100 protein-coding genes and 1 riboswitch are annotated in these 112,547 nt (G+C 72.1%); of the genes, 54 read left to right on the top strand and 46 right to left on the bottom strand.

Annotated features, from left to right (window positions below):
• From ACIGXO_RS02430 to ACIGXO_RS02405, 6 genes are all read left to right on the top strand, one after another.
• Complete coding sequence (locus tag ACIGXO_RS02430; RefSeq protein WP_399779196.1) at positions 1 to 1,179, top strand: LeuA family protein; 1,179 nt, start codon at positions 1 to 3, stop codon at positions 1,177 to 1,179.
• A complete protein-coding gene (locus tag ACIGXO_RS02425; protein ID WP_399779194.1) occupies positions 1,176 to 1,544 on the top strand; it encodes a nuclear transport factor 2 family protein in 369 nt (122 codons plus the stop codon). Before ACIGXO_RS02430 ends, ACIGXO_RS02425 begins: the two co-directional genes overlap by 4 nt.
• A gap of 26 nt (positions 1,545 to 1,570) precedes the next feature.
• Positions 1,571 to 2,332 (top strand): IclR family transcriptional regulator, encoded by a 762-nt coding sequence (locus tag ACIGXO_RS02420; protein WP_399779192.1) that lies wholly within the window; start codon positions 1,571 to 1,573, stop codon positions 2,330 to 2,332.
• Positions 2,333 to 2,431: 99 nt separating this feature from the next.
• Entirely contained in the window at positions 2,432 to 3,949 is a 1,518-nt protein-coding gene (locus ACIGXO_RS02415) for an FAD/NAD(P)-binding protein (protein ID WP_399779190.1), read from the top strand.
• Positions 3,946 to 5,208 carry an ATP-grasp domain-containing protein gene (locus ACIGXO_RS02410; RefSeq protein WP_399779189.1) on the top strand — a complete coding sequence of 421 codons (1,263 nt, stop codon included), beginning with the start codon at positions 3,946 to 3,948 and terminating at the stop codon, positions 5,206 to 5,208. Before ACIGXO_RS02415 ends, ACIGXO_RS02410 begins: the two co-directional genes overlap by 4 nt.
• 1 nt (position 5,209) lies before the next feature.
• Positions 5,210 to 6,184 carry an EamA family transporter gene (locus ACIGXO_RS02405; protein ID WP_399779187.1) on the top strand — a complete coding sequence of 325 codons (975 nt, stop codon included), beginning with the start codon at positions 5,210 to 5,212 and terminating at the stop codon, positions 6,182 to 6,184.
• Here ACIGXO_RS02405 and ACIGXO_RS02400 read toward each other — a convergent pair.
• The 4 genes from ACIGXO_RS02400 to ACIGXO_RS02385 are packed head-to-tail and all read right to left on the bottom strand — an operon-like array spanning position 6,181 to position 15,933.
• Complete coding sequence (locus ACIGXO_RS02400) at positions 6,181 to 6,939, bottom strand: hypothetical protein (RefSeq protein WP_399779185.1); 759 nt, start codon at positions 6,937 to 6,939, stop codon at positions 6,181 to 6,183. The two genes, ACIGXO_RS02405 and ACIGXO_RS02400, sit on opposite strands and share 4 nt — an antisense overlap.
• A gap of 24 nt (positions 6,940 to 6,963) precedes the next feature.
• Positions 6,964 to 10,095 (bottom strand): beta-ketoacyl synthase N-terminal-like domain-containing protein, encoded by a 3,132-nt coding sequence (locus ACIGXO_RS02395; protein ID WP_399779183.1) that lies wholly within the window; start codon positions 10,093 to 10,095, stop codon positions 6,964 to 6,966.
• Between the two features lies 1 nt (position 10,096).
• On the bottom strand, positions 10,097 to 15,106 hold the full coding sequence (locus ACIGXO_RS02390; RefSeq protein ID WP_399779181.1) for a MupA/Atu3671 family FMN-dependent luciferase-like monooxygenase: 5,010 nt from the start codon (positions 15,104 to 15,106) through the stop codon (positions 10,097 to 10,099).
• A gap of 29 nt (positions 15,107 to 15,135) precedes the next feature.
• Positions 15,136 to 15,933, bottom strand: coding sequence for a TylF/MycF family methyltransferase (locus ACIGXO_RS02385; protein ID WP_399779179.1), 798 nt, complete (start codon positions 15,931 to 15,933; stop codon positions 15,136 to 15,138).
• 180 nt (positions 15,934 to 16,113) lie between these two features.
• On the opposite strand from ACIGXO_RS02385, the gene ACIGXO_RS02380 reads away from it, so the two are divergent.
• The 3 genes from ACIGXO_RS02380 to ACIGXO_RS02370 all read left to right on the top strand — a co-directional run bounded on the left by ACIGXO_RS02380 (position 16,114) and on the right by ACIGXO_RS02370 (position 20,037).
• Positions 16,114 to 17,997, top strand: coding sequence for a non-ribosomal peptide synthetase (locus tag ACIGXO_RS02380; RefSeq protein WP_399779956.1), 1,884 nt, complete (start codon positions 16,114 to 16,116; stop codon positions 17,995 to 17,997).
• Positions 17,994 to 18,770, top strand: a complete 777-nt coding sequence (locus ACIGXO_RS02375) for a thioesterase II family protein (protein ID WP_399779177.1) — start codon at positions 17,994 to 17,996, stop codon at positions 18,768 to 18,770. Before ACIGXO_RS02380 ends, ACIGXO_RS02375 begins: the two co-directional genes overlap by 4 nt.
• 91 nt (positions 18,771 to 18,861) lie before the next feature.
• Entirely contained in the window at positions 18,862 to 20,037 is a 1,176-nt protein-coding gene (locus tag ACIGXO_RS02370; protein WP_399779175.1) for an MFS transporter, read from the top strand.
• Positions 20,038 to 20,093: 56 nt separating this feature from the next.
• On the opposite strand, the gene ACIGXO_RS02365 is transcribed toward ACIGXO_RS02370, so the two are convergent.
• On the bottom strand, positions 20,094 to 20,681 hold the full coding sequence (locus ACIGXO_RS02365) for a TetR/AcrR family transcriptional regulator (RefSeq protein ID WP_399779174.1): 588 nt from the start codon (positions 20,679 to 20,681) through the stop codon (positions 20,094 to 20,096).
• Between the two features lie 302 nt (positions 20,682 to 20,983).
• Between ACIGXO_RS02365 and ACIGXO_RS02360 the strand changes: the two genes are divergently transcribed.
• Genes ACIGXO_RS02360 through ACIGXO_RS02345 form a run of 4 tightly spaced genes read left to right on the top strand, consistent with a single transcriptional unit; the run spans position 20,984 to position 25,833 of the window.
• Positions 20,984 to 21,523, top strand: coding sequence for a 2Fe-2S iron-sulfur cluster-binding protein (locus ACIGXO_RS02360; RefSeq protein ID WP_399779173.1), 540 nt, complete (start codon positions 20,984 to 20,986; stop codon positions 21,521 to 21,523).
• The gene (locus ACIGXO_RS02355) at positions 21,520 to 22,515 is read left to right on the top strand and encodes an FAD binding domain-containing protein (RefSeq protein WP_399779171.1); all 996 of its coding nucleotides are present in this window, start codon (positions 21,520 to 21,522) and stop codon (positions 22,513 to 22,515) included. Before ACIGXO_RS02360 ends, ACIGXO_RS02355 begins: the two co-directional genes overlap by 4 nt.
• Positions 22,512 to 24,650 carry a xanthine dehydrogenase family protein molybdopterin-binding subunit gene (locus tag ACIGXO_RS02350; protein WP_399779170.1) on the top strand — a complete coding sequence of 713 codons (2,139 nt, stop codon included), beginning with the start codon at positions 22,512 to 22,514 and terminating at the stop codon, positions 24,648 to 24,650. The genes ACIGXO_RS02355 and ACIGXO_RS02350 overlap by 4 nt, the downstream gene beginning before the upstream one ends.
• Positions 24,643 to 25,833 (top strand): XdhC family protein, encoded by a 1,191-nt coding sequence (locus ACIGXO_RS02345; protein WP_399779168.1) that lies wholly within the window; start codon positions 24,643 to 24,645, stop codon positions 25,831 to 25,833. The genes ACIGXO_RS02350 and ACIGXO_RS02345 overlap by 8 nt, the downstream gene beginning before the upstream one ends.
• On the opposite strand, the gene ACIGXO_RS02340 is transcribed toward ACIGXO_RS02345, so the two are convergent.
• From ACIGXO_RS02340 to ACIGXO_RS02315, 6 genes are all read right to left on the bottom strand, one after another.
• Positions 25,769 to 26,245, bottom strand: coding sequence for a hypothetical protein (locus tag ACIGXO_RS02340; protein WP_399779166.1), 477 nt, complete (start codon positions 26,243 to 26,245; stop codon positions 25,769 to 25,771). The genes ACIGXO_RS02345 and ACIGXO_RS02340 overlap by 65 nt on opposite strands.
• Positions 26,246 to 26,266: 21 nt before the next feature.
• A complete protein-coding gene (locus tag ACIGXO_RS02335) occupies positions 26,267 to 27,403 on the bottom strand; it encodes a hypothetical protein (protein ID WP_399779164.1) in 1,137 nt (378 codons plus the stop codon).
• Positions 27,400 to 29,187, bottom strand: a complete 1,788-nt coding sequence (locus ACIGXO_RS02330; RefSeq protein ID WP_399779163.1) for a hypothetical protein — start codon at positions 29,185 to 29,187, stop codon at positions 27,400 to 27,402. Before ACIGXO_RS02330 ends, ACIGXO_RS02335 begins: the two co-directional genes overlap by 4 nt.
• Before the next feature lie 188 nt (positions 29,188 to 29,375).
• Complete coding sequence (locus ACIGXO_RS02325; protein WP_399779161.1) at positions 29,376 to 30,134, bottom strand: toll/interleukin-1 receptor domain-containing protein; 759 nt, start codon at positions 30,132 to 30,134, stop codon at positions 29,376 to 29,378.
• A 12-nt stretch (positions 30,135 to 30,146) separates the two neighbouring features.
• Positions 30,147 to 31,439 carry a helix-turn-helix domain-containing protein gene (locus ACIGXO_RS02320; RefSeq protein ID WP_399779159.1) on the bottom strand — a complete coding sequence of 431 codons (1,293 nt, stop codon included), beginning with the start codon at positions 31,437 to 31,439 and terminating at the stop codon, positions 30,147 to 30,149.
• A gap of 239 nt (positions 31,440 to 31,678) precedes the next feature.
• Positions 31,679 to 34,888: a carboxyl transferase domain-containing protein gene (locus tag ACIGXO_RS02315; RefSeq protein ID WP_399779157.1), complete on the bottom strand. Its 3,210-nt coding sequence runs from the start codon at positions 34,886 to 34,888 to the stop codon at positions 31,679 to 31,681.
• 89 nt (positions 34,889 to 34,977) lie between these two features.
• On the opposite strand from ACIGXO_RS02315, the gene ACIGXO_RS02310 reads away from it, so the two are divergent.
• Positions 34,978 to 35,634: a TetR/AcrR family transcriptional regulator gene (locus ACIGXO_RS02310; protein WP_399779156.1), complete on the top strand. Its 657-nt coding sequence runs from the start codon at positions 34,978 to 34,980 to the stop codon at positions 35,632 to 35,634.
• A 73-nt stretch (positions 35,635 to 35,707) separates the two neighbouring features.
• A complete protein-coding gene (locus tag ACIGXO_RS02305; protein WP_399779154.1) occupies positions 35,708 to 37,360 on the top strand; it encodes an AMP-binding protein in 1,653 nt (550 codons plus the stop codon).
• Here ACIGXO_RS02305 and ACIGXO_RS02300 read toward each other — a convergent pair.
• Both ACIGXO_RS02300 and ACIGXO_RS02295 read right to left on the bottom strand, forming a co-directional pair.
• Positions 37,308 to 38,009 (bottom strand): HAD family hydrolase, encoded by a 702-nt coding sequence (locus ACIGXO_RS02300; protein WP_399779152.1) that lies wholly within the window; start codon positions 38,007 to 38,009, stop codon positions 37,308 to 37,310. The genes ACIGXO_RS02305 and ACIGXO_RS02300 overlap by 53 nt on opposite strands.
• A gap of 24 nt (positions 38,010 to 38,033) precedes the next feature.
• Positions 38,034 to 38,513: an Lrp/AsnC family transcriptional regulator gene (locus ACIGXO_RS02295; RefSeq protein ID WP_031055683.1), complete on the bottom strand. Its 480-nt coding sequence runs from the start codon at positions 38,511 to 38,513 to the stop codon at positions 38,034 to 38,036.
• A 260-nt stretch (positions 38,514 to 38,773) separates the two neighbouring features.
• Between ACIGXO_RS02295 and ACIGXO_RS02290 the strand changes: the two genes are divergently transcribed.
• Positions 38,774 to 38,917: a hypothetical protein gene (locus tag ACIGXO_RS02290; RefSeq protein WP_399779150.1), complete on the top strand. Its 144-nt coding sequence runs from the start codon at positions 38,774 to 38,776 to the stop codon at positions 38,915 to 38,917.
• Here the strand turns inward: ACIGXO_RS02290 and ACIGXO_RS02285 are convergent.
• Together ACIGXO_RS02285 and ACIGXO_RS02280 are read right to left on the bottom strand one after the other, a co-directional pair.
• Positions 38,898 to 40,277 carry an MFS transporter gene (locus ACIGXO_RS02285; protein ID WP_399779147.1) on the bottom strand — a complete coding sequence of 460 codons (1,380 nt, stop codon included), beginning with the start codon at positions 40,275 to 40,277 and terminating at the stop codon, positions 38,898 to 38,900. The two genes, ACIGXO_RS02290 and ACIGXO_RS02285, sit on opposite strands and share 20 nt — an antisense overlap.
• Positions 40,274 to 41,428 (bottom strand): LLM class flavin-dependent oxidoreductase, encoded by a 1,155-nt coding sequence (locus tag ACIGXO_RS02280; protein ID WP_399779145.1) that lies wholly within the window; start codon positions 41,426 to 41,428, stop codon positions 40,274 to 40,276. Before ACIGXO_RS02280 ends, ACIGXO_RS02285 begins: the two co-directional genes overlap by 4 nt.
• 559 nt (positions 41,429 to 41,987) lie before the next feature.
• Here ACIGXO_RS02280 and ACIGXO_RS02275 point away from each other — a divergent pair.
• The 3 genes from ACIGXO_RS02275 to ACIGXO_RS02265 all read left to right on the top strand — a co-directional run bounded on the left by ACIGXO_RS02275 (position 41,988) and on the right by ACIGXO_RS02265 (position 45,576).
• A complete protein-coding gene (locus ACIGXO_RS02275; RefSeq protein WP_399779143.1) occupies positions 41,988 to 43,493 on the top strand; it encodes an FUSC family protein in 1,506 nt (501 codons plus the stop codon).
• Positions 43,494 to 43,629: 136 nt separating this feature from the next.
• Positions 43,630 to 44,700 (top strand): lactonase family protein, encoded by a 1,071-nt coding sequence (locus ACIGXO_RS02270; RefSeq protein ID WP_399779141.1) that lies wholly within the window; start codon positions 43,630 to 43,632, stop codon positions 44,698 to 44,700.
• Positions 44,701 to 44,784: 84 nt separating this feature from the next.
• Positions 44,785 to 45,576 (top strand): class I SAM-dependent methyltransferase, encoded by a 792-nt coding sequence (locus tag ACIGXO_RS02265; protein ID WP_399779139.1) that lies wholly within the window; start codon positions 44,785 to 44,787, stop codon positions 45,574 to 45,576.
• A gap of 136 nt (positions 45,577 to 45,712) precedes the next feature.
• Here ACIGXO_RS02265 and ACIGXO_RS02260 read toward each other — a convergent pair whose 3' ends face one another.
• From ACIGXO_RS02260 to ACIGXO_RS02220, 9 genes are all read right to left on the bottom strand, one after another.
• Positions 45,713 to 46,621, bottom strand: a complete 909-nt coding sequence (locus ACIGXO_RS02260) for a sirohydrochlorin chelatase (protein ID WP_399779137.1) — start codon at positions 46,619 to 46,621, stop codon at positions 45,713 to 45,715.
• Between the two features lie 280 nt (positions 46,622 to 46,901).
• A complete protein-coding gene (locus ACIGXO_RS02255) occupies positions 46,902 to 47,951 on the bottom strand; it encodes an N-acetylglucosamine kinase (RefSeq protein WP_399779135.1) in 1,050 nt (349 codons plus the stop codon).
• The gene (locus tag ACIGXO_RS02250) at positions 47,944 to 49,092 is read right to left on the bottom strand and encodes a phospholipid scramblase-related protein (protein ID WP_399779133.1); all 1,149 of its coding nucleotides are present in this window, start codon (positions 49,090 to 49,092) and stop codon (positions 47,944 to 47,946) included. The genes ACIGXO_RS02255 and ACIGXO_RS02250 overlap by 8 nt, the downstream gene beginning before the upstream one ends.
• Before the next feature lie 131 nt (positions 49,093 to 49,223).
• Positions 49,224 to 49,901, bottom strand: a complete 678-nt coding sequence (locus ACIGXO_RS02245) for a uracil-DNA glycosylase (protein WP_399779131.1) — start codon at positions 49,899 to 49,901, stop codon at positions 49,224 to 49,226.
• A gap of 152 nt (positions 49,902 to 50,053) precedes the next feature.
• Complete coding sequence (locus tag ACIGXO_RS02240) at positions 50,054 to 51,151, bottom strand: WD40/YVTN/BNR-like repeat-containing protein (RefSeq protein WP_399779129.1); 1,098 nt, start codon at positions 51,149 to 51,151, stop codon at positions 50,054 to 50,056.
• A 141-nt stretch (positions 51,152 to 51,292) separates the two neighbouring features.
• Complete coding sequence (gene argJ / locus ACIGXO_RS02235) at positions 51,293 to 52,450, bottom strand: bifunctional glutamate N-acetyltransferase/amino-acid acetyltransferase ArgJ (RefSeq protein ID WP_399779953.1); 1,158 nt, start codon at positions 52,448 to 52,450, stop codon at positions 51,293 to 51,295.
• A gap of 142 nt (positions 52,451 to 52,592) precedes the next feature.
• Positions 52,593 to 53,861: an ornithine--oxo-acid transaminase gene (gene rocD, locus ACIGXO_RS02230; protein WP_399779127.1), complete on the bottom strand. Its 1,269-nt coding sequence runs from the start codon at positions 53,859 to 53,861 to the stop codon at positions 52,593 to 52,595.
• Positions 53,858 to 54,682 carry a dimethylargininase gene (gene ddaH, locus ACIGXO_RS02225; RefSeq protein ID WP_399779950.1) on the bottom strand — a complete coding sequence of 275 codons (825 nt, stop codon included), beginning with the start codon at positions 54,680 to 54,682 and terminating at the stop codon, positions 53,858 to 53,860. Before ddaH ends, rocD begins: the two co-directional genes overlap by 4 nt.
• A gap of 254 nt (positions 54,683 to 54,936) precedes the next feature.
• Positions 54,937 to 55,482, bottom strand: a complete 546-nt coding sequence (locus ACIGXO_RS02220) for an Lrp/AsnC family transcriptional regulator (RefSeq protein WP_399779125.1) — start codon at positions 55,480 to 55,482, stop codon at positions 54,937 to 54,939.
• 270 nt (positions 55,483 to 55,752) lie between these two features.
• Here ACIGXO_RS02220 and ACIGXO_RS02215 point away from each other — a divergent pair, with 270 nt between their 5' ends.
• The 4 genes from ACIGXO_RS02215 to ACIGXO_RS02200 are packed head-to-tail and all read left to right on the top strand — an operon-like array spanning position 55,753 to position 58,704.
• Complete coding sequence (locus tag ACIGXO_RS02215; RefSeq protein ID WP_399779123.1) at positions 55,753 to 56,193, top strand: hypothetical protein; 441 nt, start codon at positions 55,753 to 55,755, stop codon at positions 56,191 to 56,193.
• Entirely contained in the window at positions 56,190 to 57,362 is a 1,173-nt protein-coding gene (locus ACIGXO_RS02210) for a glycosyltransferase family 4 protein (RefSeq protein WP_399779121.1), read from the top strand. The genes ACIGXO_RS02215 and ACIGXO_RS02210 overlap by 4 nt, the downstream gene beginning before the upstream one ends.
• A gap of 53 nt (positions 57,363 to 57,415) precedes the next feature.
• On the top strand, positions 57,416 to 57,802 hold the full coding sequence (locus ACIGXO_RS02205) for a BlaI/MecI/CopY family transcriptional regulator (protein WP_399779119.1): 387 nt from the start codon (positions 57,416 to 57,418) through the stop codon (positions 57,800 to 57,802).
• Entirely contained in the window at positions 57,799 to 58,704 is a 906-nt protein-coding gene (locus ACIGXO_RS02200; protein WP_399779117.1) for a M56 family metallopeptidase, read from the top strand. Before ACIGXO_RS02205 ends, ACIGXO_RS02200 begins: the two co-directional genes overlap by 4 nt.
• A 39-nt stretch (positions 58,705 to 58,743) precedes the next feature.
• Here ACIGXO_RS02200 and ACIGXO_RS02195 read toward each other — a convergent pair whose 3' ends face one another.
• Positions 58,744 to 60,030 (bottom strand): DUF418 domain-containing protein, encoded by a 1,287-nt coding sequence (locus ACIGXO_RS02195; RefSeq protein ID WP_399779115.1) that lies wholly within the window; start codon positions 60,028 to 60,030, stop codon positions 58,744 to 58,746.
• Positions 60,031 to 60,349: 319 nt separating this feature from the next.
• Here ACIGXO_RS02195 and ACIGXO_RS02190 point away from each other — a divergent pair, with 319 nt between their 5' ends.
• From ACIGXO_RS02190 to ACIGXO_RS02175, 4 genes are all read left to right on the top strand, one after another.
• Positions 60,350 to 61,558: a glycosyltransferase gene (locus ACIGXO_RS02190; RefSeq protein WP_399779113.1), complete on the top strand. Its 1,209-nt coding sequence runs from the start codon at positions 60,350 to 60,352 to the stop codon at positions 61,556 to 61,558.
• Between the two features lie 64 nt (positions 61,559 to 61,622).
• Positions 61,623 to 62,837, top strand: a complete 1,215-nt coding sequence (locus ACIGXO_RS02185) for an MFS transporter (protein WP_399779111.1) — start codon at positions 61,623 to 61,625, stop codon at positions 62,835 to 62,837.
• A gap of 175 nt (positions 62,838 to 63,012) precedes the next feature.
• Complete coding sequence (locus ACIGXO_RS02180) at positions 63,013 to 64,446, top strand: carboxypeptidase regulatory-like domain-containing protein (protein WP_399779109.1); 1,434 nt, start codon at positions 63,013 to 63,015, stop codon at positions 64,444 to 64,446.
• Positions 64,447 to 64,580: 134 nt separating this feature from the next.
• Positions 64,581 to 66,347 (top strand): MFS transporter, encoded by a 1,767-nt coding sequence (locus ACIGXO_RS02175; RefSeq protein WP_399779107.1) that lies wholly within the window; start codon positions 64,581 to 64,583, stop codon positions 66,345 to 66,347.
• A gap of 25 nt (positions 66,348 to 66,372) precedes the next feature.
• On the opposite strand, the gene ACIGXO_RS02170 is transcribed toward ACIGXO_RS02175, so the two are convergent.
• From ACIGXO_RS02170 to ACIGXO_RS02150, 5 genes are all read right to left on the bottom strand, one after another.
• Positions 66,373 to 67,029 carry a maleylpyruvate isomerase N-terminal domain-containing protein gene (locus ACIGXO_RS02170; protein ID WP_399779105.1) on the bottom strand — a complete coding sequence of 219 codons (657 nt, stop codon included), beginning with the start codon at positions 67,027 to 67,029 and terminating at the stop codon, positions 66,373 to 66,375.
• Between the two features lie 5 nt (positions 67,030 to 67,034).
• Positions 67,035 to 67,688, bottom strand: a complete 654-nt coding sequence (locus tag ACIGXO_RS02165) for a GntR family transcriptional regulator (RefSeq protein ID WP_399779103.1) — start codon at positions 67,686 to 67,688, stop codon at positions 67,035 to 67,037.
• Positions 67,689 to 67,859: 171 nt separating this feature from the next.
• The gene (locus tag ACIGXO_RS02160) at positions 67,860 to 69,164 is read right to left on the bottom strand and encodes an amidohydrolase (RefSeq protein WP_399779101.1); all 1,305 of its coding nucleotides are present in this window, start codon (positions 69,162 to 69,164) and stop codon (positions 67,860 to 67,862) included.
• Between the two features lie 221 nt (positions 69,165 to 69,385).
• Complete coding sequence (locus ACIGXO_RS02155) at positions 69,386 to 70,681, bottom strand: amidohydrolase family protein (protein ID WP_399779099.1); 1,296 nt, start codon at positions 70,679 to 70,681, stop codon at positions 69,386 to 69,388.
• Positions 70,682 to 70,906: 225 nt separating this feature from the next.
• A complete protein-coding gene (locus ACIGXO_RS02150) occupies positions 70,907 to 71,647 on the bottom strand; it encodes an SDR family NAD(P)-dependent oxidoreductase (RefSeq protein WP_399779097.1) in 741 nt (246 codons plus the stop codon).
• 269 nt (positions 71,648 to 71,916) lie between these two features.
• On the opposite strand from ACIGXO_RS02150, the gene ACIGXO_RS02145 reads away from it, so the two are divergent.
• From ACIGXO_RS02145 to ACIGXO_RS02135, 3 genes are all read left to right on the top strand, one after another.
• A complete protein-coding gene (locus ACIGXO_RS02145; RefSeq protein WP_399779096.1) occupies positions 71,917 to 72,303 on the top strand; it encodes a hypothetical protein in 387 nt (128 codons plus the stop codon).
• A gap of 186 nt (positions 72,304 to 72,489) precedes the next feature.
• A complete protein-coding gene (locus tag ACIGXO_RS02140) occupies positions 72,490 to 73,617 on the top strand; it encodes a patatin-like phospholipase family protein (RefSeq protein ID WP_399779094.1) in 1,128 nt (375 codons plus the stop codon).
• Positions 73,553 to 76,060 carry a hypothetical protein gene (locus ACIGXO_RS02135; protein ID WP_399779092.1) on the top strand — a complete coding sequence of 836 codons (2,508 nt, stop codon included), beginning with the start codon at positions 73,553 to 73,555 and terminating at the stop codon, positions 76,058 to 76,060. Before ACIGXO_RS02140 ends, ACIGXO_RS02135 begins: the two co-directional genes overlap by 65 nt.
• Here ACIGXO_RS02135 and ACIGXO_RS02130 read toward each other — a convergent pair whose 3' ends face one another.
• Complete coding sequence (locus tag ACIGXO_RS02130) at positions 76,061 to 77,074, bottom strand: GlxA family transcriptional regulator (protein WP_399779090.1); 1,014 nt, start codon at positions 77,072 to 77,074, stop codon at positions 76,061 to 76,063.
• Between the two features lie 88 nt (positions 77,075 to 77,162).
• On the opposite strand from ACIGXO_RS02130, the gene ACIGXO_RS02125 reads away from it, so the two are divergent.
• Positions 77,163 to 77,753, top strand: a complete 591-nt coding sequence (locus ACIGXO_RS02125; RefSeq protein ID WP_399779089.1) for a cysteine hydrolase family protein — start codon at positions 77,163 to 77,165, stop codon at positions 77,751 to 77,753.
• Positions 77,754 to 77,791: 38 nt separating this feature from the next.
• Here ACIGXO_RS02125 and ACIGXO_RS02120 read toward each other — a convergent pair whose 3' ends face one another.
• Positions 77,792 to 78,433 carry a class I SAM-dependent methyltransferase gene (locus tag ACIGXO_RS02120; protein ID WP_399779087.1) on the bottom strand — a complete coding sequence of 214 codons (642 nt, stop codon included), beginning with the start codon at positions 78,431 to 78,433 and terminating at the stop codon, positions 77,792 to 77,794.
• 46 nt (positions 78,434 to 78,479) lie between these two features.
• Positions 78,480 to 78,686 (bottom strand): hypothetical protein, encoded by a 207-nt coding sequence (locus ACIGXO_RS02115; protein WP_399779085.1) that lies wholly within the window; start codon positions 78,684 to 78,686, stop codon positions 78,480 to 78,482.
• A 314-nt stretch (positions 78,687 to 79,000) separates the two neighbouring features.
• On the opposite strand from ACIGXO_RS02115, the gene ACIGXO_RS02110 reads away from it, so the two are divergent.
• The gene (locus ACIGXO_RS02110; RefSeq protein ID WP_399779083.1) at positions 79,001 to 79,375 is read left to right on the top strand and encodes a hypothetical protein; all 375 of its coding nucleotides are present in this window, start codon (positions 79,001 to 79,003) and stop codon (positions 79,373 to 79,375) included.
• Positions 79,376 to 79,479: 104 nt separating this feature from the next.
• Here the strand turns inward: ACIGXO_RS02110 and folE are convergent, their stop codons facing one another.
• From folE to ACIGXO_RS02095, 3 genes are all read right to left on the bottom strand, one after another.
• A complete protein-coding gene (folE, locus tag ACIGXO_RS02105; protein WP_399779080.1) occupies positions 79,480 to 80,133 on the bottom strand; it encodes a GTP cyclohydrolase I FolE in 654 nt (217 codons plus the stop codon).
• A 1-nt stretch (position 80,134) separates the two neighbouring features.
• Entirely contained in the window at positions 80,135 to 80,557 is a 423-nt protein-coding gene (locus ACIGXO_RS02100; protein WP_399779078.1) for a hypothetical protein, read from the bottom strand.
• 72 nt (positions 80,558 to 80,629) lie between these two features.
• Positions 80,630 to 81,193, bottom strand: coding sequence for a DUF2231 domain-containing protein (locus tag ACIGXO_RS02095; RefSeq protein WP_399779076.1), 564 nt, complete (start codon positions 81,191 to 81,193; stop codon positions 80,630 to 80,632).
• A 134-nt stretch (positions 81,194 to 81,327) separates the two neighbouring features.
• Between ACIGXO_RS02095 and ACIGXO_RS02090 the strand changes: the two genes are divergently transcribed.
• Together ACIGXO_RS02090 and ACIGXO_RS02085 are read left to right on the top strand one after the other, a co-directional pair.
• Positions 81,328 to 82,092 (top strand): helix-turn-helix transcriptional regulator, encoded by a 765-nt coding sequence (locus ACIGXO_RS02090; RefSeq protein WP_399779074.1) that lies wholly within the window; start codon positions 81,328 to 81,330, stop codon positions 82,090 to 82,092.
• 72 nt (positions 82,093 to 82,164) lie between these two features.
• Positions 82,165 to 82,797, top strand: a complete 633-nt coding sequence (locus ACIGXO_RS02085; protein ID WP_399779072.1) for a carbonic anhydrase — start codon at positions 82,165 to 82,167, stop codon at positions 82,795 to 82,797.
• An 89-nt stretch (positions 82,798 to 82,886) separates the two neighbouring features.
• Here the strand turns inward: ACIGXO_RS02085 and ACIGXO_RS02080 are convergent, their stop codons facing one another.
• Complete coding sequence (locus ACIGXO_RS02080; protein WP_399779070.1) at positions 82,887 to 83,945, bottom strand: DUF2993 domain-containing protein; 1,059 nt, start codon at positions 83,943 to 83,945, stop codon at positions 82,887 to 82,889.
• Positions 83,946 to 84,184: 239 nt separating this feature from the next.
• On the opposite strand from ACIGXO_RS02080, the gene ACIGXO_RS02075 reads away from it, so the two are divergent.
• Entirely contained in the window at positions 84,185 to 85,591 is a 1,407-nt protein-coding gene (locus ACIGXO_RS02075; protein ID WP_399779947.1) for a family 2B encapsulin nanocompartment shell protein, read from the top strand.
• Between the two features lie 94 nt (positions 85,592 to 85,685).
• Positions 85,686 to 87,908 (top strand): family 2 encapsulin nanocompartment cargo protein terpene cyclase, encoded by a 2,223-nt coding sequence (locus tag ACIGXO_RS02070; protein WP_399779943.1) that lies wholly within the window; start codon positions 85,686 to 85,688, stop codon positions 87,906 to 87,908.
• Here ACIGXO_RS02070 and ACIGXO_RS02065 read toward each other — a convergent pair.
• A complete protein-coding gene (locus tag ACIGXO_RS02065; RefSeq protein ID WP_399779068.1) occupies positions 87,892 to 89,022 on the bottom strand; it encodes an aminotransferase in 1,131 nt (376 codons plus the stop codon). The two genes, ACIGXO_RS02070 and ACIGXO_RS02065, sit on opposite strands and share 17 nt — an antisense overlap.
• On the bottom strand, positions 89,019 to 89,984 hold the full coding sequence (locus ACIGXO_RS02060; protein WP_399779066.1) for a LysR family transcriptional regulator: 966 nt from the start codon (positions 89,982 to 89,984) through the stop codon (positions 89,019 to 89,021). Before ACIGXO_RS02060 ends, ACIGXO_RS02065 begins: the two co-directional genes overlap by 4 nt.
• A gap of 163 nt (positions 89,985 to 90,147) precedes the next feature.
• On the opposite strand from ACIGXO_RS02060, the gene ACIGXO_RS02055 reads away from it, so the two are divergent.
• Together ACIGXO_RS02055 and ACIGXO_RS02050 are read left to right on the top strand one after the other, a co-directional pair.
• On the top strand, positions 90,148 to 91,377 hold the full coding sequence (locus tag ACIGXO_RS02055) for an MFS transporter (protein WP_399779064.1): 1,230 nt from the start codon (positions 90,148 to 90,150) through the stop codon (positions 91,375 to 91,377).
• A 62-nt stretch (positions 91,378 to 91,439) separates the two neighbouring features.
• Entirely contained in the window at positions 91,440 to 92,093 is a 654-nt protein-coding gene (locus tag ACIGXO_RS02050) for a DNA alkylation repair protein (RefSeq protein ID WP_399779941.1), read from the top strand.
• Positions 92,094 to 92,096: 3 nt separating this feature from the next.
• Here ACIGXO_RS02050 and ACIGXO_RS02045 read toward each other — a convergent pair whose 3' ends face one another.
• Positions 92,097 to 92,621, bottom strand: a complete 525-nt coding sequence (locus tag ACIGXO_RS02045) for a cupin domain-containing protein (protein ID WP_399779062.1) — start codon at positions 92,619 to 92,621, stop codon at positions 92,097 to 92,099.
• Positions 92,622 to 92,789: 168 nt separating this feature from the next.
• Between ACIGXO_RS02045 and ACIGXO_RS02040 the strand changes: the two genes are divergently transcribed.
• On the top strand, positions 92,790 to 93,326 hold the full coding sequence (locus tag ACIGXO_RS02040) for a hypothetical protein (RefSeq protein ID WP_399779060.1): 537 nt from the start codon (positions 92,790 to 92,792) through the stop codon (positions 93,324 to 93,326).
• 59 nt (positions 93,327 to 93,385) lie between these two features.
• On the opposite strand, the gene ACIGXO_RS02035 is transcribed toward ACIGXO_RS02040, so the two are convergent.
• Both ACIGXO_RS02035 and ACIGXO_RS02030 read right to left on the bottom strand, forming a co-directional pair.
• On the bottom strand, positions 93,386 to 94,156 hold the full coding sequence (locus ACIGXO_RS02035; protein WP_399779058.1) for a CbtA family protein: 771 nt from the start codon (positions 94,154 to 94,156) through the stop codon (positions 93,386 to 93,388).
• 19 nt (positions 94,157 to 94,175) lie between these two features.
• Entirely contained in the window at positions 94,176 to 94,400 is a 225-nt protein-coding gene (locus ACIGXO_RS02030; RefSeq protein ID WP_399779056.1) for a CbtB-domain containing protein, read from the bottom strand.
• Positions 94,401 to 94,430: 30 nt separating this feature from the next.
• A riboswitch (cobalamin riboswitch) is annotated at positions 94,431 to 94,574 on the bottom strand.
• Positions 94,575 to 94,694: 120 nt separating this feature from the next.
• Here ACIGXO_RS02030 and ACIGXO_RS02025 point away from each other — a divergent pair.
• Positions 94,695 to 95,351 carry a histidine phosphatase family protein gene (locus tag ACIGXO_RS02025; protein WP_399779054.1) on the top strand — a complete coding sequence of 219 codons (657 nt, stop codon included), beginning with the start codon at positions 94,695 to 94,697 and terminating at the stop codon, positions 95,349 to 95,351.
• Here the strand turns inward: ACIGXO_RS02025 and ACIGXO_RS02020 are convergent.
• Entirely contained in the window at positions 95,328 to 96,101 is a 774-nt protein-coding gene (locus ACIGXO_RS02020) for an IclR family transcriptional regulator (protein ID WP_399779052.1), read from the bottom strand. The genes ACIGXO_RS02025 and ACIGXO_RS02020 overlap by 24 nt on opposite strands.
• Before the next feature lie 180 nt (positions 96,102 to 96,281).
• Between ACIGXO_RS02020 and ACIGXO_RS02015 the strand changes: the two genes are divergently transcribed.
• From ACIGXO_RS02015 to hxlB, 5 genes are read left to right on the top strand one after another with little or no spacing between them, the layout of a single operon-like run.
• The gene (locus tag ACIGXO_RS02015; protein ID WP_399779050.1) at positions 96,282 to 97,607 is read left to right on the top strand and encodes an MFS transporter; all 1,326 of its coding nucleotides are present in this window, start codon (positions 96,282 to 96,284) and stop codon (positions 97,605 to 97,607) included.
• A gap of 7 nt (positions 97,608 to 97,614) precedes the next feature.
• Entirely contained in the window at positions 97,615 to 98,430 is an 816-nt protein-coding gene (locus ACIGXO_RS02010) for a fumarylacetoacetate hydrolase family protein (RefSeq protein WP_399779048.1), read from the top strand.
• Positions 98,427 to 99,401 (top strand): sugar kinase, encoded by a 975-nt coding sequence (locus ACIGXO_RS02005; protein ID WP_399779046.1) that lies wholly within the window; start codon positions 98,427 to 98,429, stop codon positions 99,399 to 99,401. The genes ACIGXO_RS02010 and ACIGXO_RS02005 overlap by 4 nt, the downstream gene beginning before the upstream one ends.
• Positions 99,402 to 99,442: 41 nt before the next feature.
• Entirely contained in the window at positions 99,443 to 100,069 is a 627-nt protein-coding gene (locus ACIGXO_RS02000; RefSeq protein ID WP_399779044.1) for an orotidine 5'-phosphate decarboxylase / HUMPS family protein, read from the top strand.
• 31 nt (positions 100,070 to 100,100) lie between these two features.
• Positions 100,101 to 100,679: a 6-phospho-3-hexuloisomerase gene (hxlB, locus tag ACIGXO_RS01995; protein WP_399779042.1), complete on the top strand. Its 579-nt coding sequence runs from the start codon at positions 100,101 to 100,103 to the stop codon at positions 100,677 to 100,679.
• A gap of 10 nt (positions 100,680 to 100,689) precedes the next feature.
• On the opposite strand, the gene ACIGXO_RS01990 is transcribed toward hxlB, so the two are convergent.
• Positions 100,690 to 101,688 carry an aldo/keto reductase family protein gene (locus ACIGXO_RS01990; RefSeq protein WP_399779040.1) on the bottom strand — a complete coding sequence of 333 codons (999 nt, stop codon included), beginning with the start codon at positions 101,686 to 101,688 and terminating at the stop codon, positions 100,690 to 100,692.
• Between the two features lie 211 nt (positions 101,689 to 101,899).
• Between ACIGXO_RS01990 and ACIGXO_RS01985 the strand changes: the two genes are divergently transcribed.
• The 8 genes from ACIGXO_RS01985 to ACIGXO_RS01950 are packed head-to-tail and all read left to right on the top strand — an operon-like array spanning position 101,900 to position 109,169.
• Positions 101,900 to 103,201, top strand: a complete 1,302-nt coding sequence (locus tag ACIGXO_RS01985; RefSeq protein WP_399779038.1) for an acetyl-CoA carboxylase biotin carboxylase subunit family protein — start codon at positions 101,900 to 101,902, stop codon at positions 103,199 to 103,201.
• A 58-nt stretch (positions 103,202 to 103,259) separates the two neighbouring features.
• A complete protein-coding gene (locus ACIGXO_RS01980; RefSeq protein ID WP_399779036.1) occupies positions 103,260 to 105,311 on the top strand; it encodes a CocE/NonD family hydrolase in 2,052 nt (683 codons plus the stop codon).
• A gap of 51 nt (positions 105,312 to 105,362) precedes the next feature.
• Positions 105,363 to 105,563, top strand: a complete 201-nt coding sequence (locus ACIGXO_RS01975) for a hypothetical protein (protein WP_399779034.1) — start codon at positions 105,363 to 105,365, stop codon at positions 105,561 to 105,563.
• The gene (locus ACIGXO_RS01970) at positions 105,560 to 106,018 is read left to right on the top strand and encodes a monovalent cation/H+ antiporter complex subunit F (RefSeq protein ID WP_399779032.1); all 459 of its coding nucleotides are present in this window, start codon (positions 105,560 to 105,562) and stop codon (positions 106,016 to 106,018) included. The genes ACIGXO_RS01975 and ACIGXO_RS01970 overlap by 4 nt, the downstream gene beginning before the upstream one ends.
• Positions 106,011 to 106,295 (top strand): Na(+)/H(+) antiporter subunit B, encoded by a 285-nt coding sequence (locus ACIGXO_RS01965; RefSeq protein WP_399779030.1) that lies wholly within the window; start codon positions 106,011 to 106,013, stop codon positions 106,293 to 106,295. The genes ACIGXO_RS01970 and ACIGXO_RS01965 overlap by 8 nt, the downstream gene beginning before the upstream one ends.
• A complete protein-coding gene (locus ACIGXO_RS01960; RefSeq protein WP_399779029.1) occupies positions 106,292 to 107,065 on the top strand; it encodes an MnhB domain-containing protein in 774 nt (257 codons plus the stop codon). Before ACIGXO_RS01965 ends, ACIGXO_RS01960 begins: the two co-directional genes overlap by 4 nt.
• On the top strand, positions 107,062 to 107,412 hold the full coding sequence (locus ACIGXO_RS01955; protein WP_031055910.1) for a sodium:proton antiporter: 351 nt from the start codon (positions 107,062 to 107,064) through the stop codon (positions 107,410 to 107,412). Before ACIGXO_RS01960 ends, ACIGXO_RS01955 begins: the two co-directional genes overlap by 4 nt.
• A complete protein-coding gene (locus ACIGXO_RS01950) occupies positions 107,409 to 109,169 on the top strand; it encodes a complex I subunit 5 family protein (RefSeq protein WP_399779026.1) in 1,761 nt (586 codons plus the stop codon). The genes ACIGXO_RS01955 and ACIGXO_RS01950 overlap by 4 nt, the downstream gene beginning before the upstream one ends.
• On the opposite strand, the gene ACIGXO_RS01945 is transcribed toward ACIGXO_RS01950, so the two are convergent.
• Entirely contained in the window at positions 109,166 to 110,266 is a 1,101-nt protein-coding gene (locus ACIGXO_RS01945; RefSeq protein ID WP_399779938.1) for a M20 family metallopeptidase, read from the bottom strand. The genes ACIGXO_RS01950 and ACIGXO_RS01945 overlap by 4 nt on opposite strands.
• Positions 110,267 to 110,310: 44 nt before the next feature.
• Positions 110,311 to 111,273, bottom strand: a complete 963-nt coding sequence (locus ACIGXO_RS01940; protein WP_399779024.1) for a cation diffusion facilitator family transporter — start codon at positions 111,271 to 111,273, stop codon at positions 110,311 to 110,313.
• A gap of 145 nt (positions 111,274 to 111,418) precedes the next feature.
• On the opposite strand from ACIGXO_RS01940, the gene ACIGXO_RS01935 reads away from it, so the two are divergent.
• Positions 111,419 to 112,384: an LLM class F420-dependent oxidoreductase gene (locus tag ACIGXO_RS01935; RefSeq protein WP_399779022.1), complete on the top strand. Its 966-nt coding sequence runs from the start codon at positions 111,419 to 111,421 to the stop codon at positions 112,382 to 112,384.
• Positions 112,385 to 112,547 lie beyond the last annotated feature (163 nt).

The following is a 112,547-nucleotide window of genomic DNA, read 5'->3' as shown; positions in this document are numbered from 1 at the left end:
GTGTCAGTTGACAAGGGAACGCGACGTATATCGGTCTTCGATACGACGCTTCGGGACGGGGAGCAGGCACCCGGCAACGCCATGACGCCCGAGGAGAAGCTCGATATCGCGCTGCGGATCGAGGCCCTGGGCGTGGACCGGGTGGAGGCCGGCTTCCCGGCCGCGTCGCCCCGTGACTTCGAAGCGACCCGGCTCATCTCCAAGAGCGTCACGAACGCTCAGTTCGTTACCTTCTGCCGTGCCGTACGCGGCGACGTGGAGGCGGCCGTCGAGGCCGGCGGCACCGCCAACCACCAGGTGGAGACGGTGACCGTGGGCAGCGACATCCACCTCGAGTACAAGCGCGGCATCACGCGCAAGGAAGCCGTCGAGGAGATCGTCGACGTCGTCGAGTTCGCCAAGTCCTTCGGCGTCGAAGAGGTCGCGGTGGCCATCGAGGACGCCACCCGCGGCGCGGACGAGCACCTGCGCAACGTTTCCGAAGCGGTCGTCGAGGCCGGCGCGAGCTGCATCGTCGTCCCCGACACCGTCGGTGCCCTGGTCCCCGGGCAGTACGGTGAGCTCATCGCGAAGTTCCGCGAATGGGTGCCCGGCGTCCGTATTTCCACCCATTGCCACGACGACTTCGGCCTCTCGCTGGGCAACGCGCTGGCGGGTATGGAAGCGGGCGCCGACGAGATCCAGGTGACGCTCGGCGGAATCGGCGAGCGGGCCGGCAACACCCCGCTGGAGCAGCTCGCCGCCGTCCTTGCCTACAAGAGCGATTACTACGGCGTGCACAGCGATATCGACCTGGCCGGCATTCACGACGCGTACACCAGGCTCCGCGAGATCATCAAGCTGGAGGAGCCGCGCAACAAGCCCATCGTCGGGGCCTACGCCTTCGGTACCACCGCCGGTATCCACCAGCAGGGCCTGCTGCGCAACCCCGAGACGTACGAATACGTACGGCCCGGCGTATTCGGCCGGGAGACCACGATTCTGATCGGCCGGCACTCCGGCCGTGCGGTACTGCGCCATCTGCTCGACCAGATCGGCGTCGAGGTCGATGAGAAGCAGCTGGAACAGCTCTACGAGACGCATATCGCCGAACGTCCGGGCAGCGACTGCGAGGACCTTTCGGTGGTGCGCGACCGCCTCGAGCGCGAGCTGGCCGACTGGCCGCGGAAGGCCCGGTGAGTCCAGTGCCGAGCAAGGCGGAAGAACTGGTCCGCAGCTACTACGAACGGGTCGACGCCAACGATGTGGACGGCCTTCTGGGCCTCTTCTCCGAAGAAGCCGTCTACCGGCGGCCCGGATATGACGCGATGAAGGGCCGGGCCGACCTGGAGGCGTTCTACCGGGGAGAGCGGGTGATCCGGAAGGGCAGCCACACCGTGCACACCATCACCGAACAGCTGCCCCGGGTCGCGGTCTCCGGAAGTTTCTCCGGCGAACTCAAGGACGGCCGGCAGGTCTCCGTGGAATTCGCCGACTTCTTCACGCTCGAATCGGACGGTCGCTTCGGCCGGCGGGAAACGTTCTTCTACGCGCCGCTGGTGTGAGACCGTTACCGAACGATGGGGGAACTGTGGCAGGCAATGCCAAAGCCGTGGGCGTATCGGTGACGAGCCGGGCGCTGGCGATTCTCGGAGCATTCGACAGGGTGTACAGCGGCCTGTCGCTCTCCGACCTCTCCAGGCGCACCGGACTCCCACTGGCCACGGCACACCGGCTCATCGGTGAACTCGAATCCTGGGGCGCGCTGGACCGCGATCAGGACGGGCGTTACCGGATCGGGCTGCGCATCTGGGAGCTCGGGTCGCTGACGCCCAGCCGTACGGGACTGCGGGAGGCGGCCCTGCCGGCCCTGCTGTCCCTCTCGGAGCTGTCGCGCGAAGAGGTACAGCTGGTCGTCGCGGACGGCGACGACGCGGTGTGCGTGGAACACCTCGGGCCCCGCGAGGGCACCCGCTCGGCGGACCTGCGGGGACTGCGCAGGCCGCTGACCGAGTCCGCCTGCGGGCTGGCGCTGCTGGCCCACCGCGGCGCGGACGGCGAAACGGGACGGGCCGGCGGAGCGCCGCGGACCGACGAGGCGCTGCGGGCCGACGCGTCCGTACGCAACCGCCTGCCACTGATCCGCCGGCACGGCTGTGCGGTGCTCAACGACACCGGACGCCCCGGCCGGCAGACGGTCGCCATGGCCGTCTGTGACGAGGGCGTCGCCGTGGCCGCGATCGGCCTCTCCACCCCCGAGGGCTCCGCCATCGGGCACTGGAGAGAGATGCTGATCGCCGCCACGGCCGGTATCCAGCGGGCGCTGCCGCGCCGCCACGCCGTCGCGGCCTGACCGGCCGCGATCTCTGGGGCGCCCGGCACCACCCGGCCGGGCGCCCCTTCCCGTACCGGCGTTCCCATGAACTGAACTACTCCCCGGTGAGGCATCACTGTGAGCAAGCAAATTGTCATCATCGGAGGCGGCGCCACCGCCGTGAGCGCCTTCGCGCATCTGGCGGGCAGCTCCGGGGTGGAACGTGTCACCTTCGTGGCACCCGGACCCATCGGCCTGGGTACCGCTTTCGGCACCACCGACCCGGCCCTGCTGTGCAACACCTCCGTGGACGTGACGGCCCTGAAGGCCGACGGGCGCTCGGACTTCCTCGACTACCTCGCGTCCCGCGGCCACCCGGCGCACCGCGCCGACTTCGCCCCCCGCTACCTCGTCGGCCAGTACTGCCGCGAGCGCTTCTGGCAGTACTCCGACACCGCCCGCCGGGCAGGCACCCGCGTCACCCACATCCGCGACCGCGCGGTGGCCATCGACCGGGACCCGGACGCGGACGGCACGGTGTACAAGGTGGCGCTCGCCGGCGGCGGCTCGGTGACCGGTACCGACATCCTGTTCTGCGCGGGCGCGGACAACCCCGTCCTGCCGCCGGAGCTCCGCCCGTACGCCGGACACCCCCGGCTGATGGCCACCCCGTACCCCTCGCACAAGCTGCGCCGGCTGCCCGCCGACGCCCGCGTGCTGGTCCTGGGCACCAAGCTCTCCGCGATCGACGCGGCGGTGACCCTCTGCAGGACCGGCAACCGGCGTACGGTCATGACCTCCCCCTCGGGCATGCTGCCGGCCGTCCGCAACCGCCTCGTCCGCCCGGCCACCCCGCGGCTGCGCCAGGACGTATGGGCGGCCCTCGCCGCGAGCGGCACCCCGGAAGGGCCCGCGGACGAGGCGGCGCTGGACCGCACCGTCGCCCGCGAGCTGCTCTCCGCCATCCGCGCCGGAGCGCCGGGCGCCCGGGTCGCCCGGCCCCGGCTCTCGGGGCGGCCCGCGCCCCTGCTGCGCGAGGAACGGCACCGAGCCGCGGCCGGCCGCATCCCCTGGGAGGACGTGATGGCGGAGCTCATCGACACCATCAACGCCCAGGTGTCCCGCTGGCGCGCCGATGTCCGTGCCCGTGTGCTGCCGCGCTACCGCGCCCTGATGTCCCGTTACATATCGGCCTTCCCCCTGCGCAACGCCACCCTTCTGGACGGCTGGCTCGCCGACGGCAGACTCCGCGTCGCCCCGCGCTACCCCGAACGACTGGAGCCGGGCGAGGCCGGCTGGTCGGTGCGCTGGCCGGACGGCACGACCGAGACCTTCGACCACATCGTGTGCGCCTCCGGATACCGGGTCGCGCCGCTGACGACCACCGCCACCGGCGTACGCATCGGAGGCGGGGAAGCGGACGGTGCCGCGGGCGACGCCGGGCCACGGCCGGAGGTCCTCGAAAACCTGCGGATACGGCTGAGCCCCGACGGCCCCGCCGAACGCATCTGGGCGCTGGGCGCCGGCGCCGGCTCGCGCTTCCCCATCGTCAACTACCTGCGGGCCGCCGCCCAGCACGCGGCCGTCGTCGCCGACCAACTCGGGCAGTACAGCCCCGGAACAACCGAGCCGCTCGCCGAAAGGACGGCCCTGTGATCGCGCTAGTCAACCCCGTCTCCAGCGGAGCGCAGCTGACCGAAGCCCTGCTGGAGGAGGGCGCCGAATTCCTGCACGTCTACACGGAGGACCGGGCGCCCGCCGCACCGTCCGGCGGCGCCGCGGTCAAGACCGTGGTGCACACCGGGCTCGACACGACCGCGGGGCGGCTGCGCGCGATGGGCGTCACCACCGTGCTCGCGGGCAGCGAGTTCGGCGTCACCCTCGCCGATGAGCTCGCCGAGGCCCTCGGGGTGCCGCACCACCGTCACGAGCTGCGCGCCGCCCGCCGCGACAAGTACTGGATGGCCCGCGCGCTGGCCGACGCCGGCGTGCCGCACGCCGGCACCGAAGCCGTGCGCAGCGAGGACGAGCTGCGCACCGTGCTGGACCGCTGGGGCACCTTCCCCGTGGTCGTCAAGCCGTTCAACAGCGCGGGCAGCGACGGCTGCCACATCTGTGCCGACGCCGGCCAGGCCATCGACGCCTTCCGCGCCAACAGCGGCCGGCGCAACCTCATGGGCGAGGTCAACGACGGCGTACTCGTCCAGCAGTTCCTCGAAGGGCCCCAGTACATCGTCAACACGGTGAGCATGGCGGGCCGCCATCTGCTCGCCGAGATCTACGCCGAGCGGATCGACCGCGAGCAGGGCGCGCCCGTCCTGCGGCACATCGTCTCCCGCCGCACGCTCGACGAGGCCGAGGCCGAGCTCGTCGCGTACGTCATGCGCTGCCTGGACGCGCTGGGCGTCCGCGAGGGCGCCGCGCACACCGAAGTGATCCTCACCGCGGACGGCCCGCGCCTGGTGGAGGTCAACTCCCGGCTCATGGGGCCGTACCTCTCCGCCGACGCCTACCACGTCGCGTACGGATACAGCAGCCCCCATCTGCTGGCCGAAAGCCTGCTGCGGCCCGAGGAGTTCGCGAACCGCTTCGACCTGCCGTACGGGCCGGGGCGGTCGCTGGCCAAGGTCTATCTGCGGGCACACCGCGCCGGCACGGTGCGGGCGCTGGACGGGCTGCGCCGGGTCCGCCGGCTCCCCGGATTCCACAGCGTCGCCCGGATACCGGCGGTCGGCGAGCCGGTCCGGGACGGACAGCTGACCACCGGCGGCTGCGGCGTCGCCTTCTTCGTCCACGAGGACGCCGAACTGCTTCAGCACAGCCTCGACGTGCTGCACGAGATCGAGGACGCGGGCGAGCTGTACCGCATCGAGGACGAGCGTGCCGCGCCCCCGGCAGCGGAGAGCGGGAGCTGATATGCCCGTCCTCTGCATCATGGCCTCGGTGCTGCTGCAGTCCGGGGTGTACGGATTCGTCTCCGGCCGGCTCGGATCCACGGACAGCCTCGCGCTGTCCTGCGCGGGATTCGGCGCTGCCGCCGTGGTCTTCAACGCGGTGCTGCTGGTCCGGCGCCTCCGTGCGGGGCGGGGCGGCGCGCCCGTCGCCGCCCCGCCGGGGGCCGGGCGGCTGCTCCTGGCCATGAACGTGGTCACGGCCGTCACCTTCCTCAGCTTCTACGCCGCGCTGAGCTGGATCCCCTCCGCGCTCGCCACCGGCATCGAGACCGCCATCGGCCCCGCCGTCCTCGCGCTGCTCGGGCTCGCCGGGATCGGCCGGCGCGCCACCGCCGCGGGCTGGGCGGCGGCGGGCCTGCTGGTGCTGCTCGGCGGAGCCATCGCCTGGAGCTTCACGGGGGACGGCGGGATGCGGTCGGCCGGATCGGCGGTGGGGATCGGGCTGGTGCTCGTCGCGGGTATCGGCGCGTCCGTACTCGCCCTGGTCTCCGCGAAGTTGGGGCGCCGGGGCATCGACCCCGTGCACGCCACCGCGCACCGCTTCCACCTCACCTTCCTCTGCGGCGGCGCGCTGCTCCTCGTCGTGGGCGGGACCGGTGCTGTGCGGTCGGCGGACTGGCCGGCGCTGCTGGTCACCGGTGTCCTGGCGGTCACCGTGCCGCTGTTCCTGCTGCAGCGCGGGCTCCAGGGCGCCGACCCGATGGTCGCGATGGTGCTGCTGACCACGCTGCCCGGCGTCACCTATCTCGCCGAGACCGCCTTTCACGGTGGCTTCGACGGACTGTCGTTCGCGCTGATCTGCGCGCTGATGGCGGTCGCCCTCTGGTACGCGCGGCTGTCCCGTGCGGAGCCGGCGAAGGACGGCCGTGCGGGCGACAGCGCGGGGACACGGTCCCGCGCGGAACCCGAGCCGGAGTCCGCGCGGGCCCTCGGCTAACGCACCGCGGACAGCACCGCGTCGCGTGTCTCCTCGCTCCGCAGCAGGTCCTTGCGGTCGCAGTCGATCCGTACCGCTCGTGCGCCGGTGGCTCCGTGCGCGAAATGGCGGCCGGAGCCGCCGGCGGAGTCGATGTGCAGGACCTCGTCGTCCCAGGGGGAGACCCGGGAGTGGTGCGCGGCGACCAGGTGGCTGAGCCAGTCGGCGTACGCACCCGCCATGTGCGCCGCGCTCTCGACGGCCTCGGCCGGGCCGCTGCCCAGCGCGCGCAGCGCGTCCGCGGCCCGCCGTTCGAGGTCGTTCACGAGCGCGTCGACGAATCCCCGCGGATCGCCGGCGAGGCGGTCGGGGTCGGCCCGCTCGCGGATCTCCTCCTCGGCCGGGTGGACACCCAGCTGCGCGAGCGCGTCGCGGTAGCTGTCCAGGACCGGCGCGAGCGTGCCGGGTTCGGCGTCGACGAGGACGAGCCGGGGCACGGCCCCGCCCTCGGACGCGATCTTCCGGGCGAGTTCGAACGCCAGCGGGGCCGAGGCGCAGTAGGCGGCGATCGCGGTCACCGGGCCCGCGGGCGCCGGGTGGGCCAGCAGTGCTCGCGCCGCGTACTCCGCGCCGTTCGTGACCCGGGGCAGCGGACGGCGCAGCAGATCGTGGGTCCGTACGCCGTGCTCGGCCAGCCGGAGGTCGGCGAACCGGGCCTCCGGGCGGTAACCGGGATAGTCGAGTACGAGCAGCAGCGGCTCGTCGTGGTGGTGCATCGGTGCTGTCCCTTCCTCAGCCGCTCACCGTGTGCCGGACGCCCCGCGGACGCCGGGCAGTGAGCGGAGCTGTGCGGTCATGAGGTCCGACATGTCGTCGAACATGCGGCCCATGAGATCGAGCTGGCGAACGGCCGCACCGGACTCCGGCGACCCGGCGCGAGGCGGCGCCGTACTGGTTTCCGCGGCCTTCTCCGGACGGGCGGACGGCCCGGCGGCCGTCCCCGGCAGAGCAGGAACCTCGTACCGGTCGCGGCGGAACGGATGGCCCGGCAGCGGGATCCGCCGTCCGCGCGGCGCGATGCTCGCCCAGTCCAGGTCCGTGCCCTGCTCGTACAGCGCGGCGAGGGCGGGCCACAGTGCCAGTGCCGGGTCGGTGCCGCGGGCCCGGCTCGCGGTCCAGCGGCTGTCCGGCAGGGCGGCGCGGCCCATCCCGGTGAGCACGTCCCCGGGCCCGATCTCCAGGAAGTCCGCGCAGCCGGCCGTACGGAGGGCCGTCAGCGCTTCGTGGAAGAGCACCGGACGGCGGGCCTGGCGGACCAGAAATCCGGCGTCCAGCACGGTCCCCGCCTCCAGCACCGTGCCCCCGGCGGTGTCGGCGCACGGAATCCGCAGCGCCGTGAAGCGCACCTTCTCGGCGGCCTCCCGCAGCTCGTCCGCGACCGGGTCGAGCAGCGCGGAGTGGAAGGCCCGGTCGACGGCCAGCCGCCGGTACGCGATGTCCTCGGCGGCCAGCAGGCGTTCCGCGGCCTCGATCCGGTCCGGCGCGCCGGAGAGCACCTGGGACCGCGGGCCGTTGACCGCGGCGACATCGACACCCGCCGCGTCCCCGACGCGCCGTACGGTCGCCGCGTCGGCGGCCACGGCGAGCATCCCGCCGGCCACCGCCTCGCCACTCATGATGCGCCCCCGGGCGATGACGAACCGGAGCCCGTCCGCCGGTGAGAAGGCGCCGGCCTCGCAGAGCGCAGCGATCTCACCCAGGCTGTGACCGATGGCGTACGACGGCTCCACGCCCACCGACCGCCACCAACGAGCCTGCGCCAACTGAAGCGCGAACAGGGCCGGCTGGGCCACCTCCGGCCGCGAAGGGGCGCCCTCGGTCCCGTCCGCCAGCAGCACATCGAGCAGGCTGCCGCGCTCCGTCCGCCGGTGGATCTCCTCACAGGTGTCCAGCACCTCGCGGACGACGGGGAGTTCGGCATAGAGACCACGGGCCGCGCCGACGAGTGAGGTGCCCTGCCCGGAGAAGGCGAAGGCCGGCGGCCCCGGGGGGCCGGCCGCACGCCGGTCGCCGCTGTCGGAGTCGCGCAGGAAGTCACCCAGCGATTCGGCCAGTTCGGCCGCCGTCCGGCCGTACGCCACGGTCCGGTGCGCGTGGTGCGTCCGGCCGCGCGCCAGGGTGAACAGGACGTCCGGGGCAGGGATGCCGGGATGCCGTGTGAGGTGGTCGCGGAGCGCGGCCGCCAGCTCGCGCAGGGACTCCGGATCGCGGGCGCTGAGCGGTACCGGTACCGGCGCGGCGGGCGGCGGCTGCGGGGCGGGCGGCCGGGCGGGCGGCTCCTCCAGGACGACATGGGCGTTGGTGCCGCCGAACCCGAGCGCGCTGACCCCCGCACGCCGCGGCGCGCCCTCCTCGGCCGTCCACTCGCGGGTCTCGGTGGCCAGGCGGAACGGGCTCTCGGCCCACGGCAGCCGGGGGCTGGGCCGGGTCGCGTTGACCGTCGGCACGAACGTCCGGTGCCGGAGCATGAGTACCGTCTTGATCAGCCCGGCCATCCCCGCGCAGGTGTCCAGGTGCCCCACGCTCGGCTTCACCGAGCCCAGCAGGCAGCGCTGCCGGGGCCGGTCGGCACCGTCCCCGGGCGCCTCGTACGCGCGGGCCAGGGCGGCGAACTCGACCGGGTCGCCCAGTTCGGTGCCGGTGCCGTGGGCCTCCACGTATCCCACCGACCCGGGCGCGACCCGGGCGCGGGCCAGTGCCTGCCGTACCGCCTCGGTGTGGCCCCGTACGCCCGGCGCGGTGAACCCCGCCTTGGCGTCGCCGTCGTTGTTCACCGCCGAGCCGAGGAGCACGGCATGGATCTCGTCGCCGTCCGCCAGCGCCCGGTCCAGGCGCTTCAGCAGCACGACGGCGACCCCGTTGCCGCCGACCGTGCCGTCCGAGGCGGCGTCGAACGCCCGGCAGACGCCGCTCGGCGACAGGATGAAGTCGGGCTGGTAGGCGTACCCGGCCTCCTGCGGCAGATGCACGGCCGCGGCCCCGGCCAGCGCCAGGTCGTTCTCGCCGGACAGCAGGGACTGGGCGGCCAGATGGACGGCCACCAGCGAGGTCGAGCAGGCCGTCTGGACGCCGATCGCGGCGCCGGTGAGGCCGAGCCGGTAGGCGACCCGGGTCGCCAGGAAGTCCTGCTGGCCGCCGATCAGGCGCTGCATCTCCGCGGCGATGCCGCCGGTGCCGGTGCCCGAGCCGTGCCGGGCGAAGTACGGCAGGCGCGGGCCGTAGAGGTTCATGCCGCCGCCCGCGTAGACACCGATGCGGCGACCACCGTCGCCGTCGGACACGGTATCCGCGTACCCACCGTGTTCCAGCGCCCGCTGGCAGCACTCCAGGAACAACCGGTGCGCGGGATCGGTCAGTTCCGCCTCGCGCGCGCTCATCCCGAAAAACCCGGCGTCAAAGCGGTCCGCGTCGTCCAGCACGCCCGCCACCGGCACATGGTCCGGCCCGGCCGGCGCTCCCGCGTCCGGCGCGAAGGCGCGCACGCTGCACACCCCGGCGCGCAGATTCTCCCAGAACTGATCGACATCGGCGGCGCCGGGGAACCGCGCGGCCATGCCGACGATCGCGATCCGCCGGTCGTCGTCCTCTCCCGGCGGCCCGTCGGTGCCCTCCTGCGCCGGGGCGTCCCCGGATCCGCCGCCGGTCGCCGCCAGATGGGCGGCCAGCGCTGCCGCGCTCGGGTGCTCGAAGAGATCGGTGTCGGTGAGCGGCCGGCCGAGATCACGTTCCAGGCGCAGCCGCACCCGTACCAGCGCCAGCGAGGTCAGCCCCAGCTCGAAGAAGGGCGTGGCCGCATCCGCCGGCCGCCCGAGGACGTCCTCGACGGCCGTACGGACGTGCCGCAGCAGCTCCTGCTCGGTGCGGTGCGCCACCTCAGGACTCCTTCCGCGCCGCCGCCAGCCGGTCCGCCATGGCGCGGACGGTCGGCGCGGCGAAGAACTCGGCCACCGGAATCCTGCTGCCCAGCTCGGCGCGGACCCGCTCCAGCAGCCGCACGGCGGACAGGGAGTTCCCGCCCGCGTCGAAGAACGACCGGTCCGGTGGCACGGGGCCGCCGCCCAGCTCGACCGCCCACAGCTTGGCCACCCGCTCCCGCAGATCGGCCGGTGCGCCGGGGCCGTCCTGGGTGTCGTCGGTGCCGTCGGTGTACTTGGCGTCCTGGGCGTACTTGTCGTCGGCGGGCGCCGCGGTGCCCATCGCCAGCAGCCGGGCGCGGTCGAGCTTGCCGTTGGGGCCGTAGGGCAGCCGCTCCAGCCGGAACCAGAGCTGCGGCACCAGGTAGTGCGGCAGTACCGCGCCGAGCCGCCTGCGCAGCGGCGTACTCCAGTCGTCCCCGGGCGCCGCCTCCGCGCCGTGGCCGGCGCTCGGGCCGTCCGGCACGACGTACGCCGCCAGCGCCGTCTCGCCCGCCGCGTCGGGCCGGGCCAGCACGACCGCCTCCCGTACGCCGGGCAGCCCGCTCAGCGCCCACTCGGCCTCCTCGGGCTCCACGCGATGGCCGCGGATCTTCACCTGGGCGTCCCGGCGCCCGTGGTACTCCAGGACGCCGTCCGACCGCAGCCGGACGAGATCGCCGGTCCGGTAGTACCGCTCCGCGTCGCCGGAACCCGGCGCGGCCGTGCCGAAGCCGCGCTCCGTGGCCTCGGGATCCCCGACATAGCCGTGCGCGACCTGCACGCCCCCGATGAGGAGTTCACCGATCACCCCGACCGGCACCGGGCGGTCGTGGCCGTCGACGATGCGGACGGTCACGTTGTCGACCGGCCGGCCGATGGGCGGGACCGGCCCGGCGGCCGGATCGACCCGGTGCGAGGTCACCACCACGGAGGTCTCGGTCGGTCCGTACTGGTTGTAGAGCGTCAGCCCGGGGCACGCGGCGGCGAGCGCGCGCAGTTCGGGCGTGAGGGTGAGCTTCTCGCCGCCGATCAGCAACTGCCGCAGCGACGGCACCCGCGCCAGCTCGCCCGCCAGGGTCTTGAGCGGCGTGAACGGCACGCTCATGCGCTGGACCTCGTACTCCCGCAGCCGGTCGGCCACCGCGGCGGGATCGTGGCGCGTCGCGTCGTCGAGGAGGACCAGCGTGGCACCGGAACCGAGGGTCGAGAAGATCTCCTGCACGCTCACGTCGAAGCCCGGTGAGGTCCACTGGACCGTACGCAGCGCCCATAGCGTCCGCAGCTGCCAGCGGATCAGGTTGACCGGGCCCCGGTGCGGTACGGCCACCGCCTTCGGCCGGCCGGTCGACCCGGAGGTGTAGATGAGGTACGCCGCGTCATCGGGGTCGACCGTGCGCCCGAGAGGCGTGTCGGGCATGGCGCTGTCAGTGGCGTCAGGATCTTCGACGTCGTTGAGGTCGTCGAGCCACAGGACGGGGCACGGGAAGCGGTCCGCGTCCCCGCCGTCCGCGTCCCCACCGGCTGCCGCCCCGCCGGCCGGCTCGCGGCCGGCGATGACCAGCGCGGCGCCGCTGTCCGTCAGCATGAACCGGCGGCGTTCGGCGGGCAGCGAGCGGTCCACCGGTACGTACGCGGCGCCGCACTTCAGGATGGCGAGGATCGCGGTGATCAGGCCCGTACCGCGCGGCAGACAGACCGCGGCCGTGTCGCCCCGGGCCAGGCCACGGGCCGCCAGGGCGTGCGCGAGCCGGTTCGCGGCGGCGTCGAGCGCGCCGTAGCCGACCGGCTCGCCGTCCCCCACGAGGGCCACCGCGTCGGGCGCTTCCGCGGCCCGCGCCTCGACGAGCCCGTGGAGCGTCGCCGGGGCCGCGGGGTCCGCGTCGACGCGCTCGCCCTGCAGACGGTCCAGGTCGCGCCGGTCGCGTGCGGTGAGCGCGGGCAGCCGGGACAGCGGGAGAGCGGGGGAGTCCACCGCGTGGCGCAGCAGCTCCGCCACGTACTCGACCATCCGGCGCACCGTGGTCCCGTCGAACAGCTCAGCGTCGTACTCGGCGGTGCAGCGGATGCCGTCCGGGCGGTCGGCGAAGTACAGCGTGAGATCGAACGGCGCCTGGTTGCGCGGTACGTCGAGCAGCTCGGCGGTCAGGCCCGTGCCCCCGAAGTCGGGCGTGCTGTGCGCCTCGAACTCCACCATCACCTGGAACAGCGGGTTCCGGCCCGCGGCGCGCTCCGGGTTGACCGCCTCGACGACCTGGTCGAAGGGGATGTCCCGGAACTGCATGGCCTCGGCCGTCCGGGCGCCGACCCGCCGTACGAGGTCCCCGAAGGCCGGATCGCCCGACAGGTCGAGCCGCAGCGCGAGGGTCTCGACGAACATGCCGACCGTGTGCGCGGCACCGCTCGGCCGGTTGCTGACGGCCGTACCGAGCACGACGTCGTCCTGGCCCGCGAACCGGCCGAGGGTGGCGCCGACCGCGCCCAGGAGCGTCATGAACAGCGTGCAGCCCTGCTCCCTGCCGAGCGCCCGGACCCGCTCGGAGAGCGTGCCGTCCAGGGTGTGTACGAGGCTGGCGCCGGCCGGCGGTGCCGCGGTCCGGGGCCGGTCGGTGGGCAGTTCGAGGGACGCGGCACCGGACAGTTCGCGGCGCCAGAACTCCAGGCCCTCGGCGAGGTGACCGGGGCCGTCGGACGGGGTGTCCTCGTCCGCGGGCGGCGCTTCGGCGGTGCCGACGTCGGCGAGATCCGTCGGCTCGCCGGGCCAGGCACGGTAGAACGCGGCCAGGTCCTTGCACAGGACCTCGGTCGAGGCGGCGTCGAAGACGATGTGGTGGGCGACCAGGTACAGCAGATGGCGGTCGTCGGCGAGCCGGCCGATGCGGGCGCGCAGCAGCGGCCCCCGCGCGAGATCGAAGTCCTCGGCGTCCGCGTCGTCCCGCAGGCGCAGCAGCGCGGTGTCGTCGTCGAGGCCGGTCAGCGGGACGACCGGGCAGTCGACGGCGACGGAGTCCAGCACGGTCTGCTCCAGGACGCCCTCGGCGTTCTCCCGGAAGACGGTACGGAGCTGCGGATGCCGGTCGACGGTACGCCGCAGGGCGACCCGCAGCGCGTCGGTGTCCAACGGGCCTTCGAGGAGCAGGGCCTTGGGCTCGTGGTACGTGTGCCGGCCCGGGTCCATCCGGTCGAGCAGCCACATGCGGCGCTGGAGGGGGGTGGCGGGAGTGGCGGGGGCGCGCCGGGGGGTGGGGGCCGCGGGACGCGGGGGGTGCCGGTCGATGGTCCGCGGGGCATGCCGGTCGTCGGCCCGGGGGGCGTGCCGGTCGTCCGTCCGGCGGGCGTGCTGGTTCTCGGGCTCCGGGGCGGACCGTCCGTACTCCTCGCGGAGACCGTCCAGTTCGGGCAGCGCGGCGAGCATCAGGTCCGGCCGCACACCGAAGTCGATGAAGCAGCCGATCTCGTCGGCGCCCGCCGCGGTCAGCGTGTCCAGCACCGGGCGCACGCTGTCCCGGCTGCCGATCAGCGCCCGGGACGCGCAGTACCGGTCGTACGCCCGGTCCAGGACGAAGTCCAGGTCCTCCGGGTCCGTGGTCGCCAGGTCGACGTCGATCCCGAGGCTGTTGGCGAGGGAGTCGAAGAGGCCGAGCGAGGACCGCAGGTAGTCGCAGAAGGGACGGCGGGCCTCCTGCCGCGCCCGTTCCGCGTCCGTGCCGAGATACGTGTGGACGAGCACGACGACCCGGCCCGTGTCCGGATCCAGGCCGTGCGCCGCGCGGGTACGCCGGTACAGCGCGATGTTCTCCCGCAGGTCCTCGACGCTCTGCGACATCAGATTGGTGACGATGCCGAGCCCGGCCCGCGCCGCCCGCGCATAACTGTCCGGGTTCGACAGCACGGCGGCGAACATCGGGGGCGATTCCTGTACGGGAGCGGGGTGCAGGGCGAGCTGCACCGCCTCACCGGTGCCGGACATGGCCGGCACGGTACGCCCGGCCCACAATTCCCGTACGGTCTCCAGACCTTCGTACATCACCTCCCGCTGGCGGCCGTAATTCTCCGGCGCCAGCGCGAAATCCCGGGAATGCCAGCCGCTGGCGAAACTCAGGCCGGCGCGGCCGCCGGAAAGATTGTCCACGACGGACCATTCCTCGGCCACTCGTACGGGATGGTGCAGGGGGAGCACGACGGAACCGGCGTGCAGCCGTATGCGGGAGGTGACGGTGGCCAGGGACGCCGCGAGCACCGAGGGGTTGGGGAACAGCGCGCCGAAGGAATGGAAGTGCCGCTCGGGGATCCAGAGCGTGTGGAATCCCTTTTCGTCGCCGAATTTTGCGGCCTCGAGCAGGTGCTCGTAGCTGACCGCGGCGTTCTGGTCCGGATAGTCGCCGAAGAAGTAGAGGCTGAAGTCGGGGCGGCCGGGGCGTCCCGGGCTTCCGGTACGAGGTGGGACGGCGGCGGGCTGCGCGGAGGGGGAGGCTGAGGGGGAGGGCGCCGGCGACGGTGCGGCCGCGGGGCGCGGCCCGCCGAGCACCCGCAGCTGCTCCGCCGCCAGCTCCGAGAACTTGGTGAACATCCGTTCCGCGAGCTGGAGCTGGGCGTTGACGACCGCGATGGCGGACTCCGAGGCGCCCTCATCCACCCCCTCATCCGTCCCCTCGTCCGCCGGGACGCTCACCGGCGGCGGCGAGACCGGCTCCGGGACCGGTGACGAAACCGCCCCCGAAACCGCCCCCGAAACCGCCCCCGAGAACGTCCCCGAAATCGCCCCCCGTTCCGCGAGCACCCCCGCCAGCTTGTGCGGCGTATCCGTCCCCGAGAACAGCTCCCGGACCGAGACCCGCACCCCGAATTCCTTCTGTACCTCTCGCGCCAGAGCCATCAGGGACAGCGAATCCGCGCCGGCGGCGACGAACGTCCGGTCGCCGTCGAGCTGTTCCGCCGGACATCCCAGCTGCCGGGCGACCAGGGCCAGTACGTCAGCAGTGCTTGCCACTTCGCGATTCTCCATTCGTTCGCCGCCCGTCACGCGCCGCGTCGCCAGAACGCGCCGAGCCCGTCGATGTCCTCGATCGGATCCGTGACGCCGAATTCGTCGCGCCAGTCGTGGACCGCTTCCCGGCACACCGGAATGTGGTAGTCGTCGACGATGACGAATCCGCCGGGGGACAGCTTGGGATAGAGATGGACGAGGGTGTCCCAGGTGGATTCGTAGAGGTCGCTGTCCAGCCGGAGGACGGAAAGCCGGTCGATGGGTGCCGTCGGCAGGGTGTCCTTGAACCAGCCGGGCAGAAAGGACACCTGCTCGTCCAGCAGTCCGTACCGCTCGAAATTCCCGCGCACGGTCGGCAGATCGGTGGCGAGAAACGCGTTGTACTGGTCCGTCGCCAGTTCGCGGTCACCCTCGTGCGTCGTGGCGTCCGCCCGCGGCATTCCCTGGAAGGAGTCGGCCACCCATACCCGGCGGTCCGTGACGCCGTACGCCTTGAGAATCGCCCGCAGGAAGATGCAGGTGCCGCCGCGCCACACCCCGGTCTCGATGAAGTCGCCGGGAACGCCGTCCGCCAGAACGGTCTTGACGCAGCTCTCCACGTTCTCCAGCCGGCGTATCCCGATCATGGTGTGGGCGACGCTCGGCCAGTCGACGCCCAGCCGCCGGTTGAGCTCGTCGTACTGCTCGGCCGGCGCCCAGGTCGCGGGGATGGGCGGGTCCTCGTAAATGGTGTTGGCCAGGACCTTCTTCATCAGGTCCAGATAGAGCTGTGCGGTGTCTTCCGTCTGTGTGGTCTGTGCGGTCTGTACGGTCTGCGCGGTCGAGTGCACGACAACCATCCCAGGGCGTCTCAGGGTGAGGGACCGGTGCGGGTGATCCCGCTCTGGACCCTAGGGACGTTGTGCCGTGTCGCCGCCGAGTCTTCCGCAGGACGAAAGCCTTCTGCCGGACCGGCCCGCGCGCGTGGCATCGTCGGCCGGAGGAGAGAGCGGAGGAGACGACTGGTGTCCATGCGCGTGGGCGAGTTGATCGGGGAACAGGTACGGCGGCGTCCCGACGCCACCGCGCTGATCGCCCCGGACGGCCGGATCGGCTACGCGGAACTGGACCAGCGCGCGAACGCGGTCGCCCGGCGCCTGGTACGCGAAGGCGTGCGCCCGGGGGACGTGGTGCTCGTCCAAGCGCCGCGCGGTCTGCGGCTCGGCGTGGCCGTGCTGGCTGTGCTCCGCGCGGGCGGCGCCTTCTGCGTCGTGGACCCCGGCTACCCCGAGGACCGCACCCGCCACATGTGGCAGCGCAGCGGGGCACGCATCGCCCTCACGACAGCGGATCAGGTACCGGACCGGTCAGCGGATCAGGTACCGGATCAGGTACCGGACCAGGCACCGGTCTTTGCGCCGGACGGCATCCGTGTCCTGGTGATGGACGCCATGGACGCCATGGACGGCATGGACGGCATGGACGGTACGGAGGGCACCGGGGCGGACGGAGCGTACGAGCCGGTCGCGGCGCGCCCCGAGGACCCGGCGTACGTCGTCTTCACCTCGGGCTCCACGGGCGGCCCCAAGGCCATCGCCATGCCGCACCGCGCCCTGGACAACCTCATCGCCTGGACCCTGGCCAGTACGTCCGGCCGGCCGCTGCGCACCATGATGTTCGCGCCCCTCGGCTTCGACGTCTTCGTGCAGGAGGTCTTCACCGCCTGGTGCAGCGGCGGCACCCTCCACACCCCGGCCGACGACGAACGCGCCGACCTGCAGCGCATGCTGGACCGCCTGGTCGAGTGGGAGATCGAGCGGCTCTTCGTCCCGCCCGTCGCACTGAGCCGACTGGCCGACCTGGCCTGCGCGTTCGACCGCTTTCCGACCGCGCTGCGGGAGGTGGCGGCGGCCGGTGAGGCGCTGCGCGTCACCCCGGGAATCCGCGCGTTCTTCGAGCGGCTGCCCGGGTGCCGGCTGCACAACCACTACGGGCCCGCGGAGACCCATGTGGCGGTCGCCCACACCCTCACCGGCCCGCCGCGGTCCTGGCCGGACGCCCCGCCCATCGGCAGGCCGATCCCCGGTTTCGCGGCGCATGTGCGCGCCGGCGAGCTGTGGCTCTCCGGGGTGGGCCTGGCCCGGGGATACGTGGCGGAACCCGAACTGACGGCCGAGCGCTTCCCGGTGGCCGAGGCGGAGCCGGGCGGGGCGCGGGTCCGTATGTACCGCACCGGCGACCTGGTCGCACGCCGCCCGGATGGCGTCCTGGAGTACCGCGGCCGGGCCGACGACCAGGTGAAGATCCGGGGCTACCGTGTCGAGCCCGCCGAGATCGAGGCCGTACTGGGCCGCCATCCCGCGGTCCGGGAGTGCGCCGTGGTGCCGTGGGAGCCGTCGCCCGGCGCCGAGCGGCAGCTGGTCGCCCATGTGGTGGGCCGGCCGGGGCACGAGGTCGCGGCGGAGTCCCTGCGGCGGCACCTCGCCGCCCGGCTGCCCGACCACATGGTCCCGCGGCACCTCCGCACTGCCGCGTCGCTGCCGCTCTCCCCGAACGGCAAGATCGACCGCAGGCGGCTGCCGCCCCCGGTGACCGGCCCGGCCCGTACGCCCTCCGCGTTCCGTACGCCCTCCGCGCCCTGTACGCCCTCCGAGTCCTGCGCGCCCGCCGTCTCCCGCGCGGACGGCATCGAGGGGGCCGTCGCCGAGATCTGGTCGGAGGTACTGGGCGTGCCGGTCGACGCCCGCGACGCGTCCCGGCCGTTCGGCGAACTGGGCGGGACGTCGCTCTCGGCCGCCCTCCTCGTCACCCGCCTGCACGCGCGCTTCCAGGTGCGGGTCGACATCCACGAGTTCCTGGAGAAGCCGACCATCGACGCGCTGACCGCCCTGGTCGCCGAACGGAGCCCGGTATGAGGCCGCCCTGGATCCGCACCTTCCACCGCGCGGCAGCCCCGGCCCGCCGGCTGCTCTGCTTCCCGTACGCGGGCGGCTCGGCGAGCTACTACTTCCCGCTGTCCGCCGCGCTGAGCCCCGCCGTGCAGGTGCTCGGCGTGCAGTACCCCGGCCGCCAGGACCGGGCAGCGGAACCGGCCATCGAGGATCTCGGAGTCCTCGCCGACGAGATCGCAGGGGCGGCCGCCGCGGACGCCGAAGGCGCCGGACCGGACAGCGGCCGGCCGCGGCCCCGGCCCGTCCTGTTCGGCCACAGCATGGGCGCGTTGCTGGCCTTCGAGACCGCCCGGCGCCTGGAGGAGAAGTACGCCGCTCCGCCCGCCGGCCTCATCGTCTCGGGCATGGTCCCGCCCGGCCGCCGCCCGGCGCTCCGGCTCGGCACGGAGGACGAGACCACCGAGGACGAGATCGTCGAGGAGTTCCGGCTGCTGCGCGGCATCGATCCGGCGCTGCTGGCGGACCCGGAGCTGCGCGCCCTGATCCTGCCGGCGCTGCGCAGCGACTGGCGCGCTGTCGCCTCGTACACACCCGATCCGCACGCCGTCCTGTCCTGCCCGATCACCGTGCTGACCGGGCAGGACGACGCGCTGGTGGACCCGGACGCCGCGGCGGACTGGGCCGCCCTGACCACCGCCGGCTTCTCCCTGCGCACCTTCCCCGGCGGCCACTTCTATCTCGACGGCTTCCCACCGGAGGTCACCGCGGCCGTCAAGGCGGCGACCTTCCTGGCCTGAACCGCCTCCCCAAGCCCGCACCCACCGAGCCCGCAGGTCCGCAGGCCCGCAAGACCGAAGGCCCCGCAGGCCCGAAAGGACGTCACCCACCATGCCGGTACGGCTCTACCTGCTCGCGGCCGGGACCTTCTTCCTCGGCACCGATGTGTTCGTCATCGCCGGCATGCTGCCCGGGATCGGGCACTCCCTCGGTACGACGCTCGCCGCCGCCGGACAGCTGATGACGGCCTTCTCGCTCGCCTACGCCGTGCTCGGCCCGCTGCTGTCCGGCGCGCTCGGCAACCGTGCGCCGCGCACCACCCTCACCGCCGCGCTCTGTGCGGCGGCGCTCGGCAACCTTGTCTGCGCCGGCGCCGACTCGCTGCTGGTCGCGATGGCCGGCCGGGTGCTGGTCGCCGCCGGGGCCTGCCAGTTCACCCCGCAGGTGGCGGCGCTGGCCGCGGCGCTGGTGCCCGAGGACCGGCAGGGCAGGGCGCTGGCGCTGGTCAACAGCGGGCTGGTGATGGGCTCCGTACTCGGCGTCCCGGCCGGTACGTGGGCCGCCTCGGCCTTCGGCTGGCGCCCCACCCTGGTCGCCCTCGCGCTGGGCACGGCCGCGGTGGGGCTGGGCCTGGTCAGGGGGTTGCGGGGGATCGGTACGGTACGGCCGGCCGTCGGCGCGCGCGAGCGGCTCGCCGCCCTGCGCGGACCGGGAATCCGGGCGGTACTGGCCGTCACCGTCTGCGCCGTGATCGCCGAGTACTCCGTCCTCACCTACGCGGGCGCGGTGTTCGCCGACGCGACCGGCGGCGACGGCACGCGCCTCGCGGTGCTGCTGCTCGCCTTCGGCCTCGGCGGCATGGCGGGCAACGCCTTCGCCGGGGCGTACATGGACCGGCCCGCCGGCCGCCGGCTCGTCCTGATCTCGGTCGTCGGCATGGCCGTCAACTTCCTCGCCATGCCCTGGGCCGTGACCTCCTTCCCGACCGCGCTGGCGTCCATGGTGCTCTGGGGCGTCACCGGCTGGATGTACGCGGCGCCGCAGCAGCACCGGCTGCTGCGGCTGGCCGGGCCCGCCGGACCGCTCGCCGTCTCGATGAACAGCTCGGTCATCTACGTGGGCGCCGCGCTCGGCGGCGCGACCGGCGGCCTGCTGCTGTCGTTGCTGTCCCCGCTGGACGGCCGCTGGATCGCCCTCCCCGCCGCGGCCGTCTGCGCCCTGGCCCTCCTCCCCGAGGCCGCCTTCCACCGCGCGCTGGTCGGGGCGCGGGCGCGCGTTCAGGTCTGAGCGCGGGTTTCACCGCGCACGGCCGGGCGTCGCGGGGCCTGGGGCAGTCCCGGGGCTCAGGAATGCCCCGGCGCCCCCGCGCGGAGGCCGGCCATGACGAGGTCCAGGAGGCGGGTGGCGCGGAGCTGCCAGTCATCGTCCGCGCGGGCGCCGAGCTGCCAGAGGCCGGCGATGGCCAGCAGGAAGTCGTCGGGGGTGACCCCCGGACGGATGGTGCCGGCCTCCTCGTTCGCCCGCAGCAGGAGTGTGACGGCGGAGGTCAGCGGGGCGTGCCCCAGGCCGGCCAGGCTGCCCTGGGAGCAGGTGGCCTTGCGCATCGCGTCGGCCAGGCCGGCCTTGGCCATCGCGTACTGGGCCAGACGGCTCATCCACTCCCGCAGCGCCTGGTCCGGCGGGCGGGTTTCGAGCAGCTGGGCCGCGGCGTCGGCGACCTGCTGCATCTCATAGCGGTAGACCTCGAGGACGAGGGCCTCGCGGTTGGGGAAGTTCCGGTAGAAGGTCCCCTGCCCGACGCCCGCCTTCTTCGCGATCGCGCTCAGCGGGGCGTCCGCCGAGCGCGTCAGTTCGGTCAGTGCCACTTCCAGGATGCGCTCGCGATTCCGTTGCGCGTCCGAGCGCAGTGGTGGGTCGTTCGGCTGCTGCACTCGTCCTCCTTCCGAGAACCGCGGACGGAATCACCGCCGGGCGGGCCTTGCTAAGCGGACAGCTGTCCGGTAGGTTCCAGGCTTACGGACAGTTGTCCGCTTAGGCTCACCATAGCGGCAGATACGGGGGAGTGGACGGCCGGTGGTGCCCCTGACCGGCGCAGAGCCCGCGTGACGGGACGGTACGGCCCTCCGCCCGGCCCCGCCCACCATCATCGCCCCGCGCCTCGTCGCCCACCACGTACCCCACACCGAGACCACCGACACCCACCGCGCACGACACACGCGAAAGAAGGCTGTTCATGGCCCCATCGACGTCCAGCGCCATCACCTTGCACGTCAACGGAGAGAAGTACACGCTGCCCGTCGACCACCGCACCACCCTGCTCGACGCGCTGCGCGAGCGGCTCGATCTGACAGGTACGAAGAAGGGGTGCGACCAGGGGCAGTGCGGCGCCTGCACGGTGCTGATCGACGGGCGGCGGGCCGTCTCCTGTCTGCAGCTCGCGGTGGCCGCCGAGGGGCGCGAGGTCACCACCATCGAAGGCGTGGCCGACGGCGACCAACTGCACCCGGTACAGCAGGCGTTCGTCGACCTCGACGGCTACCAGTGCGGCTACTGCACGCCGGGACAGATCTGTTCGGCCCTCGCCGTGATCGAGGAGCACGCGGCGGGCTGGCCGAGCGCCGTGACCGACGACGTGCGGCCCGAAGCGGGGCCGCCCCCGCTCACCGCCGACGAGATCCGGGAACGGATGAGCGGCAACCTGTGCCGCTGCGGTGCGTACGTGTCCATCGTCCAGGCGGTCGCGCGCGCGGCCGGAGTGGAGGCCGCGGTATGAAGGAATTCGGTTACCAGCGCGTCCTCGACGTCCCCGGCGCGGTCGCGCTGCTCGGCGCCGAGCCCGACGCGCGCTACCTCGGCGGCGGCACCAACCTCGTCGACCTGATGAAGACCGGCGTGGAGCGGCCCGGACTGCTCATCGACGTACGGGAGCTGCCCCTCGACCGGATCGAGGAGACGGACGACGGCGGTCTGCACATCGGTGCGACGGTCACCAACAGCGACCTCGCGGCCCACCCCGAAGTACGGCGCCGTTACCCGGCGTTGGCGCAGGCCGTGCTGGCCGGTGCCTCCGGACAGCTGCGCAACATGGCGACGGTCGGCGGGAATCTGCTCCAGCGCACCCGCTGCGGCTACTTCACCGACACCGCCAAGCCGTGCAACAAGCGCGTCCCCGGCAGCGGTTGCCCCGCCATCGAGGGCGAGCACCGCAACCACGCGATCCTCGGCGCCTCCGCGCACTGCGTGGCCACCCACCCCTCCGACATGGGTGTGGCGCTCAGCGCGTTCGACGCGGTGGTGACGTACGAAACGGCCGACGGGCCGGGGGAGTTGCCGCTCTCGGAGTTCTACCTCCCCGTGGGCGACACCCCGCATCTGGAGACCGCCCTGCCGGCCGGCGCGCTGATCACCGGCGTCACCCTGCCCCCGGCGCCGGTCGCCGCCGTCTCGCGGTACCGCAAGGTGCGCGAGCGCGCTTCCTACGCCTTCGCGATCGGCTCGGTCGCCGCCGCCCTCGACGTCCAGGAGGACGGGACCGTACGCGACGTACGCCTCGCCTTCGGTGCGGTGGCGTCCCGGCCGTGGCGTGCGCTGGAGGCCGAGCGGCTGCTGACCGGCGGCCCGGCGACCGCCGAAGCCTTCGCCGCCGCCGCGGACGCCGAGCTGGCGGCCGCCGAACCGCTGCGTGACAACGGATACAAGGTGACGCTGATGCGCAACCTCGTCACCGCCGTACTGACCGAGCTCGCCGAGGAGGCCGCCCGATGACCACGATGACCGGAACCCCGGCAGTGACGGGGGCCGTCGGCACCGCGCACACGCGCATCGAGGGCGTCGCCAAGGTCACCGGCGCCGCGCGGTACGCGGGAGAGGTGCCCTACGCCGAACTCGCCCACGGCTGGCTGGTGCTCTCCACCGTCGCCCGCGGCCGCATCCGCTCCGTCGGCGCCGACGCCGTACTGGCCATGCCCGGCGTGCTGTCCGTCCTGCACCACGGCAACGCGCCGCGCGTCGACACCGACTACGTGGGGCTGCTCGGCAAGCCCGACCCCACCCTCGCGGTCTTCCAGAACGACCGGGTGCCGTACCTGGGCTGGCCGGTGGCGCTGGTCGTCGCCGAGACCTCCGAGCAGGCCAGGGAGGCCGCGGAGGCGCTGGTGGTGGAGTACGACGAGGAGCCGCACGACATCGCGTTCTCGGCCGGCCGGGACGGCACGTACACGCCGGAGAACTCCGCCGTGGAGAAGGGCGACGTCGAGGCCGAACTCGCCGCCTCCGCCGTCGTCCTGGACGCCGAGTACACCACCCCCGAAGAGCACCACTCGATGCTGGAGCCGCACGCGGCGATGGCGCGCTGGGAGGACGGCCGGCTCGAGGTCGTCGACTCCAACCAGGGCACCATGTGGGTGGCGAACGAGCTCGCGAAGCTGTTCTCCCTCGACCCGGCCTCGGTGCGGGTGCGCTCCGAACACGTCGGCGGCGGCTTCGGATCCAAGGGGATGCGCGCGCACCAGGTGTGCGCGGTGATGGCCGCGACCGAACTCCAGCGCCCCGTACGCGTCGTGCTGACCCGCCGTCAGATGTTCTCGCTCACCGGCTACCGCAGCCCCACGGTGCAGCGGATCCGGCTCGGCGCCGACGCCGACGGCCGGCTGCGCGCGTTCGCCCACGAGGCCCAGAACCTCACCTCGACCGTGCACGAGTTCATCGAGCCGAGCGCCAACGTGGGGCGCGCGATGTACGCCTCCGACGCGCACCACTCCGTCAACCGCGTCGTACGCCTCGACGTGCCGACCCCGACGTTCATGCGCGCGCCGGGCGAGGCACCGGGCTCCTTCGCGATGGAGTGCGCGCTCGACGAGCTCGCGGAGAAGTGCGGCGTCGACCCGATCGCGCTGCGGGTACGCAACGAACCGGACGCGGGGCCCGTCTCCGGCCTGCCGTTCAGCAGCCGCAACCTGCTCGCCTGCTTCGAGGAGGGCGCCCGCCGGTTCGGCTGGGCCGACCGCGACCCGCGCCCCGGCGTGCGCCGCGAAGGCCGCTGGCTGCTCGGTACGGGCGTGGCGGCGGCCTCGTTCCCCTCGGGCGCCGGCCCCTCCACGGCTGCCGTCACGGCGGAGGCCGACGGCACCTTCACCGTGCGGATCAACGCGGCGGACATCGGCACCGGTGCCCGCACCGCGCTGACCCAGATCGCCGCCGACGCGCTCCAGGTGGAGTCCGGCCGCGTCCGGACCCGCATCGCGGACAGCGACTTCGGCCCGGCGTGGATCGCGGGCGGCTCGATGGGCACCCGCTCCTGGGCCTGGGCGGTCACGGCCGCGGCGAAGGACCTGCGGGAGCAGCTGGCGCTGGGCGGCACCGTCCCGCCCGAGGGCATCACGGTACGGTCGGACACCTCGGAGGCGCTCGCCGCGCTGGCGCAGAAGGAGCGGTACTCCTTCGGCGCGCAGTTCGCCGAGGCCGCGGTGGACGTCACCACCGGCGAGGTCCGGGTGCGCCGGATGCTCGGCATCTTCGCAGCGGGCCGGATCGTCAACCCGCTGACCGCGCGCAGCCAGCTCATCGGCGGGATGACCTGGGGCCTGTCCATGGCGCTGCACGAGGAGGCGGTCCGGGACGCGGCCTCGGGCGGCCACGTCGGCGCCGACCTCGCGGGCTACCACGTCGCCGCCAACGCCGACGTGCCGCTCATCGAGGCCGACTGGGTCGAGGACACCGACGCGGACGACCCGGTCGGGATCAAGGGCGTCGGCGAGATCGGCATCGTGGGGGCCGCCGCGGCGATCGCCAACGCGGTCTGGCACGCGACCGGCGTACGCCACCGCCACCTGCCGATCCGCCCCGACCGCGTCCTGCTGGCGGGCGCCGTGGCACCCGGCACCGAGGGCCCGGATGCTTGACATCGCCGCCGAGCTGGACCGGTGGGTGCGCGAGGACCGCGAGTTCGCCGTGGCGAGCGTCGTGGCCGTGGGCGGCAGCGCGCCGCGCCGGCCCGGCGCCGCCCTCGCCGTCGACAGTGAGGGCACGGCGATCGGCTCGGTCTCCGGCGGCTGCGTGGAGGGCGCCGTGTACGACCTGTGCGTACAGGCCCTCCAGGACGGCACGACGGTACGCGAACGCTTCGGCTACAGCGACGAGGACGCCTTCGCCGTCGGCCTGACCTGCGGCGGAACCATCGAGGTCCTGGTCACGCCGGTACCCGCCGACGCCCCGGACAGGGCGGTCCTCGCGGCCGCCCTGTCCGGCGCGGCCCGCGGCGAGGCCACCGCCCTCGCCCGCGTGGCCGCCGGCCCACCGGAGCTGCGGGGACGGGCCCTGCTCGTGCGCCCGGACGGCTCGTACGAGGGAAGTCTCGCGGGCCTGTCCGAGGACGGTCCCTCCGAGAACGGCTCCGGGGGCCCTGGCGGGCGGGCGGAGCTGGACCGTACGGCCGCGGCCGAGGCCCGCGCCATGCTGGACGTGGGCCGCACCGGCACCCTCGACATCTCCGAGGACGGCTCCCACTGCCCGGGCGGCGTGACGCTGTTCGTCGAATCGAGCGTCCCACCGCCCCGCATGATCGTCTTTGGCGCCGTCGACTTCGCCGCGGCCCTCGTCCGCACGGGCAAGTTCCTCGGCTACCACGTAACGGTGTGCGATGCACGCCCCGTCTTCGCCACGCGCACCCGCTTCCCCGAGGCCGACGACATCGTCGTCGACTGGCCGCACCGCTACCTCGAACGCACCGGCACCGACGACCGCACCGTCCTGTGCGTCCTCACCCACGACGCCAAATTCGACGTCCCCCTCCTGACGGAAGCCCTCCGCCGACCAGCGGCGTTCATCGGCGCGATGGGCTCCCGCCGCACCCACGAGGACCGCGACCGCCGCCTCCGCGAAGCCGGCCTCACCGACCAAGACCTCGCCCGCCTCCACTCCCCGATCGGCCTCGACCTCGGCGCCCGCACCCCCGAAGAAACCGCCCTCTCCATCGCAGCGGAGATCATCGCCACACGGCATGGGGGGACGGGGGCTCCGCTTACGGGGGCACGGTTCCCGATCCATCGTGAGGGGGACTTTCAGGGGACGGCTGCTGCGGGGTGACGTGGAAGGTCAGCCCGGTGATGCGACCCGCCTGGACGACGGGGCCGTGCTGGACCCCGCCGCTGATGTCGTTGTGCACGGCCGCCGGCCGCGCCGCCGCATCATTGCTGAGACGCTGCAAGGACGTGAGCAGTTCGCGCAGTTCCTCGCCGGCGGCGGCCTCCAGGAGATGCCGCAGGTAGGCGTGGCACTGCTCGGCGGTGTCGCGCGCGCCGTGCGGGTCGTCGGCGGCCTCGGCGGAGAGCAGCCGGGCCCGGGCGGTATCGAGGTCGGCGACCGTGACACGGTCCGTACCACCGCGTGAGATGAACCGGACGACGAGGTCACGGGCGCGGGTCCAGGAGTCGGTGACCATGAGCGAGACCAGCGTGGTCGCTCCCGAAGCGGCCAGGGCGGCCAGTTCGCTCTCCATTGTTGTCCTCCATGCGAGGGATCAGGCACCGGGCGCGTCGTCGGCCGTGCCGTCCGGGGAATCAGGGGAGTCGGGCGAGTCAGGGGAGCCCGGAGGTTGCGGGGCGTCCGGGGGCTCCGGCGACCCGTCCCCCTCCGCGGTGAAAGACACCGGTGGGTCGTACCGACGCAGGATCTCCTCGGCCGTCTCATACCGCTCCTGCGTTTTGATGACGTCGGCGATCTGCTTGGCCAGCATGCCCCGCCGGACGTCACCGTCCATCAATCCCATGCCGCTGAGGAAGGATTCGAAGTGGTCAGCGGCCGACGGCTCCCGCTCGAAGGGAGCAGGCGGTTCGTCCAGGTGGTCCGGGCCGGGCTGTTCGCCGGGTGCCTGCGGGAGAAGATCCCGCAGCCGTTCGGGTACGTCCGTGTCATTGGCGGCGGACGTGAGCTGCGCGAGCAGACCGAGATCCGCCACGGTCTTCTCCACGTGATCCTCGTTCTTGGCGAGCCACCAGACCACCGCACTGCCGGTGTCCTTGAGCACGTCCTCGCCCAAGTACTCGCGTTTGCTCTGCTCGTACTTCCGCTGGTGCTCCCAGACCGCCTTCTCTTTGCGTACCTCGGCGAGCCTGTCCAGCCGCTCCTGGTCCTGCTCGCGCAGGGTGAGGGTGATGTCCTCCGCCATGACCTGGAGGTGTCCGGTGGCCTCCGGGCGCATCCAGCTGAGCGAGCCGCTCAACTCGTGCTGCACGAGGGAGGCACGGCCGGGCTCCCGCTGCTCCGTGATGGCACGGGCGCGGTCCAGCACGGTTTCGACGGCCAGGCCCGCCGGATTGAGGACCGGTTCGTCCGCGGTGGCTCCGAGGGGGTACCACCGCACGGTCGCGGAGAACAGGAAGTCGTAATCGGCCCACTGGCTGGGCAGTGCCACGCGGCTGATCCGGTGCTCCCTGCGCTCGACGGGAGGAGCGGTGATCTGCTCCACGTGCTCGACCACTATCGGGCCGCGTCGCAGCGCGGCGATTCTGAAGGCCGCAGCGGGCACGCCGACCAGCAGGACGGCCACGACGGGCCACGCCCACACGGGCCAATCCTGGGACAGCCCGAGGATGGTCAGCAGCAGTCCGGATAAAACGGTGAGGAAGACGGTCGTCGTCTTGCAGCCAGTCGTCATGATGTGTTCCCCCTGGATGGTCGCAGCCCCTGAGCCTCGGAGATCTTCTGGAACAACAGATCGGTGGTGGCGGCGGCGCTGGCCCGTCCACCGGGTGTGGTGGGTTCCGCCGCACGGGCCACGGCATAGAGCGTCGCGAGGGTCGTGCCGTGCTTCCCGGCAGCATCGACCAGCAGGTCGAGCAGCAGCTCACCGCGGTCCCCGGTATCGGACGCCGTGTGCAGCCAGCGCTCGGCGTACGGCTGCCAGTGCCTCTGCGCAAGCCCGCTCAGCACCTCACGCCAGCCGGTGGTCACGCAGTCCTGTACGGCCTTCTCTTCCACGAGTGCACGCGGTGCGCCGCCCGGGTCCGTCAGCGGTACTGGGTCGCAGACCCGAAGGAAGAGGCCGAGGTCGGTGGCCGGATGGCTGGAAGGACCGGTGAGGCGGTCGAGCATGCGCCGACGAAGCCGGCCGCTCGTCGCCACCAGGTCGCACAGGGCGTCCTGCGCGCGAGTGGTGCCCCGCTCGCGGCGGGCCAGGTGGTAAAGCCGTATCAGGGCCTGGTCGGGATGGGTCGGCGCGATCGCGTCGGTGCAGACGCGGATGAGGACGTGGGCGAGGCCATCGGTGAGTCGCTTCTCGAAACACCACGCATAGATCTGCTGCCGGAAGATCCCGTCGTAGTGCTTGTTCTGAAGGCCGCGGGTGAGCGCATGAACGGCGGCCTCCAGACGGGCCCGGCTCGTGGGCGCGGTGCTCCACTTCTCCGTCAGGAGGGCAAGGTCCTTCCACCGGCCCGTCCGCAAATACTGGTCGGCCAGTCGCTTCACCAGCTCCGCGCGGAGCTCGGGGGTGAGATACGGATCGGCCAGCTCGGTGCAGCGGCTGGTCCAGACGCCCAGGGTCTGCCGCAGGTCGGGCAGATGATCCCAGAAGTGGGCGCGGACGGCGGTGTCAAAGTCCGGCTTGTCGAACCGTACGTGGCCGTCCGGCCCGACTGTTGCGGAGATTTCCTTCAGCCGCTCGGCCAGGTCCTTGCATTCAAGCAGGGGCGTGTCATCGCCGGGTGACTCGGAAGCACTCAGCAGGAGATCGGCTGCTTGGTGGATGACGTCGGCGTGTGCGCCGTGCAACATGGCCGTGGTGATCAGCAGCGCCCGTTGCGGAGCCTCGCGCAGTTCGGTGACACGGTTGGCGACCTCCTTCCGCCAGCCCTTCCGAGCCTCCCGGGCCTGCTCGCACCACATGGCGAAGCCATCGCGCGCGGAAGATGCCGTACGGATCCGCCGCACGCGGTCGGCGAACTCCGCGATGTCATCCATCGAGGGTTCCTCGTCCAGGAACGCCTTGAGCGCCGGGGCGGATCGCGTGTATTCATCGTGCGGTACGCGGTGCAGCCGCAGATGGCGACGGAACACTTCCTCTTCCGGAGGACGCGTGATCTCGGCCCGGTAGGGCCGCAGGTCGGACTCCAGCGCGCCCTCGTACGGCATGACGACCACGAGATGTGCCCGCTGATCGCGTACGGCCTGGCGGAGGGCGGACAAGTCCTTACGTGCCTCCGCCCATTGGTCGCCGTCGGCGTCGGCCAGATCCAGCAGCAGCCGGTCACCGGCGCCGACGAGCCCTGGATCCTTGAGGGTGCCTTCCTCCTCGTCACCGGGCAGCAGTTCCCGGAAGATGCCGGCGTCTTGTCGGTGCTCGTACAGCAGGACACTGGCAGCGGCCGTTCTGCCGGTGCCGGGAGCGCCATACAGGATCACGGTGCGGTTCTCGGACAGCAGGCGGCGTGCCTCGCCCATCCCGTAGGGGTCGACGAACCGCTGCCGGAGCCAGCGGAGCTGGTCGTCCGCGATACGGCGGGGGCTGCGACGGTTCACCGAGTCCTGCGCCGGTGTGCCGGCGGCGAAGTAGTTGTAGCTGTAGAGATTGCCGGGGCCGGAGTGCACCGGGCCGCTCGCACCGCGGATCCATGTGCGGGGTGGCTCGCTCACCGCTCGTCGCCCTCGCGTCGGCCCTGGTCGCCGAACCGGTGCCGGATGTCGCCATGGTGGTCGCCCTCGATGTTCGTCATACCGTCACCGGAGTAATGCCGGCCCCCCGATATGTGGCGGGAGTTCTGGTAAATGTCACCGTTGCCGGAGTGGACGGGACCGGTGGAAGCCTTGATGACGGTGCCGCCGACGTCTCCGGTGAAGTCCCTGCTCTGTACGGCCGTACCGTTGATGTCGCCGGCGGAGTTGGATACAGACCCGGCGTCGGGGGCCGGTGCGTCGGGGTGCTCGAGGTCGTGGAGCTCGGGAACCATCTCGGCCACCAGGTCGCCGAGGCGCTTCAGGCTCGCCGCGGTGTCATGCTGGGTGTCCAGCCGCACGGACTGGAGTTCAGCGAGCCGCGCCAGCTCGCCGGGGATTTCTTCCCCGTTCAGTCGCTCCGTCTTCCGGCCTGCCAGTACGGGAATCACCGGTACCGCACACTCGAAGGCCACCTCGATCTCCCTGCGTACCCAGTCCTCCGGGTCGCGCAGCTTGTCCCGGAAGTTTGTCCAGTCCGGCCCGATGATCGCCAGAAAAACGGAGCTGCGCCGCACGTTGGCCAGCAAGGCGTCGGCGTAGTCGGTGCCGGGAGGGATGGATTTCGAGGCGCGGAAGGCACGGTCCGAACCGAAGCGGTGCGAGAGCGCCTCGTCGATCAGGGCAGCGGTACCGTCACCGTCGCCCGTACGGTAGTTGATGAACACATCGGCCATGGCGGTTTCCTCTCAGGGCTGGGGGAAGCGGGATAACGTGCCGAGCCGCGGAGCCAGTTGGCGCACCGCGGGGTGGTCCGAGTGGCGGGCCAGGGCGCGAGCGAGGCGCCGGAGGTCGATCGTGACGGTCGCGGAGCGTACGGCTGCCACCCCGTCGAGCAGCGGCACCGTCAACGCGCAGGCGTGTTCGATCTCGCCGTCCGCCGCGTAGGCGAGGGCCCGGCGTACGCCGTACCGCACCTGGGTCCGTACTGCGTCGGGCGAGACCAGCGCGAGTTGCCGGTTCAACTCCTCGGCAGCTTCGTGCGGGCGCCCGAGGTCGAACAGGCACCAGCCCGTGACCATGCCCACCGAGTCGGGCAGGTGCATGCTGCCGATCACCGGTGCCTCGGCGTCGCTCTCCTGCCGGCCGAGCAGCGCACGGGCCCGGTCCAAGCTGCGCAGACACGCGTCGAGGTCACCTGCGAGCGCATGTCCCTGTGCCTCGCGCTGCGCGGCCAGCCCACGTATGCGCGGGGGAAGCGTGCTGCTCTGTGCCTGCTGGGCCAGGGCGACGGTCTGCTCGGCGTCGTCCTGGTACAGCGTGACCAGCGCCCGGCGGACCAGCGCGTATCCCGCGAGCGCCCGGTCGCCGCCTGCTGCCGCAAGGTCCACCGCGCGCTGCGTCCACCACAGCGCCGCCTGCTCGTCGCCCGTCTCCTGCACCAGCCAGCCGACGTACTCGGCGTACCGGGAGCCGAGCGCCAGCAGCTCCTGGCGGGTGCGAGAATCGGCGTGGGCAGAGAGCTCCCGCAGCGTATGTGTCTGCGCGATCAGCCCCGGCAGCAGGTAGCCGGGCTCGACGCTCTGACCGAGCCGCCGGTAGTGCGTGAAGAGCGAGCGGGACGCCTCCAGAATCCCGGCACCGGCGGCCGGCGAGACCGGACTCCGACCGCTCGTACGCCATCTCATCAGCGAGGCAGCGCCGGCGCTCACGACCTGGCGCCTGCCCACGGGCTGGAACCAGTTCGGGCCGTCCGGTGACAGCTGCATCGTCCACTCCTCCTCGTCGATTCCGTGAGGCACCGGCTCCCTCGGGGAACCGGCCGGCGGGGCGGCAACCAGAGCGATCAGTTCCCCGTCCGCCTGCAGTGCGGCGTCGCAGAGACGGGCGAGATCGCGGCTGGGTGCCTTGATGCCCCGTTCGACCTTGCTCAGCTGTGCCTTGCTGTAGTGCACGGTCGCGGACAGCGCGGTGAGGCTGAGCCCGGCGTCCAGACGCCGCTTCCTCAGCTCCTCGCCGAACTCGGTGGACGGCTGCGGCACGGAAACCTCCATAACCATCCATCCAGGCGAACGGGGTTGCCGCACGAAAGAGTGCGGCAACCCCGGCCGGACGGACAAGGCGAATGCTGCTGTTTCCCGTTTCCTTCTCCGCAGGTGGGAGCGGCATTCACGGAGGTGTGAAGTTGTGTGGCGCATTTCCCGTACTGCGCGCCGCGACGGTCAGACGCCCGGCGGGCCCAGAACCGGCGCACGGAGCGGCGGCCCTCGGCCCGTGCCGCTCACCAAGTGTCGATGAACCTCCGCCCGCCCGATGCCAGTTCCTCCGACCGATACCCCTCCAGCGCCGCGGTGATCCACTCTCGGGAGCCCGCCGGATCGATGACCGCGTCGATCTCCAGGGCCGCGGCCGCGTTCAGTGCCTTGCCGTGTTCGTACAGTTCGGCGACTCGGGACTCGAAGGCGTGCCGGCGCTCGTCCGGGTCCGTGATGGCTTCCAGTTCCTTGCGGTAGCCCAGGCGTACCGCGCCCTCCAGGCCCATGCCGCCGAGTTCGCCCGTCGGCCAGGCCGCGGTGGCCAGTGGGGCGCGGGTCGAGCCGCCCATCATGGCCATCGCGCCGAGGCCGTACGCCTTGCGGAGGATGAGGGAGACGACGGGGACGCGGAGGTTGGCGCCGGTGACGAAGAGGCGGGAGAAGTGGCGGACGGTCGCGGTCTGTTCGGCGTCCGGGCCGACCATGAAGCCGGGGGTGTCGCACAGGGCCAGGACCGGCAGGCCGAAGGCGTCGCAGAGCTGGAGGAAGCGGGCCGCCTTGTCGGCCGCGTCCCGGTCGATGGCGCCGCCCAGGTGCTCGGGGTTGTTCGCCACCAGGCCCATCGGGCGGCCGGCGATGCGGACGAGTGCGGTCACGACGCCGGTGCCGAAGCCGGCGCGGAGTTCCAGTACGGAGTCGGTGTCGGCCAGGCCGTCGATCACCCGGCGGACGGGGTAGGCCCGGCGCCGGTTCTCCGGGACGGCGTGGCGCAGCAGCCGGGGGTCGGGTGCGTCCCAGTCCGCCACCGGGCCGCGGAAGTACGAGAGGTAGCGCTTGGCTGTGTGGACCGCCTCGGCCTCGTCCGCGACTGGTATGTCCACCACGCCGTTGGGGATTTGTACGGACAGCGGGCCGACGTCCTCGGGCGCGTAGGAGCCGAGGCCGCCGCCCTCGATCATCGCGGGGCCGCCCATTCCGATCGACGCCTCGGGCGTGGCGATGACCACGTCGCAGCAGCCTAGGAGTGCGGCATTGCCGGCGAAGCAGCGTCCGGAGGCGATGCCGACCAGGGGGACGAGACCGCTCAGCCGCCCCATCTGATGGAACGTCATGATGTCGAGGCCGGCTATGGAGGAGGTGTCGGTGTCGCCGGGGCGGCCGCCGCCGCCCTCCGCGAACAGGACGACGGGCAGCCGGCGTTGCTCGGCCACGGACAGCAGGCGGTCGGTCTTGCGGTGGTTGTTGTGACCCTGGGTGCCGGCCAGCACGGTGTAGTCGTACGACATCGCCACGCACGGCGCGCCGTCGACCGTTCCGGTGCCGGTGACCATGCCGTCGGCGGGGGTCGAGGCGATCAGGTCGTCGAGGGAGCGGCGACGGCGCTGTGCCGCTATGGCCAGCGCGCCGAACTCGGTGAAGCTGCCCTCGTCGCACAGGTCGTCGATGTTTTCGCGGGCTGTCCGGCGGCCGAGCGCGTGCCGCTTGGCGACTGCCTCCGGGCGCTGCGCGTCCTGCCCGATGGCGTGGCGCGCCAGTGCCTCGGCCAGGTCGGGGCGGAGGGAGTCCGGGTCGGTGTCCGCGGCGGCGGCCTCGTCGGCCGCGTCGCCCTCGGCCGGCTCCAGGGCCACCAGCGGCTGTCCCTCGGCGGCCGTGTCGCCGACCGCCGCCCGCACGGAGCGCACGATTCCGGCGGTCGGCGCCGTCACCACGTGCTCCATCTTCATCGCTTCGAGGACGAGGAGCTGGGTACCCGCCGGCACCGCGTCTCCGGGGGCCACGTCCACCGTGACGACCGTGCCGGCCATGGGGGCGACGACCGCGCCGTCCTCCCCGTCGGTGTCCGCGGCGGGCGGCTCGTCGTGTTCGGTGACCAGCTCGGGCAGGTGCTCCGTCACCCAGGACGTGTCCGTGCCGCCCGCCGCGAACTCCGGATGGCCCAGCACCGCCCGCAGCAGCGGGATGCCCGTCCGTACACCCTCCACGGTGAACTCCGCGAGTGCCTGCCGGGAGCGTTCGCAGGCCGCGGCGAAGTCCGGTACCGGTATGCGCGTGACGACCTTCGCCAGTAGCGGGTCGTAGCGCGCGCCGACGGTCAGCCCGCCGCGTGCACCGGTGTCCACCCGCACCCCGGGCCCGGTCGGGACCTCGAAGCGGGTCAGTGTGCCGGCCGAGCCGCGTACCGTACCGTCCGCCGCGGTCACCTCGGCGTTGACCCGCGCCTGTACGGCGAAGCCGCGCGCCGCGGGCGGGCCGTCGGCCAGTCCCAGGTCGGCGAGTGTCGCGCCGGCCGCCAGCCGCAGCTGGGCGTCGACCAGGTCGACGCCCGTCACCTCCTCGGTGACGGTGTGCTCGACCTGGAGCCGCGGATTGGCCTCCATGAAGTGGTACTCCTCGCCGCTCACGAGGAATTCGAAGGTGCCGACGCCGGTGTAACCGACCTCGCGGGCCATCCGCAGGGCGCAGTCGAGGAGCCGGTCCCGGACGGTCGCGGGCAGTGCGGGTGCGGGGGCGATCTCGATGAGTTTCTGGTGGCGGCGCTGCGCGGAGCAGTCCCGTTCCCAGACGTGCGTGACCGCGCCCGTGGCGTCGCCGATGACCTGTACTTCGATGTGGCGCGCTCCGGTCAGCAGCCGCTCGACGTACAGCTCGTCGCGGCCGAAGCCCGCCGCGGCCTCCGAGCGGCAGCGCTCCCAGGCATCGGCCAGCTCGGCGGCGTCCCGCACCACGCGCATCCCGCGGCCGCCGCCCCCGCCGAGCGCCTTGACCATGACCGGGCCGCCCGCGCCGGGGCCTTCGGTCAGGAACGCGCGGGCCTCGTCGAGCGTGGTCGGGCCGCTGGTGCCCGGCAGGACCGGTACGTCCAGGGACTCCGCGAGCGCGCGGGCCCGTGCCTTGTCACCGAAGAGGCCGAGCACCTCGGGGGAGGGGCCGACGAAGACGGCGCCCGCCTCGGCGCAGGCCCGCGCGAAGCCGGCGTCCTCGCTGAGGAAGCCGTAGCCGGGATGGACGTACGCGCAGTCGGCCTCGCGGGCGACGGCCAGCAGGGCCGTCGCGTCGAGGTAGGCGGCGGGCCCGGAACCGGGCAGCGGATGTGCCTCGTCGGCGAGCCGGACGTGCGGGGCCGCCGCATCGTCCTCCGCGTACACCGCGACGCTCCGCAGTCCGGCCGCCGCCGCGGCACGCACCACCCGGACGGCGATCTCCCCGCGATTGGCGACGAGTACGGCTGACCCCATTGATCAAGCACCTCCACGCAGTGACACAGGCTCCGAGACGGCGCTGTCATGCTCATTGACATTGGCGTCAACGTCAATATGGTCGAGGCGTGGCAAACAGAGAAGAGTCCGCCTCCCCGCAGGCGCCCGGCCGCGGACACCGGCCCTGGGCGACCCGCACCGCCCGCGACCGCAGCGACACGCCCGTGCGCCACCGGCTGCTGGACGCCGCCGAGGCGGTCTTCGCGCGGCGCGGCTACGGGCCCGCCACCATCGCCGACATCGCGGCCGAGGCCGAGCTGTCCCGCGCGGGGTTCTACGTCTACTTCGCGTCCAAGGAAGAGATCTTCCAAGTGCTCGCGGTGCGCGTACGGGACGCGTTCCTCGCCGCGCAGGAGGTGCCCGGCACCGATCCGGACGACGTACGGGCCGTGGCCCGCGACTCCACCGCCGCCTTCATCGCCGCCTACGCCGAACACCTCCCGCTGCTGCGGCTGATCGAGCAGCAGGCGCAGGGGGACGACGGGGTCCGCGAGCTGTGGGAGGAGATCGAACGGCGGCCGACCCGGCGTACCGCCCGCTACATCCGCCGGGTGACCGCCGCCGGACACGCGGCGCCGGTCGCGGACCCGTCGGCGGTGGCCACGGCCGTCGGCGGCATGTGTGTGCGGTTCGCCCGGCTGGTGGCGGAGGAGCCGGACGCGTACGAGGACGCCGTACGCGATGTCACCGCCATGTACCTGCACCTGCTCAGGCCGCACGACTGAGCACGTCTCCGTACCCCCCACAGGGGCAGCCGCACCACCCCGAGGGACACCAGGCGATACCGGAGGAGTAGCAGTGAGCCGCGCGACGCGTATCGAGCAGTACCTGACCGATCTCCGCACCCGACAGGACCGCGCCCGCGGCGGCCGGCAGCCGGACGCCATCAGGCTCCGGGCCGGCGAGCGGACCGTGCCCGGTTACGTGCGCCACTGGGCCACCACGGCCCCCGACCGCCCGGCCCTCGTCTTCGACGGCCGCGAGACGACGTACCGGGAGCTGGACGAGGCGTCCGACCGGCTGGCCGGGTGGCTGGCCGCGCAGGGTGTGGAGCCCGGCGACCGGGTCGGCGTCCACCTGCCCAACTGCCCGCAGTTCCTCGTCGCGATGCTCGCCGTACTGCGCCTCGGCGCGGTCCACGTGCCGGTCAATCCCATGTTCAAGGCGGCCGAACTCCGTCACGAACTGACCGACGCGGGCACGCATCTGGTCATCTCCCGTACCGAACTGGCCCCGGCCATCGAGGAGATACGCGCGGACACGCCCGTACGCGACGTCCTCCTCGCCGACACCGATGCCTGGGACGCGGCGCTCGCGCACGCCCCGCACGGCCGGATCGCCGACGACCTCGACGCGCTCGCCGCGCTCAACTACACCGGCGGCACCACCGGCATGCCCAAGGGCTGCGAACACACCCAGCGCCACATGGTCTACACGGCCACCGCCATCGACTCCGGCCGCGCCCCCGAGCTTGCCCCCGAGGGCATCGTCTCCCTCTGCTACCTGCCCATTTTCTGGATCGCGGGGGAGAACCTGGGCATCCTCGCGCCGCTGGTCTCCGGCGGTACGAGCGTGCTGCTGCCGCGCTGGGACCCGGCCGCCGTCCTCGACGGCCTGGAGCGGTACCGCGTCGCCACCATGGCCGGCACGGTCGAGAACTACCTCGAACTCCTGGACCACCCGGACCTCGCCGGGCGCGATCTGTCCGCCTTCACCGCACCGCTCACCGTCTCCTTCATCCGCAAGCTCACCCCGGAGATCCGCGACCGCTGGCGCCGCGCCGTCGGCGACCACAGCGTGCTGCGCGAGGCGTCGTACGGCATGACCGAGACGCACACCAGCGACACCTCCACCCTCGGCTTCCAGGACGGCGACGCCGACCTGCACAGCGAGCCCACCTTCTGCGGGCTGCCCGTCCCCGGCACGGACATCATGGTCGTGGACTTCGCCACCGGCGAGCCGCTGCCGCTCGGCGAGAGAGGCGAGATCGTCGTCCGCGGCCCGTCCGTCCTCACCCGATACTGGCGCGCCCCCAAGGCCACCGAGACCGCCCTCCGCGACGGCTGGCTGCACACGGGCGACATCGGCTCCCTCGACGAGGACGGCTGTCTGCACTACCTCGGCCGCGACAAGGACATGATCAAGGTGAACGGCATGAGCGTCTTCCCGACGGAGGTGGAGACGCTGCTCGGACGGCACCCGGACGTGCTGGCAGCGGCAGTGGTGGCCGTACCGGACGAGCGGCGCGGCCAGCGCCCGTACGCCTACGTCCGCACCGTCCCCGGCAGCACGCTCACCGCCGAGGCCCTGACGGAGTGGGCCGGCGCGGCCATGGCCGCCTACAAGGTGCCCGCCATCGAACTGACCGCGGAGCTGCCGCTCACCGCCACCGGAAAGATCAAGAAGACGGAGCTGGCCGCGCGAGCCATGCGTACGCGGCCCGCGCCGTGAACTCCCGCTGACCGCCCCTGAAGAGGAGCCCGGCGGCCTCGAACGCCGGGTCTCCCGCGGTCTTCGCCACGTACGGGATCGCGATGCACCGCATCCCGGCGCGGCGCGCCGCCTCGGCACCGGGAGGCGCGTCCTCCAGCACGACGCAGCTCTCCGGCGCCACCCCCAGCCGCCGGGCCGCCTCCAGGAAGACATCGGGCTCCGGCTTGCCGCGCCCCACCTCCTCGGCCGACACCCGCGTGCTGAGCATCGCGTCCAGGTCCGTGCCCTTCAGTACGGCGTCGATCGCGGCCCGGGACGAGCCGGACGCCACCGCGACCGGATGCCCCGCCGCGTGCAGCTGCTCCACGAAGGCCCGCATCTCCGGGAAGACCTCGGTCTGCGCCCCGGCCAGTTCCAGATAGATCGCGTTCTTCCCGGCCAGCAGCTCGCTCACCGGCGCGTCGATCCCGTACTCCTTCTTCAGGATCTCCAGCGTCTCGCGCGTCCCGATGCCGATGAACCGCGCGTGGTGCTCCCAGGTGAAGTCCTCGACACCGTACTGGGCGAGCAGCCGCCGCCCCGCCTCGTAGTAGTTGGGCTCGCTGTCGACCAGGGTGCCGTCGAGGTCGAAGATGACGGGCGTGCGGGAGGGGGCGTCGGGGCTCATGCCCCCAGCATGCCAAGCCCGCGGTCAGCGCGCCGCCGCGGCCCCGCCGACGTCCTCCACCAGCGGCAGCAGCCGGTGCGGCACGCGCTCGCGCAGCGCCACCTCGGTGCGGGTGCGCACCACCCCCGGCATGTTGATCAGCTGCTGGATCACGTCCTCCAGATGCGCCGCGTCCCGCGCCACCACCTTGGCCAGCAGGTCGCCGCCGCCCGTGGTCGAGAACGCCTCGATGATCTGCGGCACCTCGGCCAGCAGGGCCGCGACCTCCTCCAGATGTCCCTGCGTGACCTCGATGTGCGCGAAGGCGGTGACCGGGTGCCCGAGCGCGGCGGGGGAGAGCCGCGGCCCGTACGCGGTGATCACGCCGTCCCGCTCCAGCCGGTCCAGGCGCGCCTGCACCGTGCCGCGCGCGACGCCGAGGATGCGCGCGTACTCCCGCACGCTCGTCCGCGGCTGCTCCAGCAGCAGCCGGAGAATCCGGGCGTCGAGTGCGTCCACGGCCATGGTGAACGGCCTCCTTACGGGTGGTGCGGTGCGGTGCCGGTCGATCGCCTCCAGTCTGCGGTGTACCGCCGCGACCTGCGACAGCGGGGCGGCGCGACGGCCCGGTGCCCGGCGGCCCGGCAATTCACCTCGGCGTCACCGCGCATTGGTTCCGAGTCATCCCCGCGTCACCTCGCCAGGGCATGGATGGAGGAACAGGGACCGCCGCGGCCTCCTGCCGGAAGCCGCGGCGGACACGAATGGACAGGAGCGTGATCCTGATGGGCGAAGTTCTTTGCGCGGTGCTGGCGAAGGCCGGCCTCGCCATCGCTGAGGCGATCCTCACCCGGTTCGTCATCGATCTCTACACCACGTACATGCGCAAGCACCGTACGGAATCGGCGCTCACGATGGCGATGGCGTGAGGTGACGCGTCCGGCCGGTCGGGACGTGCAGGTCCGAGTCCCGGAGCCGGGCGGTCGCCACCATGCTGACCAGGCCGGTCAGCGCCAGGTAGCCGCAGGCGAGCCACGGTGTGCCCGCCCCCAGGGCCAGTAGCGCCGTCATGATCAGCGGCGTGATCCCCGAGGCGAAGATGCCGGACATCTGGTAGACGAACGACATGCCGGTGTACCGGACGGGGGTACGGAACAGCGCGGCGAACAGCGTGCCCTGGGCACCGTAGAACGACGCGTGCACGACACCGAGGGTGATCAGCAGCGCCACCGCGAACGCCCACGCCCCGCCCGTACCGAAGAGCCAGAACGCCGGGAAGACCGAGACGGCGAAGGCGCCCATGCCCACGAGGTAGACGCGGCGCGCGCCCAGCCGGTCGACCGTCGCACCGGACACCGGTATCAGCACGGCCATGACCAGCGCGGCGGCCGTCACCGCGAGCAGCACCGCCGTACGGTCCAGCTCGAGCGTCCCCGTCGCGTAGGTGATCGCGAAGACGCCCCAGGTGTTGAAGGCGGCCCCCTCACCCCACCGCGCCAGCATGCCGAGCACGACGTGCCGGCGCGCGGCGGGCTCGCGCACCAGCTCCACCAGCGGCGCGGAGCGCGGCAGTTCCCGCAGCCGACGGACGGCCCGGAAGGCCGGCGTCTCGTCGATCTTCAGCCGTACGGTCAGCCCCACCCCGACGAGCACCAGGCTGACCAGGAACGCGATCCGCCATCCGTAACCGAGGAAGGCGGCGTCGCTGAGCACGTCGTTGAGGAGCGCGAACACCCCAGTACCCAGGGCCAGTCCGAGTGCCAGGCCGATCTGCGGGTAGCTGCCGAACCTGCCCTTGCGGCCCTCGGGCCCGTACTCCACGGCCAGCAGTACCGCTCCCGCCCACTCGCCACCGAGCGCGACGCCCTGCGCGACACGCAGGATCAGGAGCAGCGCGGGGGCGAGCAGCCCGACCTGCTGGTACGTCGGCAGCAGACCGATGAGCGCGGTGGAGACGCCCATCAGCCCCATCGTGAAGGCGAGGGTGCGCTTGCGGCCGATCCGGTCGCCGATGTGCCCGAAGAGTAGCCCGCCGACCGGGCGGGCGACGAAGCCCACGGCGAACGTCGCGAACGACAGCATCGTGCCGACCGTGCCGTTCGCCGTCGGGAAGAACAGCTTGTTGAAGACCAGCCCGGCGGCCGTGGAGTACAGGAAGAAGTCGTACCACTCGACGGTGGTGCCCAGCAGGCTGGCGAGCACCACGGTCTTCAGCCGGGTGGGCGGGGCGCCCGCCGGCTGCTCGTCCGGCTGCGGTGGCGCCTGCGAGGGCGCGGGTGCCGGGCTCATCGGCCGGCGAAGGGGACGATGCCGGGCTCGGCCGTGCGCGGACCGGCCGGGTGCTGCCACAGGCCGCGCCGTTCCAGCAGCGGCAGCACGCCCTCGCCGAACCAGTACGCCTCCTCCAGGTGCGGCACACCGGAGAGGACGAACTCCTCGATGCCCAGCCGGGCGTACTCCTCGATGAGGTTGGCGACCTCGGAGTGGCTGCCCACCAGCGCCGTGCCGGCGCCGCCGCGGACCAGGCCGACGCCCGCCCACAGGTTGGGGTAGATCTCCAGGTTGTCGCTGGACCCGCTGTTGTGCAGCTCGCGCATCCGGCGCTGGCCCTCGGACTCGCTGGTCGCCAGGCCCTGCTGCACCGCCTTGATGCGCTCGGGGTCCATCCCCTTCAGCAGCCGCTCGGCCTCGGCCCACGCCTGCTCCGAGGTGTCCCGGGTGATGGTGTGCAGCCGGATGCCGAACCGCACGTCGCGGCCCTGCGCGGCGGCCAGCGACCGGATCCAGTCGATCTTCTGCTTCACCTGCTGCGGCGGCTCGCCCCAGGTCAGATACACATCGGTGTACCGCGCCGCCACCTCGCCGGCCGCGGGCGAGGAGCCGCCGAAGTACACCCGCGGCACCGGGTCGGGCAGCCGGTTGAGCTTGGCGCCCTCGACCCGGAGGTGCTCGCCGTGGTGGTCGACCGTCTCGCCGTCCCACAGCCGCCGCACGATGTCCAGGAACTCGCCGGTGCGCGCGTACCGCTGGTCCTTGTCGAGGAAGTCGCCGTACGCGCGCTGCTCCGCCGACTCGCCGCCCGTGACGACGTTGAGCAGCAGCCGGCCGTGCGACTGCCGCTGGTAGGTCGCGGCCATCTGCGCCGACAGGGTCGGGCTGATCTGGCCGGGCCGGAAGGCGACGAGGAACTTCAGCCGCTCGGTGACCTGCGTGAGCATCGCCGTGGTCAGCCAGGCGTCCTCGCACCACGCACCCGTCGGCGTCAACGCCCCTTCGAAGCCGAGCTGTTCGGCGCTGCGGGCGATCTGGCCGAGGTACTCGACGGAGGCGGGCCGGTCCCCGCCGGCGGTGCCGGGCTGGGAGCCGTGGCCGCCGCCGACGATGTGCCGGCTGTCACCGGTCGTGGGCAGGAACCAATGGAACGTCAGGGCAGAAGACATCGAGGACTCCGGGGAAGGGCGGCGGGTCACGCCCCGGCAGGGCACGGCGGCCCGGCGCCGGACATGACGGTGCGCCGCGGAGGAGGCGACGGCGATGCGTCACCGAGTGCGGTGAGGAGAACTGCGGAAAGCAGGAGAAAAGCGCGGCAGCGCGGGCCCGGGAAGAGCGGGGGACGCGGCCGGAGAGGGCGTCAGGCGCGACAGCCGGTGCTGGTCTGGCGACACAGGTCGACGTGGAGGCGTTCCACGAGGAGGTCGGCAGCAGCAGTCATGCCTGGCATTCTGCGCCGTCCGACCTGCTGGGATCAAGCTGCTGAGACGACCGTTTCAGCACCTGAGACGGTTTGCCGCCGGAGCGTGCCCAGTAGTCCATTGGCCCGCCCTTGCCGCACTGGACGCGCACGACGCTGGGCCAATGGCACAGCGAATCGGACGTCTGTTGAGCCACCGTGGCCCCAGGTGTTGTGATGGTCCCATCAATGGCGCTGCGGACCCCCGCGGCGCCTTTTTCATGCCGTGTTCATTCCGTGTCGTGCGGAACACAGAAGGGCGGGGATCTGTGCTGAAGAGGATGTTCGTGGCTCCGGACCCGGGGCGGCTGCGGTTGCGCAGCGGGCTGCGGGCGGTGCTCGGCATCGGCCTGGCGGTGGCCCTGTGCGGCCTGGCGGGCCACTCGCTGGTCGCGGCCGTCTTCGGCGGGCTCGCGGCCCTGCTGGCACTCTTCACGGTCATGGACCCCACGGTCCGCGGGCAGGCGGTCACCACCGCGCTGTTCCCGGCGGTCGGTTTCCCCGTCCTCGCCCTCGCCGCGGTGCTGCACGACCACCCCCTCGCGCGGGACGCGGCCTTCGTCGCCGTGGTCGGCGCCGGGGTGTACGCCCGCCGCTGGGGCCCGCGCGGCCACTCCCTCGGCGTGCTCGGCTTCATGGCCTTCTTCGCGTCGCAGTTCCTGCACACGGTGCCCGGCCAGCTGCCCGAGCTGTACGCGGCCATGCTGCTGTCGCTGCTGGCGTCCTCGGCGGTGCGCTTCGGGCTGTGGTGCTACGAGCGCCGGCTGCCGCCGCCCGCCGCGGTCCCGCCGCTGCACCTCGGCACCGGGCTCGCCCGGCTGTCCACGCGGCAGGCGGTCCAGGCGATGGCCGGCAGCGCCTTCGCGCTCGCGGCGGGCGAGGTGCTGTCGCAGGAGCGCTGGTACTGGGCCGTGGGCGCGACGTGGTGGGTCTTCGTGAACACCGCGTCGAGCGGGGAGACGCTGGTGCGGAGCTTCCGGCGGGTGCTGGGCACGGTGATCGGCATCGTGGCCGGACTGGGCATCGCCGTACCGTTGCACGGCGCGCCGGTGGCCACCGCGGCCCTCGTCGCGGTGTGTGTCTTCGGGATCTTCTACACGGCCGCCGTTTCCTACACCTGGATGATGCTCGCGGTGACGGTGATGGCCGGCCTGCTGTACGGGCTCCTCGGGGTGCTGGATCCGGCGCTGCTCGTGCTCCGGGTCGCGGAGACGGGCGTCGGGGCGCTCGGCGCGGTACTGGCGGTTCTGCTGGTCCTGCCCGTCACCACCCATGCCACGACGAACGCCTGGATCGAGCGCGCCCTGCGCTGCGTGCACGCCTGCACGGCCGAGGCCGCCGCGCGCCTGGCCGGGACCGACACCGCCGATCCCGCGGCGCGGATCGCCGAGCTGGAGCTGCTGCTCGGCAAGGTACGGGCCTCGCTGGCTCCGCTGGTGCACCCGCTGAGCCCGCTGCGCGCCCGCAAGGAGCGCGCCGGGCATGTGCTCACGCTGCTCGACGCATGCGCCCGGGAAGTGCGCGGCCTGGCCTCCATAGCGGCCGATCCGGACGCCTCCCACGATGTACGGCTCAGCGCCGCGTGCTGGCGTGTGGAGGCCGCGGTGGAGGCGCTCACGGCCGGGCAGCGGGCGACGGAAGGGGAGACCGGCCGACTGACCGTGCCGGAGGCCCCGAGCGCCGAGCGCCTCGAACCCGCGCTCGTTCATCTGCACGCCCTGGAACGGTCGCTGGCAGAACTCGCCGCCCCGCTCAGCGTTCCCACCCGGGCTTGAGGCGAGCGCCGGACCGCTGCCCGTAGGGGCGGCGCGGGCCGGCACCGTCAGGCGGGCCCGGCCGCCCGGCTGTTAGCGTCGGTGACCGACCGATGCGGGGCGTGCGGACGAGAGGCGGGGTACGAGGGTGAACGGTGTGAGCCGGAACGGTGCCGGGCGGCGGGCGTACATCGGGTCGACGGCCGGCGGGGCCGGCGTGGTGACCGCGGAGGTCGACCCGGAGAGCGGGGCCCTGAAGGAACTGCACCGCACCGACGCGGTGACCAATCCGTCCTACCTCGCGGTGTCCGGCGACGGCCGGCTGCTGTACGCGGTGAGCGAGACGCCCGACGGCGCGGCCGCGGCGTTCTCACTCGCGGGCGACCGGCTCGAACCGCTCGCACCCCCGGCGCCCGTACACGGCTCCGCGCCCACCCATCTCGCCCCGCACGCCGGACACCTGCTGACCGCCAACTACCGCTCCGGCAGCGTGAGCGCGCTGCCCCTGCGGGCCGACGGCGCACCCACCGAGCCCGGCCCCGGAGCCGTGCTCCAGCACCACGGCAGCGGCCCGAACCCCGAGCGGCAGACCGGCCCGCACGCGCACGCCGTGGTCGCGGACCCCACGGGACGCTGGGTGCTCAGCGTGGACCTCGGCACCGATTCCGTACGCGTCTGCGAGATCGACCCGGGGAGCGGGAAGCTGGTGATGCGCCGTGAGATCGCGCTGCGCGCCGGCAGCGGCCCGCGCCACCTCCGCTTCCACCCGGGCGGCCGGCTCGCCTACGTCATCAACGAGCTGGACCCGACAGTGACCACCTGCCGCTGGGACGCCGTGCAGGGCGTGCTGACGCCGGTGGGGGAGACGTCCGTACTGCCCGAGGGCGGCGCGACGCCGACGCTGCCCTCCGAGTTCGTGGTCTCCGCAGACGGACGGTTCGGCTGGGCCGCCAACCGCGGGGACGACAGCATCGCCGTGCTGATGCTGGAGCGGGACGGCCTCGCGCCGCGCCTCGTCACGACCGTGCCGTGCGGCGGCGCCTGGCCGCGCGACCTGGCGCTGCACCCCGAAGGGCGGTACCTCTACGCCGCCAACGAGCGCTCCGGGGACGTCACATGGTTCACGGTCGATCCGGAAACGGGCGTCCCGGAGCGCGCCGGTGCGCTCCCGGTACCGTCGGCTTCCTGCGTGGTCTTCGGGAACCTGCCTGTACTCGCCGGTAGTTGAATATGTTCAGCCGATAGCGGACGCTCGGCGGCGAGATCGTCCGAATGCCGGGCGCGGCGGCCGGGAAGCGGGCACTCTGACGGCATGACCGTCGGATTCAGTGGTGAAGTCGCCGAGTACTACGCCCGCTTCCGGCGCGGTTACCGCCCGGAGCTCCTGGACGCCTTGCAGGAAGCCTTCGGCCTGACCGCCGGCGACACCGCACTCGACCTCGGCTGCGGCACGGGGCAGCTGACCGTGCCGCTCGCCGCGCGGGTCGGCTCCGTACTCGGCATGGACCCCGAGCCGGACATGCTGCGGCTGGCCCGCAAGGCCGCCGACGAGGCAGGCGTACGCAACGCCACCTGGGTGCTCGGAGCGGACACCGACGTCCCGGCGCTCGGCCCGCTGCTAGGCCGCGGCTCCCTGGCCATGACCGCCATCGGCCAGGCGCTGCACTGGATGGACCACGACCAGCTCTTCCGCGAGCTGCGCCCGCTGCTCCGGCCCGGCGGCGGCATCGCCGTGATCGCGAACGGCGTGCCGCTCTGGCAGCAGGAGAGTTACTGGTCGGACGCGCTGCGCGGCTATCTGGAGCGGTACTTCGGCACGGTTCTGCAGGCCACCTGCGGCACCGCCGACGAGGACCAGGACCGCTATGCGCGGGCGCTCCGCGCGGCGGGTTACGACGGGGTGCGCGAGATCGACCACCGCTACCGCGTGGAGCTGACGTTCGAGGAGCTGGTCGGCGGCGTCTGCTCCGCCGTACCGGCCGGTCGGCTGCCGGCCCCGGCCGACCGCCCGCACTTCGCCGCCGGTCTGCGGGCCGCGCTCCCGCAGGGCCCGTACGCGGAGGACGTACGGGTGCGGGTGCTGGTGGGGCGGACGAGCGGCTGAGTGCGGACGAGCGGATGCGGGCGGGGGAGCGTGGCCGGATACGGCGATGGGCCGCCCCGCGTGACGCGGGGCGGCCCATCCGGTGCTTCGTTTGCTTCGTTCACTGCTTCGCCCACTGATGGCGGCCGGCGGCGGTTCAGCGGGTCGCGGCGCCCTGTGCCGACTGCAGCGTGATGCCGAGCGACGCCGCGTAGTTGGACAGGACCAGGCGGCCCACCGCCATGTACGCACCCAGCGCCTCGGCGGAGGCGCAGTCCGCCTCGGCCGCGGCCGCCCCCAGCAGCCCGTCGGCGATCTCCGGGCCGATCAGGTACGGGGCCAGCGCCAGCTGCTGCGAGCCCGAGGTCCGCAGCTGCTCGGCCGTACGCGAGATCGCGCCGTCCTCGTCCAGCGCGGCGGCCAGCACCGGCACGGCGAGGCGCGCGGAGAGCAGCATGCCGGTGATGCCTGCGGCCTGCACGGCCTCCTCGCCGCCGACGGTGGCGAGGATGATGCCGTCAGCGGCCGTTGCGACCGTGAACAGGCGGGCACGGTCGGCACGCGCGAGGCCGGCCTCGGACAGCCGGACGTGCAGGCCCTCGGCGAGCAGCGGGTGCGGCCCGAGCACATCGGTGAGCTCGGCGGCGGAGCCGCTGTTCATGATCGCCTGGCGTATGCGGCGCAGCAGCGCGTTGTCGGGGCCCGCGAGGAGCGGCACGACCACGGCGGTCGGGCTGTCCTTGAGCTCGTGCGCGCCCGCCTCGATGCGGGCCCTGCGCTCGGCGGCCGCGTGCGCGAGCACGGCCTCCAGCGACGGGAACTCCTCGTCACCGCCGTCGACGTACCCGATCCGCGCGTCGAGGCCGGGCAGCTCGGAGCGGGCGATGCTGGACACCTCCTCCGCCAGGCTGCGCGACGCGGCGCTGGGAGCGCCGGGGACGGCCAGGACGAGGGCAGGCGCGCCCTCGGGAGCGACGACCGGCTCGGGTCGGCGGTGGCGTCCGGGCTGGCGCGGACGCGGCATTCGTACAGGCAGGCCGGGTGCGGGCCCAGTGGGGGAACTCATGGCGCCGCATGCTAACGCCTCTTCGGCACCCCGTGCCGAGGGAGGGCACGGTCGGGTGTCTTGTGTACCGATTCGTCCCGCGCGTCTTGGTGCGAACGCCCCGCGACACGCCGTGTGATCTGCACTGACGTTTGGGTCAGGTGGTCAGGTGAGGTGCTGTGGGGCGGATTCCGCTTATGGGGGCGGAGGTTCCGTTTGTGGGCTGTCGGGGCGTCGGCCGAGGTGCTGGCGGGGTCGGTGTATTTGCTGCTGTTAACGCGAAGAGGGGGTTCCGGACTGCTCACCCAGTGACGTGCAGGAGCCGGTCATCGGTGGGCAGCCGCAGCGCGTCCCGCGCCACCGCCGACGCGATCAGCAGCGCGCCGTCCAGCGGATCGCCGTCCGCCGCGCGCAGCCGCACGCCGGGCAGCCGCACCGCGAGCGCGGCCCGCAACGGCTCCAGCAGCGGTTCGCCCATCTTGAAGAGGCCGCCGGCGTACGCGACCTCCCGGCCGGTGGGCCCGGCCGCCGGCGGGCAGACCGCGGCGGCGGAGTCGGCGATGTGGTGGGCGGCCTCGTCGAGGATGGCGGCGGCGAACTTGTCCTCGGCGGCACAGCGCGCGACCTCGGGCGCGAAGGAGGCCAGCACGGCGGGCCGGTCCGTGCGCGGGTACAGCTTGCCGGGCAGGCCCGTGACCGGCCCGAACACCGCTTCCGCGCGGGCCAGCAGCGCCGCCGAACCGCCGGGCCTGCCGTCGTGCGCGCGCACCGCCGCCTCCAGTCCGGCGCGGCCGATCCAGGCGCCGCTGCCGCAGTCGCCCAGCAGGTGGCCCCAGCCGTCGGCGCGCCGCCAGCCGGTCGCCGCGGTGAGGTCCGTGCCCATCGCGACCATGCCCGTGCCGGCCGCGACCACGGCCCCGGGGTGCTGGCCGAGCGCACCCGCGTACGCGGTGACCGCGTCGGCCGCGAGCGCCAGCCGGTCCGTGCCGAGCGCGCGGGACAGCGCGGCCGGCAGCGCGGCGCGCAGGCCGTCGCCGAGCGTGGCCATGCCGGCCGCGCCCACGCACACCGCGGCGCACCGCCCGTCCCCGCCCGCCTCGCGCAGCAGCGAACCGGCCGCCGGCAGGAGCCGGGCGAGCAGGTCGTCCGCGTCGATGCCGTCCGGTCCCGTACGCACCGGCTCCCGGAAGACGACCGTCCGCAGCCGCCGCGCCGGGGCCGCGTCGCCCGCGGCATCGTTCCCGTACCCGTGTCCGTATGCGCGGGCGACCGCGATCCGCAGGCCCGAGCCGCCCGAGTCGACCCCGAGCACCAGCGGTTCGGGGCCCGGCGCCGGCGTGGTCTCACCCAAAGCCGCGGGCGTCCTGCTTGAGGGCGGTGTCGACGGTCAGCGCCGTGGCGACCACCAGGCTCAGCAGCGGGTCGGGCAGCTGCTGGTGGATCTGCAGGACGTAGTTGTCCGCCGTGGTGAACATCGTCTTGGCGAGGCCCTCCCACGTCTTGGTGATCCGAGCGATCTCCTGGTCGGCGTGGTCGACGATGGCGAAGTTCCAGGCCCGCCAGTTCTCCGCCTTGATCGCGCCGATCTGCTGGCCGTTGACCACCAGCGCGAAGTTGATCTTCCCGATGGCGTTCTGCTGCACGATCTCGCCGACCGGCTGCCCGTCCGGGCGCTCCACCAGCACCTTGGACTTGATGAACTTGGCCGGCCGCGTCAGCACCAGCTGCGGCTGTCCGTACGCGTCACGGATCTCCAGCTTGTGGGTCATGTACTGGTCGAGGCTGGAGACCAGTCGCAGCACCTTCTTGGCCGTGCTCTGGCCGACCTGTACGACCGAGCCGATGGTGTGGCCGTTCTGGTCGAAGACGCTGTACTCGTTCGTCATCTCGATCAGCTTGGCCTTCTGGTTCACGACCAGAACCGGCTCACTGAACAGCGAACCGCCACCGGGGCCGGCCGGCTGCCCGCCCGGCGCGGCACCGGTCGGCGCGCCGCCGGGCTGCTGCGGATAGCCGTACGCCTGCGGCTGCCCACCGGGCATCGGCTGCCCGCCCGGATACGGCTGCCCGCCCGGCTGGGGCTGCGGCTGGGCGTACGGCTGCTGCGGCGCGCCCTGTCCGTACGGCTGGGGCTGGGGTTGGGGCTGAGCCTGCGGCATCGGCTGCGCGCCGGGCGCCTGCTCCTGCTGTACCTGGCCGGGCGCCGGATGCTGGGCCTGGCCGAATGCCTGCTGCTGCGGCTGGCCGGGGGCCTGCTGCTGCGGCTGGCCGTACTGCTGGGGCTGTGCCTGGCTCTGGCTCTGTGCCTGGCCCTGGGCCTGCTGCTGCTCTGCCGGGCCCCGGGTTTGCTGCTGTGCCTGGCCCGTGGCCTGCCCCTGGCTGCCCGGGTGGGTGTGTTCGGTCCACCGGGCGCCGTCCCACCAGCGCAGTCGGTCAGGCGTGCCCTGCGGGTCGGCGTACCAGCCCGCCGGCACGTTCGAGTTCGTGGTCATGCTGGCACACTATCCCTCCAGCTCAGCCCCACCATCGGCCACCACGTCAGCCCAGCCACCGACCCGCCGCACCACCCCTGCCGCGAGCCCGGGCAAGCCGCCACGAGGCCGACAGGCAAGGCGCCGCGCGGTCAGGGCAGCTGCCAGGACACCGGCTCCGCGCCCTGCCGGACCAGCAGGTCGTTGACCCGGCTGAACGGCCGCGACCCGAAGAACCCCCGGTCGGCGGACATCGGCGAGGGATGCGCCGACTCGACCGACGGCACCTGCCCGAGGAGCGGGCGCAAATTGCGCGCGTCCCGCCCCCACAGGACGGCCACCAGCGGCCGCTCGCGCGCGGCCAGCGCACGGATGGCCTGCTCCGTCACCTCTTCCCAGCCCTTGCCGCGGTGCGCGGCGGGCTTGCGCGGCGCCGTCGTCAGGGCACGGTTCAGCAGCAGCACGCCCTGCCGGGTCCACGGCGTGAGGTCACCGTTGGACGGCCGTCCCAGCCCCAGGTCGGAATGCAGCTCGCGGAAGATGTTCTCCAGACTGCCCGGGAGCGGACGCACCTCCGGCGCCACCGAGAAGCTGAGCCCGACGGCATGCCCCGGCGTGGGATAGGGGTCCTGCCCGACGATGAGCACCCGCACCTCGTCGAAGGGCTGTTGGAAGGCGCGCAGCACGTTGCTGCCGGCCGGGAGGTACGTACGTCCCGCGGCGATCTCCGCCCGCAGGAAGTCGCCCATCGCGGCGATCCGTCCGGCAACGGGCTCAAGTGCCTTGGCCCAGCCCGGTTCGACGATTTCATGGAGAGGTCGTGCAGCCACGGCGTCACCCTACTGGCCGCCAGGTGGTCCGTATCAACCCGTGCCCCCTTCCCCCGGTCACCTTCGCCTCTCTCCGGTCAGCTTCGACCACGACGCGTACAGATCACGCCACCACCGGTCACCTCGCGACCGCCCGAGTCACCGGCACCGCTTCACGCCATCACCGCCGCCCGTACGCACAGCACGTCCGGCAGGTGCGCGGCGAGCTGCTGCCAGCTGTCGCCGTCGTCCGCGCTGGCGAACACCTCGCCGTTCCGATTGCCGAAGTACACGCCCGCCGGGTCCGCATCGTCCACGCACAGCGCGTCCCGCAGCACCGTGCCGTAGTGATCCTCCTGCGGCAGCCCCGCGCTCAGCGCCTCCCAGCTCGCGCCCGCGTCGGAGGTCCGGAACACCCGGCAGCGGTGCTCGGCCGGCACCCGGTCCATGTCCGCCGTGATCGGGAAGACGTACGCCACGTCGCCGCGGTGCGGGTGCGCGGCGACCGCGAAGCCGAAGTCCGACGGCAGCCCCGACCCGATGTCCGTCCACTTCCCGCCCGCGTCGTCGCTGCGGTACACCCCCCAGTGGTTCTGCAGGTAGAGGCGGTCGCGGTTGACCGAGTCCTGCGCGATCTTGTGGACGCACTGGCCGAATTCCGGGTCCGGGTCGGGCAGGAAGACCGCCTTCACGCCCGAATTGGACGGCGACCAGCTCGCCCCGCCGTCCAGCGTGCGGAACACCCCGGCCGTGGACACGGCCACCGTCACCGCGTCCGCGGTGCGCGGGTCGGTGATCACCGTATGCACCGCGAGGCCGCCGCCGCCCGGCACCCACTGGTCGTGCGAGGGGTGCTCCCACAGCGGCCGCACCAGCTCGAAGGACTCGCCGCCGTCCTCGGACCGGAACAGCGCGCCCGGCTCCGTACCGGCATAGACCACGTCCGGCGCGGCGGGGCCCGCGGGCTGCAGCTGCCACACGCGCTCCAGCGAACTTTCCGTGTACTCCGGGTACTTGACCGCCGGGTGCGCCGGCTCCACCCAGCTCTCGCCGAGATCGTCCGAGTGGAACACCGAAGGGCCCCAGTGCGCGCTGTCCGCGCCGGCCAGCAGCCGCGGTGTGGCGCGGCGGGTGTCGATACCGATCGAGTAGACCGCCTGGGCCGGGAAATGGGGCTCGCTCAGCTCCCACCTGCCCCGCCGTCGACGGCCGATGAACAGGCCCTTCCGGGTCCCTACCGCGAGCAGGACATCAGCCGCGTGGGTCGTCATGTCGATGCACCTCCGAACGCCGTTGTTCCAGGTACGAGTCAGTCTGCACCCGACCACTGACAACGGCCCTCGGAAGCGACATCCGCCCAGGTCGGACGGGGTGTGGCGGTTCGCGCGGAAGGCCGTGCGGCAGGTCGTCCGTCAGGTCGTGTAGTCCGCGTTGACGCGGATGTAGCCCTCGGTCAGGTCGCAGCCGTAGACCGTAGCGGCGGCGTCGCCGAGGCCGAGCCCGATCGAGATGTCGACCTCGTCGCGCCGCATGGTCTCGGCCAGCTTTTCGAGGGTGTCGGCCGCCGGCTCCTCCGGGTACACCTCGGTCTCGCCGAACCGTACGGTCACCTTCCCCGGCTCGATGTCCGTGTCCTCGGTGTTCTTGCCGATGGCCATGACGACCCGGCCCCAGTTCGGGTCGGCGCCGTGCACGGCCGTCTTGACCAGCGGAGAGTTCACCACGCTCTTGGCCACCCGCTTGGCCTGCGCGTAGTCGGCGGCCTGCGCCACCGTGACGCGCAGCAGCTTGCTCGCCCCCTCCCCGTCGCTCGCCAGCTGCTGCGTGAGGTCCAGGCACACCTCGGCGAGCGCCGCCGCGAACTCGTCCGGGTCGACCGGCCCCGCCGCCCCGTTGGCGAGCGCGGCCACGGTGTCGGAGGTGGAGGTGTCGGTGTCCACGCTCAGACAGTTGAAGGTCTTCTCCACGGCGCCGCGCAGCGCGGTGTCCAGCGCGGCGGGGGAGAGCTCCGCGTCGGTGAACACGTACGCCAGCATCGTGGCCATATTCGGCTCCAGCATGCCGACGCCCTTGGCGACGCCGACGATACGGGCCCGGCCCACGCTCCGGGTGCTGGTCTTCGGGCGGGTGTCCGTGGTCATCATCGCGCGCGCCACATCGAGGGGGCCCGCCTCGAAGGCCGCCGTGCCGCGCTCCGCCGTCGCATCCAGATGCGCGCGGATGGTGTCCATCGGGAGCGGCCGTCCGATCACCCCGGTGGACCCGATGAGCACGGCGTCGGCCGGGACGCCCAGTATCGCGGCGACCCGGCCGACGACCTCGGCCGCGTTCTCCTCGCCCTGCTTGCCGGTGGCAACGTTGGCGTTCTGCGCCAGGGTGGTGACGGCGCGCAGGCGCCCGCCGGCGGCGTGCGCCCGGCTGAGTACCACCGCGGGGCCCGCGAAGCGGCTGCGGGTGAACATCGCGGCGCTGACCGACGGCCGGTCCGACGCCACGATCGAGATGTCGTCCCCGTGCGCCCGCAGGCCCCCGTTCCCGGTGTACGCCCGGAACCCGACGGGCCAGTTCAGCTCGCCCGCACCCGTGCCCGCAGCCACGACTGAGTATGCATCAGTATGTGTCATGCGGAATATAGTTACGGGCGAGCTCCAAAGTGTCCAGCTATTTTATTGAGCGACTCCGCATGGATATGCGCAACGCGTCCGGCAAGCGTTACTGGCCCAGCACCCGCCCCAGCGCCTCGATCGCCGAAGACAGTTCGTCCTCCGTGATGGTCAGCGGCGGGGCCAGCCGGACGGTGGAGCCGTGGGTGTCCTTGACCAGGACGCCCTCCCGCATGAGGCGCTCGCTGATCTCGCGGCCGGTGCCGAGCGCGGGATCGACGTCCACGCCCGCCCAGAGGCCGCGGGCCCGGAAGCCGGTGACGCCCTTGCCGACCAGACCGTCGAGCCCGGTGCGCAGCACCTCGCCCAGCTCGGCGGCGCGGCGCTGGTAGTCGCCGGTAGCCAGCAGGCCGATCACGGCGGAACCGACCGCGGCGGCCAGCGGGTTGCCCCCGAAGGTGGAGCCGTGCTCACCCGGGTGCAGCACCTCCAGCACGTCCCGGCGGGCCACGACGGCGGAGACCGGGACGATGCCGCCGCCGAGCGCCTTGCCGAGGAGCAGCACGTCCGGGACGACGGACTCGTGCTCGACGGCCAGCGTGCGGCCTGTGCGCCCGAGCCCGGACTGGATCTCGTCGGCGATGAACAGGCAGCCGGCCCGCCGGGTCAGCTCGCGGACGCCGGCGAGGTAGCCGTCGTCCGGGATGAGGACGCCGGCCTCGCCCTGGATCGGCTCGATGAGCACGGCCGCCGTGGTCTCGTCGATCGCCGCTTCGAGGGCGGCGAGGTCGTTGTACGGGACGACGCGGAAGCCCGGCGTGTAGGGACCGTAACCGGCGCGCGCCACGGGGTCGGTGGAGAAGCTGACGAGCGTGGTCGTGCGGCCGTGGAAGTTGTCGGCGGCGACGACGATCGTGGCCTGGTCCGGGGCCACGCCCTTGACGTCGTACGCCCACTTGCGGGCGACCTTGATACCGCTCTCGACGGCCTCGGCGCCCGTGTTCATCGGCAGGACCATGTCCATGCCCGTGAGCGCGGCCAGGCCCTCGGCGAAGCCGGCGAGCCGGTCGTTGTGGAAGGCGCGCGAGGTGAGCGTGACCTGGTCGAGCTGGCGGTGCGCGGCCTCGACGAGCACCGGGTGGCGGTGGCCGAAGTTCAGGGCCGAGTAGCCGGCCAGCATGTCGAGGTACCGGCGGCCCTCGACGTCCTCGACCCATACGCCCTCGGCGCGCGCCACGACCACCGGGAGCGGGTGGTAGTTGTGCGCGAGGACGGGCTCTTCCGCGCGGATCAGCTCCGCCGAGGAGCGGGCGTCCGGTGCGGGGGGCTGCGTCGCGGGGCCGGCCGCGGCGGCGGAGAAGCGGGTGGGCGCGGTCATGAGCGGACCTCCTGGGTGCAGCACTTGATGCCGCCGCCGGCCTTGTGGAACTCCGACAGGTCGACGGGGACAGGAACGTAGCCGTGACGGGCGAGTTGTTCAACGATCCCCTCAGCCTGCGGGGCAACGAAGACATGACACCCGTCGGAGACGGAATTGAGGCCAAACGCCAGCGCGTCGTCCCGGGTGGCGAGCACCGCGTCCGGGAACAGCCGCCGCAGCACCTCACGGCTGCCGGGCGAGAACGCCTCCGGGTAGTACGCGATGTTGGTGTCGTCGAGGGGGAAGAGTGCGGTGTCGAGGTGGTAGAAGTACGGGTCCACGAGCTGCAGGCCGATCGTCGGGACGCCGAGGAACTCCTGCACCTCGCGGTGCGCCTCCCGCGTCGTGCGGAAGCCCGTACCGGCCAGGACGTAGCCGCCGACCGGCACGAGGTCGCCCTCGCCCTCGCACACCGCCTCCGGCGTGTGCACCTCGAACCCGGCCGCCCGGAACCACTTCTCGTACTCCACGGACTCCGGGCGGCGCTGCGGCGCATGGAAGCGCGCACCGAACACGCGTCCGCCCAGGACGAGCGCCGAGTTCGCCGCGAACACCATGTCCGGCAGCCCGGCCACCGGCGGCACGGTCTCCACCGTGTGGCCGTGATCGCGGTACGCCTGGACCAGCGCCGCCCACTGCCGCTGGGCCAGGGCGGTGTCGACCGGTGCGCCGTCGTGCATCCAGGGGTTGATGGCGTACTGCACGTCGAAGTACCGGGGCTCGCAGAGCAGGAAGCGGCGCGGGCGCGGCACTCGGGGCGGGCGCACGATCGTGCGCATCGCCGTCTCGGGCACGGGCTCGCCTACGGATACGGGCGCGGGTACGGACACGGGTTCGGGCACGGCGGGGTCCTCCGGTTCCGTGGACGGGCAGGGGGCGTCGCCCGAGTGACGCGGGGTCACTGCGGTGTGACGCAGGGATGCCCATAACGGTAGGAAGCCGCGGCTGTGCCGGACAAGGCCGGAACGCTGCGCACCGGTGCAGCGAACGTGCGTAAAGGGGCCGGTCCGCGCAGGGTTGCTGCGTGGCCGGATCAGGTGGTGCCGGTGTTCCCCGCGGGGCGGGCGGAGTCCGCGGGGGAGTCGGGGCCGTAGCCCTGTACCGCGGATGAGCCGGCGCCGGCCTCCGGGCTGTCCGGGATGAGGTGCGAGAGGACCATGTAGCTGATCGTCTTGCGGATGAAGGACTCGGTGCGGATACGTTCCAGCACCTCTTCGAAGTGCTCCACATCCGTCGCGCGGACGTGCAGCAGCGCGTCGGCGCCGCCGGAGACCGTCATCGCGGCGGTGATCTCCGGATACCGGCGGACGACCTCGGCGATGCGGCGGGGCGGGGCCGCGCCGTCGCAGTACACCTCGATGTACGCCTCGGTGCGCCAGCCGAGCGCGGACGGCCGGACCGTGGCGGTGAAGCCGGTGATCACGCCGGTCTCGCGCATCCGGTCCACCCGGCGCTTGACCGCGGTGGCCGACAGGCCGATGGCCGAGCCGATCTCGGCGAAGCTGCTCCTGGCGTTCGCGGTCAGCGCCGCGATGATCTTGCGGTCCAACTCGTCGAGCGGGCCGGGTGCGTGGGGCATGGCGGGTGGTTCCTCCGTCGCTGGGCGGGCCGTTCGGCCGCTGACGTCGCTGGGCCGGCCGTGTGGCCGCTGAGGGTCCCTGCGGGGCGCACGGACCACGCGGATCGTATGCGCCGCACGGAGCCCGCGCGCCCACTCCGGTGCGCAGTCTGCACGTCTCGCACCGTTCCGCGCCTCGTCACCTCACGTTTCCCGCATCCCGTACTACATCCTGTAGGGTTTCGACCGTGACCCTACAGGTTGTCGGATCAGCTGCCGGAGGAGCGCGTCATGCCCGACCCGTCCGACCACATCGCCCCCGCGCACGCCGAAGTGGCCGAGATCTGGCCCCGTGACGGCCGGATCCGGGTCCTCGGGCACGTCGTCGGCGTGGCTTCGGGGGCGGGCACGCTGGTCGCCCGGGTGCGCGACGCGGCCGGTACGGAACTGCGGCTGGCGGCGGAGGGCCGGGGCAACCGCTTCGAGGCGTCCGTCCCGCTGGACGCGCTCGCCTCCGCCACCCCCGAAGGCGGCGACCGGGTCTGGGACCTGTACCTGGTGCCGGACGGCTCTGACGACGCGCTCCGGCTGGGACGGCACCTGGACGACGTGCCCGGCAAGAAGAAGATCTTCACGTACCCGGCTCAGCACGCCGGCGGCCTGTGGATCGAGCCGTACTACACCGTCCAGGACAACCTCTCGATCACCTGCCGACGGGAGGAATCCCCGTGAAGATCCGCTTCCTGCTGCTCAACGCCTATGCCGTCGGCGGCACCGTCCGCACGGTCGTCAACCAGGCGAACGCCCTCGCCGGGGCCGGGCACGACGTCGAGGTCGTGAGCGTCCACCGGCACCGCGCCGAGCCCCGCTTCGCGCTGCATCCGAACGTGCGGCTGCGGGCCCTGGTCGACGACACGCGTCCGCCGTCCCGCTGGGCGCGCCCGCTGACGTACCGGCGAGCGCACCGTCCCAGCCGGCTCGTCCCCGAGGCCGAGGTCCGCTTCGACCGGTTCAGCCGCCTCACCGACCGGCGCGTCGTGAGCTACCTGCGCTCGCTGCACGACGGCGTGCTGATCACCACCCGGCCCGCGCTGAACCTCCTCTCCGCCCGCTTCACGCCCGCTTCCGTCGTCCGGGTCGGCCAGGAACACCTGCACTACTCCCACCACAAGGCGGACCTCGCCCGGGAGATCGGGCGCTGGTACCGGCGGCTGGACGCGGTGACCGTACTGACCGCGGCCGACGAGGACGCCTACCTGCGGCGGCTCGGTGACAGCGGCGTCCGCGTCGAGTGCGTCCCCAACCCGCTCTCCGAGGCCGCCCCGGAGCGTGCGGCGCTCGACCGGCCGCTCGTCGTCTCCGCCGGCCGGCTCGTCAAGGGAAAGGGCTTCGCGACCCTCATCAAGGCGTTCGAACCCGTCGCCCGCGCGCACCCCGAATGGCAGCTGCGCATCTACGGAGCGGGACCCGAACGCGACCGCCTCCGGGCGCTGATCCACGACCGGCACCTCTACAACCACGTGTACCTGATGGGCGCCACGCAGGAGTTCGACCGGGAACTGGCCAAGGCGTCCGTCTTCGCCCTCGCCTCCCGGCGCGAGGGGTTCGGCATGGTGCTGGCCGAGGCGATGAGCCACGGCGTCCCGCCGGTCAGCTTCGACTGCCCGCACGGCCCCCGCGAGATCATCACCGACGGCCAGGACGGCCTGCTCGTACCGCTGGGGGACACCCCGGGGCTGACCGCGGCGCTCACCCGCCTCGTCGAGGACGACGCGCTGCGCAAGAAGCTCGGCGGGCACGCCGTCGAGTCCGCCCGCCGCTACACCCCGGACCGTGTCCGGGCCCGCTGGGAGGCGCTCCTCACGGTCCTCCTCGCGCAGAAGGCACGGCGGGACGCGTGAGGCCGGGCGGACCGGTCGATGCCCGTGCGCCCTACGAGCTGTAGGGTATTGCCATGGTAGGCAGAAACCCTCGTGGCAGAGGGGAACGACGCAGCGCCGGCACGCTGGAGAGCGAGGTCCTGGCCGCCCTGTGGGCGACCGACGCGCCGCTGACCCCGGCCGAGGTGCACGCCGAGATCGGCGGCGATCTCGCGTACAACACCATCCACACGATCCTGAAGCGGCTGCACGACAAGGCGCTGGTCGTACGGGACGCGGAGGGCCGGCGGGGTGCTTACCGGCCGGCCAAGAACGCCGCCGAGCTGACCGCCGAGGTCATGCACCAGGCCCTGGACAAGGGCCCCGACCCGATCGCGGCCCTGCAGCAGTTCGTCACGGGGCTCAGCAGCGAGGAAGAGGCCGCGCTGCGGCAGTTCCTGGCGGAGGACCGCGGCCGGTGAGGATCGACGTCTACGTCCCCCTCGTGCTGTCGCTCCTCCTGGCGACGGCCGGGCCGGCCCTCGCGCGCCGCCTCGTGCCCGCCACCGCGGCGCGCGTCCTCACGTGCGCCGCCGCGGTCACCGCCGCCGCCTCCACCTGGGCGCTGCTGCTGCTCGCCGCCACCCTCGTCGGTGACCCGCCGCCGGGCGGGGCCGCACCGCGCCCGCACGGCCTGCACATCGCCGACCCGGTGCCCGAGACCATCGCGCTCGCCGCGCTCGCCGGGCTGGCCGCCGGCCTGGTCCGGCTGTACCGCACCCTCCGTGCGCACCGCAGGACCCGGGAGGCGCTGCGCCGGATCGATGCGGCCCACGGCGCGGACACCGAGCTCATCGTCGCCGCCTCGCCGGACCCGCAGGCGTTCGCCGTCCCGGGGCGCCCGGGGCGGATCTTCGTCACGTCGGGGATGCTGGCGGGGCTCGACGCGGACGAACGTCAGGTCCTCCTCGCGCACGAACGTGGCCACCTGCGGCACCGGCACGCCCGCCTCCGCCTGCTCGTCGACCTCGCCGCCGCGCTGAACCCGCTGCTCGCCCCGGTACGCGACGCCGTCGCCTTCCTCCTGGAGCGCTGGGCCGACGAACACGCCGCCGAGCGCACCGGCGACCGCCGCGACGTGGCACGCGCGCTCGCCCGCGCCGCGCTCCTCGCGCACCGGGGCGGCGGTACGGGCTGCGCGCTGCGCTTCTCCGGCCTCGCCATCAGTGACCGCATCGCCGCGCTCCAGGCCGCCCCGCCGAGTACCACCCGCGTCCTCGCCGTGGCCTTCGCGGGCCTCGCGGCCCTCCCGGCGCTGGGCGCGCTGGGGGCCGCCGACGCGACCGACGACTTCCTGACGCTGCTGCCGCAGCTGCTGACCTGACTCCGCTGCCACGAACCCGGAGCTCACTGGACAAGGCGCTCACCGGATCAGGCGCGCCGGCCGGGTGATCATGTACAGCAGGTACTCCAGCGGACCGCGCCGGAAGAACCGCTTCCATACGAAGGCCAGCGCCAGCACGCCCACGATGAATCCGGCCAGCACCAACGGCTCGCTGGAGTCGGGCATGTCGTCCGTGCCCAGCGCCCAGATGGCCACGATGTGCAGCGCATAGGCGGACAGGGACATCGCGCCGACCGCGGTGACCGGTGCGACCACCCGCCGGAAGCGCGGCAGCCGGTCCAGCGCGATCGTGCACCCGGCCACGACGAGGAGGGCGACGCCGGTGTTGCCCAGGATCGACGGGGTCGTCTGGCTGTGCGGCGCGGCCACCAGCAGCCACTCATGGAAGAGGTGGGTGGGGTCGCCGACGGTGTCGGACCACCAGGCCGACCCCGGCGCGTCGCCGTCCGAGCCCGCGGCGACGGCGGCGTACGCGTTCGGGACCAGGTGCAGGGCCAGCCAGGAGCCGCCGTAACCGAGCACCGCCAGCGCGGCACCGGTCAGGGCGAGCCGGGCGCGGACCACCTGCCGGGTGAGGTCGAGCCGCGCCACCGCCATCCCCGCGATCAGGAACGGGATCCAGGTGAGCACCGGATAGGCGCCGGTGAACAGCAGGTCCATGACGCCGTCCGTGTCACCGAGCCCGGACAGCGGGTCGTGGGCGATCACCGTGTCGCCCCAACTGCCTTGATCGAGCGAGACCTTGACCAGAAAGAGGTCCTGGGGGAGTACCAGCGCGGTCGCCGCGGCGATGAAGGCGAGCGCCCCGGCCTTCAGGCGGTACAGCGGGAGGGCCACGACGAAGGCCAGCGCGTAGTAGGCGAGGATCACATCGATCGAGGTGTCCAGCGCGGTCAGCGCCGTCCCCAGTGCCAGCAGGATGACGGCGCGGATCAGTACCCGCACGACCGCCTGCCGGCCCGCGCGCCCCGTACGGGGTTCGGGGCGGCCGGTGATGAGCACGATCGAGAAGCCGGCGAGCAGTGCGAAGAGAGCGGAAGAGCGGCCGCGCGCCAGCTCCATGAGAAAGCCCACGGGGCCGCCGTCCGACGGATCGGGGCCCACATGGGCGGCGAACATGCCCAGTACCGCGAGGCCACGGGCGAGGTCGACGCCGATCAGCCGGGTGGTACCGGCACGTGTGGTCGATGGTGACGGTTGGTCGGATGCGAGGGCCGGCCGGTCGCCCGCTGACACTGTTCGTGCCGGGGTCCGGGCGCGCGTCGGCAGGGGCACACCGCGTGCCCTGGGTAAGTTCTGCGACATACGCCCAAGATGCCGGTCTCCTCCGTAACGGGACACGGTTCACGGGGATTTGGTGACGCATCCGTCACTGCGGCGGTATCGTGCTGCGCCCTCCGGTGCCCGAGTGCACTCCTGATTTCGCAGGACGCTCCATGAGCACGCCCGGCGCACGCGCGCCGCCCGTCACCGGTACCTCTCTCCGCGCGCGCACCGCCGGATGACCCGCCCGGATGACCCGGAACGTGGCCGGATAGGCTGTTTCAACAGTTGTTGATTTTCCCGAGTCCCAGCTGCGCGTGTCCCTGTGCCGGCCGCGCGGCACCCGAGGGAGCGAAGCGCCATGCGCATCCTGTTCACCGCCCAGGCGAGTTACTCGCACCTCGCGCCGCTGGTGCTGCCGGCGGCCGAGAGCGCCCGGCAGGCGGGCCACGAGGTGGCCGTCGCCACCGGCAACGCCGTCGCGGAGCACATCGAGAAGCGCGGACTGACCGCGCTGCGGCTCCCGAACGTCGAGGCGATGACGGACGTACTGCAGCGGGGCGACGTCCGCCCGCCCGCGGCCATGCGCCAATTCGGCTCCGTCACCATCGAGTTGGACCCGGAGTTCTTCGCCACCGCCTTCGTCGGGCAGCTGGCAGGACCCTCGGCGCGCGACCTCGTCGAGGCGGCCCGGGACTGGCGCCCCGACCTGATCCTGCACGAGTCCACCGAGTTCGGCGGCTACCTGGCCGGCGAGCGCCTCGGCATCCCGCACGGCGCGCTGGACATCGCTCCGATGGCACCGTACGACCACCCGGCCGTCACCGAAGCGCTCAACAAGCAGCGCGCGGACCTGGGCCTCGGCCCGGTCACCGACCCTTGGCACGTCTTCCGCGCCTTCCGCGCCGGCGTCGTACCGGAGGAGTTCTACCCCGAGGCGAGCCGCCTGCCCAGCGCCCACTACTACCGCCTGCCGGCTCCCATGGGCGAACCGCCGCTCGACCCGGAGATCGCCCGGCTCCCCGCCGGCCGCCCGCTCGTCCTCGCCACACTGGGCTCGAACGCCACCCATTTCCCCGGCGGCGGAGTACTGCCCCTCCTCGACACCATCATCGAGACGCTCGGGGACCTGCCGGTCACCGGCGTCGTCGCGCTCGGCTCGGGCACCGACCCCCGGGAGTGGCAGGGCGCCCGCGCCGACAACGTCCACCTCACCTCGTTCGTCCAGCAGGAGCTGCTCCTGCAGTCCAGCGACGCGTTCCTCACGCACGCCGGCTTCAACGGGACCCGGGAAGCGCTCGCGGCCGGCGTCCCCGTGGTCGCCGTACCGCTCTTCGCCGAGCAGTCGTACAACGCCGCCCGGCTGCAGGAGATCGGCGTCGGCCGCCGGATCGACGTCCAGGACGTCACCCGCGAGTCGCTGACCGCCGCCGTACGCGCCGTGCTGGAGGACCGCACCCACCGCTCCCGCGCCCAGTCCCTCCAGCGCCGCTCGCACGCGCTCCCGGGCCTGTCCCGCCTCGCGGCGGACGCGGCGGCGGCGACGGGCGCGGCGGCCGCGGCGGGCTGAGGCGGCCGCGCGGGCCGGGGGCGGCTGATCGCTCGATGCCGGGCCCGGCCCGTACCGTGGGGACATGATCGTTCGTCCTGGTACGGGCCGGCGCCCGTGGTATCCGGCAGCGGCGGCGGTGTTCGCCGTGGGCATGGCGGGCACCACCCTCCCCACCCCGCTGTACGGCCTCTACCGTGAAGAGCTGGGCTTCTCCGAACTGATGGTGACGGTGGTCTTCGCCGTCTACGCGCTCGGCGTCATCGCCGTACTGCTGCTCGCGGGCAACTACTCCGACCGCGTCGGGCGCCGCCCCGTGCTCCTCGTGGCGCTGGCCTTCTCGGCACTCAGCGCCGTCTGCTTCCTGTCGGACTTCCTGTCCGGTTTCCCGTCCGGAGCCGGCCTGCCGTTGCTCTTCGCCGGCCGGCTGCTCTCCGGCTTCTCGGCCGGGCTCTTCAGCGGCGCGGCCACGGCGGCGGTACTGGAACTGGCGCCGCCCGAACGGAAGTCGCGCGCCGGTTATGCCGCGGCCGCCGCCAACATGGGCGGCCTCGGCTGCGGCCCGCTGCTCGCCGGGCTCCTGGCCCAGTACGCCCCGTGGCCGCTCGCCCTGCCCTACCTGACACATCTCGCGCTCATCGCCGTGGCGTGCGTACTGGTCCTCCTCCTGCCCGAGACCGTCGACCACCCCGAGCGGTGGCCGGGCCTCCGCCCGCAAGGCGTGGTGGTACCTCCCGAAGTACGCGGTGTGTTCGCGCCCTCGGCCCTCGCCGCCTTCGCCGGCTTCTCGCTCCTCGGCCTGTTCACCGCGGTGGCGCCCGCCTTCGTCTCCCAGACCCTCGGCGTGGCCAACCTGGCCGTCTCGGGCGCCGTCGTCTTCTCGGTCTTCCTCGGCTCGACGGCCGGCCAGTCGCTGACCGAAAAACTGGGCGCGCGCCGGGCACTCCCGGCCGGCTGCCTCGTCCTCGTGGCGGGCCTCGCCCTCGTCGCGGCGTCCCTCGCCGCCGAGTCCCTGCCGGCCCTGGTCGTCGGCGCCCTGTGCGGGGGCCTCGGCCAGGGCCTCGCCTTCCGCGCGGCCCTGACGTCCGTCGCGGCCGCGGCGCCCGCCGAACACCGCGGCGGCACGATCTCCACCTTCTTCGTCGTCGCCTACACCGGGATCTCCCTCCCGGTCGTCGGCGTCGGCGCCCTCACCGTCGCCCTCGGGCTCCGCACCGCGGGCCTGACCTTCACCACCTGCGTCGCCGTCCTCGCCGCCGGCACGGCCACCCACCTGCTGCGCGTCTCCCGACGCGACTGACCGGCAGCGGCTCCCACACGCAACGCCTCCCGCGCGCTGGGCCTCCCACGCGCGGGCCAACCTGCTGGGCCGAGTGCAGCAAAGCAGGTGTGCCGGGCCGGGCCCGCGGAGATCTCCACGCAGCGGAGCGTCAGCAACCCGCGCAGGGAAGGGCTCGGTACGGGAAGGGTGCGGCATGTCCGGAACACAGCAAGAGGACGCGGCACCGGCCGACAGCGAACCGCGCCCGCGGTGGACGCACACGGCGAAGGTGATCGTCAGCAGCCTGTGGTTCCCGGCGCTCTTCTTCTTCGGCTTCCTCTTCTGCTACCTGCTCGCCTTCCACAATCCCACCCCGCACGACATCCGGGTGGCCGTGCCCGCCCGGGCGGCGACCCAGGTACAGCAGACGCTCGACAAGGCCGTCCCGGGCGGCTTCGAGGTGAAGCCCGTATCCGGCGGTGACGCCGCCCTCCGGAGCGCGGTACGCGAACGCCGTGCCGCCGGTGCCTACCTCCCGGACCCGGCCCACCCCGCCCTGTACACCGCGAAGGCCGGCGGCTTCGAGATCGAGGCCGTGCTCCAGCAGGTGTTCACGCCGATCGCCGAGCGGGGCGGCGCCCGCCTCAAGCAGGTCGAACTCGCGCCCACCGCGCCCAAGGACGGGATGGGCACCAGCCTCTTCTACCTCTGCCTGGGGCTCACCATCCCCTCGTACATCATGGTGATGATGATGCTGCGGGCCACCGGCCTCAGCCGCTGGAAGAAGGTCGTCACCTTCGTCGTCTCCGGGGCCGTGATGGCCGTGGCCGCCTTCTACATCTCGCTCGCGATGGACTGCATCGTGGACCGGCCGATCTGCCTGCTCTACATGTTCATGCTGAGCCTGGCGGTCTCGCTGACCTGCTACGGGCTGGTGCCGTTCGTGCGGCAGTTCTTCCCCGGCGTGGCCATCGTCGTCTTCGTGCTGCTGTCCATGCCCGCCAGCGACGGGGCGATCCCGGTCGCGATGGTGCCGGCCTTCTTCCGCTGGCTGCATCCGTACATGCCGCTGGGCAATCTGGTCGACGCGCTGCGCAACGAGATGTACTTCGGCGGCGCGCAGCTCTTCCGCCCGCTGCTGGCGCTGAGCATCTGGATCGCCGTCGGTATCGTGCTCATCTGCATCGGGTACTTCTGGGAACGGCACCGGGTGAACGTGGCGCGCTCCGGCGGTGACGACGAACTGACCGCCTCCGACCTGGAGGAGTCGGTCGAGGACCCGACATTCGAGATGCCGCACCCGATGCCGGTGCGCGCCGCCACCCACTACATCGGGGCCTCCGAGGCGTTGCTGGCGGGCCGCATCCGGGACACCCAGTCGCAACCGCTGCACGGTGTACTGATCACCGTGACCACCACCGACGGACGGCAGCTGACGCGTACGCGGACCGACGACCACGGCGAGTACCGGCTGACCGGGCTTCCGGAGGGCTTCATCAACGTCATCGCCGGCGGGCCGCGCCGCATCCCGTCCATCAAGCGGGTCTATATCAAGTACGGGAGCGTCGCCCATCAGGACTTCGTGCTGCGACCGCGGCCGCAGGACCCGCCGCCCGGGGGCGCGGGAGCATCGGCGCCGGCAACGTAACGGCCTCGGCACCGGAAACGTAAGGAAAAGGTGAAGACTTCCCGTCGTACGATGTCCTTCGGAATACCCGCCCGTGCGGGCAAGTTCGTACTCGGCGAGCCCGCCACTCTTCCCGCTTCCGGAGGTCCCAGGTAATGCCCCAGACGATGGCCCAACGACGCACGGGCGGGATCGTCCTCGTCCTCGCCTTCGCCGGCATCACGGTCGCGGTGATGCAGACGCTGCTCGTACCGGTCATCAAGGACCTGCCCACCCTGCTGAACACCGCGCCGACGAACGCCACGTGGGTCATGACCGCGACCCTGCTCGCCGGCGCCGTCGCCACCCCGATCATGGGCCGGCTCGGCGACCTGTACGGCAAGCGCCGCATGCTGGTCACCAGCCTCGCGGTCATGGTCGCAGGATCGCTGATCTGCGGATTCACCAGTGAACTCCTCGTGATGATCGTCGGCCGTGCGCTCCAGGGCTTCGCCATGGGCGCCATCCCGCTCGGCATCGGCCTGATGCGCGACGAGCTGCCCCGCGAGAAGCTCGGCTCGGCGCTGGCCCTGATGAGCTCCTCCATAGGCGTCGGCGGCGGACTCGCGCTGCCGCTCGCCGCCCTGGTCGCCCAGCACGCGGACTGGCACGCACTCTTCTTCGGCGCCGCCGGTCTGGGCGTCCTCGCGATCCTGCTCACCCTGGCGGTCGTGCCGGAGAGCGGCGTCCGCGCCGAGGGCCGCTTCGACCTGGCCGGCGCGCTCGGTCTCTCCCTCGGCCTCGTGCTGTTCCTGCTGCCGATCACCAAGGGCAGTGACTGGGGCTGGAGTTCGGGCACCACGCTCGGCCTCTTCGCCGCCGCGCTGGTCGTGCTCGTCCTGTGGGGCCTGATGGAACTGCGCGCGAAGGCACCGCTGGTCGACCTGCGCACCACCGCGCGCCGCGAGGTGCTGCTCACCAACCTCGCCTCGATCACGGTCGGCGTCGCGTTCTACGCGATCTCGCTCGTCCTGCCGCAGCTGCTCCAGCTGCCGACCGCCACTGGCTACGGCCTCGGCCAGTCCATGGTCGTCGCGGGCCTGTGCGTGGCACCGCTGGGCCTGACGATGATGTTCACCGCCCCCGTCTACGCCCGCCTCTCGGCGCGGTACGGCCCGAAGCTCACCCTCATGCTCGGCATGCTGATCATCGCGGTCGGTTACGGCGCGGGGCTCGGCCTGATGAGCGCCGCCTGGCAGACCATCGTCATCTCGGTGGTCGTCGGCGCCGGTATCGGCCTCGCCTACTCCTCCCTCCCCGCGCTGATCAACGGCGCTGTCGACCCGTCCGAGACGGGCGCGGCCAATGGGCTCAACACCCTGATGCGTTCGATCGGTACATCCGTGTCGAGCGCCGTCATCGGCATGGTCCTCGCCAACACCGCCCACCACGTGGGGCCGGCGGCCGTACCCACCATGCAGGGCTTCCGCATCTCGTTCCTCATCGCCACCGCGGCGGTCGCCCTCGGCCTGCTGTTCGCGGTCTTCCTGCCGCGCAGCCGGACGATGTCCGCGCCGCAGCTGCTGGCCAGCAGTGAGGAGGCAGCCGAGCCGGCGCGGGACACCCGGGCGGTACCGGCGGTCCCGGGGCCCCGCGCCGGATTCCGCGGGCGCGTCCTGGACCCGGCCGGGGTACCCGTCGCCCGCGCCCGGGTGGCGTTGATCGACCCGCGCGGGCGCCGGGCCGGCACCGCGCTCACCGACCACGACGGCCGGTACTCGATCGCCGTCCCGCACAGCGGCGCGTACGTACTGGCCGCCATGGTCGCCGGTCACTCCCCGCGCGCGTCGTCGGCGGTCCACTCCGGCGAGGACCGGCCGGTCGAGGTCGACCTCGTCCTCACGACGGCGGCGGCGGAGCGCAGCACCGCGGTACAGAGCTGAGCGCTCGCCGGCTTTGGTTCGGTGGTCAGCCGAGGACGAGCGGGAGCTTCGCGGCCAGTTCGCCCAGCTCGGCGCGCTCCGCTTCGGTCGGGGCGCGCCGTCCGGTACCGACCAGCAGCGCGTCCTCGTCGGAGAACGACGCGGGGAACGCGGCCCCGGCGATCCGCTCCAGCATCTCGCGGGACCGGGCGAGCCCTTCGGCGGCCGGTCCCGGCGTGTCCGGGAGGTGCGCGACCAGGTCGAGGTGGTGCAGCGTCCACTCCAGTACGTACGCGGTGAGGTAGTCGCCCGCGGTGAGGACCATGTCCTGGGTGCTGACCCGGAGGTCCGGGTCGGCGAGTTCAGCGGCGCGGCCGGCCGCGGAGCCGACGTCGTCGAGGTGGAACTTGAGCAGCGCGGGATCGCCGTACGCGGCGGCCAGCCGGACGGTCAGCGCGTCGAGGGGGTCGTCGCCGGCCGGCGACGTTTGCGCGACGTTCCAGTAGGTCACCGCGTCGTGGGTCGGCTCCGTATCGGCCGGGGTCACAAGCGTGATCAGGACGTCCTGGGCGTCGATGACCAAGTGGCACGCCAGGTCCCGGACGAGCCAGCCGGTGCAGCCGGACGGCCGCGCGAAGTCCTCGTCCGAGAGCCCGGCGACCGCCGTGCGCAACGCCGTCCACGAGCGTGCGAAGAGATTCATCCCGGTCATCCCTGCGTCGCGTTCCGGTGGGCGGCGGCCGCGTCGCGTCCGGTCGCCAGGTGCCGCGTCACCAGCTTCTCGACCTGTGCGACATCGCGGTCCGCGAGGGCCTCGTAGAGCTCTTCGTGCTCCTTCGCCATGGCCATGAGGTCGTCGTGCTGTCCCAGCAGCCAGCGCATCCTGCTGCGCAATGTGCGCTCCAGCTCGTTCAGCAGCTCGTTGTCGGCCAGCGACGTCACCGTCTCGTGGAAATCGGCCGCCGCCCGCCGGGCCCGTACCGCGTCGCCCTCGCGCGCCGCCGCCAGCTCGGCGTCGAGGTCCGCGCGGAGCTTCGCCAGCCCGGCGCGGGTACGCCGCTGGGCGGCGAGCCGGAACGCCAGCATCTCCAGCGCCGACCGCACCTCGTCGAGGTCGGCGATGTCCGTCGGCGTGAACTCCCGCACCACCGCCCATGTCCGCGGACGGGGCGTCACCAGCCCCTCGTTCACCAGTGCCTTCAGGGCGTCCCGGATCGGCAGCCGGCTCACCCCGAGCTCCGCCGCGAGTTCCCGTTCGACCAGCTTGCTGCCCGGCTCGCGGACCCCGTCGATGATCTCGTCGCGCAACTGCCGGGTGACCCGCTCCGACTCGGGCTCGAACCCTTCAGACCCTGTTGTCATGCCACCGATTCTCGCACCGGCCCGGCCCATGCCCGGCACCCAGGCGCCGCTGGCCGCTCAGGCCGGTGCGTACCCCCGCTGGCCAGCGGGGGAGTGCGCCGTACGATTTCGGTGAGCGCCTGAACCGCTGCGTCGAGGGCGTCCCCACCACCTGACCGCCCGGCCCGGGTGTTACGTCAGCTCGCCGTCGCGGGCGACGACCCGGCCGCCGTGCACCACCATGTCCCGCGCCGGCATGTCCACCACGATCTGCGGTACGCACTCGCCGCGGAGCAGGAGGAAGTCGGCGGGGGAGCCGGGGGAGAGGTCGGCGCGGTCCAGGTGCATCACGTCGGCGCCGCCGTGCGACCCCGTGTCGTAACACCCCGTCAGCTCGGAGTCGAGACGGTTGTCCCGCACCCAGCCGAGCAGATGCGCGCGGTGCAGCATGTCCGCGTTGCCGAAGGGGCTCCACGCGTCGCGCACCCCGTCCGAGCCCAGCCCGACCCGCACGCCGTGCTCCTTGAGCCGCGCGATCGGCAGGACCAGATCGCGGCTCGGCGCCACGGTCGTCAGCGAGATGTCCAGGTCGCCGAGGTCGGCCGCCACCCCGGCCAGCTCCGCGTCGGACAGGCCCGGCAGACAGAACACATGACTGACCGTCACCTTGCCCCGCAGCGACAGGGCCCGGGTGCGGTCGATGATGCCGCGCAGCGCTGTGAGGCCCTGCTGGCCCTCGTCGTGCAGATGGATGTCCACGCCGATGCCGTACCGGTCGGCGAGGTCGAAGACCAGGTCGAGCTGTTCGTCCAGCGCGTGGTCAAAGCCGATCGGGTCGATCCCGCCGATGAAGTCCACGGTCCCGCTGCGCGCCGCCTCCCGGAGCAGCGCCGCCGTACCGGGCGCGCGGACGACGCCGTGCTGCGGGAACGCAACGATCTGTACATCGAGTGCGTGCCGCAGCCGCTCGCGCGCGTCGGCGATGCCTTCCACGCAGGTCAGGCCGTAGGCGGGGGCGATGTCGGCGTGCGCGCGCATGGCCCGCGTCCCGCGGGTCACGGCGTGCGCCATCAGTCCGTGCGCCCGCTCGGCGACGGACCGGCTCTGGCGCTGGAACAGCTCCACGTCCTGGGCGACGAAGTCCGCGATGCTGCTCGCCGGCTTGCGCGACTCCCAACTCCCGCCCCACGTCGTCTTGTCGGGGTGGATGTGCGCGTCCACCAGCGCCGGCAGGGCGATCCGACCGCCACCGTCGATCACCTCGGCGCCCTCCGGGGCCCGCCTGTCCGTGATGCGGCCGTCGACGACGACGAGGTCCACCGCGTGCTTCGCCCCGAAGGGCCGCACCTCACGGAAGACCACCGGGCGCGCGGGCCGCGCACGGTCCGCTGCCCGCGCCGGCGGCACGGCCGCGGACAGTACGGCGCCGGCGCCCGCGAGCGAGGCGGCACCCGCGAGAACACCGCGCCGGGAGGGCTGGGAGGGCGGAGGCGTCATCGGAACTCCTTCGGTGGGAAGGGACGGTGGGGGAGGCGCGGTGGTGCGGTGATACGGGGAGGTGCAGTGGTACGGGGTGGTACGGGAGGTGCAGTGGTACGAGGTGGTGCGGTGGTATGGAGAGGCGCGGTGGTACGGGGTGGGCAGTACGGGGCCCGTGCGCCCCGCTGCCGACGGGGGTGCGGCAGCGAAGCACACGGCCACCGGGCCACGCGTCGCGGCTACACCGGCAGACCCGCGCGCACCACGCGGCGCGGCTTCTTGAGTACGGAGACGTCGGCGAGCGGGTCGCCGTCCACCACGATCACGTCGCCCGCGAAGCCGGGCGCCAGCCGCCCCGCCGTCCGCTCCACACCGAGCAGCCGGGCGGCGCCCGTCGTGGCGGTGCGGATCGCGTCGAGCGCCGGCAGGCCCGCCGAGCGCATCAGCTCCACCTCCCGGCCGATGGGCTCGACCTCACCGCCGGAGGAGTCGGTGCCCGCCGCCAGCGGGACGCCCAGCTCGTGCGCGGTACGCACCGCTTCCTTGAGGGCCGGCAGATAGGTGCGGCCGCGCTCGGCGAGCACCGGGTCGGGCGAGTCGACCATTCCCGCGATGGGGGTCAGCGTCGGCGTGAAGTACGTCCCCCGGCGCCGCATCTCGTGCAGGGTGCGCTCGCCGACGAACGCGCCGTGTTCCAGGGACCGGATGCCCGCCCGCACCGCGTCGTCGCAGCCGCGCTCGCTGTAGCTGTGGCACAGCACGCCCTTGCCGCCGCGCCGCGCCGCCGCGACGATCTCGGACAGCTGCTCGTACGAGTACACCTGCGTCAGCGGGTCCTGCTCCGGCACGCCGGCGCGCTCGTTCACCCGCGTCTTGATCACGTCGGCGCCGCGGGCGAGGTTCACCTGGACGACCCGGCGCAGCGCCTCGGCCGACCGCACGCCGTCCTTCAGCCGCGCGAGCGGCGTGAGGTCCGGGTCCGCGAGCACCGTGTCGGCCAGGTCGGGCGTGACGAAGACGCCGGCGGCCCGCAGCCGGGGCGCCAGCTCGGGTGCCTGGCGGGCCAACTCCCGTACGGCGATGTCCTGGTAGAAGTTCGTGGAGCCGCTGCGCGCGCTGGTGGCGCCCTTGCGGACCGCGTCGCGCGCCTCGGTGGCGGTGTTGAGGTGGATGTGCGCGTCGACCAGACCCGGCAGCACCCAGCTGCCGTGCGCGTCGAGGCGCGGCGCGCCGGCCGGCACGTCGACCTTCGCGCGGGACCCGGCGGCGTGTACCACGCCGTCGCGGATCACCACGACGGCGTCCTCGATGACGTCACCGGTCGCCGGGTCGAGCAGCGTGCCGCCCTCGACGACCAGGTCGCCGCCGCGCTGCGCGCTCCGCGCCGGACCCGCGGCGGATCCCCGCGCCGGGGCGGCAGCCGCGCCCGGAGCCGCCGAGAGGGCGGCGGCCGTGCCGGCCAGGGCCGCGGCACCGGCGAGCACACCGCGGCGGGTGACCCGGCTGGGCGGGGGCGGGACGGACTCGACACACATGCGGGCTCCTCAGTGCTGTACGTGCAACCGAGTGCCATTTGGTATCCCAAATTTCAGCACGAGGCAAGGTTCCTTACTGATCACCGCCCGCGTATGGGGTGAGATGAGGTAGTTGCCCCCGCCTCGCTTCGTGAGCCCGGTATGCCATCGCGCGCGAACCCGACGGCGAGCGCCGTGAGTGCTGTGCGGTGAGCGGCGCGCCGGACGCCTGGCCGCGGCGGCTCCTCAGGTCAGATTCAGCCCGCCGTCGAACACGATGACCTCACCGGTGAGGTAGCTGTTGTCGATCACCGACGCCACCAGCCCGGCCACGTCGGCGGGCCGGGCCGGGCGGTGCATGGGCGCGCGGTCTCGCCACAGCTCGTGCGCCTGAGCCCAGTCCTTCGTCATCGGCGTGTCCACCAGCCCGGGGGCCACCGCGTTGACCCGCACCTCGGGCCCGAGCGCGGCCGCGAGCAGCCGGGTCACGTGGTTCAGCGCGGCCTTGCTCGCCGCGTACGGCACCGACGAGCCCTTGGGGCGCACCCCGGCATGGCTGGTGATGTTCACGATGCTGCCGCCGCCGGGGGACCGGCGCAGCGCCGGAAGTGCCGCCGTGCACAGTACCCATGGCGCGATCAGGTTGACCTCCAGCAGCTGCCGCCAGTCCGCCGGTGTCGCCGCGGCCAGATCGTCGTGCGGGATCGGCCAGCTGATGCCGGCATTGTTGACGAGCACGTCCAGCCGCCCGTACCGGCCGAGCGCTGCCTCGACCAGCCCCCGGGCCTCCTCCTCCACCGCCAGGTCCGCGCGTACGTAAGTCCCGCCCAGCTCCGCGGCCAGCGCCTCCCCGGCCTCCGTGCTGCGCCGCGAGTGCACGACGACCCGCATCCCGTCCGCCGCCAGCCGCCGCGCGACGGCCTCCCCGATCCCCGACGTCGACCCGCTGACCAGGGCGACGGGCCGGTCCGCTTGCTGTATTTCCATGCGGTGGATCTTGTCACGGCCCCGGCCGCGACCGCCGTACCGGCAGCTCCGTGGCCGGTAACCGTCCTTGGCGGCGGCGGAGCACCCACCTTCACCGCCATCTGCGAGAAACCCTCTCCCTGACCGGGGCCGCCGTCCATAGGCTTCCCGTGCCAGGCGAGCGGCGCCCGCTTTCCTCGTGACTTACCGAAGTGACTTACCGAAGTGACTCACCGAAGTGACTCACCGAACGGTTTACGGTTCACGGTTCACCGGAGGGACGTGACGACATGCAGCGGACAGCAATCGCCGCAGCGGTGGTATTGGCGGTGGCACTGCTCGGAGGGTGCGAACCGGCGGAGAGCGGGGACCGCGCCGTCGGGTGCGCGCGATTCGCACTCGCGGTGTCCGACGCCATAGGCGACCTGGAACATGCCGTACTGGAGTCCGCCCTCGACCGGCGGGCGGACGCGGCGGTGAATTCGCTCGACGCGGCGGTCGCCGAACTCACGAAGCGCTCGTCCGGCGCGGAGGTACGGGAGGCCGCCGCCGCGGTCGGCGCGGCGACGGACGAGGTACGCACGGCCCTGGCCGAGAACCGCAAACCCGATCTGGGCCCGCTGCGCAGCGCCGGCCTGCAACTGGTCAGGGCCTGCCCCAACGGAGCGGCCTCGTAACGCCCCACCGCCGCGAACGGCGGTGCCGCACACACTCGTAAAGCTGTTCCCCTCGGCCTCGGCGGGTGCGGAGATCGGTGACTTCCGGGGAAACCGGGTCCGGCGGGAGCGGTGTCTGGCAGAGTGCTGCGTGATGTGTGGTGTGTGGTAAGGGAGATCAGGGGATCTGATCCGGCGGGGGAGGCCATGCAGTCCGGCGACGTGACGCACACGCGTGAACACCGTGAATACTGGGATCCGACGCATCCCGTTCTGGAAATCCTGCGCGCCCGACGGGATTCGGGCAGCTTACCGGGGCAGCGCAGCGATGGCGCGACCGTCGCCCTCGCCGTCGAAGGGGGCGGCATGCGCGGGGTCATCTCTGCGGCGATGCTGTCCCAACTGGAGGACTACGGCTTCAAGAACGCCTTCGACGTGGTGTACGGCTGCTCCGCCGGCGGAATCAACGGCGCCTACTTCCTCGCCGGAGAGACCTGGTATCCGCTGTCGATCTACTACGACGACCTGACGACCAAACAGTTCGTCGACTTCTCAAGAGCGTTGCGCAGACGCCCGATCCTGAACCTGGCCTACTCCTTCGACCGCATCATGGAGCGGGTCAAACCCCTGGACTACGAGGCGGTACTGAGCTCCCCGATCCCGCTGGCCGTCCCCGTCACCGACGTCGACGCCCTGCGGACCGTCGTACTGCGGGACTTCACCTCCCGGGCCGACCTCAAGGCCGCCCTCCGCGCCTCCGCCTGGCTGCCCATCGCCGTTCCGGGCACGTTCCTGATGACCGACGGACGGCGGGCCGTCGACGGTGGAGTACTCACCGCGCTGCCGTTCCGCCTCGCGGTCGACGACGGCTGCACCCACATCCTCTCCCTCAGCACGCGGCCGATGGGGACAGGAGCCGCGGGCAGCAGACTCTCACCGCTGCACCGATACACGTATCTGCACCTCGAGCACATGCGCCGCGGCCTCGGGAGCGGCTATCTGACGGCCATCCGGCAGAAACACCGCGACCAGGAGTGGTTGCGCCGGCGGCGGACGGACACCGGGGACGGCGCCCCGTACGTCCTGGACCTCGCGCCACTGCCGTGGATGCCGGAGCTCAAGCGGCACGAGATGGACCAGCACCAGCTCCTCGAACACGCACGGAAGGCATACGGGACAGCGTTCTGCGCCACCGAGGGCAGGCCCGTCGAACTGATCCGCCGGGGAAGCATCCGTGCGATGCCCAGACTGATGGTGGTGGACACCGAGAATGGAGAACCGAGGGGCGACGCTGGACCTGCTGCTCCCCGCATTGCGAGACCTGACGGGGTATAGCGACCGCCAACTGGCCCGACTACGCGACTTGTTGGAGCTGACCGCCGCCGACGAGGACGACGGCCGGCCGGAAACCGCCCGGCAGCGGACCCGTCGCCTCAAGGCATGGCGGCGCATGCTGCAGGACATCCCGCTGGACGAGCGCTCCTTCGACGACCGGTTCGGACTCGCCGGCCGACAGGACACCATCTCCCGCCTGACCACCTGGTGCCTCGGATACCGCACGCAACGCGGCACCGGCGGACCGACGCGGCGGCGCCCGGCGAGCGCGGCCGACGCGCTGTTCGGCTTCGTGAGCCTGTTCCTGCTGACCCTGCTCGGCCTCGCCGAATCCGAGGCGCAGCGCTCGCTCCCGCAGCCATCGGCCGCCCCCGGTGGCAGCGGCACGGCGCTGACCCACGACTGCGGCGGGGTGTGCGGCGTACTCGTCGCGGAGGACGCGGTCGCGCAGGTCATCACCGAGGTCTACAGCCCGCAGGCGCGGTCCGGCACGCGCCGCGCGGCCGCGACGGTGGAGGAGTCCACCGAGCGCGAATGGCAGGCGATGCAACGCAAGCTGCGGTTCCACCGGCACGGCAGCACGTCGATGATCCTGCGCGGCACCACCGCGAGCGCGGTGCACGGCACCCGCCCGGAATTCGCCCTCAAGCTGATCCTGTACCCGTTCACCAAAATCCCGACGCTCACCCGCGCCACCCGCGAGTACGCGGAGACGTACGGCACGTCCGGCACCGGCTCACGGCATCTGGTGCGGGTCTGGGCAAGCTTCGACAGCTGGATACTGATGGACTTCGTCGCGGGCCGGACGCTCGCGGAAGTCATCCGCGAGGAACGCGAGGAAGCCGAACGAGAAGCGGCCGACACGGGCCGGGCGCTCTCCCTGCGGCTCGACCGGCTGCGGGAAAAAGGGCTGCTGCTCTTCGAAGCGCTGGAGGAACTGCAACGCGTCGCACGGGACGACACCGACACGGACACCGGCATCGGCCCCGACTCCGTACACGGACGCTTCACAGGCGTGCACGCGGACCTGTCCCCGTCCAACATCATCGTCTCCGACGCCGACGGCACCTTCAAACTCATCGACCTCGGCCGGAACTACCTCTACACCCACACCATCACCGGTACGGCCGGGGCCGAGGCCGCCTACATCGCTCCGGAGATCAAGGCCGGCGACGAGGAGAACACCCGGGCCGACCTCTACTCGCTCGGCCAGCTGCTGATCCTCTTCGGCAGCGGACGAGCGAGCCCGGATGGCGTGGTGCCGGACATCTTCTACATGCGCGCCGTGGAGCTGGCACGCTTCCTCGAGGACCTGATCGACGCCGCGCCGGAGCGACGGCTGCTCATCTTCTCCACCGGCCCCGCACCGGAATCCACCGGCACCGGCACCGGACCCGCCCCGGAATTCTCGTTCGCCCGGCTGAAGGAGAGTTTCCTGGCGGAGATCGAGATGGTGCAGGCCGCCGAACAGGGCGAGACCGACCTGCGCATCGAGACCGGCTGGCGGGCCCTGCGCGAGCTGCTCCGCCCGCTGGCCGGCGACCCGGGCCGCGAGTGGCGGCTGTGGCGCATGCGCAGAGCCCAAGGCGAACCCCCCAACGCGGACAGCAGTCACGGCAGAGACAACGGGCACGGCAGAGGGTTCACCAACTGGCTGCTCGCCTGGTCGCTGCTGTCGGCGCTGATCTGGGCGCTGACGAACACCACCGTCATCACCTGGCTCCTGCGCGACCTGGACCTCTCGTGGGGCAACAAGCTGGTGGAGCTGGTACAGCACCTCAGCAACACCCCCACCGGCCTCCCGATCGTCGACTCCTGGCGGCACAGCGACTACCGCATACCGGACTGGCGGGCCAACCTCCCGGCCCGGATGGTCGGCCTCTCGTACGCCATCGCGGCGCCGAAGTTCTACCAGATGCTCTTCTCCGGCCTCACGCCCCTCGCCATCGGATGGCGGGCCGGCGCGCTGAGCCGGCTGGCCCTGGCGACCGAGGTGGTCATGCGGATGATGGCCGTCGTACCGTGCGGCCTCGTCCTGGCGATCACCCTCGTCGAGCCGCGCTGGTGGCCGATCAACTCCGCGATCGGGCAGTGCCTGACCTGGCTCGTGAACTTCCTGATGCTGGCGTACGTCCGCGCGGTCATCGCCCGTTCGCGACAGCTCGGACTCAGTACGGTCGCAGCCGATGACAGCAAGATCACCGGCCTGTCCTCGTTCGCCCAGTGGGTGCCGACCTCACTCTTCTACGCCCTGGCCGTCACGACCATCGGCACCTGCCTCTACCTGCAGCTTCTCCATGACACCTACGTGTACGCGCTGGCCGTCACCTCGACCAACATCTTCCTCTTCTACGTCATCAAGTGCGGCATCGGCGGCCCGACGGTCCGGGTCGCCATCGTCCGCACCTGCCTGGCCGCGGAACGTGTGGGCAGGTGCCAGTAGCTACGCGGAGTACCGGAAGCCGCTGCGGTACTCGGTCGGCGTGGTGGCCAGTTGGCGCCGGAAGGCCCGGATCAGGGTGTCGACGGTACCGAATCCGCAGGCGCCGGCGATGCGGTCGAGTGTCGCGTCGGTCGACTCCAGCTGCTGGCGGGCGAGTTCGACACGGGCGGATTCGATATAGGCGGCCGGTGTCATGCCGAGTTCGGTCTTGAAGATGCGGGAGAGCTGCCGTTCGGAGACATGGGCGTGTTCGGCGAGCTCGGCGAGGCCGAGGGGCCGGGACAGGTTGCGCGTGATGTAGTGCCGCAGGTCCTCGATCCGGCGAGTGGTGGAGACGGGTTCGAGGGGTACGGAGAACTGGCTCTGTCCGCCGGGGCGTTTGAGGTACATCACGAGCTGGCGGGCCACCCGCAGCGCGACGGCTTCGCCGAAGTCCTCGGCGACCAGGGCCAACGACAGGTCGAGGCACGAGCTGATGCCCGCACCGGTCCACACGGCACCGTCACGGATGAAGATCGGGTCGGCATCCACGGTGACGGCGGGATGGTCGGCGGCGAGCTGGCCGGCGGTCGACCAGTGCGTGGTGGCACGCTTCCCGTCGAGCAGGCCCGCGGCGGCCAGGAGATGGGCGCCGACGCACACGGAGGCGATACGGCGTGACGCGCCGGCGAGCTGCTTGACGCGGGCGGTGACCTCCGGATCCGCGAGGGCGCGTACGCGCCGGTCGGCGTCGATGCGTACGGAGCCGGGCACGAGGAGGGTGTCAATGCTCTGCCCTGTGACCTCGTCGAACGTGGCGTCGGGCAGGACGCGTACCCCCGCCGAGGTGGTGACCGGCTCCAGCGTCTCGGCGGCCAGGAGTACGCGGTATCCGGTGCGGGTGCCGGTGCCGGTGCCGGTGTCCGTGTCCACCTCGCGTCGCAGCAGGGCGAAGACCTCCGGCGGGCCGGTGATGTCCAGCAGGTCGACGCCGTCGAAGACGACGATGACGACGAGCCGTTCCGATGCGGGCACGCGTTCCCTCCCAGGTCCCCAGGTGATGTCCGAATCTGCAAGTTGGGTGTCATTGCAGACACCGACGGCTGATCGTAGCGTCGTACGCATGACGACAACGACACTGCGCCGGCTCAACGGCTTCGACGAGACCCCGGCGACCCTCGCCGACGCCACGCTCCTCATGGTCGACTTCCAGAACACCTACACCCAGGGCGTGATGGAGCTGTCCGGCTGGCAGCCGGCACTGGACTCGGCCGCGGCGCTGCTCGCGCGGGCGCGGGAGGCGGGGACGCCGGTCATCCACATCGCCCACGACGGCGGTGCGGGCACCCCGTACGACATCCGCGCGGAGATCGGCGCCATCCATCCCAGCGTGGCCCCGGTCGACGGTGAGCCGGTCGTGGAGAAGCAGGCGCCGAACGCGTTCCACCAGACCGACCTCGAGGACAAGGTCAAGGCCGCGGGCCGCAAGAACGTCATCATCGCCGGTTTTATGACGCACATGTGCGTCACCTTCACCGCCGAAGGCGCGTTCCTGCGCGGCTACGCGCCCACGATCGTCGCCGACGCCTGCGCCACCCGGCCCCTGACGGGGGCCGGGGCCGAACTGTCCGCCGAGCAGATCCACCACAGCGCACTGGCCACGATCGCGGACCTCTACGGCGTCGTCGTAGAGCGCGGCACCGCCCTGGAATAGGCGTCCAGGATTAGCCGCCCTGGAACAGGGCGGCCTGGTTACTGCCCCAGGCGCATCAGCAGATGCCCCCGGCGGAACCGCTCGTCCTCGCCCGGCTCGCGCAGCATCCGGCCGATTTCAACGAACCCGGCATCGCCGGCCAGCTCGGCGAGGTCGTCGATCGGCCACCGGTAGGCCGTCGCCACTTTGTGGTCGAACGCCGTGACCGGCTCACCCTCCGACTCGAAGAAACCGAGCAGGAGGTGGCCACCGGGCGCGAGCACCCGCCGGAACTCGGCGAAGTACGAGGGCACGTCCTTCGGCGGGGCGTGGATGACCGAATACCACGAGACGATGCCGTCCAGCGTGCCGTCGGGCAGGTCGAGGGCGTCCATGGAGCCGACCTCGAACCGCAGGTCGGGGTAGGTCTCGCGGGCAAGGTCGATCATCACCGGCGACAGGTCGATGCCGAAGACGTCCAGACCGAGGTCCCGCAAATGCGCGGTCGTGCATCCGGGGCCGCATCCCAGCTCCGCCACGGGTCCGCCCTCGTTGGTCCGCACGAGCTCGGCGAACGCGGCGAGCACCGCGCGGTCCAAGGGGAGGGCGTCCAGCGCATTGCGGGCGAGTTCGAAGTACAGGCCGGCCACGGAATCGTAGGCATCCGCTGTCGCGCAGAGGTGCGAGGAAGGTTCAGTCACAAGCGAGGACATTAGAGCCTCTCCCGCCGCGCTGACGACCGCCCCGTCAAACGCGCCCCGCCCTGTCGGGCCCCGTCAACCAGCCCGTGGCGCCCACCACTTCGCGCGCTATGTCCACGACGGAACGCCCGTCGGTCGCCACCCGCGTGGTGCCCACGGGCGTCCCCTCGTCCAACAGCTGCCCCTTAAAGGCGCTGCTCTTCAGCTCGTCCTCCAGCTCCGAGCCGAGCTCCCGGCCACCTGAACGAGACATGCCGGTAGAAGAGTTGGGCGAATGAGGGCGGCGCCTGATTGAATGGGGTGGATGATCTTGAGCCGCTGTCCTCCGAAAGGTAACCCCTGATGTCGTCCGTCCTCGACCAGGTACCGACCACCGCTGTGTCGACGGAATTCCGCCGCCCGCCGGCCCGCCCCAAGACGTCGGCCAGGACGGCGGCAGGCCCCAGGACGGCGGCTCACGGCACGACACCGGCTCGTGGCACGGCACCGGCTCGCTCCACGACATCCGCTCGTACCAGGACGGCGCCTCGCCGCGCCGCCGCTCCCCTCGACGGCGCCGCTGCCGAGGTGCTCCGTACCATAGCCAACTCCCGTACCCCGGTCTTCATCACCGTGCACGCGAACGGGCGGCGCCGGTACGGCTACTGGCGGCCGTACGACTCCCGTACCGGCAAGGGAGGCTGCTACGCGGCCCTGCCCACCGACGTGTGCGACCGGCTGGAAGCGGCGGGGCGGATCACGTTCGGTGAGCCCTTGGTGGATCCGGCCAAGACGACGTACCGCGTGTGGGTCGCCGGCGCCCCCGCTGAGCCCTCTCACGCCCCTGCCCCTCGGCCCGCCCGCACCCCGGCCGCTGCGCCGGTGCGTCGCCCGGTAGCAACCGTGGCTCCCGTGGCTCCCGTGACTCCCAGGCGCGCGGTCGCGCAGCGGATCGCCGCATGAGCTGACGGTCGCAGCCGCGGCAACCGGCGCTGCGACCGGCCGTCCGCGGACGGCGAGAGGGCCCCGGCAGCACCGGGACCCTTTCGACGTCTTGTTGTCGGAGATCAGCTGGGCAGGCCCGTCAGACCGAGGAATTCACTGCGGGAGCGGCCGTCGGTGCGCAGGGTGCCGAGCAGGGTGGAGGTCAGCGTGCTGGAGCCGGTGGCCTGCACGCCGCGCAGGGTCATGCAGGTGTGTTCCGCTTCGATGACGACGCCGACGCCCTTGGGTTCCAGGTGGGTCTGCAGCCAGTCGGCGACCTGCTTGGTGAGGCGCTCCTGGACCTGGGGGCGGCAGGCGAAGTGCTCCACGACGCGCGCCAGCTTCGACAGTCCGAGGATGCGCTGCCCGGGGAGGTAACCGACGTGGGCGGTGCCGACGAAGGGCAGCAGGTGATGTTCGCACACCGAGCGCAGCGGGATGCTGCGCGCCAGGACGAGTTCGTCGTAGTTCTCGTCGTTGGGGAAGGTGGTCAGCTCGAACGGGCGGGGGCTGAAGAGCTCGGCGTAGGCCCGGGCCATGCGCCCGGGAGTGCCGCGCAGGCTCTCCGATGCGGTGCTGATGCCGAGCGCGTTGAGGAACTGGCCTGCGGCACGCTCGGCGGCGGCCAGGTCGACGCCGTCCGTGTCGTGGACGACGCGCAGCGCGGTGGCCTCGGATATCGGCGCCGTCGGGGCGTCGGGCGCGAGGTGCGCCGTGGTCGGTGCGGGCTGGGACATGTCAGCTCTCACCCACGCCCAGGGCAGTGAGCAGGACCAGGACGACGGTGATCACGGCGAAGAGGCCGTGCGCGAGGACCACCGGGACCGGGAAGTACCGCTCGGCGGGCTCGCCCTCACCTGTCGCCGTGGCGGTGCGGGTGGCCCGGTACGTGGGCAGCCAGCGGGCCAGCATCACGAAGCCGAGCAGCGCGACGGGGACGAGCAGGCCGAATGCGGTCCAGGCGAGCGCGTCGGTGTCGGTGATCGCGTAGATGATCCAGAACACCAGGCCGATCGCGGCCAGGGCGAAGTGCCCGAAGACGACCGGGACGGGCAGCCGGCTGCTGCCGCTGCGGACGCCGCCGCGGGAGAGCCAGGTGCCGAGCATGTAGAAGCCGCCCAGAGCGGTGATCACCCAGGTGATCAGTGCGGCGATGGTCATGAGGGAGTCCTTGTCCTTCAGGGGTGAGGTGAGCGGAGTGGCCGCACGGGGGCGGTCGTACGGGTGGGGTGGTCAGCCGGAGTGCCGGCCGGCGCGGCCGTGCGTGGGGACGAAGCCTTCGGCCTGCGTGCTCTCGTGCGCGACGCGCACCCCGTAGTGGTAGGCGAGCTTGCCGCCCAGGTAGCCCGAGAGGCCGAGGACGGCCAGGCTCGCGGCGTTCAGCGCGAGCATTCCGGCGCCGACGCTGCCGGTGGGTCCTTCGCCTGCCTGCCGCCACCAGAAGTTGCCCGCGTACGCGACGGTGACCAGCAGGTTCAGCGTCATGTGCAGCAGTGCGACGCGGAACGCCCGGGTGCCCGGCGGGATCGCGAACAGGTCCAGGAAACCCACCAGCGCGGCCACGAGCGCGCCGATCACTCCCAGCGCGATCAGCCACATGGCTCCTCGTGCCAGGAAGTCCGGGTCGTCCACGAGGTGCGAGGCGATGTCGAAGACCAGGCTGCCCACCCAGGCGCCGATCGGCACCGTCACCAGGATCGGGTGGAACGGATGTCCGTACGGGCCGGCCAGTGCGGCGCTGACCGGTCGCTTGGCCTGCTGATGCAACGCTTCGGCCTCATGCAGCGGTTCGGCCATGGCGGACCACCTCCTATTTCACCAACAAATCTTGGTCTTATTCGGTCCGGTGGTCAAGCGGGCCTCGTCGGAGCTCTGCCGACAGTGCTTCACCCAAGGACTTTGGGAGTTAGTGTGAAAAGGTGGCTTCTGACATGACCCAGCCGTCCTCCGCCGGTGACGTGACCCGACCGTTCTCCGCCGGTGACATGACCCGGCAGGTCTCCGCCGGCGACGCGGCGATCGAGTCCGTCAGCGTCCTCAACGAGGACTCCCGACGGCAGATGTTCGCCTTCATCCGGCGCGCCGGCCGCCCCGTCACCCGCGACGAGGCCGCCGCCAGCGTGGGCATATCGCGCAAGCTCGCCGCCTTCCACCTCGACAAACTCGTCGACGCGGGACTGCTGCGCGCCCGGTACGGCGCCCCCGGCGCCATCCGCAAGGTCGGCCGGCAGCCCAAGGTCTACGAGCCCACCGACGCCGACATCCGCGTCAGCATCCCCGACCGCCGCCACGAACTGCTCGCGGACCTGTTCCTGCAGGCGATCGTGACCGAAGGCGAGGACGAGAGCGCCGCGCAGGCAGCCGTCCGCACGGCCCGGCAGCGTGGACGGGAGCTCGGCCGGACCCAACGGGAGCAGACCCGCCCCGGCCGGCTGGGCGCCGAACGCGGCCTCACCGCCTGTGAGCGCATGCTCGACCAGCACGGGTTTGAACCCGTCCGCGAAGGCGCCGACGGGCTACGGCTGCGCAACTGCCCGTTCCACCCGCTCGCGGCCAAGGCCCCGGAGCTGGTGTGCGGTATGAACCACGCCTTCCTGACCGGCTACCTGGAGACCATGGAGATCACCGGCGTCCAGGCCGTCCTGGCCCCACGGCCGGGCGAATGCTGCGTACAACTCGGCCCCGAACAGGCATAACGCCCCGTACCCGGCCGTCGGGCGGGAGTACCCGAGCGAGCACGGTGCGCACCCACGTCGTAACCTATGGCCATGACTGACACCGCGAACCTGACTCCCGATGACGCGTTCGAGCTGCTGTTGGCCGGCAATCAGCGGTTCGTCGCCGGCACCCCGGAACACCCCAACCAGGACGCCGAGCGACGGGCGGCGCTGGCCGCGGTGCAGCAGCCCTTCGCCGTGCTCTTCGGCTGCTCCGACTCCCGGCTGGCCGCCGAGATCATTTTCGACCGCGGCCTGGGAGACCTGTTCGTGGTGCGCACGGCGGGCCATGTGATGGGTCCGGAGGTGCTGGGCAGCATCGAGTACGGAGTGGGTGTGCTCGGCTGCCCGCTGGTGGTGGTGCTCGGCCACGACGCGTGCGGCGCGGTGGCGGCCACCCGCAGCGCGGTGGAGGACGGCGCGACCGCGGACGGCTACGTACGCGACGTCATCGAGCGGGTCACGCCCAGCGTGCTGGCCGCGCGCGCCGCGGGCCTCACCGACAACGGCGAGATCATCGCGGAGCACACCAGGAACACGGTCGATCTGCTGCTGGACCGCTCCCGTGTCCTCGCCGACCAGGTCGCGGCCGGGCGCACCGGCGTGGTCGGCCTGACCTACAGCCTGGCCGACGGCAGCGCCCGGGTGGTCGCGGCCCGCGGCCTGAAGGCCGCCGAAGTCTGAGGGCAGTCGAAGCCTGAAGGCAGCCGAAGCCTGAGGGCTGCGACACCTCGGTCCGGGCAGGGCGGCTGACGCCCCGCCCGGACCGGACGTCAGCCGCCCAGCGGCACGTCCGCGCCGGTCAGGTCCGCGCGAACGCCGTCCTTCGTCACGGAGATGTCGCGAAGCCGCAGGTCACCGGGCAGGTCGTGGGGCAGCTGGGCGGAGAACTCCATGTCCTCCGCGACCCTCGGCTCCCGGACCTTCTGCAGGCCCTCGAGCAGCGACGGATCGATCCCGGTCGGCTTGAGCAGCGCCGGATGCGCGACGAGCGCGTCCAGCGCCCTGCCCTTCATCAAATGGTCCGGGCGGAGCCGCTGCTGCCCGGTCGCCTCCTGGAGGCCGCGCTCGTCCATCTTGTCGGCGGCGGGTGCGGTCAGCTGCAGACCGCCTCCCTTGCCCGGTGTGTACGTGAGCAGGCCCGGCACCACCAGCCGGGTGTCCGCCACGGTCAGCGCCACGCCGTGGTCCCCGGTGCGCCGCACCTGCGCCCGCGCCCGGACCGTGGCGTGCTTGCCGGCCACCGGCAGCTCGCCGTGGGCCAGTACCGTGTTCTTCTCCCGGCCCGGGGTCAAGTGCACCTGTGACGCGCCGACTTCGCGGTTCAGGTCGTCGAAGTCGAGGAGCACCTCGCCGCGCACCCGGCTCAGGACCGCGCCCTTGACCGAGGTCGGGAGGGAGCCGACGATCCGCAGATCGTCCACCGTTCCCTTCACCTGCGCGACGGAGACCCGCCCGGCTGGCACGTCGGGAACGTTGACCTCGACGCGGTCGAGACGGCCCGCGGCGAGCTGCGCGAGGAACGGGAAGCTGTCGATGTGCACTTCGGGCTCGGCGCGAAGCTTCATCGCTTCCTGCATCTTCTGCGCGGCCATGTTCTCGGCGTAGAGCACGGCCCAGCGGTCGCCGAGGGCGAGGAAAGCGAGCACGACGCCCAGGCCGACGACCGTCTTCGCGGTCCGCCGGACAATGCGTCGGCGGGAACGCCGGCGCCCGGGGGCCGCGTCGCCCGCGCCCGGGCCCTCGCCGTCCCGGTCCGCGCCCTCGTGGGGAGCGCGGGCCGCCGGAATGCGTGCGGTGGAGTCGGCGGGAGGTTCGTTCGAGATCACCATCACATGCGATCACACGACGCCCGCTACGGCCAAGTCACCTCCGTCCCACACGTCAATGCCCTGCTCAGCACCGCCTCTTGACGGCCCGACAGGCCCTGTTACCGTGGGCCGCGGCCAGTAAATGATCTTCACCCCCGACAGCGCTCCCGGGCAGTTGCCTTCGCTCTGCCGTCTCTCCGCTGTCCCTTTGCTCCCGCTCTGCTCCCGCTCCCGACGATGGATGCCGCTTCATGTCTTCTATGCCGTTCAACCCCGCTCCCGCCAACCAGGACGGCCAGCAGCTGAGCCTGTCCACGGCGGCCGCGCGGAATCTGGCGAGTACGACCAAGACCGTTCCGCAGATGCAGGGCATCTCCTCCCGGTGGCTGCTGCGGCTGCTTCCTTGGGTGCAGGTCTCCGGAGGCGCGTACCGGGTGAACCGCCGGCTCACCCACACCCTCGGTGACGGCCGGGTCGAGTTCGTCGCCACCGGCGCGGACGTGCGCGTCATCCCGACCGAGCTGCGGGAGCTGCCGCCGCTGCGGGCCTTTGAGGACGAGACGGTGCTGGGCGCGCTGGCGGAGCGGTTCGCGCAGCGCGAGGTGGCCGCGGGCGAGACGATCGTGGAGGCCGGCCGCCCCGCCGATGAGGTCGTGCTCATCGCGCACGGCAAGAGCAACAAGCTGGGCACCGGCAAGTACGGTGACCCGACGGTGCTCGGTGTGCTCGCGGACGGTGACTACGTCGGCGAGTCCCTGCTGACCGGCGCGGACGGCGAGTGGGAGTTCACCGTACGGGCGGTCACCGCCTGTACCGTGCTGAGCCTGTCGCGGGCGGCGTTCGAGGAGGTCCAGGGCCGGGCGGACGGCCTGCGCACGCACTTGGAGGAGGTGCGGTCCGCTTCCCACCTGGCGCAGAACAAGCGGGGCGAGGCGGCCATCGACCTGGCCTCCGGTCACGCCGGTGAGCCGGTACTGCCCAGCACCTTCGTCGACTACGAACTCAGCCCCCGCGAGTACGAACTGAGCGTCGCTCAGACGGTGCTCCGCGTGCACAGCCGCGTCGCCGACCTCTACAACGAGCCCATGAACCAGGTCGAGCAGCAGCTGCGGCTCACCGTCGAGGCGCTGCGCGAGCGGCAGGAGCACGAGCTCGTCAACAGCCGTGACTTCGGGCTCCTCCACAACGCCGATTTCAGGCAGCGCATCCGTACGCACAGCGGCCCGCCCACCCCGGACGACCTCGACGAGCTGATCTCGCGGCGCCGCAAGACCCAGTACCTGCTGGCCCACCCGAAGGCGATCGCGGCCTTCGGCCGGGAGTGCAGCAAGCGCGGGCTCTACCCGCAGGGTGTCGAGCTGGAGGGCCACCAGGTGCCGGCCTGGCGCGGCATCCCGATCCTGCCCTGCAACAAGATCCCGGTCAGCGCCGCCGGGACCAGCTCCATCCTCGCGATGCGCACGGGTGAGGAGGACCAGGGCGTCGTCGGTCTCCACCAGGCGGGCATCCCCGACGAGATCGAGCCCAGCCTCAACGCCCGCTTCATGGGCATCGACGACAAGGCCATCATTTCCTACCTGGTGAGCGCCTACTACTCGGCGGCGGTGCTCGTACCGGACGCACTCGGCATCCTCGAAGACGTCGAGATCGGCCACTACGGCAACTAGCCGCGTAAGTACGACGCACACTTCGCTTTCTGGAAAGGGCCGGGCACCAGTGGCGGCACCAGCAACACAGCCTTTTGAACTGCCGGACTTCTACATGCCGCATCCCGCGCGCCTCAACCCTCATCTGGAGGAGGCGCGGCGGCACTCGAAGCGGTGGGCCCGCGAGATGGGCATGCTCGAAGGCTCGGGTGTCTGGGAGGAGCGCGACCTCGACGCGCACGACTACGCGCTGCTGTGCGCGTACACCCACCCCGACGCGTCCGGCCCGGCCCTTTCCCTGGTCACCGACTGGTATGTGTGGGTCTTCTTCTTCGACGACCACTTCCTCGAGGTCTTCAAGTACTCGAAGGACCGGGCGGGCGGCAAGGCGTACCTCGACCGCCTGCCGCTCTTCATGCCGACCGACCCGGACGCGGTCGTCCCCGAGCCGACGAACCCGGTCGAGGCCGGCCTCGCCGACCTGTGGGCCCGCACCGTGCCGAGCATGTCGGCGGACTGGCGGGCCCGGTTCGCGGAGAGCACCGAGAACCTCCTCAACGAGTCGTTGTGGGAGCTCTCCAACATCAACGCCCACCGCATCGCCAACCCCGTCGAGTACATCGAGATGCGCCGCAAGGTCGGCGGCGCCCCCTGGTCGGCGGGGCTCATCGAGTACGCGATCGGGGCCGAGGTGCCCGCGCCCGTCGCCGCGTCACGCCCGATGAAGGTGCTGCGGGACAGCTTCTCCGACGCCGTGCACCTGCGGAACGACCTCTTCTCGTACCAGCGCGAGGTCGAGGAGGAGGGCGAGAACAGCAACGGTGTGCTGGTACTGGAGACCTTCCTCGGCTGTGGTCCGCAGGAGGCCGCCGACGCCGTCAACGACCTGCTCACCTCCCGCCTCCAGCAGTTCGAGAACACCGTCTTCACGGAGCTCGCCCCGCTCTTCGCCGAGAACGGCCTGGGCCCGGACCAGTGCGCGGACGTCCTCGCGTACGTCAAGGGGCTGCAGGACTGGCAGTCGGGCGGCCACGAGTGGCACATGCGGTCCAGCCGTTACATGAACGGGAGCGCGGCCGAGGGGAGTTCGGGCCAATCAGGGCTGAGCGGCTTCTCGCTCCTCCCGACCGGGCTGGGCACCTCGGCGGCGCGTCTCGGGCTGACGGGCGTGACGACCACCCGCCGTGCCGAGGCCGGCCGGCTCCGCAGCTTCACCCACGTCCCGCACCAGCGAGTGGGCCCCTCGCAACTGCCGGACTTCCACATGCCGTTCACCACCCGGCTCAGCCCGCACCTGGAAGGCGCGCGCCGGAACGTGGTCGAGTGGGGCTGCCGGATGGGCATGCTCGAAGCCCAGCCCGGCATCCCCGGCTCGCACATCTGGAACGCGGACAAGCTCGCCGGCTTCGACTTCCCGTTGTGCGCGGCCGGCATCCACCCCGACGCCACCCGCGAGCAGCTCGACATCACCTCCGGCTGGCTGACCTGGGGCACGTACGGGGACGACTACTTCCCCGTCGTCTTCGGCCGTACCCGGGACCTGGCGGGAGCGAAGGCGGCCAACACCCGGCTCTCGGCCTTCATGCCGGTGGACGGCTCCGCGCCGCCCGAGCCCGCCAACGCGCTGGAGCGTGGCCTGGCCGACCTCTGGGCCCGTACGGCCGGCCCGATGCAGCCGCAGGCCCGCCGCACCTTCCGCACCGCCATCGAGGACATGACGTCCAGCTGGCTGTGGGAGCTTGCCAACCAGGCGCAGAACCGCATCCCCGACCCCGTCGACTACATCGAGATGCGCCGGATGACCTTCGGCTCCGATCTCACCATGAGCCTGTGCCGGCTGGGCCACGGACAGCGGATCCCGCCCGAGATCTACCGCAGCGGCCCCATGCGCGCCCTGGAGAACGCCGCCGCGGACTACGCCTGCCTCCTCAACGACGTCTTCTCCTACCAGAAGGAGATCGAGTACGAGGGCGAGGTGCACAACGGCATCCTGGTCGTCCAGAACTTCTTCGACTGCGACTACCCGACCGGCCTCGCCATCATCCACGACCTGATGACCTCCCGGATGCGGCAGTTCCAGCACGTGGCGGAGCACGAACTGCCCGTCCTCTACGAGGACTACAAGCTGGACGCGGACGCCCGCCGCATCCTGGACGGCTATGTACGCGAACTCGAGAACTGGCTGTCGGGCATCCTGACCTGGCACGAGCGCTGCCACCGCTACAAGGAGGAAGACCTCCGCCGCGACCTCCCCACCCACCCGCGACGCCGCATCGACCTCCCCTCCGGCCTGGGCACCTCGGCCGCGCGCATCCCCCGCCTCACCGGGCGGCGGTGAGCCGGCCGAGGAACTCGCCGACCAGCCGCAGGCCGGTGCGGAGCGTCTCGGTGTCGTCCGCGAAGCCGATGCGTACGGTGTGCTCGATGCCGAACGCGGCGCCGGGGGTGAACATGACGCCGGTCTCCGTCAGCAGCCGGGTGCAGAACTCGTAGGAGCCGATGGGGGAGTCGTAGCGGAGCAGTGCGGTGGTGCCCGAGGCCGGCTTCACGTAGGTGATGTCGTCGCGGCCGCTGACCCACTCGTCGAGGATCGCCAGGTTGGTACGCGTGATCCGGTGCGAGCGGGCCAGTACCGCGTCCTTGTTCTCCAGCGCGACGCAGGCCAGCAGGTCGTCGATGCGTCCGACGCTGATGGTGGTGTAGTCGCGGTGGGTGGCGACGGCCCGCAGCAGGTCGGCCGGGCCGGTGATCCAGCCCAGCCGCAGCCCGGCCAGGGAGTACGGCTTGGACATGCTGCCGGTGGAGATACCGCGCTCGTACAGGTCGGCGATGGAGACGGTGAACCCGTCACCGGTCTGATCGACACCCCGGTAGACCTCGTCGCACAGCACCCACGCGCCGACACGCTCGGCGGTCTTTGCGATGCGCGCCAGTCCGGCGGCATCGATGAGCGCGCCGGTGGGATTGTTGGGATTGTTGACCGCGATGAGCTTGGTGTCCGGGGTGACCAGGCCGTCCAGCTCGTCCAGGTCGGGCAGCCAGCCGTGCTCCTCACGCAACGTCAGCCGGTCGACGCGGGCGCCGTAACTGTCCGGGATGGAGTAGTGCTGCTGGTAGGTGGGGACCACGGCGACGACGTGATCGCCCGGCTCGACGAGTGTGGCGTGCACGAGCGCATTGGCGCCGATGGCGCCATGGGTGATCAGTACGTTCTCCGGGCCCTGGGCCGTGTACAGGCCCGCGACCAGCGCACGCAGCCGCGGGCTCCCCGGGATCGGCCCGTACGTGAGCGGGGTGGCCGCCAGCTCGGCCAGCACCTCCTCGCGCCGGCCCGAGAGCTCCAGCAGCTCGCCGGTGGTGAGGGAGCGGACGCAGGTCTCGGCAAGGTTGTACCGGCAGGTCTCCTCGTACTCGTTCATCCACTGCTCGACCGCGAACTCACGGATCTTCACTGCGGCTGTCCCTTCGTGTCGTCGTTGCGGTGTGGTGGCGCTGCCCAGGACGGACGCCAGACCGGCTCGGGGAGCGGTGTCAGGGCTGCGAGGTGATTGATGACCGCCCGGAGTCCGGGGTGTGGATTCGCTCGGGGGAGGAGGAGCGAGAGCGGGTAGGCGAGCGTGGGATTCACGACCGGGATGCGGCGCAGGTCGTGGGTCGTCGGCCAGATGTACCGGTCGCGCGAGCCGACGAGCGTGGCCACGTCCGCGGAGTCCGCGAGGATGTCGAGGAGTACCTCGTCGCCGAAGTTCGGGCCCGCGGCGTCGACGCGGAGGTCGAACTCCGTGGCGAGCTGATCGTAGAACTCCGCCCATTCGCTGCCCGGCGCGATCCCCGGCACCCAGATACGGTGCCGGCGCAGCCGGTCCGGTGTCAGTGTGCGTGCGGAGGCGAGCGGGTGCCGCGGACCGACGAGGAGTTCCAGCGGTGAGTCGAACGCGTGGATCATCCGCACGTCGCGGGGGAGTGCGGCCGGGTCGGTGACCGAGCGGAACGAGGCGTCGATCTCGCCCGCTTGGACCGCGGCGACCGCCGCGCGCGGGTCGTTGACCCGGAGGGTGACCACGTCGAGGTCGGTTTCGGGATGCGACCGCCAGTACTCGTGCAGGACGACGGCCTGCGCGGATCGCAGGCCGAGCACGTCGATCCGCAGGGCCCGCGAGCCCGGCCTGATCGCGGTGAGGGCGCGATCGACCCCCGCGATGATGGTCCGGGCATGCGGGAGGAAGGCTTGGCCGTCGAGTGTCAGCTCGACTCCTCGGGCGGTGCGGGTGAACAACCGGACGCCGAGCCGGCGCTCCAGGGTGGCGATCCGCTTCGACACGGCCTGCTGCGTGACGCCTAGCTCGTCGGCCGCGTGCTGCAGCTGCCCGAGCTCGGCCGCGCGGACGAATGATCGCACCGCCTCGGTATCCATTGATCCAGCTTATCCGTGCACAACCGATGGTTGTGGTTCATGAGGAGCCGGTTGTTTGATCCGGCGACGGTGCGGCCGGTGTGATGCAGGGACCGAACATCGGTTGATGCAGAGATCCGAACATCGGTTGTCGCGGTGGTCGAGGTTGTTCAGGGGGAGTCGCATGCGCGTGCAGCTGGGGCGCGGTTTCGGTTGGCTGTGGTCGGCCTACACGGTCAGTACGTACGGTACGTGGATCGCCTTCGGCGCTTTCCCACTGCTCGCGGTTCAAGTGCTGCACTCCCCGGCATCCGCCGTCTCGCTCCTCGAAGCGGCCGGGCTCGCCGTCGCGGCGGTCGTCGCGTTCTCACTCGGGCCGTGGGTCGAGCACCGGGCCAAGCGCCCGGTGATGATCGCGATGGACCTGATCCGGTGCGCCGCGATGGCGAGTGTCCCGGTCGCGTACGCCCTCGGCTCGTTGTCATACGGACAACTGCTGGTTGTCTCTGTCATCTCCGGAACCGCGAACCTCGCCTTCACCGCCGCATCCGGCGCGTATCTGAAGTACCTCGTCCCCAGCGATCGCCTCCTCGTGGCGAACGGGCGATTCGAGGGCACGAGCTGGGCGGCCACCGCGACGGGCCCGCCCCTCGGCGGCGCGCTCATCGGGCTGCTCGGCCCGGTCATCACCGTCCTGGCCGACGCCCTCAGCTACCTGCTGTCCGCGCTCGGAGTCCTCCGCATCCGCGGCGGCGACGTCGCGGCACCCCGCGACCGGGCCATCCGATCGCGCGGAGCCGGCCTTCTCGTCGGCTGGCGCTGCATCCTCCGCGACCGCGCACTGCGGTGCCTGTTCCTCAACTCCATCCTGGTCAGCGGCCTCATCATGGCCACCGTCCCACTCCTGTCCGTCCTCCTGCTGGGCCAGTACCACTTCCCGGCCTGGCAATACGGTCTCGCCTTCGGCATCCCGGCACTCGGCGGCTTCGTGGGCGCCCGGCTCTCCGCGCGCCTCGTGACCCGCTACGGCCGGCACCGCGTCATGATCGTCTCCGGCTGGCTGCGGTCGCTCTTCCCCCTCGGTCTCGCGTTCGTCCGGCCCGGCATCTCCGGTCTCCTCACGGTGATCGTCGTCGAGGGCCTGCTGATCACCTGCATGGGCATCTACAACCCGATCTACGCAACCGAACGCCTGCAACGCACCCCCGCGGACCGGACCGCCCAGGTCCTCAGTACATGGGGTGCCTGCAGCAAACTCCTCCAGGCCGCCCTGATGGTGATCTGGGGCGTACTCGCCACCCTCACCAGCCCGCTCGCCGCGATCACCATGTCCGGCGTTCTCCTGCTCGCCACCCCGCTCCTGCTGCCCACACGGGGACTGTGTCGTGCGGAAAAGGCGCCGGGCATTGCGTAGGTTGCATTCCGTACGTGGTGGACAAGGAGGCAGAAGTGTCCGGGACGACGGTGGACGAGGTGATGGCCGAGCTGGCCGGGCTCGAGGACCCGAAGACACGCCGGGTGAACGAGAAACACGGTGACGATCACGGGGTGAACCTCAGCAAGCTGCGCGCGCTCGCCAAGCGGCTGAAGACACAACAGGAACTCGCGCACCGGCTCTGGAAGACGCAGGACACCGCCGCGAGACTGCTGGCGACGCTGATCTGCCGCCCGAAGGCGTTCGCGCGCGACGAGTTGGACGCCATGGTGCGCGAGGCGCGCACACCCAAGGTGCACGACTGGCTCGTGAACTACGTGGTCAAGAAGAACCCGCACGCCGAAGAGCTGCGCCTGGCCTGGCTCGCCGATCCGGACCCACTGGTCGCGAGTGCCGGCTGGGAGCTGACCACCGACCGCGTGACGAAGAAGCCCGCGGGCCTCGACCTCGCAGGGCTGCTCGACGTCATCGAGGCGGAGATGAAAGACGCCCCGCACCGCCTGCAGTGGGCGATGAACCACTGCCTGGCGCAGATCGGGATCGAGCACGCCGAGCACCGCGACCGTGCCCTCGCCATCGGCGAGCGCCTGGGCGTGCTCAGGGATTACCCGACCTCCCCGGGCTGCACGTCTCCGTTCGCGCCCGTCTGGATCACCGAGATGGTGCGCCGGCGGAACGGTGAGCCGGTGGCTTGACCGTCAGTCCGTGGGGCCCGGCCCGGGGGCGTCCTCGCTGCCCAGTACGTACAGCTCGGGGAGATTGACCACGATCGCCTCCTGCGTGCTGCGGGCGATCACCACGACCGCTTCGTCGTCCGGGCTGGGGTTCTCCTCGCGGTGCGGCACGTAGGGCGGTACGAAAATGTAGTCGCCGGGCGCGGTACGGATGCGGACCTCTTCCGGCGTGCCGGCGGAGTCGTCGAGGAAGACGAACTCCGGGTGCCCCTTGACCACGTGGATCGCCGTCTCGGAGGCGCCGTGGTGGTGGTTGGAGGAGGCGGTGGCGGGGGCGACGTGGGTCTGGCCCATCCAGATGCGTTCGGACCCGACGGTGTTGCCACTGATCGCGGCGAACCGCCGCATACCGCCCGTCTGCGCGGTGTCACCGTCCAGCGCGTCGCCCCGGACGTGATGCAACCGGGCCCGCAGCGGAAGCGCCTCGCCCCCGTGGTCATGACCCGGCAGATCGGGATGGAAGCCGTCGGGAGTGGACTGTGAAGGCATGGCGTTCCCGCTGCTCGGAAGGGCACCAGCCGACGGTACGGGCCGGTCTTCTGGCGCCGACCGTAGAGAGCCCGACGAAAGAACGTCAAGATGTGTCCACTGCGGCGGCCACCGCACCTGAGTACCGGTGCTCAGGTGTCCTGAGCACCGGGCAGGGAGCATTGCGTCATGCCTATGCGTAAACGCATTGCCGTTGCCGTTGCCGTCGCCGCCGTAGCTGGCGTCCTCCTCGTGGCAAGCTGCGGGAAGAGCGCGGATGACCTGTTCTCCAACCTCAACGGCACCCGTGCATCCCACTCGCACGACACCGATACCTCGGCCGCAGAAACACCACGGGCTGACGCGCCGCCGAACTACGCCGACAACAACCGCGTCCGACAGCCCGGCGAGATGAGTCCGCAGGACGAGAAACGAGCCAAGCAGAAGGCCACCGAGGTCAATCAGGCCCTGGAAGACCTGCGCCGGCGCGGCAAGGTCGAGCCCGCAGAGGTACGGCCCGTTATCGCCCGCCTCGCAGGCTCGGCCCACTTCTCCGTAAGGGAGCTGTCCAGCTTGCGGGCAGACAAGACCGAAGGCAGTTCTTACGGCATCTGGATCGGCGACACCGCCTGCGTCACCGGCGCCGTCAACAAGGACCGCGTGTGGGCCGACGTCAACGGCCATTACCCCGAGAGCCGTTGCCTGCCCCCGGCGCCCACTCACTGAGACGCCTTCAGTGTGGTGAGGGGGCTCGTCGGCCTCCTCACCACACTGTGCCGCCGGTTTCAGGGTGCCGGTACAACTGATCGTTGTGCCGACCCGGCGTCAGCGCGTCGGTTCGGCGCGGTGTCGGGCATCAGTGCTCGCTCTGCCAGGTGGCCGAAGAGGAGGCCGAAGGTGGTCCACAGTGTGAGCTGGATCGCCAGTGCGGCCAGGCGGAATTTCCACATGAGGGTTGCGGAGAAGTCCGCGGGGACCTCGTTCACCGCGGGGAGGAACGCGTACGCGAGGCCGACCACGAAGGCGAAGGCCGCCGAAGCCGCCACGGTCGCGTACCAGTTGCCCAGCCGCGGGGCCAGACGCCGGCCCAGGATGACCGCGCCGACCGCGAGCAGCACGCTGAGCGCGATCATCAGGAAGTACAGGGCGGTGCGCCGGCCCAGTGTGTCCGGGTCGCTCGCGGCCGGCGGGTTGGCCGGGTACTTGAGGAACGGGATCAGGTACACGGCGAGGAAGGCGCCCAGCGAAAGGAGCGCCGCGGTGGCCCGGGGGCCGAAGCGGCCGATGCGGCCCCAGGCGACGCAGAACGCCAGGGCGGCGATGCCGCCGAGCGCTACGCCGTACACGAGGACGCCCGTCGCCAGTCCGCTGGTCGCCTGCATGGTGCGGCTGACCAGTTCCACGCCGTGTTCGTGGCTGTGTGCCTCCTCGTATGCGATGGCCGCATCGATCTCGGGTTCGCCGAGGAGATAGGCCATGACCAGTGCGAGAGCGCCGGCCGCGAGGCCGGCGATCATTCCGCGTACGAGCAGCGCCCGTACGGAGATGGGCTGCATGATGTGCTGCCTCCCGTGCTCAGTGGCAGGGGAAGCCGAGCAGATGCCGGCCGTCGTGGACCCATTCGTGCACGCCCTCGCCGGAGAAGACCGAGGTCACGCCCTGCTCGGTGCCGACGAAGTAGAGCAGGACGAGCATGAGGATGCCGAAGAAGAGGGCCCAAGGTGCGATGGCCTTGAGGGAGATGGGGGTGATCGCCGGCGTTGCGGCGGAGAGGGAAGTGGGCGCAGCGGACTGAGCCATGGCAGTACCTCCAAGGGAACACGCGTCCCGGTCTTGGTGCCTTACGACGGTGCGGGGTCTGACTTCCCCGTCAGCGCCCGGCCCTCGGCAGTGAGGGACGGGACGGAGTACACAGTGGCGCGGCCGTACCGGAGTCTCACCGGCTTCCGTCGCACCGTCGTCATGTCCATGCGACCGTAGCGCCTGCGGGTTCCCGTGGCTATGGCGCGCGGGTGGGGCCGATGTGCGCCCTCCGCGCGCCCAACCGCCTTGCGGGGGTTGGCGGATGGGACGATCAAGGCGGGAGGTCCGAGGATGACGGTGCGCGTGATGTTGGTCTCACCAGCGCTGGGGGAGGCGCAGCGGCAGGTGCGGTTCGACGGGGGAGAGTCCGTGGACGCGGGCGCTCTCCGGCAAACGCGTGCCGTGGCGGCGGCCGTGCGCGCGGAGGTCGTACGGGCGGACATAGTACGAACGGACACAGTACGGGCGGACGCCGCACCGGCAGCGACGCGGTGCTATTACGGCGCGTCGGCACGGTGCCGCGAGACCGCCGTCGCTCTCGGGCTGGAAGCGGCCCGGGCGCCGGAGCTGGGCGATCTCGATGTCGGTTCCTGGCGTGGGCGGACCCTGGACGAGGTCACCGAGGCGGAGCCGCGGGCCGTCGCCGACTGGCTCGCGGACCCCGCGTCCGCCCCGCACGGTGGGGAGTCCCTGCACGCCCTGATCGCCAGGGTGGGGGCCTGGCTGGACGGCCGCTCGGCGGAGACCGGACGGATCACGGCAGTCGTGGAGCCGGCCGTGATCCGTGCGGCATTGGTGCACGCCCTCGGCCTGCCCGCCGCCGTCTTCTGGCGGCTGGACGTCGCACCGCTCTCCGTCACCGAACTCTCGGGCCGAGCCGGGCGGTGGAACCTGCGGTGCGGGCGCCCCCTTGGTTCCGGCCTCTCAGAAGGGGCGCGGCGGCAGTAGTACGGCGAGTTCCTGGGCCGCTGTGGCCAGGGCGGGGCGCAGGGCCAGCAGGTCCTCCGTGGGCATGCGGAAGGCGGGGGCCGCGACGGAGAGGGCGGCGTGGGCGATGCCGTCCGGGGAGAGGATGGGGACGCCCAGCGCGCGGATGCCCGGCTCGTGTTCCTCGTCGGCGAGCGCGTGGCCTTCGGCGCGTACCTTCTCGATTTCGGAGCGGAACGCGGCACGGTCGGTGATCGAGTGGGGGCCCAGCTTGGTCAGTTCGACGCTTTCGGTGAGCGATTCGCGTACCTCGGCGGGTGCGAAGGCGATCAGTACCTTGCCCATCGAGGTGCAGTGCACCGGGCCGTGCTTGCCGGGCTCGCCGCGCACGCTCACCTGCTGCGGTCCCTCGACGTGATGGATGTAGAGCTGCTTGTCGCCGTCCAGTACCGACATCAGGACGGCTTCCCGGCAGGTCTCGGCGAGCCTGCGCATCACCGGCAGCGCGACGCCCGCGAAACCGTGCGAGTGCGAGACGCGCTGGCCGAGCTGGTACACCCGTAGCCCCAGTGTGTAGTGCTTGGTGCGGGCGTCGAACTCCACGAAGCTGTCCCGGGTCAGGGACTTCAGGAGCCGGTAGCACGTGCTGGTCGGGAAGCCGGAGGCGCGGGCGAGCTCGGAGAGGGTGACGCCGGCCGGGCGCTCGCCGAGCAGGGTGAGGACGTGCAGGGCCTTGCCGACCATGTCGGAGGCCGGGGTGCTGGTGGACATACGGGCAGTTTCCCATACCCCTTCTCGCATGGCGGCAAGACTTTCTTCCATCCGAAAACAATCCGTTGACAGGCGGAAACGCGGGCGTCATTCTCTTTTCAGCTTGCGGCAGCGCTTGCCGCATCGTGGCAAAAACCCACTACCCCCCTGTCCTGCCGTCTCGGGAGAAAGGGCTCCTGGATGTCGACCCCGCAGCCCCCGGCCGCCGCACCCGCGCCCGCCGTCGCCGCCCTCAGCCGCCGGCGCTGGACCCGGCTGATGCCCGTGGTCTTCGTGACCTACAGCTTCGCCTACCTCGAACGCTCCAACTTCTCCGTGGCCGCCGCCGGCGGCATGGCCGACGACCTGCACATCACGGGGTCCGTCTCGGCCCTGCTCGGCTCGCTCTTCTTCCTCGGCTACTTCGCCTTCCAGATCCCCGGCGCCATCTATGCCGAGCGACGGAGCGTCAAGAAGCTCATCGTGTGGTGCCTGGTGCTGTGGGGGCTGCTCGCCACCGCGCAGGGCCTGATCCCCGACGTGCGCGTGCTGATGGCGGTGCGCTTCCTGCTCGGCGTCTCCGAAGCCGCCGTACTGCCCGCGATGGTCATCCACATCACCCACTGGTTCACCGCCCGCGAGCGCGGCCGCGCCAACACCTGGCTCATCCTCGGCAACCCCGCCACCGTCCTGTGGCTCACCGTCGTCTCCGGCTACCTCGTCGAATGGGTCGGCTGGCACGGCATGTTCATCGCCCAGGGCGTACCGGCCCTGATCTGGGCGTTCGTCTTCCACAAGTGCATCGACGACCACCCGCGCGACGCCAAGTGGCTCACGCCCGAGGAGCGCACCGCGCTGGAGGGCGCCCTCGCCGCCGAACAGGGGCGGCTGCCGGCCGGCGGCAGCTACCTCGCCGCGCTCCGCTCCCGCAACGTCGTCCTGCTCTCCCTCCAGTACTTCCTGTGGAGCCTCGGCGTCTACGGCTTCGTCTTCTGGCTTCCCTCCATCGTCCGCGCCGGCAGCGACGAAGGCATCGGCCTCACCGGACTGATCTCCGCGCTGCCGTACCTCTTCGCCTGCGCCGCGATGCTCTGGAACAGCCGCGCCTCCGACCGCGCCGGCTCCCGCGGCCGGTACGTCTGGCCCTGGCTGCTGCTCGGCGCCGCCGGCTTCTACGGCTCCTATCTGCTCGGCGACGCGTTCTGGCTGTCGTACCCGCTGCTGTGCATCGCCGCGGCCGGCATGTACGCGCCGTACGGCCCGTACTTCGCCACCATCCCCGAACTGCTGCCGCAGAAGCTGAGCGCCGCCGCCGTCGGCCTCATCAACTCCTTCGGCGCGCTCGGCGGCTTCGCCGGCAGCTACCTGATCGGCACGCTGAACGACGTGACCGGCTCCACCGCCGCTTCGTTCCTCACGATGGCCGGCTGCCTCGTACTCGCCGCCGCGCTGATGTTCGCGGTAAGGGCACCCCGGGCCGACACCGCCCCGGTGCCGCGGCCGGCACCCCTCACGAAGGACGCCTGACAGCAGCATGCGCATCGCCCGAATCGCCCACGCCGGCGGCATCGCACACGCCGTACTCGACGGAGACACCGCCGAGGTCATCGCCGACCCCTTCGGGGCCGGGGAAGCGGCGGACGGTGCCGCCGGCCGGGCGGCGCCCGTCTCCCCGGTCGCCGCCCGCCGGGAACCCGTCCGCCTCGGCCCCCGCCTGCCCCTCGCCGAGGTCCGGCTGCTCGCCCCCGTCCAGCCGCGCACGGTCGTCGGCATGGCCCACAACACCGGGCCGGCCGACCGCGAACTGCCGCCCCAGGCATTCCTCAAGCCCGCCCGCTCCGTCATCGGCCCGGACGAGCCGGTGCACCTCCCCGACGGCATCGGCCGCGTCGACGCCGAGGCCGAACTCGCCGTCGTCCTCGCCGCCTCGCCCGCCGGACACACCCCCGACACCGTCCTGCGCACCGTCTTCGGCTGGACCGTCGCCAACGACATCACCGCCCGCGACCTGCAACGCGACGACCCGCTGTGGACCTCGGCCAAGGGCCACCCCGGCTTCACCCCGCTAGGCCCCTGGATCGAGACCGAGCTCCCGGAACCCGACGACACCGAGGTGGCGCTCGCCCTCCACGGCGTACCCCTGCGCCCCGTCTCGACCCGCGAACTCGCCCGCGGCGTCGCCGAGATCCTCTGCTACCTCGGTGGCTTTCTGCCGCTCGGCCCCGGCGACGTGATCCTCACCGGCGCCCCCGGCGAGTACGGCCCGCTCCGCGCGGGCGGCCACGCGGCCGCCACCGTCGCCGGCATCGGCACCCTGACCACCCCTGTCCACGCCGGAGGCCCCCGTTGACCCCCAGCCCCCTTCCGCCGGCCCGCCTCGACGTGGTGACCTTCGGCGAGGTCATGGGCATGCTCGTCGCCGCCGACGACGGACCGCTGGCCGACGTCACCCACTACACCCGCTCCCTCGCCGGCGCCGAGATCAACGTCGCCACCGGACTCGTCCGCCTCGGCCACACCGCCGGCTGGGTGGGCCGCGTCGGCGACGACCCGCTCGGCGCCCACGCCCTCGCCGCCCTGCGCGCCGAAGGCGTGGACACCGCCCAGGTGACCGTGGACCCCGAGGCCCGCACCGGCTTCCAGCTCAAGAGCCGCGTCACCGAGGGCGACCCGGAGGTGGTGTACTTCCGCAAGCACTCCGCCGGCAGCCGCCTCGCGCCTTCGGAGGCCGCCGACGCCTACATACGCGGCGCCCGCCACCTCCACGTGACCGGCATCCCCGCCGCCCTGTCACCCACCGCGCGCGCCTTCACCCACCGCGCCATGGCCGCGGCCCGCGACGCCGGGCTCAGCATCTCCTTCGACCCGAACCTGCGCCCCGCGCTCTGGCCCGACCGTGCCGAGATGGTGCGGACCGTCAACGACCTGGCGGCTCTTGCCGATTGGGTACTGCCGGGACTGGGCGAGGGGCGGCTGCTCACCGGGGCGCAGGACCCGGCCGACGTGGCCGGCTGGTACCTGGCGCGCGGCGTGCGCCGCGTCGTACTGAAGGACGGGGCACGCGGCGCCACGCTGTACGACCGCACGGGCGGGACGTGGACGCAGCGCGTCCTCCCCGTACGGACCGTCGACACCGTGGGCGCGGGCGACGGCTTCGCGGCCGGGCTGATCAGCGCCCACCTGGACGGCCTCGGCCCGCGGCAGGCCCTCGCCCGGGCCGCCGCCGTGGGCGCGCTCGCCACCACCAGCCACGGCGACCGGGACGGCCTGCCCACCCGCGCCCGGCTGGAGACCTTCCTCCGCACCCACGCGGCCGCCTGAACCACCCCTGAACAGACCGAGAAATACGAGGAGTTGGCCCCATGGCCGTACAGCTGCAGATCGCCCTGGACCGGATGCCCCTGGAACGGGCGGTCCGGCTCACCGAGGCCGTCGCGCCGCACGCCGACTGGATCGAGGTCGGCACCTCACTGATCAAGCACTTCGGGATGCGCGCCGTGACCGAGGTGGCCGCGGCGGCCGGGAAGGTCCCCGTACTGGCCGACCTGAAGACCGCCGACGACGCGGTGTTCGAGTTCACGCTCGCGTACGACGCGGGGGCCGCCTCCGCGACCGTCCTCGGCGCCGCCGCCGACGCGACCCTGGACGCCGCCGTACGCGTCGCCGCCGGGCGCGGCGCCGAGACCGTGGTCGACCTGATGCAGACCACCGAGGAGCGGCGGACGGCCCTCGCCGCCCGGCTCCCGGCCGACGTCGTGCTGGCCGCACACGTCGGCAAGGACGCCCAGCGGGCCGGCGGCAACCCCGCCGACCTGCTCGGGCCCTGGCGGCAGGGCCGCCGGGTCGCCGTCGCGGGCGGCCTGACCGCCGCCGACCTGCCCGCCTTCACCGGCCCCGACGACATCCGCGTCATCGTCGGCTCGGCGGTGACGGCGGCCGCCGACCCCGAAGCGGCGGCCCGCGCCCTCGCCGCGGCCGCCGGCCGCTGACACCCGTACACCGGACGTAAGGAACCGCTTCATGCCCAGCAACGACGAACTCCCTGCCGCCGCAGCCCTCCTGGAGACCGTGCAGAAGGAAATGCGCGGGGTGCTCGCCTCGGTCGACGCCGCCTCCCTCGACACACTCGCCACCGTCCTGCTCCGCGCCCGCCGGATCTTCGTGGCCGGTGAGGGCCGCTCCGGATTCATGGCCAAGGCGTTCGCCATGCGGCTGATGCATCTGGGCCTGCCCGTGCATGTCGTCGGCGAGACCACCACCCCGGCCGTCGCCGCAGGTGACACCGTCGTCGCGGTCTCCGGGTCGGGGACCACGGCCGGGACCGTGCGGGTGGCCGAGGCGGCCGTCAAGGCCGGCGCCGAGGTGCACGCCGTGACCACCGCGCCGGACTCCCCGCTCGGCGCCCTGGCCGCCACCGTCCTGCTGCTGCCCGCCGCGACGAAGTACCGGCGGCCCGGCGAGGCGCCCAGCGTCCAGCCGCTGTCCAGCCTCTTCGACCAGGCCACCCACGTCACCCTGGACGTCGTGGCGCTCCGCCTCGCGAACCTCCTGGAGGTCGACAACGAACGCGCCCGCACGGCACACGCCAACACGGAGTGAGCGCCCGGGGTCAGTTCCCCGTCTGGTAGCCGGCCGTCAGCCGCGGGTCGCGGACGGCGACCGGCTCCAGGATGGTGTCGACGGCCTTGAGGACCTCCGGCTCCAGCGTCACGCCCGCCGCCTTGACGTTCTCCGTGACCTGCTCGGGCCGGGAGGCGCCGATGATGGCGGCGGAGACGTTGGAGTTCTGCAGGACCCAGGCCACCGCGAGCTGGGCGAGCGAGAGGCCGGCCTGCTCCGCGAGCGGCTTGAGCTGCTGGACGCGCTCCAGGACCTCGTCCCGCAGCCAGCGCGCGACGAAGGTGGCGCCGCCCTTCTCGTCCGTGGCGCGGGTCCCGATGGGCAGTGGCGTGCCCGGGAGGTACTTGCCGGTCAGCACGCCCTGGGCGATCGGCGACCAGACGATCTGGCCGATGCCCAGCTCCTCACTGGCCGGCACCACCTCGTCCTCGATGACCCGCCACAGCGCGGAGTACTGCGGCTGGTTGGAGATCAGCGGGATGTGCAGCTCGCGGGCGAGGGCGTGGCCCGCGCGCAGCTGGTCGGCGGTCCACTCGGAGACGCCGATGTAGTGCGCCTTGCCGGAGTGGACCACGTCGGCGAACGCCTCCATGGTCTCCTCCAGCGGGGTGCTGTGGTCGTAGCGGTGGGCCTGGTACAGGTCGACGTAGTCGGTCCGCAGGCGGCGCAGCGACCCCTCGATGGACTCCATGATGTGCTTGCGGCCCAGGCCCCGGTCGTTCCGGCCGGTGCCGGTCGGGAAGTAGACCTTGGTGAAGATCTCCAGCCCCTCGCGCCGCTCGCCCTGGAGCGCGGCGCCGAGCACGGACTCGGCGCGGGTCTCGGCGTAGACGTCGGCGGTGTCGAAGGTCGTGATGCCCGCGTCCAGCGCGGCACGGATGCAGGCGGTGGCCGCGTCCTGCGCCACCTGCGAGCCGTGCGTGAGCCAGTTGCCGTACGCGATCTCGCTGATGGTCAGGCCACTGCGGCCCAGACGGCGGTATTCCACGGTGTCAGCTCTCCTCTGTAGGACTTCTGCCCCTCCGGCACCATCCTGCCCCCCGGCTGCATGACTCCCGTGGCGTGGGTACTCGGCGAACGATCCCGAGGCAGGCGCGTGGCGCGCCGGCCTTCGTGCGTGTCTGTGATGACTCGGGCGGCCGTCGCACGGTAGAAGGACGGGTAACCGGGCCCCCAGCGCCAAGACAAAAGGAGGTCCCTTGAGTAGGAAGAATATCTTTGTCGTCGGTCTGGACGAGGGAAACCTGGCTGAGCTGCAGGCTCTTCCCGACGCCGCGGAATACACGTTCCACGGCCTGCTCACTCCCGAGGAACTGCAGGTCGGCGAGGTTTCCGTGCCGCAGCTCCTGGAAAAGGCGTACGGCATCCTGGACGCCTTCGAAGGCAGCATCGACGCCATCGTGACCTACTGGGACTTTCCCGCGAGCACTCTCGTACCGATGCTGGGCGAGCGGTACGGAACGCGTAGTACCAGCCTGGAGTCCATCGTCAAGTGCGAGCACAAATACTGGAGCCGGCTGGAACAGCAGAAGGTCATCGACGAGCACCCGCGATTCGGCCGGGTCGACCTCACGGCGGACGATCCGCAGCCGCCCGAGGGCGTGCGCTTCCCGATGTGGCTCAAGCCCGCCCTGTCGTATTCGTCGGAGCTGGCCTACGGCGTCAAGAACGAGGAAGAATTCAAGGAGGCGGTGGCGAAAATCCGGGAGGGTATCCACCGGGTGGGGCGCCCCTTCGAATACATTCTGGAGCGCGTCGAGCTGCCTCCGGAAATGGCCGGGGTCGGCGCCCAGGTCTGCCTTGCCGAGGAGGCCATTTCGGGAATCCAGGTGGCCGTCGAGGGCTATGTCCTCAATGGCGAGGTCGTCGTCTACGGGACGCTGGACTCCATCAATTACCCGGACTCCTCCTCTTTCCTGCGCCACCAGTACCCCTCCACGCTGCCCGCGGACGTCGTCCAGCGGCTGCGGATCGCCAGCGAGCGGGTGATGCGCCAGATCGGCATGGAATCGGCCACCTTCAGTATTGAGTTCTTCTACGACCCGCACACCGACGCGATCAATCTGCTGGAGATCAACCCCCGGCATTCGCAGTCGCACGCGCAGATGTTCCACTACGTCGACGGCGTGCCGAACCACCACTGCATGGTCAGCCTCGCCCTCGGCAAGGACCCCCGGCTGCCGCAGGGCGAAGGCCCGTACCGCAAGGCCGCGAAGTGGTACTACCGCTGGTTCACCGACGCGGTGGTCCAGGACGTGCCCTCCCCGGAGGAGATCGAACGCATCGAGGAGAAGATCCCCGGCGTCCGCATCGACGTGGTGCCGGAACCGGGAAAGCGTCTCTCCGACGCGCCGCAGCAGGACAGCTACAGCTGCGAACTGGCGCACATCTTCACCGGCGCCGACAGCGTGGACGAGATGACCGAGAAGTACGACCAGTGCGTGGCGGCCCTCAACGTCAGCTTCGAGGGCACCCCGCCGCCGGAGGACCAGAACGAGTGAGCACGGCCCGTCGGCGCGGCGAGCGCACCGGCACACCGGAAAGGAGCACGGCAGCCGCATGCAATTCGTGAGCGACCTGCCCCACGCGACGAAGGAAGAGGACCACGTCGCGATCCCCATGGCCGACGGCACCCGGCTCTCCGCGCGGATCTGGCGCCCCGTCACCTCCGACGGAGAACCGGTACCGGCGATCCTGGAGTACATCCCGTACCGCAAGCGGGATCTCACCTCCGTCCGGGACTCGATCCACCACCCCTACCTCGCCGGACACGGCTACGCCTGCGTCCGCGTCGACATCCGCGGCACCGGCGACTCCGAGGGCGTCCTGCTGGACGAGTACCTGGAACAGGAACAGGCCGACGCCGAAGAGGTACTGGCCTGGATCGCCGCGCAGCCGTGGTGCGACGGGAACACCGGCATGATGGGCATCTCCTGGGGCGCCTTCGCGGCGCTCCAGGTCGCCGCCCGGCAGCCCGAAAGCCTGCGCGCCATCGTCATCGCGTCCTTCACCGACGACCGCTACTCCGACGACATGCACTACATGGGCGGCACGCTGCTCTCGGACAACCTCGCCGAGGCCGGCACCATGTTCGCCTACGCCACCTGCCCGCCCGACCCGGAGGTCGTCGGCGACCGCTGGCGCGACATGTGGCACGAACGGCTGGAGGCCAGCCGCCCCTGGGCCCTGGAATGGCTGCGCCACCAGCGCCGCGACGACTACTGGCGGCACGCCTCGGTCTGCGAGAACTACGACGCCGTACAAGTCCCCGTCCTCGCCTCCAGCGGCTGGGCGGACGGCTACTCCAACGCCGTGTGCCGGCTGCTGAGCAACCTCGACGTGCCGCGCAAGGGACTCATCGGTCCCTGGTCGCACAAGTTCCCGCACCTCGGCGAGCCCGGCCCCGCCATCGGCTACCTCCAGGAAGTCGTGCGCTGGTGGGATCACTGGCTCAAGGGCGCCGACAACGGCGCCATGGACGGCCCCATGCTGCGCACCTGGATACAGGACAGCATGCCGCCCTCCACCTCGTACGAGGAGCGGCCGGGGCGGTGGGTCGGCGAGCCCGTCTGGCCCTCGCCGCGCATCAAGTCGAGCGTCCATCCCCTCAGCCGGCACCGCATCGGCCCGGCACGGACGGAGGACGCGGAGAAGCAGGACGACGACGCGATCAGAGGTGACGCGCTGACCGTCGAATCCCCGCTGTCCGTCGGTCAGTTCGCCGGCAAATGGGCCTCCTACAACGCGCCGCCCGACCTGCCGTACGACCAGCGCGAGGAGGACGGCGGCTCCCTCGTCTTCGACACCGAGCCGCTCACCGAACGCCTGGAGATCATGGGCACCGCCACCGTCGAGCTGGAGGTCTCCGCCTCCGAGCCCGTCGCCATGGTCGCCGCCCGGCTCTCCGACGTGGCCCCCGACGGCGGCGCCACCCGCGTGACGTACGGCCTGCTCAACCTCACCCGGCGGGACGGCAGCGGTGAACCGCAGCCCCTCGAACCGGGCCGCCGCTACCGCGCCACCGTCCAGCTCAACTGCACCGCACAGGCGTTCCCGGCCGGCCACCGCCTCCGCCTCTCGCTCTCCACCTCCTACTGGCCGCTGGCCTGGCCGCCGCCCCGCCCGGTCCGGCTGAGCGTCTACGAGGGGACCAGCACCCTCACACTGCCGGTCCGCCCCACCGACGTACCGGACGACGTGCCCGACCCCGCCTTCGGCGAGCCCGAGGGCACCGAGCCGGTCCCGGCCACCCAGCTGCTGCCCAAGGAGCAGCGCTGGGACGTCAAACGCGACCTGGTCAACTACAACAACGAGCTGGAGATCGTGAAGGACGCGGGGCTGGTGCGGTACGAGCAGCCGGGGATCGACGTCGGCCGCCGCGCGTACGAGCGGTACACCTCCGTCGCCGACGACTTCACCTCCGTACGCGGCGAATCGACCTGGACCATGCGTTTTCGGCGCGGCGACTGGGACGTGCACGTCGTCACCCACACCACCCTGTGGTCCAGCGAGGACTGCTTCTGCATCGACGCCACCCTCGACGGCTACGAGAGCGACCGCCGGGTCTTCTCCCGCACCTGGAACGAGACGCTCCCGCGCGACTCCCTGTGACCCGGGGTACCACGGGGTACCCGTCCCGCGCGTCGACGGAAAGGGGCGGACATGCGGTGTTTTGATGGCGGCATGGCGTGGGGCCGGGTGAGCGGCGTGGTCGAGGTGGCCGTGTGGTGGGCGGCGCTCTTCGCCCTCTGGCTGTTCCTGATCAGCACGGTCGACGCCCTCGAGATCCTCGTGGGCGGCCTGGTCTCACTGGCCGGCGCGGCAGCCGCCGCGGCCGCCCGCCGGGCGGTGACCGACCGGTGAACGCCTGGCTGGTGGCCGCCGCCGTCCTGATGGTGGCCGGCCTCGGCCCGGTCCTGTGGTGCGTGGCCACCGGACCGCTGCGCCGCCGCGTCGCCGCCCAGAACACCGGCACGCTGCTCGTCTGCCTCGTCCTGCTGCTGCTCGCCCGCGGCTACGCCCGCCCGCCGTACACCGACGTGGCCCTGGTCGTCGCTCTCCTCGGCCCGGTCGGCACCCTCGTGTACGCCCGGCTCCTCGGACCCGAGATGGGCGACGACCCGCAGCAGGGACCGCTCACCAAAGCCTTCGCGGTGCTCGCCACCGCGGCCGTCGTCCTGCCGCTGTGCGTCGCCGAGGGCCCCGGCCGCTCCCTGGTCAAACTCCTGCTCATCGGCGCGATCCTGGTCGGCGGCAACCTCATCTCCTCCAAAGCGCTGGCCGGTGCTCGCCCGAAGGAGGCGGACGACCATGGCTGACGTACTGATCGCCCTGGCGCTGCTGCTGGTCGCGGCCACCGCGACCGCCGCCGTCGCGGTCCGCGACCCGGCCCGCCAGGCCCTGGTCCTCTCCGTCCTCGGCCTCACCCTCACCCTGCTCTTCACCGTCCTGCAGGCCCCCGACGTCGCCCTCTCCCAGCTCGCCGTCGGATCTGCGCTGACGCCCCTGCTGATCCTGCTGTCCGTACGCAAGGCCCGCCGCCGCTCCCTCGACGAGGTACGCGCGGAAGAACAAGCCGAGGAGGGCGGCACATGAACCGACGGCTGCGGATGTGGGTGCTCCTGCTCGGGCTCGCGGGCACAGCGGCGCTGCTGGTCGCCGCCGCCTTCCGGCTCCCCGCCTTCGGTACCGACTTCCACCCCTACGGCGACCGCGCCGTCCGCGAAGCACTGGCCCGGCAGACGGCCAACGCGGTCGCCGCCGTCAACTTCGACCAGCGCGCCTTCGACACCCTCGGCGAGGAGACCATCCTCTTCGGCGCCGTCCTCGGCACCGTCGTCCTGCTGCGCCAGGCCCGCGACGAACGCCACGTCGATCCCGCACCGGCCGACGTCGCGGCACCCGTACGCCGCTACGCCCTCGTCCTGCTGCCCGTCACGGTCGTCGCCGGGCTCTACGTCGTCGCCCACGGCCAGCTCACCCCCGGCGGCGGCTTCCAGGGCGGCGTGGTCGCGGCCACCGCGCTGCACCTGCTGTACATCGCCGTGGACTACCGCGCGCTGGAACGCATCCGCCCCCTCGGCCTCTTCGAAGTCGGCGACGCGGCCGGCGAAGCCGCGTACCTCGTCATCGGCGTCGCCGGACTGCTGGCCGGGTCCTCCTACCTCGCCAACACGATCCTGCCGCACGGCACGTTCAACACCCTCTCCTCCGGCGGCACCGTACCGCTGCTCAACGCCGCCATCGGGATGGAAGTCGCCTGCGCGGTCGTCGTGCTCCTCGCCCGCTTCCTGGACCAGGCCGTCGAGATCGAAGGCGAAGGAGAACGGGAGCGGGGAGGGGAAGCGGAAGGGAAACGCACATGATGGACGTACTGCCCTACCTGGTCGCCGCGTGGGTCTTCCTCGTCGGCTGCTACGGCCTCGCCACCAGCCGCAACCTCATCCACGCCGTCGGCTGCCTGGCCGTCTGCCAGGCCGCCACCTACGTCCTGCTGCTCGCCGTCGGCTACCGCAAGGGCGGCACCTCACCGGTCTTCGCCGACTTCACCCCCGGCGCGCGCGCCGTCGTCGACCCGGTCGTCCAGGCCCTCGCCCTCACCGACGTCGTCGTCGGCGCCACCGTCACGGCCCTCCTCCTCGCCCTGGTCATACAGGTCGCCAAACGGCACCACACCCTCGACCCGGACGAACTGTCGGAGCTGCGCGGATGAACCACCTGCTGCCGCTGGCCGTCGCGGGACCGCTGCTGGGCGCCGCCCTCCTCGTTGCCGCAGGCCGCTTCGTGCCGCGCGTCGTCGCGGAGGCCGTCGGCGGCGCCGTCGCCGCCGCCACCGCGGCCCTCACGCTCTACCTCCTGCTCGCCGCCCCCTCCCCGGTGATCGAATGGGTCGGCGGCTGGACCCCGCGCCACGGGCACAGCGTCGGCATCGTCCTGCACGCCGACCACCTCGCCCTCGGCATGGCGGCGCTCGTCTCCCTCCTCGTCCTCGCCGTCCTCGTCTACTCCTGGCGCTACTTCGACGAACCCCCGCACAAACACGCCGGCTCCTTCCCCGCCCTGGTACTCCTCTTCCAGGCCGGCATGTGCGGCTTCGTCCTCACCGGCGACCTCTTCAACGCCTTCGTCTTCTTCGAACTCATGGGCGTCGTCGCCTACGCGCTGACCGGATACCGCGTGGAAGCCGCCAAGGCCGTCCAGGGCGGCCTCACCTTCGGCGTCGTCAACTCCCTCGGCGCCTACGCCATGCTGCTGGGCATCGGCCTGCTGTACTCCCGCACCGGCGAGCTCGCCATGCGGCACATCGGCTCCGCGCTCGACGCCCGCGGCGGCCCCGACGCACTCGTCCTCGCCGCCTTCGTCCTCCTCCTCACCGGCCTGCTCGTCAAGGCCGCCGCCGTCCCCTTCCACTTCTGGCTCCCCGACGCGCACGCCGTGGCGCCGACCCCGGTGTGCATGCTGCTCTCCGGCGTCATGGTCGAACTCGGCGTGTACGGCACGGCACGCGTGTACTGGACGGTCTTCGCCGGCCCCGGCGGCATCCCGCCCGAAGCCGTCACCCGCACCCTCCTCACCTTCGGCGTGCTCTCCGCCGCCGTCGGCGCGGTCATGTGCTGGTACCAGCGCCACGTCAAACGGCTGCTGGCCTACTCCACGGTCGCCCACACCGGCCTCTTCCTCATCGGCCTCGGACTGCTGAAGCCCGAGGCGACGGGCGGCATCGCGCTGTACGTCCTCGGGCACGCGGGCGTGAAGGCGGCGCTCTTCGCGTGCGCGGGCATCCTGCTGGACCGCTACGGCTCCATCGACGAGTACGAACTGCACGGCCGCGCCACCGAACTACGCCTGACCGCCGGTTACTTCGTCGTGGGCGGACTGGCGCTCGCCGGGCTGCCGCCGTTCGGTACGGGGCTGGGCAAGGCCGTCACGGAAGAGGCCGCGGGGCCCTGGCTCACCGCCGTCTTCGTCCTCGTCTCCGCGGTCACCGGGGGAGCGGTACTGCGCGTCGCCGCCCGCGTCTTCGGCGGCCTCGGCCCGGCCCCGGCGGACGACGCGGAGTGCGAGACCAGCGGCGAACGCGAACAGCCGGAGACCGAACAGCAGTTGACCCGGGTCCCCGACACCATGCTGGCCGTCCCGGGTGCACTGCTCGCCGGGGCGGTCCTGGTGGGCGTGGTACCGGCCGTCCGCGCCGCGGTGGGGAGCGCGGCGGACGAGGCGACGGCCGGGGTGACCGTGGTCCCCGTACCACCGCACTGGTCGGCCGCCGGACTGCTGCTCGGCGTACTCTCCGCGGCCCTCGCCACCGCCCTCGCGGTCCTCGCCGTCCGCCGCCCCCAGCACACCCGCAGCCGCCACTGGATCGACCCACTGCGCCGCCTCCACTCCGGCCACATCGGCGACTATGTCGCCTGGACCGTCGCGGGGACGGCACTGCTGGGGGCGCTGGCGTTGTCGGGAGTCCTCTAAGCCCCCGTGTCCTGGAGGGACTTCACCAGGCCGGTGACAAGGTTCGCCCGCTCCGCCATGGCGTCGACCACCAGGTACTCGTGATCCGCGTGTGCGCCGCCGCCGACCGCTCCCAGGCCGTCGAGCGTCGGCACCCCGAGCGCGGCCGTGAAGTTGCCGTCGCTGCCGCCGCCGACCGCGGTTCCTTCGATGCCGGGCAGCAACTGCTGCGCCAGCGCGAAGAGTTGGGCCGACGCCGCCTCGGGCATCGGGGGACGGCCGACGGCTCCCTCGACCGTGATCTCCGCCCCTTCGAGATGCGGGGCCAGTGCCGCGAACGCGGATTCGATGCGTTCCTTCTCGTCGGCCGACTCGACGCGGACGTCGACGGTGAGGGTGGCCTCGGCGGGGACGACGTTGTCCAGGGTGCCGGCGGACGCGACGGTCGGGGTGACGGTTGTGCCGATCTCGGGCCGGCCGAGCGCCGCGATGTCCAGTACCTGGTGTGCCGCCTCGACCAGGGCGTTGATGCCGGCCGCGGGCTCCAGGCCGGCGTGCGAGGCCCGGCCCGCGATCGACACCTGGAACGTCCCGCAGCCCTTGCGGCCGGTCTTGAGGGCGCCGCCCTCAGCAGCGCCCTCCAGTACGAGCACAGCGCCACAGGCCAGGGCCCGCTCTTCGAGAAGGGCGCGGGAGGAACGGGAGCCGACCTCCTCGTCGGCGGTCACCAGGATCTCCACACCCGAGCGGTCGTCCAGCGCCGCCACGCCATGAATCGCCTGCACCAGACCGCCGAGCATGTCGAAGACCCCGGGACCGGTCGCCCGCCCGCCCTCGACCCCGAACGGCCGGCGCGCAAGGGTGCCCAGCGGAAACACCGTGTCGTGGTGACCGAGGATCAGTACACGGGGATCGCCACCGCCCGACCAGTGGACATGCGGCCCGGCCTCGCTCTCGACGAGGGCGGCCTGCCCGCCGAGGCGGCTCTCGATGACCGCGGCGACAGCCTTGGCCGATGCCGTCAGGGCAGCGACATCGCGCGACGGCGACTCGACTTCGACGAGCGTCCTGAGATCATCGAGCATCGCGTCCACACGCACGGGAACGGCCTGGTGCATCATCATGCGGCCAGCCTATGGGCACACCGCGAAGGGCCGGTGACCTAGCCCCCGCCCCTCCCGTCCGCCGCCGGCGCCTCCCATGCCGACGAGCCGCTGGGGGAGCCGGCCGGGGCCTCCGTGATGTCCAGGAAGACATGGTCGGCCTGCGGCCAGGTGCGCTCGACCTCGCGCTTGATCCGTACGCACACCAGCTCCACCCGCTCGCTGTCCAGCCCCGGCGCCAGGTCGATCCGGGCCGCCAGCAGCCAGGACTCCTCCCCGAGCCGCATCGTCAGCAGCTCCGCCACGTTGTCCACCTCCGGCTGCCCGATCAGCAGCTCCCGGATGTTCTCCCGCAGCCCCGCATCGACCGACTCACCGATCAGATGGTCGCGCGCCTCCTTGCCGAGCCGGTACGCCACGTACACCAGCAGCAGCCCGATCGCGAACGACGCCGACGCCTCCCACACCACCTCGCCCGTGAGCAGGTGCAGCACCATCCCGGCCGCCGCCAGCAGCACGCCGAGCACCGCGGCGCCGTCCTCCGCGAGGACCGTGCGCAGCGCCGGATCGCCGCCGCCGTCCTTCTGCACGCGCAGCTGGTACACCGCCCTGACCAGCGAACTTCCCTCGGCGACGAAGGCCACGCCGAGCACGATCAGCCCCGCCGTATAGCCGCTGGGCGACTCCTGCGAGCCCTCGTGCAGCGCGCTGACCCCCTGGAAGAAGGAGAAGCAGCCGCCCATCACGAAGATGCCGACCGCGGCCAGCAGCGCCCAGAAGTACCGCTCCATGCCGTAGCCGAAGGGGTGGCGGCGGTCGGCGGGGCGGCGGCTGCGGCGCAGCGCGGCGAGCAGGAACAGCTCGTTCAGGCTGTCGGCGACGGAGTGCGCGGCCTCGGACAGCAGCGCGGGCGAGCCGGAGAGCAGACCGCCGACCGCCTTTGCGACCGCGATGACGAGATTGGCGGCGAGCGCCACGAAGACCGTCACCCGGGTCCGGCCGTCGGACTTCTTTCGATTCACCGTGATTCACCGCCGCCGTTCGGGGGACGCGGAGGTTCCGGGAGATCCGCAATACACATCAACGGAGCGTGTACCCGGTTCGATGAAAGGGAACCCCGGGAAACTGCGCAGGGGATTCCACAACCAGCAGAAAAGGTGAGTGACGATGGTGGACGTCGGATACACGATGATGACCGAACAGGCCGGTCCGCGCGAACTGGTCGAGCACGTGGTAATGGCCGAGCAGGCCGGTTTTGATTTCTCGGTCACCTCGGACCATTACTTCCCGTGGCTGGCCTCGCAGGGCCACGCCCCGTACGCCTGGAGCGTCCTCGGGGCGGCCGCGCAGGCCACCTCGCGCATTCCGCTGATGACCTATGTGACGTGCCCGACGACCCGGTACCACCCCGCGGTCGTCGCCCAGAAGGCCGCGACGATGCAACTGCTCGCGCAGGGCCGCTTCCGGCTCGGCCTCGGCTCGGGCGAGAACCTCAACGAGCACGTCGTCGGCCAGGGCTGGCCCACGGCGCCGGTGCGGCTGGAGAAGCTGGAGGAGGCCATCGAGATCATCCGGGCGCTGTTCTCCGGTGACGAGGTGACCTACCACGGCGAGCATTTCGACGTGGACCAGGCCGTGCTGTGGGACCTGCCCGAGGAGCCGCCGAAGATCGGCGTCGCGGTCTCCGGCGGGTACTCCTGCGCGGTCGCCGGGCGGCTCGCCGACCTGGTCATCGCCACCGAGCCGAAGAGCGAGCTGCTGCGCATGTTCGACAAGCACGGCGGTACGGGGAAGCCGCGCGTCGGCCAGATCCCGGTCTCCTACGATCCCGACCGGGACGCGGCGATCGCCCGGGCGCACGACCAGTTCCGCTGGATGGTCGGCGGCTGGCCCGTCAACGCCGAACTCCCCGGCCCGTCCGGCTTCAGCGGCGCCACGCAGTACGTGCGCAAGGAGGACATCGCGGAGGCCATTCCGTGCGGTGACGACGTCGATACGTTCGTGGAGGCGGTCAAGGCGTACGCGGACGCCGGCTTCACGGAGGTCGCCCTCGTACAGATCGGCGGCGACCAGCAGGAACCGTTCATCGAGTGGGCCCAGAAGAACCTGCTGCACGAGATCCGCGCGTTGTGACACAGGCGCTGAGGCCCTACTGGCAGGAGCACGCTCGCTACGGCCGCTTCGCCGGGACCGGCCGAAGCGCCGGCCAGCGCGCGAGCATGCGCCGGCGCATCGCGGTGCTGAGGCCGCTCAGGCCGCCGAGAGAGGGGTGGTCGGCCGTCATCCGGCCGACCAC

Origin of the sequence: Streptomyces sp. NPDC053542, from assembly GCF_044544685.1 — a bacterium.
Taxonomy (GTDB): Bacteria; Actinomycetota; Actinomycetes; order Streptomycetales; family Streptomycetaceae; genus Streptomyces.
This window is presented reverse-complemented; position numbering and strand designations above follow the sequence as displayed.

Excerpts from the sequence above, each read along its gene's own strand:
- ACIGXO_RS01955 (WP_031055910.1), top strand. The coding sequence starts at position 107,062 with ATGATGGACGTACTGCCCTACCTGGTCGCCGCGTGGGTCTTCCTCGTC.
- ACIGXO_RS02355 (WP_399779171.1), top strand. The coding sequence starts at position 21,520 with ATGAAGGAATTCGGTTACCAGCGCGTCCTCGACGTCCCCGGCGCGGTC.
- ACIGXO_RS02405 (WP_399779187.1), top strand. The coding sequence starts at position 5,210 with ATGCCCGTCCTCTGCATCATGGCCTCGGTGCTGCTGCAGTCCGGGGTG.
- ACIGXO_RS02175 (WP_399779107.1), top strand. The coding sequence starts at position 64,581 with ATGCCCCAGACGATGGCCCAACGACGCACGGGCGGGATCGTCCTCGTC.
- ACIGXO_RS02115 (WP_399779085.1), bottom strand. The coding sequence starts at position 78,686 with ATGTCTCGTTCAGGTGGCCGGGAGCTCGGCTCGGAGCTGGAGGACGAG.
- ACIGXO_RS02095 (WP_399779076.1), bottom strand. The coding sequence starts at position 81,193 with ATGGCCGAACCGCTGCATGAGGCCGAAGCGTTGCATCAGCAGGCCAAG.
- ACIGXO_RS02075 (WP_399779947.1), top strand. The coding sequence starts at position 84,185 with ATGCCGTTCAACCCCGCTCCCGCCAACCAGGACGGCCAGCAGCTGAGC.
- ACIGXO_RS01935 (WP_399779022.1), top strand. The coding sequence starts at position 111,419 with ATGGTGGACGTCGGATACACGATGATGACCGAACAGGCCGGTCCGCGC.
- ACIGXO_RS02190 (WP_399779113.1), top strand. The coding sequence starts at position 60,350 with ATGCGCATCCTGTTCACCGCCCAGGCGAGTTACTCGCACCTCGCGCCG.
- ACIGXO_RS01960 (WP_399779029.1), top strand. The coding sequence starts at position 106,292 with ATGAACCGACGGCTGCGGATGTGGGTGCTCCTGCTCGGGCTCGCGGGC.
- ACIGXO_RS02350 (WP_399779170.1), top strand. The coding sequence starts at position 22,512 with ATGACCACGATGACCGGAACCCCGGCAGTGACGGGGGCCGTCGGCACC.
- ACIGXO_RS02035 (WP_399779058.1), bottom strand. The coding sequence starts at position 94,156 with ATGCAGCCCATCTCCGTACGGGCGCTGCTCGTACGCGGAATGATCGCC.
- ACIGXO_RS02100 (WP_399779078.1), bottom strand. The coding sequence starts at position 80,557 with ATGACCATCGCCGCACTGATCACCTGGGTGATCACCGCTCTGGGCGGC.
- folE (WP_399779080.1), bottom strand. The coding sequence starts at position 80,133 with ATGTCCCAGCCCGCACCGACCACGGCGCACCTCGCGCCCGACGCCCCG.
- ACIGXO_RS02240 (WP_399779129.1), bottom strand. The coding sequence starts at position 51,151 with ATGACGACCCACGCGGCTGATGTCCTGCTCGCGGTAGGGACCCGGAAG.
- ACIGXO_RS02180 (WP_399779109.1), top strand. The coding sequence starts at position 63,013 with ATGTCCGGAACACAGCAAGAGGACGCGGCACCGGCCGACAGCGAACCG.
- ACIGXO_RS02330 (WP_399779163.1), bottom strand. The coding sequence starts at position 29,187 with ATGGGCGAGGCACGCCGCCTGCTGTCCGAGAACCGCACCGTGATCCTG.
- hxlB (WP_399779042.1), top strand. The coding sequence starts at position 100,101 with ATGCCCAGCAACGACGAACTCCCTGCCGCCGCAGCCCTCCTGGAGACC.
- ACIGXO_RS01980 (WP_399779036.1), top strand. The coding sequence starts at position 103,260 with ATGCAATTCGTGAGCGACCTGCCCCACGCGACGAAGGAAGAGGACCAC.
- ACIGXO_RS02135 (WP_399779092.1), top strand. The coding sequence starts at position 73,553 with ATGGAGAACCGAGGGGCGACGCTGGACCTGCTGCTCCCCGCATTGCGA.
- ACIGXO_RS02185 (WP_399779111.1), top strand. The coding sequence starts at position 61,623 with ATGATCGTTCGTCCTGGTACGGGCCGGCGCCCGTGGTATCCGGCAGCG.
- ACIGXO_RS02160 (WP_399779101.1), bottom strand. The coding sequence starts at position 69,164 with ATGACGCCTCCGCCCTCCCAGCCCTCCCGGCGCGGTGTTCTCGCGGGT.
- ACIGXO_RS02380 (WP_399779956.1), top strand. The coding sequence starts at position 16,114 with ATGCGCGTGGGCGAGTTGATCGGGGAACAGGTACGGCGGCGTCCCGAC.
- ACIGXO_RS02170 (WP_399779105.1), bottom strand. The coding sequence starts at position 67,029 with ATGAATCTCTTCGCACGCTCGTGGACGGCGTTGCGCACGGCGGTCGCC.
- ACIGXO_RS02315 (WP_399779157.1), bottom strand. The coding sequence starts at position 34,888 with ATGGGGTCAGCCGTACTCGTCGCCAATCGCGGGGAGATCGCCGTCCGG.
- ACIGXO_RS02300 (WP_399779152.1), bottom strand. The coding sequence starts at position 38,009 with ATGAGCCCCGACGCCCCCTCCCGCACGCCCGTCATCTTCGACCTCGAC.
- ddaH (WP_399779950.1), bottom strand. The coding sequence starts at position 54,682 with ATGCGCACGATCGTGCGCCCGCCCCGAGTGCCGCGCCCGCGCCGCTTC.
- ACIGXO_RS02000 (WP_399779044.1), top strand. The coding sequence starts at position 99,443 with ATGGCCGTACAGCTGCAGATCGCCCTGGACCGGATGCCCCTGGAACGG.
- ACIGXO_RS02025 (WP_399779054.1), top strand. The coding sequence starts at position 94,695 with ATGACGGTGCGCGTGATGTTGGTCTCACCAGCGCTGGGGGAGGCGCAG.
- ACIGXO_RS02295 (WP_031055683.1), bottom strand. The coding sequence starts at position 38,513 with ATGGCCGTGGACGCACTCGACGCCCGGATTCTCCGGCTGCTGCTGGAG.
- ACIGXO_RS02165 (WP_399779103.1), bottom strand. The coding sequence starts at position 67,688 with ATGACAACAGGGTCTGAAGGGTTCGAGCCCGAGTCGGAGCGGGTCACC.
- ACIGXO_RS02265 (WP_399779139.1), top strand. The coding sequence starts at position 44,785 with ATGACCGTCGGATTCAGTGGTGAAGTCGCCGAGTACTACGCCCGCTTC.
- ACIGXO_RS02345 (WP_399779168.1), top strand. The coding sequence starts at position 24,643 with ATGCTTGACATCGCCGCCGAGCTGGACCGGTGGGTGCGCGAGGACCGC.
- ACIGXO_RS02060 (WP_399779066.1), bottom strand. The coding sequence starts at position 89,984 with ATGGATACCGAGGCGGTGCGATCATTCGTCCGCGCGGCCGAGCTCGGG.
- ACIGXO_RS02150 (WP_399779097.1), bottom strand. The coding sequence starts at position 71,647 with ATGGAAATACAGCAAGCGGACCGGCCCGTCGCCCTGGTCAGCGGGTCG.
- ACIGXO_RS02020 (WP_399779052.1), bottom strand. The coding sequence starts at position 96,101 with ATGTCCACCAGCACCCCGGCCTCCGACATGGTCGGCAAGGCCCTGCAC.
- ACIGXO_RS01950 (WP_399779026.1), top strand. The coding sequence starts at position 107,409 with ATGAACCACCTGCTGCCGCTGGCCGTCGCGGGACCGCTGCTGGGCGCC.
- ACIGXO_RS02195 (WP_399779115.1), bottom strand. The coding sequence starts at position 60,030 with ATGTCGCAGAACTTACCCAGGGCACGCGGTGTGCCCCTGCCGACGCGC.
- ACIGXO_RS02290 (WP_399779150.1), top strand. The coding sequence starts at position 38,774 with ATGGGCGAAGTTCTTTGCGCGGTGCTGGCGAAGGCCGGCCTCGCCATC.
- ACIGXO_RS02220 (WP_399779125.1), bottom strand. The coding sequence starts at position 55,482 with ATGCCCCACGCACCCGGCCCGCTCGACGAGTTGGACCGCAAGATCATC.
- ACIGXO_RS02205 (WP_399779119.1), top strand. The coding sequence starts at position 57,416 with ATGGTAGGCAGAAACCCTCGTGGCAGAGGGGAACGACGCAGCGCCGGC.
- ACIGXO_RS02155 (WP_399779099.1), bottom strand. The coding sequence starts at position 70,681 with ATGTGTGTCGAGTCCGTCCCGCCCCCGCCCAGCCGGGTCACCCGCCGC.
- ACIGXO_RS02080 (WP_399779070.1), bottom strand. The coding sequence starts at position 83,945 with ATGGTGATCTCGAACGAACCTCCCGCCGACTCCACCGCACGCATTCCG.
- ACIGXO_RS02015 (WP_399779050.1), top strand. The coding sequence starts at position 96,282 with ATGTCGACCCCGCAGCCCCCGGCCGCCGCACCCGCGCCCGCCGTCGCC.
- ACIGXO_RS02260 (WP_399779137.1), bottom strand. The coding sequence starts at position 46,621 with ATGAGTTCCCCCACTGGGCCCGCACCCGGCCTGCCTGTACGAATGCCG.
- ACIGXO_RS02325 (WP_399779161.1), bottom strand. The coding sequence starts at position 30,134 with ATGGCCGATGTGTTCATCAACTACCGTACGGGCGACGGTGACGGTACC.
- ACIGXO_RS02400 (WP_399779185.1), bottom strand. The coding sequence starts at position 6,939 with ATGCACCACCACGACGAGCCGCTGCTGCTCGTACTCGACTATCCCGGT.
- ACIGXO_RS02050 (WP_399779941.1), top strand. The coding sequence starts at position 91,440 with ATGGCCGAGCTGGCCGGGCTCGAGGACCCGAAGACACGCCGGGTGAAC.
- ACIGXO_RS02360 (WP_399779173.1), top strand. The coding sequence starts at position 20,984 with ATGGCCCCATCGACGTCCAGCGCCATCACCTTGCACGTCAACGGAGAG.
- ACIGXO_RS02375 (WP_399779177.1), top strand. The coding sequence starts at position 17,994 with ATGAGGCCGCCCTGGATCCGCACCTTCCACCGCGCGGCAGCCCCGGCC.
- ACIGXO_RS01945 (WP_399779938.1), bottom strand. The coding sequence starts at position 110,266 with ATGCACCAGGCCGTTCCCGTGCGTGTGGACGCGATGCTCGATGATCTC.
- ACIGXO_RS02070 (WP_399779943.1), top strand. The coding sequence starts at position 85,686 with ATGCCGCATCCCGCGCGCCTCAACCCTCATCTGGAGGAGGCGCGGCGG.
- ACIGXO_RS02030 (WP_399779056.1), bottom strand. The coding sequence starts at position 94,400 with ATGGCTCAGTCCGCTGCGCCCACTTCCCTCTCCGCCGCAACGCCGGCG.
- ACIGXO_RS02340 (WP_399779166.1), bottom strand. The coding sequence starts at position 26,245 with ATGGAGAGCGAACTGGCCGCCCTGGCCGCTTCGGGAGCGACCACGCTG.
- ACIGXO_RS02145 (WP_399779096.1), top strand. The coding sequence starts at position 71,917 with ATGCAGCGGACAGCAATCGCCGCAGCGGTGGTATTGGCGGTGGCACTG.
- ACIGXO_RS02285 (WP_399779147.1), bottom strand. The coding sequence starts at position 40,277 with ATGAGCCCGGCACCCGCGCCCTCGCAGGCGCCACCGCAGCCGGACGAG.
- ACIGXO_RS02045 (WP_399779062.1), bottom strand. The coding sequence starts at position 92,621 with ATGCCTTCACAGTCCACTCCCGACGGCTTCCATCCCGATCTGCCGGGT.
- rocD (WP_399779127.1), bottom strand. The coding sequence starts at position 53,861 with ATGACCGCGCCCACCCGCTTCTCCGCCGCCGCGGCCGGCCCCGCGACG.
- ACIGXO_RS02040 (WP_399779060.1), top strand. The coding sequence starts at position 92,790 with ATGCCTATGCGTAAACGCATTGCCGTTGCCGTTGCCGTCGCCGCCGTA.
- ACIGXO_RS02370 (WP_399779175.1), top strand. The coding sequence starts at position 18,862 with ATGCCGGTACGGCTCTACCTGCTCGCGGCCGGGACCTTCTTCCTCGGC.
- ACIGXO_RS02125 (WP_399779089.1), top strand. The coding sequence starts at position 77,163 with ATGACGACAACGACACTGCGCCGGCTCAACGGCTTCGACGAGACCCCG.
- ACIGXO_RS01975 (WP_399779034.1), top strand. The coding sequence starts at position 105,363 with ATGCGGTGTTTTGATGGCGGCATGGCGTGGGGCCGGGTGAGCGGCGTG.
- ACIGXO_RS02010 (WP_399779048.1), top strand. The coding sequence starts at position 97,615 with ATGCGCATCGCCCGAATCGCCCACGCCGGCGGCATCGCACACGCCGTA.
- ACIGXO_RS02090 (WP_399779074.1), top strand. The coding sequence starts at position 81,328 with ATGACCCAGCCGTCCTCCGCCGGTGACGTGACCCGACCGTTCTCCGCC.
- ACIGXO_RS02140 (WP_399779094.1), top strand. The coding sequence starts at position 72,490 with ATGCAGTCCGGCGACGTGACGCACACGCGTGAACACCGTGAATACTGG.
- ACIGXO_RS01965 (WP_399779030.1), top strand. The coding sequence starts at position 106,011 with ATGGCTGACGTACTGATCGCCCTGGCGCTGCTGCTGGTCGCGGCCACC.
- ACIGXO_RS02055 (WP_399779064.1), top strand. The coding sequence starts at position 90,148 with ATGCGCGTGCAGCTGGGGCGCGGTTTCGGTTGGCTGTGGTCGGCCTAC.
- ACIGXO_RS02280 (WP_399779145.1), bottom strand. The coding sequence starts at position 41,428 with ATGTCTTCTGCCCTGACGTTCCATTGGTTCCTGCCCACGACCGGTGAC.
- ACIGXO_RS02215 (WP_399779123.1), top strand. The coding sequence starts at position 55,753 with ATGCCCGACCCGTCCGACCACATCGCCCCCGCGCACGCCGAAGTGGCC.
- ACIGXO_RS02335 (WP_399779164.1), bottom strand. The coding sequence starts at position 27,403 with ATGACGACTGGCTGCAAGACGACGACCGTCTTCCTCACCGTTTTATCC.
- ACIGXO_RS02085 (WP_399779072.1), top strand. The coding sequence starts at position 82,165 with ATGACTGACACCGCGAACCTGACTCCCGATGACGCGTTCGAGCTGCTG.
- ACIGXO_RS02250 (WP_399779133.1), bottom strand. The coding sequence starts at position 49,092 with ATGACCACGAACTCGAACGTGCCGGCGGGCTGGTACGCCGACCCGCAG.